The sequence below is a fragment of the Riemerella columbina genome (assembly GCF_030517065.1).
Classification (GTDB): domain Bacteria; phylum Bacteroidota; class Bacteroidia; order Flavobacteriales; family Weeksellaceae; genus Riemerella; species Riemerella columbina_A.
The window spans coordinates 1211102-1326444 of sequence record NZ_CP103950.1 but is presented as its reverse complement, the minus strand read 5'-3'; the positions used below and the strand labels follow the sequence as shown (position 1 = coordinate 1326444).

Here is a 115343-nt window from a genome sequence, read left to right as displayed (position 1 = left end):
GTTTTGCCTTGTGCCGAGGTTTTATTGACTTTCCCCACCAGATTAACGGTAATATTATAAACGCCATTTTCTATGCCATTTACGGTAAAAGTAATTTCATCCGTCATCTCTTGTGTAGCGCTCATGGTCTTTCCTGTAGGGTCTTTCACGGTGGTAATATCTTTCTGAAACGAAGTGAGGGGATAAGTTTTCCCTTGCTCTAAGTGAAATTTTACGGAATAAATCCCTGCAGAATCAGTGATGGCAGGCTTCACTTCTGGAATTTTGGCAGTTTCTTCCTGTGGTTGCTCTACAGCGATGGTTTCTGCCTTTCCTGTTTCTTTATTGATGACAACTTTGGTTTCTTTATTCTTGTTGCAGGCTGTAAGTGCCAAGGCTAAAAGCCCGAATGTAGCGAATTGTTTTATCATTGTAATAAGTTGATTTTAATTTTTTATAATTATGGCAAAGTTAATATTTCTTTTTGTAATAGCCTTATTTCTCGTTTAAATTAACAGATTTTTATAAGTCTGCACCGTGATAATAAAGTATAAAATAGAGCTTGAAAATTAAACGCTCATTTAATAGTGGTATTTTTAATTTTTTACTAACTTTGCACCCAGTTTTTTTGAGAAATGAATGATATGGACAATCAGGTTTATGATAATATTTTGGAAATGATAGGGAACACCCCTATGATTAAACTCAACCAAATTACAAAAAACATCAGTGCCAAGGTCTATGCTAAGTTAGAATCTGCCAATCCTGGGCATTCTACAAAAGATAGAATTGCACTTCACATTATAGAACAAGCCGAGAAAAAAGGACTCCTAAAACCAGGTGCCACTATTGTAGAAACCACCTCTGGAAACACTGGATTTTCTATCGCAATGGTCAGCATTATCAAAGGTTATCAGTGTATTCTTTCTGTGAGTGATAAAACCAAGCCTGAAAAAATTGCCTACCTTAAAGCCTTGGGTGCCAAAGTTTATGTGTGCCCTGCCAATGTGCCAGCGGACGACCCACGCTCTTATTACGAAGTAGCGAAGAGAATAGCGGCAGAAACGCCTAATTCTATCTATATCAATCAGTATTTCAACGAGTTAAATATAGATGCCCACTATACCTCTACAGGTCCAGAAATTTGGGAACAAACGAAAGGCAAAATCACGCATCTTATCGCTTGTACAGGGACAGGAGGCACGCTTTCGGGCTCTGCGAAGTTTTTAAAAGAGCAAAATCCAGACATTAAAATCATTGGTGTAGATGCCGATGGATCTATCCTAAAAACCTACCACGAGACAGGGGAAATCAACAAAGAAGAAATCCATTCTTACCAAATAGAAGGTTTAGGGAAAAACTTAATACCTGGGGCGCTTAGGTTTGATTTAATTGATACTTTTGTCCGCGTGAATGATGAAGACAGCGCATACAGAACCCGCGAAGTCGCGCTTAAAGAAGGCATTATGGGCGGTTACACCACAGGGGCGGTTACGCAAGCCTTGTTGCAATACGCGCAGGAGCATCCATTTAAAGAAGATGATGTGGTGGTGCTCATTTACCCAGACCACGGCTCCAGATACATCAGCAAAGTTTATAGCGATGATTGGATGAAAGACCAAGGTTTTACCCACCACGAGCTGAAAAGCTATGCCGATATGAACGAAACCATTTATATTAAATAAAACACAACGACCCTCGCTATTTTGGTGAGGGTTTATTGTGAAATTTTAGTTTTTTAATCAAAATAGCAAATGCAACCCACCGAGAAACATAACCAAAAAATAGCACGGCTTACCTTTGCCGAAGTCTATCCACATTACCTCAAAAAAGTAGAAAGCAAAGGGCGTAGCCAAGCCGAACTTCATCAAATTATCCAATGGCTCACGGGGTTTGATGAGCCACAATTACAACAAGCGATTGATGAACAACTGACTTTTGAAGCCTTTTTTGAACGCGCCCAGTTGAACCCCAATGCCTCGCTGATTAAAGGTGTCATTTGTGGCTATCGGGTGGAGGAGATTGAAAATCTGCTAACCCAAAAAGTCCGCTATTTGGATAAAATTATTGATGAGCTAGCTAAAGGCAAAAGCATTGAAAAAATCTGTCGCTAAGCCGAAATTTAGAATAAAAAATCATTGAATCTTTTAATCATTAAATCTTTTTTAATACTTTAACCAATCAAAAAATAAAACAAAATGGTACACCTAACATTTATCTCAATTTCAATGGTAATTGCGAAAAAGCTTTTACCTTTTATCAATCTGTTTTCGGAGGCGAGTTCCCTTATGTAGGGCGTTTCGGCGATTGGGCTCCGACTTTCCAACAAGGCAATAATTTTTCGGTGGCACTTTCTGCCGACTCTAAGGAGGAAGCCGATGATATTTTTGCAAAACTTGCGGAGGGCGGCACGATCACGATGCCTCTTATGGACACTTTTTGGGGCGATTATTTCGGAATGCTTACCGACCGCTTCGGCATCCAATGGATGATGAGTTTTGATAAGAATAAAAAGTAATCCTTTTTATCATCTCAAAATAAAAAGTTACCTTATCAAGGTAACTTTTTTGATCTATAAAGGCTCATATGCTATTTCAAAAGATGATAGAGTAGGTGCTTTAATTTCATCTTTTTGCCCCCTTTTTTGAGTTCTTCTTCCATCGTTTCTAAGCAAGTTTTACCATTGATAGAGAGAATTTGGTCACCTTTTCTCAATCCTTTTTGATAAAAAGGAATGTTTTTAATCTGAATTTTGCCCTGTTCCTCCTCTAAAGTAAATCCTGTGAGTGGCAGCCTAAACGCCTTATCAAACAAGGAATTCGGTTTAATGTAAAATATTTTTTTCTCGTAATCAAGCACCAAGTTAAAACGGTTGATAATTTCCGCCCCATAATGCCTAAATAGCTTTTTATAGCGCTCACTCCCGCTTTATCGGTAGAGGCAGAAACGATAAAATCTTTAAAAGTATAACCGCCAAAGTGCAACTCTTCCACCATAAAATCCTTAGGAACAGAGGTTTTAGAAAGATTTTGAGAATAAGAAGTTAGGCGTTTTTGGTCAGCATTGGGCAGTTGGTGTTCTTCGGCAAAAGGCGCATTAAATAACAGAGCGAGCCCCGCACCGCTATCAAATAAAATGGTACCTTGGTAGTTTTTTCCGTTGATTTTCACCTCAATATCAAACTGCGGAATAGGAATTCCATTTTTAAACTCAAACGGAACTGCTTGATAACCATCAAGATTGAGCGGTGTATCAAAACGGTAAAGATAAAACTGATGTTGGTCAAAATTGATTTCCGTTTTATATTGGCTGAGGAGAGCATTGCCGATAATCCCATCAAACTGGCGACCAAAACTTTTTCTAAAACCGGCTAAATCATCAAAAATTAAATTAACCCCAGTCAACGAGGTTTTTCCCACTTCCACCGCTTGGTTCAGCGCCATATGATAAGTTTTTTTTGCCGCCTGCACCAGAGACATCTTGCTGATGATTGGACTTTATACCGAGTTTTTCGGCAGTATTTTGGTCTAATAAAGAAGTGGTAGCGCCCGTATCAAAGAAAAAAGAGAGCGGCTGATTTTGGATTTTGGTTTGTATAAAAATAACGCGGTCTTTATAAGTTTCAAAGCTGAAATGATCTTGGTAGTCAGGAGAAACTTGCGACCATAGCGGCATTGCAACAAGGCTTAAAAACGCGGTAGTGAGTATGTTCTTCATTGATTTAATTTCTATTTTGCCACAAAGATAAAAAAATACTTAAAGATTAAAGCCGCACGGTTATAGGATGGGCAGCGATGCCGCGCGGTATCACATAATTTAATATATTTGTCAAAAAATAAACAGATGCAGAATAAATTCACTCTTACAGGAACTGGCGTGGGTGTCATCATCATTTCCTATCTATTGGTACAGTTGGTATTGTCGCTGATTATGGTGCTGGATATGTTTATATTTAAGACTGATATTCAGTATGGTATGGGTTTTATGATGCTCAGTTTTATCCTGAGTATGGGTGTACCTATTGTGACGTTTGATTATTTTGTCGTTCGGAAGCAAACAGGGCGACCGCTAAGTTTTAGCTTCAAAAAATTACCTGTTTTAGACTATATTTTGCCATTTTTTATGATGTTAGGAATGACCTTAATTTCCGAGAGCATTGCGGCGCTTGTCCCTACTTCGGAAGGCTGGCTGGCAGAGTGGTATAGTTATGTTAATGGTATTTTTAAACAAATGCAGGCAGAATCAGTGGGGATGTTCATTATGATAGTAGGGTTGGCGCCGCTGTTAGAAGAAATTTTATTCCGAGGCATTATCCAGCGAGGGCTTATCAATAAAGGGCTGGCACCTAAACAAGCTATTTTTCTTTCGGCGTTAATTTTTGGTTTGGTGCATGGCAACCCTTGGCAATTTATTGGTGCGGCGATGTTGGGCTTGGTACTGGGCTTGGCATATTACAAAACCAAATCTATACTATTGCCCATTTTACTGCACGCGTTTAATAATTTACTTTCTTTTTTGATGATGTTTTATTCGGATAAAGAAACCTTGGCAGAATGGCTGGGTCTCAATCTATGGTTCGGATTTTTTGTCGGAATACTAATTTTCGGTGGATTTTATTATTTGTTTATGCATAGAAAAATCCATCATATTGAAAAATAAAAAATAATCATTTATGGCTAAAGAAATACTTATCGCAACACACAACGAGCATAAAAAAGCCGAAATACAGCAAATTTTAGGTTCAGATTTTGAGGTGAAAAGCCTAACCGACTATCAACTGTACGATGAAATCGTGGAGGATGGTCAATCTTTTGAGGAAAATGCCCTCATTAAGGCAAAATATTGCTTTGAGAAGACAGGACTTTTGAGCATCGGTGATGATAGCGGTCTGGTAGTGGAGGCGTTAGATGGTCGCCCAGGGATTTATTCCGCAAGGTACGCTGGCGACCATAATTTTGAAGCCAATATCGCTAAAGTTTTAGAGGAAATGAAAGGCATAGACCACCGCAAAGCTTATTTTATTACGGTGCTTTGTGCGATTGATAGCTCTGGTATTCAGTATTTTGAGGGTAGAGTAGAGGGGCAGATTTTGAACGAACATTTAGGACATCAAGGCTTCGGTTATGATCCTATTTTTGTCCCAGAAGGCTACACCAAAACCTTTGCAGAAATGGCACCCGAAGAGAAAAACGCTATAAGCCATCGCAGGAGAGCTCTTGATAAATTACTGAGAAACCTTGAATAGTTGATAAATTTTGCCGACCTTTGTCAAGACTTAAAAAACAATTCCATTGAGTGCACAATTAACGATATTAGGCTTTAATTCCGCAATTCCCACGGTCAACTCATCGCCCACGGCACAACTTTTAGAAATGCAAGAGCGCTATTTTTTGATAGACTGCGGCGAGGGCACACAGGTACAGCTCCGCAAAGCCAAGGCTAAATTTTCTAAAATCAATCATATTTTTATTTCGCATCTCCATGGTGACCATTGCTTTGGGTTGCCTGGTTTGGTGGCATCTTTTAGGCTTTTGGGCAGAGAAAATCCGCTGCACATCTACGGACCTAAGGGCATTAAAGAAATGCTGGAAACCATTTTTAACATCACCGAAACCCACAGAGGTTTTGAGGTCATTTATCACGAGTTAGAAGGGCATCAATCGGTGAAAGTGTATGAAGATGCCAAGGTGGAAGTTTATACCATTCCGCTGGATCATAGGATTTATTGTAACGGCTATTTGTTTAGAGAAAAACCCAAAGAACGCCGCCTTAATATTGAAGAAATTAAAAAATATCCAGAAATACAAGTTTGTGATTATCATCAACTTAAAAAAGGTAAAGATTTTGAACTCTCTGATGGTTTTATCCTAAAAAATGAAGTTCTAACGCTGCCGCCAGAGCCTTCCATTGCTTATGCTTTTTGCAGTGATACCCGCTATTTAGAATCCATTATTCCGATAATTGAGGGCGTAGATGTGCTCTACCACGAGGCGACCTTTTTACACGAACTGAAAGATATGGCGGACTACACAGGGCACAGCACGGCGAAAGAAGCGGCTACCATAGCCCAAAAAGCCCAAGTGAAAAAGTTGATTTTAGGGCATTTCTCTAACCGCTATTCGGATTTAAGCGTTTTTACCGATGAGGCACGCCAGATTTTTCCAGAAACCTACCTCCCAAAGGCGTTGGAGGCTATTCCACTATAAATGATGAGAGAACAAGAACTGAAAGATTTTTTGGATGAAAAGGCAGACCACTATAACCATCCAGATTTTATTCATGACGATCCCATCCAGATTCCGCATCGTTTTACGGTTAGGCAAGATGTGGAAATTACAGGTTTTTTAGCTGCCACCATCGCTTGGGGTAACCGTAAATCCATTATCAAAAGTGCGGAAAACATCCTCAATATTATGGGGAACAACCCTTACGATTTTGTACTAAACCATACCGAATCCGATTTAAAAAACATCGGCGATAGAGCTTTGCATCGGACTTTCCACAGTGCTGATTTTGTTCATTTTATGAAGAGGATGAAAGTGGTTTATCAGCAATATCCCTCTTTGGAAGATTTATTTTTGATGCTTCCTAACGAGACCAATTTTTATCACGCCTTGGAGCGCTTTAGAACCCAATTTTTAGGCGAAGAGTCCCACCGCAGTCATAAGCACATCAGTTCCACTTATAAAAACTCGGCGGCTAAACGGCTGATGATGTACCTTCGTTGGATGGTCAGAACAGACCAGCGTGGCGTAGATTTTGGAATTTGGACGCGCTTAAATCCTGCCCATTTATCCATTCCGTTAGATGTACACACGGGAAATATTGCCCGAAAATTAGGCATTCTCACCCGAAAACAAAACGATTGGAAAACCGTGGAAGCCTTAGACCAAACCATCAGAAAATGGGACGCTCAAGATCCTGCCAAATATGATTTTGCCCTTTTTGGATTAGGCGTTTCTGGCGATTTAGATGAAATTGAATAAAAAACAAAATGCCCTCTGAAACGATGCTCAGAGGGCGTTTGTTTTTATACAAATGGAATTTTAACCACTTGGGCAGGGATATTTTTATTTCTAATTTGAATAAAAATCTCACTACCGATTTTAAAGTGCGGTTTTGCCACATAGGCTAACCCAATTCCGACTTTTTTCATTGGGCTCATCGTTCCAGAAGTAACCCTGCCTATCGTATTACCTTCGGCATCTACCACGGCGTAACCATGCCTTGGGATGGCTTTTTCTTGCATCTCAAAACCGACTAATTTTTTGGTGATGCCAGCCTCTTTTTGCGCTGCGAGGAAATCTCGGTCTACAAACTCTGTATCCAGTTTGGTAATCCAGCCTAAACCAGCTTCCAATGGCGAGGTGGTATCATCAATATCGTTACCATAGAGGCAGAACCCTTTTTCTAACCTCAAAGTATCGCGTGCCGCTAAACCACAAGGGATAAGCCCAAAGGCTTCGCCGGCTTGGGTTAGGGCATCCCAAATCTGCTCAGCATATTCGTTTTTAAAATAAATCTCAAAGCCGCCACTGCCCGTATAGCCTGTATTAGAGATGATGACCTCTCCCACGCCATCTACTGTACCCACGGTAAAGTGGTAATACGGAATTTCCGAAAGGTTAACAGGCGTGAGTTTTTGTAGCGTTTCTACCGCTTTAGGCCCTTGGATAGCGATGAGCGACATTTCATCAGAAACATTGGTCATTTTAGCACCAAATTGCTCATTATATTGAGAAATGTGTTGCCAATCTTTTTCAATATTAGAGGCATTTACGACCACAAAATAGCGCTCATTATTCATTTTATAGACAATTAAATCATCTACAATGCCGCCTTTACCATTCGGAAGGCAAGAATATTGGGCTTTGCCATCTTGTAGAGCCTCTATATTGTTAGAAGTCACCCATTGCAATAAATCTTTTGCGGTTTTTCCTTCTATGAAAAATTGTCCCATATGCGAGACATCAAAAATGCCGACTTTCTCTCTTACAGCAAAGTGTTCTTCGGTAACGCCCGTGTATTGTACTGGCATTTCAAAACCAGCGAAAGGGACCATTTTCGCCCCTAAGGCGATGTGTTTGTTAAATAAGGCTGTTTTTTTATTCATTAGATTTTAATTATGATGTTCTATTTCGGATAAATATTCGTTTAAGATGATTTTAAACCACTCGGTATAGCGCGCAGGCTGTTGTTGGATGTCTTTTTTAAGGCTTTCTATATCAATAAATTGAACTTCGGCAACTTCATTAGGGTTTAAGTGAAAATCACCATTATAAGTACCTACAAAAACATGGTCCAGCTCGTGTTCCCAGAGGCCTTGTCCCACTTCGGCTTTATAGATGAAGTTAAATTTTTCCTGAAGCTCTACGCTAATGCCCAATTCTTCTTTGAGCCTTCTTTTGGCGCCTTCCATATAGGTTTCGTGGGCTCTGGGGTGGGAGCAAACGGCATTGGTCCACAATAATGGCGAGTGGTATTTCTGTGCGGCTCTTTTCTGAATGAGCATTTCGCCCTTTTCATTGAATAAAAACACGGAAAAAGCACGGTGTAATAGTCCACTTTTATGGGCTTGCATTTTCTCCATCAGCCCCAACACTTGGTCTTCTGGCGTTACTAAGACAACTTGTTCTTGCATAGCATTTGTCAATTTTTATATCAGGTTGCCCCTATGTTTAATATTTAAAATATTTGAGATCCATATCGGGTTTTATGTTGAGCAAGGTTTCGTAAATGAGGGAAATAACATGCTGCACATCGGTTTTGTCCACCATTTCTACCGTGGTATGCATATAGCGTAACGGCAAGGAAATCAGGGCAGAAGGCACCCCGCCATTAGAATGTGCAAAGGCATCAGTATCCGTTCCTGTGGCGCGACTGGCAGCCGCTTTTTGGAATGGGATGTTGTTCTTTTTTGCAGTTTCTGTGATGAGATTTCTGATGTGATGATGAACACTCGGTGCGTAGAAAACCACGGGACCATCGCCACATTTTTGGTCGCCTTCTTTCTTCTTATCGATGAATGGCGTAGAGGTATCGTGGGTAACATCGGTGACAATAGCGATGTTGGGTTGTATGGTGTCGGCAATCATATCTGCGCCATAGAGTCCCACTTCTTCCTGTACAGAATTGGTGATGTAAAGCCCAAAAGGCAGTTGCTTTTTATTCTCTTTGAGGAGTCTTGCCACTTCGGCAATCATAAATCCACCGATGCGGTTGTCCAGCGCTCTACCAACGAAATAGCGCTGGTTCAGCTCAAAAAAAGTATCATTATAAGTGATCATACAGCCTACGGAAATGCCCAAATCTTCCACTTCTTTTTTGGAGCGGGCGCCGCAGTCTATAAAGATGTTTTCTATTTTGGGTGTTGGTTCTTCTTGTTTGGCTCTCGTATGGATGGCAGGCCAGCCGAAAACGCCTTTTACAATACCTTTTTCACCGTGGATGTGTACCACTTTGGACGGCGCAATGCTTTGATCCGAGCCCCCATTTCTAATCACATAGATTAAGCCATCATCGGTAATATAATTGACATACCAAGAAATCTCATCGGCGTGGGCTTCTATCACCACTTTAAAATCTGCCTCAGGGTTGATGATGCCATAAGCCGTGCCATAGTGGTCTAACCTGACTTCATCTACAAAAGGTTGAATATAATTGACCCATTTTTTCTGCCCAGCGTGCTCGTAGCCCGTAGGAGAGGCGGTATTAAGGTAATCTTCTAAAAATGCCAATGATTTTTTTTTGAATTTCATAATCTTAAAAGGTATGATTTTTGCTTTTGCTTTTTATACTTTAATATGGCTGTAAAAATAATGAATTTTAGAATAACCACCTCAATAATTTCTCTTTGTTTTGGATTTTTAGTTTCTGCCCAAACCAAAGATACCCTTACGATAACCTCTTTATCTCAGTATCCTAAAGAGGCATTACAAAAAGATGAATCTGGACATTATTACTATTATGATGCCAAGCAACGGGCTAAAATCTACGAAATAGATGGCGAAACGGTAGTGGTTTTAGATGAAGTAAAAATTCTCTATAAACCGAAGTTTAACAATCAGTTAGATAAAAATTATTACTTTTTTTTAAGTAAAAAACTGAACCGAGTTTATCCTCTATTTTTAAAAGCTTTGGAGCAATACCAAGAGGTAGAGGAGGAAATGGCAAAGTTTTCGGATAAATCAGAAAAGCGCCGCTTTGCAAGGCAAAAGCAAGAGGAGTTGGCACAACAATATGAGGCACAGTTGCGGGATTTAACCACTTCCGAAGGGCGAATATTTGCAAAACTGATGAGCCGCGCCACGGGCAAAACGGTTTACGAAATTATTAAAGAACTTCGTGGCGGTTGGAGTGCTTTTTGGTGGAATGTTAAGGGCAACATCGCAGATGTGGATATTAAAGAACCCTACGACCCACACCGCTACAGACACGATGAATTCATAGAATCTCTACTCCAATCTTATTGGAACCAAGGATATTTAGAACCTTATGAAGGCTACACCAGTTTTACAAAAAGGAAATAATCTTATATCGTTTAGACTGTTGCAGTTAAAGAATTTCTAAGATGAAATTTCAACGGTGTTTGGGAGAATAGATTTTTTAATATTAAAGTATCATTTTTAATTTGTATATTTGCCATAAATGTAATTAAATATTATCAAATATGATACAAGAAGTTATTGCTTATAAAAATATATTGGAAGGAATTGAAGGGCTTTTGAATAATAGTCCTTTAAAAAAAACATATATTATTGAGCAAGTCGGAATTCCTGCGCCTACTTTTTATAGAAAATTAAAATCGTTATCTTTTACGCCAGATGAAGTGCTAAAAATTCTAACTTTAATTAAACCTCAAGAGGCATTGCTCTATGAAATAGAAAAAGCGGAAGAGGACTACAAAAATGGTAAAGTCCAAGAGCATAAAGAATATATGCAGGTTTTACGAGAGAAATACCTTTAATTTATAAGGATTTTGGTAGTTATTGAAAAAAGTGATTAAAAGAACTTCATAATTATTGACTACACGATATACTAAACTGATCTGTGGTACAACAAGTAGGCTCCGATACTCTGGATATCCATTGATAGACTTACCAATATAAGGCTGATAACGAATATTTTCTATTGCAGCATCGGTTTTATTGATAAAATTTTCTATCTCTTTTTCTGTCCAGTCTTCTAAAAGATAGGTAATATTATCATCAAATGATTTTTTGGCGGTATCTGTCCATAGAATAACCCGTTCCATCTATTTTTTATATCAATTATGAAATAAAAGTTATAAAAAAGGCAGTTCATTAAAAAACCGCCTTTTCTCATTTTCGTTACGCTGCCTTTTTAGAAGCGCAGCAAGATTTTTTAGCACCTTTTTCCGCTTTGGTTTTGCAGTCTTTGTGCTCTGTTTTGTCTTTTTTATCTTTCGTGGTGCATTCTTTTTTATCTTTGTTTTTGTGAGCACAACAAGCTTTTTTAGGTGTTTCTTGCGCGAAAGAAATGGTAAAAGCGGATAGAGCTAATACGGCTAATAACTTTTTCATAGTGTTGTAATTTTAAAAATAATAGAACAAATGTAGCAATTTCTAATGGGCTAAACAAAAAAACGATGCTGAAAATAGCTCCAACATCGTTTTTATGATTAAATATCGGTGTCTAAGTCCCAATTTTCAAGATAATCGTTAACGGCTTTTAGGAACATTCCGCCCAAAGAACCATCTACCACACGGTGATCATAAGAGTGGCTCATAAACATTTTTTGTCTAATCGCAATCACATCGCCATCAGGCGTTTCTAAAACGGCAGGCTTCTTCACAATAGCGCCCACAGCCAGAATAGCCACCTGCGGCAGTGGAATAATAGGCGTCCCCATTAAATTTCCAAAAGTTCCGATGTTAGAAATGGTGTAAGTAGCCCCTTGGGTGTCTTCGGGTCTTAATTTTTTATTTCTGGCACGGTAAGCCAAATCATTGATGGCTTTAGCCAATCCGCTGAGCGAAAGTTGATCTGCATTTTTAATCACAGGGACAATAAGATTGCCATCAGGCATTGCAGTTGCCATTCCGATGTTGATATTTTTCTTTTTGATGATTTTATCGCCATCTACAGAGACATTGATTAACGGATAATCTTGAATAGCCTTCACGATAGCACGCACGAAAATAGGCATAAAAGTCAGTTTTTCGCCTTCGCGCTGTTGGAAACTGTTTTTGTTTTTATTTCTCCATTTAACCACATTGGTAACATCGGTTTCTATGAAAGAACTCACATGCGGCGCCGTTTGCTTGCTCCTAACCATAGAGTCTGCGATGATTTTTCTCACCCGATCCATTTGGATAATTTCATCGCCATCGGTAATGCTGATTGGCGTTGCAGGTGCTGTGGTGGCTGGTTTTGGCGTTTCTACTTTCGGTGCAGAAGTCGGTTTTGTACTTGTCCGATTTTCTACAAATTTTAAAATATCTTCTTTAGTAATTCGCCCTTCTAAGCCTGTTCCGTGGATGTTTTTTAACTCTTCTTCAGAAATGTTTTCCTCTTGAGCAATGGATTTAACCAACGGCGAGAGGTATAAATCGCCAGAAAACTCAGGTTGAGCCACTTTTAGTGGTTCTTCTAAAGTACTGATGACTTCTGGCTCTGGCGTAGGTTCTGGTGCTTTTTCTATCGGTGTGGATGTTGCCTCAGGGGTAGCGGTTTCAGTACCTTCAGCTTCGGTTTCTAATATCGCGATGGGCTCTCCCACTTGGGCAATTTCATCTTTTTGCTTAAGGATTTTTACGATTTTCCCAGAAACAGGCGTGGGCACATCAGAATCCACTTTGTCGGTTGCTATTTCTACCACGCTATCATCTTCTGATACGCTATCGCCTTCGTTATAGAGCCAAGAGATAATCGTCGCTTCCATAACGCCTTCTCCCATAGACGGAAGTAATAATTTATATTCTGCCATTGTTTTAGTTTTGAATGGTAGCAAAGATAATCTTTTTTTTGTTATTTTCAAAACAAAGCGAAGCCTAAACTTTACGAATAGGCTTTAAAATACTTTATTTTTAAATAAAATTGGACTCAAAAACGGCAGTAAAATGCTGTTTTATTTTCTCTTTTAAAACGCGGATGTCTTCATCTGAAAAATGCCGCTCCAGCTCCCGTTCCATAGAGGTAACCGCTTTATCCTTAATACCACACGGAATGATGTATTCAAAGTATTTTAAATCGGTATTAACATTGAGGGCAAAGCCGTGCATAGTCACCCATTTAGAAGTTTTTACGCCCATAGCGCAGATTTTCCGAGCGTAGGGTTTTCCAACATCCAGCCATACGCCAGTTTCGCCTTCGGAGCGCTCGCCTTTAAGCCCATATTCCGCAATCACGCGGATGATCACCTCCTCTAAACTGCGCATATAGGCGTGGATATCGGTTTTAAAATTATCCAAATCCAAAATAGGGTAGCCCACAATTTGCCCAAAACCGTGGTAAGTAATGTCCCCACCACGATTGGTTTTCACAAAAGTAGCATTGATTTTTTTGAGTTGCTCTTCGTTGATGAGCATATTGTGTTCATCGCCGCTTTTTCCCAAAGTATACACATGCGGATGCTCCACAAATAGGAAATAGTTGGGTGTTTTTTCATACAAGCCATCAGTTCTATCGCGGTTTTTTAGTTTGAGGTCAATGATGCTTTTCATCAAACTTTCTTGGGTATCAAAAGCGGTTTGATAGGCTTGAAGTCCTAAATCTTGAAATTTGATTTCTTTGTTAAGTTCCTTATTCATAATGATTTAATAAACCCCAGCTTTTGGAGAAGCCAGGGTAGTGGTGTGTTGGTGATTATTATATTGTATTAGCTCAATTTTTTAGCATCAGCCACAAATTGCGCCAAACCATTATCTGTTAAAGGGTGTTTTAATAAACTTAAAATAGGCGCTAATGGAGAAGTGATCACATCGGCACCAATTTTAGCACAATTGATGATGTGCATAGAGTTTCTAATAGAAGCGGCTAAAATTTGCGTTTCGTACATATAATTGTCATAAATGACACGAATTTCCTCAACTAAGCCTAAGCCATCAGTAGAAATATCATCTAATCTTCCCAAGAAAGGCGAAACATAAGTGGCACCCGCTTTGGCGGCTAATAGCGCTTGCCCTGCGGAGAAAATAAGGGTGCAGTTGGTTTTAATACCTCGGTCGGAGAAGTATTTAAGGGCTTTCACGCCATCTTTAATCATCGGGATTTTAACCACGATATTTGGGTGGATGGCTGCAAGTTCTTCCCCTTCACGAATCATTTCCTCATAAGTGGTAGAGAGAACCTCTGCGGAAATGTCGCCATCAACCAACTCACAAATGGTTTTATAGTGTTTTAGGATGGCTTCTTTTCCTTGGATGCCTTCCTTTGCCATAAGGGAAGGGTTAGTGGTTACCCCGTCTAAAATGCCCAAATCTTTGGCTTCTTTAATTTGCTCTAAGTTGGCTGTGTCAATAAAAAATTTCATTTTTAGTATAGATTTTAAATTTCAGCAAAGTTAATAAAATAAACCGAAATATAGAGGGGATGATGTTAAGATAATATAGTAAACCGTAAATGCATTTCCATCACTTCTTTTTTATTATTCTGACTTCATCCATCTATTCTAACAAAAAAATCATTATATTTGATGAAAAAATGAAAGCAAAAATGATAAAAACACTAATTAAAAGTTGGGTTTTGTGCCTTGGGATAAGCCATTTTTCTGCACAAACTAAAGTGATTATAGAGACCAATAAAGGCAATATAGAGTTAGATTTATACGAAGATAAAGCCCCTAAAACCGTGGCTAATTTTCTCCGTTATGTAGATGAAAAAACTTACGATGGCACTTCGTTTTACCGCGTGGTTCGGTTGGACAATCAACCCAATAGCCCCATTCCAATAGAGGTTATACAAGGCGGCGTGCAGAACGATATCCTTAATTTACATTCCCCGATAGAGATAGAAACCACGCAACAAACGGGGCTCACCCATAGAGTGGGCGCTATTTCTATGGCAAGGCTCTCGCCCAATTCTGCCACTACGGAATTTTTTATTGTGGTGCATCAGAACCAGCCGCAGTTAGACTTTGGTGGCAAGAGAAACCCTGATGGTTATGGCTTTGCGGTGTTTGGGCAGGTGGTTAAAGGAATGGATGTGGTGGAAGAAATCCAAAAAGGCGAAACCGTTATGTGGGAAAATTATGGACAAAAACAACTGCTTAAAGCGCCAGTACAGATTATTTCCATCCGTAGAAAAGAATAATTTTCTTAAGTTTGTACCTTATTTTATATTCAAATCGGAATGATGCTCAATCAGCTTTTTACCAACCAAAGAACAGGAAATCACACCCCCACTCAGGTCTCTCGCAATGATTTTCAGCGGGATTTTGACCGAATTATTTTCTCCTCTGCTTTCAGAAGATTGCAGAATAAAACCCAAGTTTTCCCTTTGCCAGGCAGTGTTTTTGTGCATAATCGGCTCACGCACTCGTTGGAGGTTTCCTCTGTGGGGCGCAGTTTGGGCAGTTTGGTGGGGGCGTATATCTCTACCCATTTCGCTGGAGAATTGTCCGAAGAAGCCACCCATTTTTACCAACATCAGTTGAGCGAGGTTATTGCGGCAGCGTGTCTGTGCCACGATATTGGCAATCCTGCCTTTGGACATTCGGGAGAAGATGCCATCGCCAGTTATTTTGAAAAAAATGAAGCCGAACTCAAACCTCAATTTACCGAAAAAGAATGGGCGGACTTTGTTAATTTTGAAGGCAATGCCAATGCCATTAGGATTTTAACCAATCAACAAAATGGCAAAGACGCTGGCGGTACACAGCTGACTTTCACCACATTGGCAAGCATCGCCAAATACCCTTGCGAGTCCATTGCGAAGGATAAAAGCATCATTTATAAAAAGAAATTCGGCTTTTTTCAGAACGAAAAATCCACCTTTCAGCACATTGCTCGCCAGACCGCTATGCAACAGGACACCCACGAACCACTCAGCTACAAACGCCATCCTTTCGTGTGGTTGGTAGAGGCGGCGGACGATATTTGCTACAATATTATAGATATGGAAGATGCCCATCGGCTGGGGATTGTCGCCACGGCGGACTGCAAAAATCTCTTCTACGACCTGATTAAATCCGTGGAGGGCAATACCAAAAGGGTAGATGAAAAACTGCAAACCATTTCTAACGCCAATGAGCAAATTTCCTACCTCCGTGCCAAGGTGATTAACGCATTGGTCACCAAAGCCGTGCAATTGTACCAAGAGAATAGCCAAGTCATTTTTGAGGGAACGCTACAGAAATCGTTATTGGGAATTTACAAGCGTGATAACCGATCTTTGCAGGATATAGAGCAATTTTCCATCGAGAAAATCTACAATCACAAAGCCGTGGTGGAGATAGAAAATGCAGGTTATAATGTGATGTATGAACTGTTGCACCATTTAATTCCACCGATGCTAAAACCTCATTCCCAACGGAAAAAATACGATGAAAAAGCCCTCCAACTCATTCCGCAACAGTTTAAGTACGAGACCGATAGCGTCTATCAGAAAGTTTTGGGCGTGTTGGATTTCGTGAGTGGGATGACGGACAATTATGCCACCGATATTTATAGAAAAATCAAAGGAATAGACATCGGAATGACAATGTAGCAAAAAACAATGTCCTCTCTGGCGACATTGATTTAGGCTTTATAGAGGGCGAAACCCGCCGACCGAAACTCAAATATATTCCGATGATTGATGATGAAATTGTGCCAGTGGCTTCCGCTCAAAATCCGTTGGTGGGGCAGGTGCATCTCCGCCTCAGCGACATTCTCACGCAGCCTTTGGCACTAAGAGAGGCAGGCTCGGGCAGTTTGGAGGTACTTTTGGGCTATTTTTCGCAACAAAAATGAACTGAACCCTTAAACAGCTATCTATCTCGGTAGTACGGAGAGTATTAAGCATTATTTGCAACATTCCTCGTGCTTGGCGTTTCTGTCTGTGTCTTCCATTCAAAAAGAGCTTTCAGAAGGCAGTTTGAGCCTCCTCAACATTGCTGATTTCAGCCTCAAAAGAAAATTTTATGCCGTTTATCCCCACGGCGAACTCGGCGGACTCAGTGAGAAATGTCTTCATTTCCTACAAAATAGGATAGAGGAGTCAAGAGAACGCTAAAATTTTAACCATCCATTGGATATAAAGCCATTTTTTAGCGGAAAATCAAAATTCAACAGCGGAATATAGAACAAAATGAGCGGAATGCCCATCATTTTAGCGGAAAATCAAAACTTAACGGCGGAATATAGAATAAAATAAGCGGAACGCCTATTATTTTAGAGGAAAACCAAAACTTAACAGCGGAATATAGAAGAAAACAAGCGGAATGCCTATCATTTTAGCGGAAAACCAAAACTTAACAGCGGAATATAGAACAAAACGAGCGGAATGCCCATCGTTTTAGCGGAAAATCAAAACTTAACAGCGGAATATAGAATAAAACCAGCGGAATGCCCATCGTTTTAGCGGAAAATCAAAATTCAATGGCGGAATATAGAACAAAACGAGCGGAATGCCCATCGTTTTAGCGGAAAATCAAAATTCAATGGCGGAATATAGAACAAAACGAGCGGAATGCCTATTATTTTAGCGGAAAGCCAAAACTTAACAGCGGAATATAGAACAAAACAAGCGGAATGCCTATTATTTCATCAAAATAACAATACTTCGCTTTAAAAAAATAAAAAAGCAAGGTTAATTTTCCTTCGTTGGGAGCGTAGAACTTTTTTCTATTCGCTTATAAACCACCACAGACATCAGGATGCACAATTCATAAAGCACCAAGAGGGGCAGCGCCGCCGCAATCATACTGATAATATCGGCAGGAGTGAGGATCGCCGCAATAATCATAATCAAAACAATGGCGTGGCGGCGGTAGGTTTTCAGAAACTGAGGCGTTAGAATTTCCAAAGAGGTCAAAATATAAACTACCATAGGAAAAAGGAAAATAACAGCCATACCAACTACCATTTGGAGCAAAATAGTAACATAACTGGCTAAATCTATATCAACCCTTACGAAATCCGAAATGCTAAAAAAGTAACCAAAGTTAATCACGAAAGGCATCACCAAAAAATAACCAGAAAGGGCACCCAAAATAAAAAGCACCCAAGTTCCATTGATGATAAAAATAGAATTTTTACGCTCCTCGGGCTTCAGGGCAGGGCGGATAAAGCGCCAAATTTCCCATACAATATAAGGAAAAGCAATGATAATCCCCCCAACAATGGAAATCGCCATCATCATATTAAATTGCTCAAACAATTTCCGCACTTGGATAGGGAATTCTTTCGGCATAGAGATGGCATTTTCGCCAGTCACCATTCTTGAAAGATAATTTACCGCTCTAAAAGTCAAAAAATCTGGGCGGGTAGGACCAAAAATAATGTGATCCATCACCCAATTAATATTGATACCAATGATTAAACCGCCCACCACAATAGCGATAATAGAACGCACCAAATGCCCTCTAAGCTCCCCAATATGGGCAAGAAACGACATCTCTCTATCTGTACTACTCACTGTTTTATTTTTTATGCTGGCAAATTTACGATATTCCTTCGTCTAAAAGGGTATGCAAATCTATAATTCCAAAATATTCCCCCTCTTCGGTTACAACCAACTGCCCGATGTTGTAGGTTTTTAAAATCTTCATCGCTTCTTTAGCCAAAGCGTTTTTATCCACCGTTTTTGGGTTTTTACTCATAATATCTTGGGCTTTTTTTTGCGAAATATCCGTGCTTTCCATCAGCATTCTTCGCAAATCGCCATCGGTAATGATGCCCTTGATTTGTCCTTGCTCCGTTACCACCGTTACGCCGTGCATAGAGGCACTAATGGAAATAATCACTTCCTTAATACTTGCATTTTCCGAGACTTGAGGCTTCTGTGGGGACAAAAATTGAGCGACGGTAGCCGTGAGATTTTTGCCTAAACTTCCCCCAGGGTGGAATTTTGCAAAATCGGTGTCTTTAAAATCGTTAATTTCCATTAAAGCAATCGCTAAAGCATCGCCCAGAGCCATCTGAACCGTGGTAGAGCTGGTGGGCGCCAGTTGATTAGGGCAGGCTTCTTTCGCCACATAAGTATTGAGCACCACATCAGAATGTTCTGCTAATTTAGACTGCAAATTGCCCGTAACACCAATCAACCCCGAGGCATATTTTTTAAGATAAGGCGCCAGATTAACAATTTCTGGTGAGTTTCCAGAGTTGGAAATACAGAGGACAACATCGTTTTTCTGTATCACGCCTAAATCGCCATGGATGGCCTCGGCTGCGTGTAGAAATTGGGCTGGCGTTCCTGTAGAATTAAGGGTTGCCACAATTTTGTTACCCACATGCGCCGATTTTCCAATGCCCACAACAATGAGCTTTCCAGATGCTTGATGGATCATCTCCACGGCTTTCACAAAATCTTGATTAAGTCTCTGTTTTAAGGCTTCTAAAGCTTGTATTTCTATGCTGATGGCTTCCTGACCGATTTGAATGAGGTGCTCACCATAAGCGGAATGATGATTGGGGTGGTTCATTATTTATAAATTTCTTATATTCGTGGTTTAAAAACAATCCATAAGGATAAAATTTGATTTAATTTTGGATATATCAAAAAAAGTTGTACCTTTGATAAGTTGCAAATTTAGTAAACTAAACTAAAAATGACTACGAAAAAAAGTAATAATTTAACCACGGAACTAAAAAAACATTTTGGCTTTTCCTCTTTTAAAGGTCAGCAAGAAGCTATTGTTAATGCTCTCTTAGAGGGGCAAGATGTCTTTGTACTTATGCCAACAGGCGGGGGCAAATCATTGTGTTACCAGCTGCCAGCGCTAATTTCTGAGGGCACTGCCATTGTGGTTTCGCCGCTGATTGCATTGATGAAAAACCAAGTGGATGCCGTGAATGGGCTTTCTTCTGAAGAAAGTGTGGCGCATGTGCTCAACTCCTCGTTGAATAAAACGCAGGTAAGGCAGGTGTTTGATGATATTCAAAAAGGAAAAACCAAACTTCTCTATGTGGCGCCAGAGTCTTTAATAAAAGAAGAATATTTGGAGTTTCTGAAATCGGTTAAAATTTCGTTCGTAGCCATAGATGAGGCGCATTGTATCTCGGAATGGGGACACGATTTCCGCCCAGAATACAGAAATTTAAAAAGTATTATTGAACAAATAGCACAAGTGCCAGTGATTGCGCTAACGGCTACAGCAACGCCAAAGGTGCAAGATGACATCCAAAAAACTTTGGGAATGAGTGATGCACAGGTGTTTAAAGAGAGTTTTAATCGCCCTAATTTATTCTACGAAGTACGCCCCAAAGTGGATGTGGAAAAGGAAATTGTTAAATTTATCAATAAAAACAAGGGCAAATCTGGAATTATCTACTGTCTGAGTCGAAAAAAAGTAGAAGAATTTGCCCAAACGCTACAAGTGAACGGCATCAACGCATTGCCTTACCACGCGGGTTTAGACCAAAAAACGAGAATTGCCAATCAGGATAAATTTTTGATGGAAGATTGTGATGTGATTGTGGCAACGATTGCTTTCGGAATGGGGATTGACAAGCCCGATGTTCGTTTTGTGATTCATTACGATTTCCCAAAATCTTTAGAAAGTTATTATCAAGAAACAGGTCGTGCAGGTCGAGATGGCGGCGAGGGGCATTGTTTGGCATTTTACGACCCTAAGGATATTGAAAAATTAGAAAAATTTTTAGCACAAAAATCGGTGTCTGAAAAGGAAATAGGCCTCCAACTCCTCAACGAAGTGATTGGCTATGCCGAAACCTCAATGAGCCGAAGACAGTATATTTTGTATTATTTCGGTGAGACTTTTGACCCTATTAACGGCGCTGGTGCTAAAATGGATGATAATTCCCTCAATCCACCGACTTTAAAAGATGTAACCCCTGATTTTAAAATGCTTCTGAATTTAATTAAAAATTTAGAAGAAAAGTTTAAAACTAAGGATATTATTGCGGTTTTAATGGGTAAAGAGACCCCTGTGACCAAATCTTATAAATTAGAAAAATCTGATTTTTTCGGTAAAGGAAAATCGCAAACGGATAATTATTGGAAATCTATTATCAGGCAGGCAACCGTTAGAGGTTTTATCGTAAAAGATATAGAAACTTACGGTATCCTCAAACTTAGTGATACAGCAAAAGCCATTTTAGATGGTACGAATAAAGAACCTTTTTTAATTGCCGAAGACCGAGAGTATAACTTAGCTCAAACCAAAGCGGAATCGGATCAAATGAATGTGCAGGCGGGCAATGCGTTAGACCGAGTGCTCTTCTCACAACTGAAAGATTTACGGAAAAAAGTGGCACAGAAACACGGCATTCCGCCGTATACGGTTTTTATGGATCCGAGTTTGGAAGATATGACGGTGCAATATCCCATCACTATTGAAGAAATTGCCAAGGTGCATGGCGTAGGCGAGGGAAAAGCCCGAAAATTTGGGAAAGAATTTGCGGTATATATCAAAAACTATGTGGAGGAAAACGATATAGAGCGCCCTGATGATATGGTGCTGAAAAAAGTCGCGAATAAATCCAGCCACAAGGTGTTTATCATCCAAAATACGGATAAAAAAATAGATTTAGAAGACATTGCCAATGCTAAAAACCTGAGTATGGAGGAACTGATTTCTGAAATGGAAAGCATTGTTTATCAAGGAACTAAACTCAATATAGATTATTATATTGATGAGAATTTTGATGAAGATTTGGTGGAGGATTTTATGGAGTTTATGAACGAATCCGAAAGCGATAGTATGAAAGTGCTTTTAGCGGAATTTGGCGATGAGCTTACCGATGACGAGGTAAGGCTTTTGAGAATCAAGTTCATTAGCGATGTAGCCAATTAGAATTTCTGAAAAAATACAGGTTAAACTATTCATTTTGAAATAAAAAAGATGGATAGTTTTCTTTTGAATTTATATTTTTAATAAAAACTAAAATTAAGTATTTAATTTTAATATTTTAGCAATACAGTATTAATTTAGGATATGGCAAAGAAAAAGGAGATTATTTTTATACTTCCAGATATGGAAACGGGTGGGGCAGAGCGCATTGTGATGACCTTAGCGAATCATCTTCCCAGAGATTTATTTGTGCCTAAAATTATGTTGTTAAGAAAAGAAGGCGGATATTTAGAATTTTTAAAAGATATTGAAGTTATAGACCTAAAAACCCCACGAATTCGCCATTCGCTAAAGCCGATACTTAGGGAAATTTGGAAGAGAAAACCCGATATTGTGTTTTCAGGTTTTGGCGAGGTCAATGCCTATCTTTCTATTTTTACTAAACTGTTCCCAAAAACGAAATTTATTGCGAGGGAAACCAATGTGGCATCACTCCATGTGACCAGAAAGGAAATTAAGTTTTTTTACCGATTTTATAATTTTTATGACGAAATTATCGCGCAAAGTGATGATATGGCACGAGATTTAATTGATAATTTCAATATTAAACCTCAGAAAATTACCAAAATCAATAATCCAGTAGATTTTAAATTTATTGATGATAAATTGGCTCAATCTCAACTTCCAGAAGCCTATCAATTAAGGCAGTTTAATGTAGTAGCCATAGGTAATTTATCCGCACGCAAGGGCTTTGATCAGTTATTGAAGGTCTTTTCATATCTTAAAGACACACCGATTACTTTGCATATTTTAGGCGATGGGGCGGATCGGGAGGCTTTGCTTCAGATGAAAGAAGGTTTGCAATTGGAACAAGTGATTTTCCACGGAAAACAGAAAAATCCGTATCAATATTTAAAATTTGCCGATTTGTTTATTTTATCCTCTCGTTATGAAGGTTTCCCTAATGTCTTGTTAGAGGCGGGCGCTTGTGGTACTTTTGCTTTGGCTAATGATTGCCCAGGGGGAATTAGAGAAATTATCCAACCAGGGGTTAATGGAGAAATTGCATCAATTGAAAATCATCAAGAATTTGCAGAAAAAATTACGGAATTACTAACGCAGCCACAACCCTCTTCTGCGAAAATTAGAGAAAGTATCCAATCACGATTTTCTACCGAAGTGATTATGAATCAATACGAACAATTGCTGTCTCAGTAGTGGTTTTATCCCTTCTTTTTGAGTTTTTTGGCTGTTTTTAGAACCTCTTTTTTATCGATTAAATGTTCTTTTAACAATCGGTTGAGGAGTTCTTTGGTTTCGTTTTGATAATAGTTTTCAACCAAATTTTTAAGGAGAAAAATGCGATATTCTTGTTTAGAAATTTCTATTTTGTAGAAGAAAACTCTGCCGTGCTTTTCTATACTCACAAAGCCTTTTTCGGTTAAGATTTTCACATAAGTAGACACCGTATTTTGGTGCGGTTTAGGCTCGGGAAAAGCCTCTATAATATCTCTGAGGAAGGCGCCTTGGAGTTCCCATATCACTTGCATTACTTGCTCTTCCATGGTGGTCAGGGCTTGGATCATCTTATGGATTTTAGAAGTTAAGATTTTTACAAATATAAAGAATAGAAACCAAACCACCTATTAAAATTCCCATAAAAACCTCTAATTTAGAGTGTTTTTTAAGAATCACGCGGCTTATACCCACCAGCAATGCCATCAATCCCCAAAAAATAGCCATTTTTTGAAAGTGAGCAACCCAAAACAAGGCAGCAATCACGAGGTTTAGCACAGTATGCATAGAAGATTTAACATAAAAATTACTTAAAAATAAAACCACCAAAGCGAGTAAAAAAGCCAGCGTTTTATCATCATGATGTTTAAAAACGAGCATAAAAGCAAGTTGATACGCTATAAAATTACCAATTAAAAACCAGTATAACGACTTCCGCCGCTGCCTATCCGACACATCAGCATCGGTATAATGACCTTTTTTAACATTATAAATCAGCCAAAATAGAGTAGGGAGCCCCACCATCAGACCGAAAAATAAAACTTCGGACAACGGCACAGTATAGAGATAAAAAAAGCTTAGCGATACAAAAGGATAGAAAAGAAATGAAAGATATTTGGATGCCATCTTCAGCATAAGGTCAATTTTAAAGAGGCTAAAATAAGGCTTTATTTCCATACGAAAAAAATAGAGTTTTATATTAACGAAGAATTTCTTATTTTTGCGGTATATTTTTAAATTGATATGAAAGAATTTTCTAAAGAAGTTTACCTAAAATGGTATGCAGATATGACCATGTGGAGACGCTTTGAAGACAAATGTCGTTCTCTTTATTTAAAGCAAAAAATCAGAGGTTTCCTACATTTATACAACGGGCAAGAGGCCATTCCTGCGGGGTTTGTACACGCAATGGACTTGAGCAAAGACAGTATGATTACCGCTTATCGTTGTCACATTCACCCTATGGCGATGGGCGTAGACCCTAAGAAGATTTTAGCCGAACTTTGTGGAAAAGCCACTGGAACATCGCGCGGAATGGGCGGTTCTATGCACATTTTCAGCAAAGAACACCGTTTTTATGGTGGACACGGTATCGTTGGGGGGCAAATTCCATTAGGAGCAGGTATTGCTTTTGCGGATAAATATTTTGACAGAAAAGCCGTTAATGTTTGCTTTATGGGAGATGGTGCCGTGCGCCAAGGCTCATTACACGAGACCTTTAATATGGCGATGAACTGGAAACTTCCTGTTGTTTTCGTTTGTGAAAATAACCAATACGCTATGGGAACTTCCGTGAAGAGAACCGCCAACCACGAGGACATCTATAAATTAGGTTTAGGCTACGAAATGCCTTGTATGCCTGTAGATGCTATGGATCCAGAAAAAGTGGCAGAAGTTGCTTTTGAAGCCATAGAAAGAGCCAGACGCGGTGATGGACCTACCTTTATAGAAGCCAGAACTTACCGCTACAGAGGACACTCTATGTCTGATGCAGAACCCTACAGAACCAAAGATGAAGTGGCAATGCACAAAGAACACGACCCAATAGAATTGGTAAAACAAAGAATATTAGAGCACCACTGGGCTACAGAAGAAGAATTGGAAAAAATAGATGAACAATCTAAAGCTTTTGTAGAAGAATGTGTAGAATTTATGGAGAACTCACCATTCCCAGATCCAGAACAAGTTTATGATTTTGTGTACTCTACACCTAATTACCCTTTTTTAGATAAATTAGAAAATTAAGATAGATTTTAACGGATGTTAGTTTAAAATACAACCTAAAATCTTACATATAAAACAATTAAATTATGGCAGAAATTATTACTATGCCTCGCCTCTCTGATACGATGACGGAAGGTAAGGTGTCTAAATGGCATAAACAAGTAGGCGACGCCGTGAAAGAAGGCGATATTTTAGCGGAAATAGAAACGGATAAAGCCGTCCAAGACTTTGAGTCTGAGGTAGATGGTACTTTATTATACATCGGGATTAACGAAGGTAGCGCCGCACCAGTAGACAGCATTTTAGCGATTGTAGGTCAGCAGGGCGAGGATGTTTCCGCTCTTATTAGTGGGGGAGTAACTACTTCTAATAACGCTGAAAATCAAGAAGTTAAAACTAAAGCACCTGCAGAAGCCGCAACAGCAGCAAGCACTCAGCGAACAGAAATTCCTGATGGGGTAGAGGTGATTACAATGCCACGCCTTTCTGATACGATGACGGAAGGTAAAGTCGCCAAATGGCACAAACAAGTAGGCGATGCCGTAAAAGAAGGCGACGTTTTAGCGGAGATAGAAACCGACAAAGCCGTTCAAGATTTTGAATCTGAATTTGATGGCACTATGCTTTATCAAGGTGTTGCCGAGGGAAATGCCGCAGAAGTTGATAAAATTTTAGCAATTATCGGTCCTGCGGGAACTGATGTTTCTGCCATTATTTCTAACGGTGGAGCGCCAAAAGCAGAACATAAAATGACTACAGAGCAACCAAAAGCGGAAGCCCAAACTTCAGAGAAAGTGGCTGTAGCAGCTACAACACAGAATGTGTCATCACGGATTGCCATTTCGCCATTGGCTAAAAAAATGGCAGAAGAAAAAGGCATTGATATTTCCACTTTGCAAGGTTCTGGCGAGCAAGGCAGAATTGTGAAAAAGGATATTGAAAACTATAAACCAGCCGAAAAATCAGCAATACCTGTGGTAGCAACGGCACAGCCAGCGCTTCAGTTTGTAGCAGGTGAAGATACGGAAACGCCAAATTCTCAAGTGAGAAATGTGATTGCAAAAAGACTTTCTGAAAGTAAGTTCACTGCACCGCATTATTACTTAATGGTGGAAATCAATATGGATAAGGCGATAGCTGCGAGAAAAGACATCAACGCGCTGCCTGATACCAAAGTTTCTTTCAACGATATGGTGATTAAAGCCACAGCAATGGCGTTGAGAAAGCATCCGCAAATCAATAGCAGTTGGGCTGGAGACAAAATAATCCACCATGGTAATATCAATATTGGCGTAGCGGTGGCTATTCCTGATGGTTTGGTGGTGCCAGTGCTTAAAAATGCTGATTTTATGACTTATAATCAAATCTCGGCAGGCGTAAAAGATATGGCATCTCGTGCTAAAAATAAAGGACTGAAAGCCAACGAAATGGAAGGTTCTACTTTCTCTATTTCTAACTTGGGAATGTTTGGTATTGAGACCTTTACCTCAATTATCAACCAGCCGAATGCGTGTATTTTATCCGTAGGTGCTATTATTGAAAAACCAGTGGTTAAAGATGGGCAAATTGTGATTGGAAACACGATGAAACTTTCTCTCGCTTGTGACCACCGCGTGGTAGATGGCGCTACAGGAGCCGAATTCCTACAAACTTTAAGAACCTATTTAGAAAATCCATTAGCCTTATTGGTCTAATATTTTCATCAAAATTGAATAATAAAGAAAGCCATTTCAAAATTTTTGAGGTGGCTTTTTTATGTTTGTAAAGTTGAATATTCATAATAATAAATTTTTAATGATTTTAATAAGGACTAAATTTCAAAACATTTGTAAAATGCTAAGGTTAAAAGTCCTATAATTTATATTATGTTAAATTAAAGAGGGAAATATAAATTATAAACGCGACCATAGTTATTTTCTATAAAGCATTGGGCGCAGGTTCAATTGAGAATTGTACCTTTGTTATTACAAACCAAAAATACTAAATAAATGAATTATCACACACGCAAATGGATAAAACCTGAAGATTTAAACCCTAATCACTCGCTGTTTGGCGGTCGTTTATTGGAATGGATTGATGAAGAAGCGGCGCTTTATGCCATCATTCAGTTGGAAAACCCTAGAACGGTGACCAAATATATGTCGGAAATCAACTTTGTGAGCTCCGCCAAGCAAGGCGATATCATAGAAATCGGCTTAGAGCCTGTTCATTTCGGCAGTTCCTCTCTCACGCTAAGATGCGAAGTTCGCAATAAAATGACCCATCAGCCCATTATTACCATAGAAAAAATCGTGATGGTGGCATTAGATGAAAACGGAACGCCCCAACCTCATGGCAAAACTAAAATAGAATATGTAAAAGACCGATTGAAATAATATCGGTCTTTTTTTCCTTAACCAAATAACAACAATTTCATATAAAGCTTACCCCAAATAAAGTAAGCTTAACCTAAGTTGAAGTAAACATTACTCCGTTTAAAGCAACTCTTCCCCAGGTTAATGCAACCTCTCCCCTTTTTAAAGTAAAACTTCCCCTAAGTAAGGTAAATTTAACCCAAACTAATGTAAGTTTTCCCCAATATAAATCACAATTTCTAAGGGAATCAAGCATTATTTTGCTAACTTTACGCCCCTCAAAAATTTATAAATCACAACAATGACCCTCACACAATATATACAGAAACAGACGCAATTGGCGGAAAAATCCGTGGAGAATACCTTACAATTGTTGGGTGAAGGCGGCACCATTCCGTTTATCGCACGGTATCGGAAGGACCGAACGGGCAACCTCGACGAGATGGCGATTGAGCAAATCCTCAAAGGACAAAAACAATACGAGGAAATCCAAAAACGCAAGGAAACCATCTTAAAAACCATTGCCGAACAGCAACAATTATCGGCAGAATTGGAACAAAAAATCACGCAATCCTTTGATTTGCAGGAGTTAGAAGACCTCTACCTACCCTACAAAAAACGCCGAAAAACCAAAGCCGATACCGCTCGAGAGCAAGGCTTGGAGCCGTTGGCAAAAATCCTGATGGCTCAAAATTCCGATGAGATAGAACGCACCGCCCAGCGGTATATTTCCGCCGAAAGACCCAATGTAGAAGCGGTTTTGCAGGGAGCTTGCGACATCATCGCTGAGTGGATCAATGAAAATATCTTCGTGCGAAAACGCCTCCGACAGCTCTTCCAGCGTACCGCAAAAATCGTTACCAAAATCACCAAAAAAGGCAAAGAAAACCCCGATGATGCCCAAAAATATCAGCAATATTTTGACTGGAACGAGTCGCTTTCTCGTGTACCTTCGCACCGATTATTGGCGATGCTTCGGGCGGAAAATGAAGGGTTTATCAAAGTGAAAATTGAAGTCAATACCGATGATGCACTGGCGTTTTTGGAGCAAAACTTCATCAAAAATCAACGGAAAACCGCCCCCTACATTGCCCAAGCTTGCCACGAGGCGTACAAACGCTTGCTGGAACCCTCCATCGCCAACGAAATTCTGAGCGATGCCAAAGCCAAAGCCGATGAAAAGGCGATTGCTATCTTTGCCGACAACCTCAAACAGCTCCTTCTGGCGGCACCTTTGGGCGAAAAACGCATTCTGGCGATCGACCCTGGCTACCGCACGGGCTGCAAGGTGGTTTGTTTGGACGAAAAGGGCGACCTTCTCTACAACGAGACCATTTTTCCGCACGCTCCCCAGCACGAAACGGCATTGGCGATGAAGAAAATCCGCTCGATGGTCAGTACCTATCAGATTGAAGCCATAGCGATTGGCAACGGCACGGCGAGCCGAGAGACGGAACTTTTTGTGAAGAAAATCAAATTTGACCGAGATTTGCAGGTTTTTGTCGTTTCGGAGGCGGGGGCGTCGGTCTATTCGGCGAGTAAAATTGCCCGTGAGGAATTCCCCAATTACGATGTGACGGTGCGTGGGGCGGTGTCCATTGGCAGGCGGCTGAGCGACCCGCTGGCAGAGTTGGTGAAAATAGATCCGAAGAGCATCGGCGTGGGACAATATCAGCACGATGTAGATGCTACGCTCCTCAAAGAAGAACTGGATAAAACCGTGATACACAGCGTGAATGCTGTGGGTGTGAACCTCAATACCGCCAGTCAATCCCTGCTGCGTTATGTCTCTGGGATTGGCTACAAAATGGCAGAAAATATCGTGAATTATCGCTCGGAGCACGGGGCGTTTCGCAACCGAAATGACTTGAAAAAAGTGCCTCGTTTGGGCGAAAAAGTCTTCCAGCAAGCCGCCGCTTTTGTTCGCATTAAAGATGGCGAAAATCCGCTCGACAACTCGGCGGTGCACCCCGAAGCCTACCCTATTGTGGAAAAAATGGCGAAAAAAGTGGGCTTACATACGGCGGAACTCATCGCCAACAAAGCCAAAATTCAGCAAATCAACCCTGAGGATTTCACCACCGAAACAGTGGGTATTTTGGGCATTCGTGATATTCTGAAGGAGTTGGAAAAACCAGGCTTAGACCCTCGCCAGCACGCCCAGATTTTTGAGTTTGACCCCACGGTAAAAACTCTTGCCGACCTAAAAGTGGGAATGATTTTACCCGGAATTGTGAATAATATCACGGCGTTTGGTTGTTTTGTGGATATTGGCATCAAAGAGAGCGGATTGATTCATATTTCCCAACTCACCGACGGTTTTGTTGATGATGTGAATGCCCATGTAAAACTCCATCAGCCCATCAGCGTTCAGGTCTTAGAAGTAGACGCCCCCCGAAAAAGAATCGCCTTGAAGAAGGTGTGAGGGAGGAAAGTCTCCATTCTAAAAAGGGAAATAATTGCTCCTTAAAAAATAGATATAGGTTTTATGGGGAGCCACTTTTTCCCTTTTCCTCAAAAATCGTTATCTTTGTGGTTTAAATAATTATATTGTTATGAGTGATATCGTTTTATGTCCTAAATGTGGCTCGGAGTTTACCTATCCACAAGATGATTTGATGGTGTGTTCGCAGTGTTTTAATGAGTGGAATCCTGAGGATTACGCCGCTAATGGTCAAGAGAAAATTTTAGATTCTAATGGCAATGAGCTTGTAGATGGTGATACCGTGGTGGTGATTAAAGATTTGCCTGTAAAAGGCGCTCCAAAGCCCGTAAAAGCTGGAACGAAAGTTAAAAATATAAGATTAAATTATGATAGCGACCATAACATCAGCTGTAAAATAGATGGCTTTGGCGCTATGGGACTCAAGTCTGAATTTGTGAGAAAAGCTTAGTCTACTTTTAATCTCACCACACCATGAAGATGCCGCTCAGAATAGACAATCAGGGTGGTATCTTTTATTTTGACCCTATTCCAAAAGTAACTTCCAGCAAATAAACTCTCCACAACTTCGGCGGGCACACCATCTTCAGAAATTTTAATTTGATGTGGATAATACATTGTTTTCTCCCATTGGAGTTGCTTTTGAGTTTCAGCATCAAGGAAGTTAACCTCGCCAAAAAGTTGGGCTACATATTCATTTTTAGGATGATGATAAACCGATTCTGGCGTATCATTTTGGATGATTTCGCCATTTTTTAGAATTAAAATTTCATCTAACCAAGGCATAATCTCCTGCAGATTGTGCGTAGAAATAAGCACACTGATGCCATTGGCTTTGGCGTAAGAAAACAGCCGCTTTCTCAAGCTGATCGTTCGGGCGATGTCCAGATGGCTAAAAGGTTCATCTAAAAGCAAAAGTTTTGGCATTGATGATAAAGCTCTGGCAATTGCCACGCGCTGTTGCTGCCCACCACTAAGAAAATGCGGCTGTTTATCCGCCAATTCTTCCAAGCCTACCACGGCTAATAATTGCTGTACTTTTCGCCTTTTTTCCTCTAAATTGATGTTAGAAATAAATTGCCCTACATTATCATAAACCGTTCCATAGGGCATCAAATCATAATTCTGAGCCACCAATTTCATTTCCTTTTCGCCAGGGACAATGTTGGCTTTGGGTCCAAAAATAGGTTGTCCATCAAAAAAAATAGTCCCTTTTTGCCAATCCAAAAGACCATAAATCAGACTCAGCAAAGTAGATTTTCCGCAACCACTCTCCCCTGCAATACCGATGATTTTTCCTCGTTGAAATTGCCAATTCAAATCTTCAAAAATAGGCAAAGCATCAGGGTAGGCAAATGACAAATTTTTAATGGTCAACAGTTCCATCCATTCAGTTTTTGGGCGATAAAATAAGGCTTAGAGTAAAATGGATTTTTCTAATTCCAGTAGTTTTTGTTTCCGCCAAAGTCCGCCAGCATAGCCTGTTAAAGTGCCATTGGAACCGATAATCCGATGGCAAGGAATGACAATTGCAATTTTATTTTGACCATTGGCATTGGCAACCGCTCTCACCGATTTAGGCTTGCCCAATGCGAGAGCTTGCTGGGCGTAGGTTTTGGTTTCGCCATACGGAACTTTTTGTAAAACCTCCCAAACCGACTTCTGGAAAGGCGTTCCCACCGTAAATAAAGGCACTGTGAATGCTTTCAAATTGCCGTTAAAATAGGCTTCTAATTCTTGTTTTAACTGATGCAGATACGTGTTCTCCCCTTCTTTAACCTCAGTTTGCAAGGTTTTTTCTATTTGCTGAATATCTCGATCTACCGTTTTTTCATCAGAAAAAGCTAAAAGGCTGATCCCTTGCGTATGGGCGACAGCGATCATCTCCCCCAGCGGCGTGTTTAAAGAAGTTTTGAATAACATAAGCTAAAATTTAAAAAAGTTCAAGATTCTAAAACCAGCGTTGTCCTCTTGAACTTTTGGTGCAATTATCAATTTAAAGCGCCTTGGCTTTTTCCTCAGCTTTGGCTAAGCCCTCCAAATTTTTACCACCCGCTGTGGCAAAACCTGGGTTACCGCCACCGCCGCCTTGGATTTCCTTGGCGAGTTCTTTCACGATGTTGCCCGCGTGATACTGACCTTCCAAATCTTCGGAAACGCCCACGCTAATCATCGGCTTGCCTTGGGCATTGGATAGAATAATGGTCAATGATTTTGGCACTTCTTTTTTCAGCTGGAATACAATATCTTTTATCGATGCCGCATCCATCGCCGTGGTTTTCACTAAAACTTGCTTGTCGCTTTGGGTGATGTATTGGTTTTTCCAATCGGCGGTTTCTGCCTTGGCGATTTCCTTTTTCAGTTGTTCTACCTCTGATTTTAACTTCTGATGCTCATCAAGCAATTTTTCCACGGCTCTATAAACTTCTTTGGATTTTAAAAGCTGAGCCATTTGCTGCATTTGTGTTTCTAAATCTTTAAAATAAGCCGTGGCTTTATCTCCAGAAATGGCTTCTATCCTACGAATACCTGCCGCAGTAGAGCTTTCCGAAGTGATTTTAAACCAACCAATTTCCCCTGTAGATTGTGCGTGCGTACCGCCACAAAGTTCTTTAGAACTTCCGAACTCTATCATCCTCACATTGTCGCCATATTTTTCGCCGAAAAGTGCCATAGCACCTTTGTCTAAAGCCTCTTGGATAGGGATATTTCGGTATTCTTTTAATGCGATATTGGCTCTGATTTTATCATTCACTTTTTGCTCTACGCTTAGCAATTCTTCCTCCGACATTTTAGAAAAATGAGAGAAATCAAAACGGAGATAATCAGGGCCTACAAAAGAGCCTTTTTGCTCCACATGAGTGCCTAAAACCTCGCGGAGAGCCTCGTGTAGCAAGTGCGTTGCCGAGTGGTTGGCTTGGGTGTTTTTGCGTAAATCACGATTGACCACCGCTTGAAATTTCGCTTCTGGCGCTTTTGGCAAGTCTTTAACAATGGAAATATTGAGGTTGTTTTCCTTTTTGGTATCTAAAATTTCAAAACGACCTTCCGCATTACTGAGCCACCCACGGTCGCCCACCTGACCACCACCTTCGGCATAGAAAGGCGTTTGGCTAAGCACAATTTGATAAAATACGCCATCTTTATTTTCTATTTTTCGGTAGCGCGTGATTTGGGTATCTGCCTCTAACTCATCATACCCCACAAAGGTTTCTGGGGTTTCTTTCAAAATCACCCAATCGTCTACTTTTTGGGCAGAAGATTGTTTAGAACGCTGTTTTTGCTTTGTCATTTCTTCATCAAAACCTGCCTCATCTACGGTTAATTTCTTCTCTTCCGCGATGATTCTTGATAAATCGGCAGGAAAACCATAAGTATCATAAAGTTCAAAAACGGCAGCACCAGGTAGGGTTTTCTTGCCTTGACTTAAAGTCTCTTGGATGATGTGCTCTAACCGTACCAAACCGTGTTCTATGGTTTTAAGGAAAGAGATTTCTTCTTCTTTGATAACCTCTGTGACTAATTTTTCTTGCTTCACCATCTCTGGGAAAAAGGCGCCCATTTGATCTTTTAGCACCGCCACCAGCTGATACAAAAACGGTTCTTTAATGTCTAAAAAACGATAAGCGTAGGAAATAGCACGCCTTAAAATTCTTCTAATCACATAGCCAGCGCCATTGTTAGAAGGCAGTTGTCCATCAGCTATAGCAAACACCACTGCACGAATATGATCCACCACCACACGAATGGCAATATCTTTTTCGTCTTCTAAAAGACCACCGTATTTTTTACCTGAAATTTGCTCTACTTTTTCAATCAACGGTGTAAAAACATCGGTATCATAGTTGGAAGATTTGCCTTGTAGCGCCATACAAAGCCGCTCAAAGCCCATTCCAGTATCCACATGCCGAGAAGGCAGTTTTTCCAAGCTTCCATCGGCTTTTCTGTTGAATTCCATAAATACCAAATTCCAGATTTCTACCACTTGAGGGTGGTCTTGATTGACCAAATCTTTGCCTGGTATTTTGGCTTTTTCTTCTTCCGTTCTCAGGTCTATATGGATTTCTGAACAAGGCCCACAAGGACCGCTCTCCCCCATTTCCCAAAAGTTGTCTTTTTTATTACCATTGAGGATGCGAGATTCATCAATATGCGATTTCCAGAAGTTATAAGCCTCGGTATCTTTTTCTAAATTTTCGGATTGGTCACCTTCAAAAACTGTTACATAAAGGTTTTCTTTTGGGATTTTATAAATCTTGGTAAGAAGTTCCCAAGCAAAGGCGATGGCTTCTTTTTTAAAATAATCGCCAAACGACCAGTTGCCCAGCATTTCAAACATCGTATGATGATAAGTATCTCGCCCTACATCGTCCAAATCATTGTGTTTCCCAGACACTCTAAGGCATTTTTGAGTATCGGCTATTCTTGGCGACTGTGGTGTTTTGTAGCCTAAAAAATAATCTTTAAACTGCGTCATCCCTGAGTTAGAAAACATCAAGGTAGGGTCATCTTTGAGAACAATAGGTGCCGAAGGGACAATTAAATGGTTTTTACTTTTAAAAAAATCCAAAAATTGCTGGCGTATCTGTTGCGAAGTCATCATAAATTCGTAAAGTTATATAGAGGGCAAAAATAATTAAAATATTCTAAATATAGAGGCTTCATTTTAAAATTTGGCATATTTTTATCACAACTTAATCGATGTTTAATAAGGTAGAAACAGCCTGACATTTTGGCATAAAAAATAAGTTTTCTTTCCTTCCATTAAACCGCTAAACCTCACTGATTTTCTAACATAAAAATATTAAAATAATGGCAAATGCTCAGATAGAACTCCCATTAGAACATGTCGAAAGCGAACATTGCGCGCTCATTGTAGATCAAGGTTTGAGCCAAGTCCAAGGCATTTCCGCTCATCGTGTAGAGCTCAACAATCATCAAGCGGTCATTACGGTGGATTCTCCAGAAATCACCCAACAAGCTGTGCAAGCCATTCGGGATTTAGGCTATGGCGTGAGCACTGTTAAAAAGACTTTTCCTGTGCTCGGAATGAGCTGTGCCTCTTGTGCGGGCAGCGCCGAAAGTACGGTGAAATATCTCCCTGGCGTGGTGGGGGCATCGGTTAATTTTGCGACTGGAAACCTCAATGTAGAATATCTGCCCAATATGGTTAATCCTCAGCAAATCCAGCGTGCGGTGCAGTCTTCGGGCTACGATTTATTGATAGAAGACAACGAAGACCAGCAACAAGATACTTTGGAAGCCATCCACGCGGAAAAATTTCATCAACTTAAAGTCAAAACCCTATGGGCAGTGGCGTTATCATTACCGTTGATGCTCATTGGAATGCTCAATATCCAGCTCCCTTATGCTGATTTTATTATGTGGGCATTGGCAACACCTGTGGTCTTATGGTTGGGAAAAGATTTCTTCGTTAATGCGTGGAAACAAGCCCAACACCGCTCTGCCAATATGGATACTTTGGTGGCGCTCAGTACAGGAATTGCGTATGGCTTCAGCGTTTTTAATTTGTTTTTTGCCGATTTCTGGCATCAAAAACAATTGCACGCGCCTATCTATTTTGAAGCTTCAGCGGTGATTATCGCTTTCATTTTATTAGGTAAACTTTTGGAAGAAAAAGCCAAGGGTAACACCTCTTCTGCCATTAAAAAACTGATTGGACTGCAACCTAAAACGGTAACCTTAGTGCAAGCCGATGGCAAGGAGCAAACCATCGCTATAGATGCTGTAACAATAGGGGATCGCATTTTAGTAAAACCAGGCGAAAAAATTGCGGTAGACGGTGTGGTGAGCTCTGGGCAGTCTTATGTTGATGAAAGTATGCTCACTGGCGAGCCTATTCCTGTCCTCAAAAGTGAGGGCGATCAAGTTTTTGCAGGCACCATTAACCAAAAAGGAAGTTTCCAGTTTAAAGCCGAAAAAGTGGGCAAACAAACCCTCTTGTCACAAATCATCAAAACCGTTCAAGATGCCCAAGGCAGCAAAGCACCCGTTCAAAAATTAGTGGATAAAATTGCGCGGATTTTTGTACCGACGATTTTAGGCATTGCTTTGGTTACTTGGCTTGTGTGGTGGATTTTCGGTGGCGAGGAAGGCTTTTTCCAAGGCTTGCTCTCTGCCATTACCGTGCTGATTATCGCGTGTCCGTGTGCTTTGGGCTTGGCTACGCCTACCGCTATTATGGTTGGCGTGGGCAAAGGTGCCGAACAAGGCATCCTCATCAAAGATGCCGAAAGTCTTGAAAAAGCCGAGAAAATCACCGCGATTATTTTAGATAAAACAGGAACCATAACCGAAGGAAAGCCCCAAGTTTCAGGGATACATTGGCTTAATGGCACACCACAAGCAGAAAGCGTTTTGTATAGTATTGAAAAACAATCTGAACACCCCTTAGCCGAGGCTGTGGTGCAATATTTAGAAAAAAATGCTTCAATTCAAAAGTTAGAAATCAGCCATTTTGACAGTATTACAGGCAAAGGTGTACAAGCCGATTTTGAACAAAAAACTTATGTGGTAGGCAATCAAAAATGGTTGGAAGCGCAGCATATTAGCATAGACCAGACTTTAATGCAACAAGCCGAAGAATGGCGAAAAACAGCAAAAACGGTCATTTGGTTTGCCGATTTAGAGAAGGCGCTCGCGGTGGTTGCCATTGCCGACCAGATTAAAACGACTTCGGTGGAGGCTATTCGAGAAATTCAGAATATGGGTATAGAGGTCTATATGCTCACTGGGGATAATGCCGCCACTGCCCAAGCTATGGCACAGCAAACGGGCATCCCCCATTATAAAGCCGAAGTGCTTCCGCAGGACAAAGCCGATTTTGTGAAAGACTTGCAACAACAAGGCAAAACCGTCGCAATGGTGGGCGATGGCATTAACGATAGCACCGCTTTGGCAACGGCGGATGTGAGCATCGCGATGGGGAAAGGCTCTGATGTCGCAATGGAAGTGGCTAAGATGACCATCATTTCTTCGGATTTAAAGAAAATTCCGCAAGCCATTCGCCTTTCTAAACAAACCGTAGCCACCATTAAACAGAATTTATTTTGGGCGTTTATATATAACATCATCGGTATTCCTATTGCTGCGGGTGTGCTCTACCCTATCAATGGCTTTCTCCTCAACCCGATGATTGCAGGGGCAGCGATGGCGCTCAGTAGTGTTAGCGTGGTCACCAATAGTCTAAGGCTTAAATGGAAATCTTAATCTTTAAAAATAAATCACGATATTTGCTAAATCTTAAAACAACAATACAATGGAAAATCAAGAATTTAAATTTAAAACCAATATCAATTGCAGTGGTTGTGTATCTTCTGTAAAACCGCATTTAGACGGCGAAGCCAACATTTCCGAATGGCATGTAGATACAGATAATAAGGACAAAATTTTAACCGTAAAAGCAAAAAATCTTACCCCAGAACAAATCTCAGAAGTGGTGAAAAAAGCGGGTTTTAAAGCAGAAACGGTAGCTTAATTATTTTTTAACAATCCTATTTATTATTAAAAATATTTTACTAATTTTGCCGCTTTAAAATTTTAAAACACAAATTATGGGATTCGTAAAAGAATTTAAAGAGTTTACCTTCAAAGGTAATGTAGTAGACCTTGCGGTAGCGGTAATTATCGGTGGGGCGTTTGGAAAAATCGTATCTTCTTTGGTAGATGATGTGATTACGCCATTATTGCTTAACCCAGCGCTAAAAGCTGTAGGTGCAGAGAACATCGCACAATTATCTTGGAATGGCGTGAAGTACGGTAACTTCCTTGCTGCCATCATCAACTTCTTGTGTATTGCTATTGTATTATTTGTATTGATTAAATCTGCAAATAAAATGAAAAAAGAAGAGCCAGAAGCACCTGCAGGACCTACACAAGAGGAACTTCTAACTGAAATTAGAGATTTATTGAGAAAATAATTTATTCTTAAATTATTTTTAAATTCAACAAAAACCGCCTTAGTGCGGTTTTTCTTATTTTTGTCCTACCTAAAAAAATCAATGATGAGCTTAGAAGAAAATTATCACGCAATAAAACAATCCTTGCCAGAGTCTATCCAGCTTGTGGCAGTTTCCAAAACCCATCCAGTGGAGAAAATCCAGACCATTTATCAGTTAGGGCAAAGGGCATTCGGTGAAAATAAAGTGCAAGAAATGATCGCCAAGCAACCGCTCCTTCCTGCCGATATAGAATGGCACCTGATAGGACATCTGCAAACCAACAAAGTCAAATATATAGCGCCATTCGTAGCGTTGATTCAGAGTGTGGATTCCAAAAAATTACTCCAAGAAATCAACAAGCAAGCCGAGAAAAACCAACGCATTATTCCTATTCTACTCCAAGTAAAAATAGCGCAAGAAGACACCAAAACAGGAATGGACATCGCCGAAGCTAAAGCTTTAGCCGAGGAAATTTCACAAGGGCTTTATCCACATATCGCATTAAAAGGATTGATGGGCATCGCCACTTTTACCGATGATGAAAACACCGTTCAACAGGAGTTTTTGAGGCTTAAAAACTTCTATGATGAACTTGCGCCTTTGTATCAGTTGGAAACCCTATCCATGGGAATGAGCCACGATTTTCCATTGGCGATAGCTTGCGGTGCCAATTCCGTGCGCATTGGCTCTGCTATTTTTGGCGAAAGAGATTATTCTGCATAAATGATTTTAAATTAAATACTTATCTTTGCCCCATGAAAATTTTAATCGTAGAAGACGAAAAAGCCATCTCTGGACTCCTCAAAAATATCCTCTCTGAGGAGATGAAGGACTATGAAATTACCATCGCTCAAGATGGTTTAGAGGCTTATAAAATGATAGAAAAAGAAGACTTTTCGTTGGTCATTTCTGATATTAAAATGCCAAAACTTTCGGGGACAGAATTGTTGCAAAAAGCCGTAGAGCTCAAGCCAGAATCTACTTTTGTGATGATCTCTGCCCACGGCGATGTTAAAACAGCCGTAGAGTGTCTAAAACAAGGGGCTTATGATTTTATCGAAAAACCAATTGACCTTAACCGACTGATTACCAGTGTTCGGAATGCGCTGAACCACGGCAAGTTACAAGAAACCAATCAGAACCTTAAAAAAGAAAATCATCAACTTAAAAAGAAGGTTCACAAAAAATACCAGATGATTGGAGAATCTGATGCTTTGAAAAAAATCCAAGAGATGATTGACAAAGTGGCGCCATCAGACGCTCGGGTGATGATTACGGGTCCCAATGGTGCTGGTAAAGAGTTAGTTGCCCACGCACTACACGCCCAAAGCGATCGCTCTAAAGGACCGATGGTGGAAGTCAATTGTGCTGCAATCCCTTCCGAACTTATTGAAAGTGAGTTGTTTGGGCATACCAAAGGCTCTTTTACAGGTGCGGTTAAGGACAAATCTGGAAAGTTTGAGCAAGCCAATGGCGGCACCATTTTCTTAGATGAAATTGGCGATATGAGCTTGGTGGCACAAGCAAAAGTTCTCAGAGCTTTGCAAGAAAATAAAGTGTCCCCAGTAGGCAGTGATAAGGAAATCAAGATCGATGTGAGGGTGCTGGCGGCAACCAATAAGGATTTACAAAAAGAAATTGCCGAGGGCAAATTTAGAGAAGACCTCTACCACAGGCTTTCGGTGATAGAAATTCAAGTGCCCGCCCTTAACGATAGAAAGGAGGATATCCCTCTATTGGTGGAGCATTTTGCACAATATATAGCGGCAGAAAATGGCGCGCCAGTCAAACAATTTAGCAAAGAAGCCATTAAAGCCCTACAAAATTATGATTGGACGGGCAACATCCGCGAGCTTAGGAATGTGGTAGAGCGTTTAATCATCTTAGGCGAAGACCCTGTGAGCGCTCAAGACATTACCGATTTTGTGAAAAAATAAACTTTTATATATCAATAAAAAAAGAGGTCAAAGTTTATGTTTTTCATAAACTTTGATTTTTTATAAAACCTTAAAAATATTGGACTATGGCATTTTTAGACCCTACTTATACCAAGCGCCTCTTTCAGTTGGCACTCCCTGTGATGCTCACGCAGGTTGGGCAAATTTCGGTCAATTTATTTGACAATATCATTGTGGGGAACCTTTTAGGAGCTGATGCGCTGGCTTCTGTAGCCCTTGCCAATAGTATTTTCTTCTCTATTTTTGTGGTGGCGTTAGGGTTTTCTTTAGCCATTCCGCCATTGGTTTCGGAGGCACAAACGCAGCAAGACCACCAGCGCATCAATAGTGTATTTAGTCACGGTTTAGTCATCAATATCGCCATAGGATTGCTTTTGGTTGGGCTTATTTTCGCGATTAGCCCGATGCTGTACCATATGAACCAGCCTACACACATCCTCCCCGATGCCGAAATTTACCTTAAAATAGCAGTCATTGGGATTATTCCGTTTATGTTTTTTCAAACGATGCGAGAGGTTTCAGAAGGGCTATCCTTTACCATTGGCGTGACCAAAGCCACCGTCATCGCGAATATTCTCAATATTATTTTAGATTATATTTTCATTAAAGGTATGGGCTTTATCCCAGCGATGGGCGTGGCTGGCTCTGCCTATGCTACGCTATTGGCGCGTATTTTTATGATGATTTTCTTATTCTTTGTGATGAAAAACAATCCGATAACTCGCCGCTATATTCAAGATTTTTCGCTTAAAATAGAAGTGTTTAGAAAAGAAATGTTTGCCCATCTATTGAGGTTAGGTTTCCCTATGGCTATGCAAATGTTCTTTGAGGTTACCGCCTTTGCTGGTGCGGCTTTCATCTGTGGTTTGGTGAGTGCTAAGGACATTGCGGCACACCAAATAGCGCTGAGTATGGCATCGGTTACTTTTAATCTTTGCATTGGTTTTAGCGTGGCTTCTACTATTATGGTGGGCAACAGAGTGGGCGAAAAAAACTTTTTGGCGGTAAAAAATGTGGGCAAAAATAACCTCAAAATAGCCTTTATGTTTATGCTGATGTGTGGTTTAGGCTTTATTCTTGGGCGACATATTCTCCCTACTTTTTTCACCAAACCCCACGAAACTGAAGTGATTGCTTTAGCCTCGCAATTGTTGATTATCGCTTCTCTTTTTCAGTTATCAGATGGCGTTCAGGTCACAGCTTTGGGTTTATTGAGAGGGCTTCAAGATGTTAAAATCCCGAGTTTTATCACTTTTATCGCCTATTGGGTGATTACTATTCCGCTGGGGTATTTTCTCTGTATTACCATGGAGATGGGCGCTTTCGGAATGTGGATTGCTTTAGGTTTGGGGCTGACCATTTCAGCACTGTTTTTGGTGCGACGCTTTTTCTTAAAAATCAACCGAAGAATTGCAGAATAAATAATAAAAAGTCTCGTTTTATGATGAGGCTTCATTTTTAATTTCTATCCTAAATGCGGTGCCCTTCCCTACCTCGGTAGAGAGCAACCGAATGTCGCCACGGTGGTACTCTTTAATAACGCGCCGTGCCAAGGATAAGCCCAAGCCCCAGCCTCTTTTCTTGGTGGAATAACCTGGTTTAAAGATGTTTCGCGCTTGTTGAGAACTCATCCCGCAGCCTGTATCTTGCACATCTATATAGACTTTTTTCTGTTTTTCGTAGAGGTGAATATTGAGGCTCCCCTCGCCTTTCATCGCATCTACGGCATTTTTGGTTAAATTCTCAATAACCCAACTCATCAGAATGCGGTTGTGTGCCACCAAAATAGGCTGTTCAGGCAAGTTGAGCGTAAATTTGATTTTCTTAGAAATCCGAGATTTAAGATAGTCGTAGTTCTGTTGCAGGGTTTCGTTGATGTTAAAATCATTCAGCTCTGGGATAGAGCCTATTTTTGAAAATCGTTCCGAAATGGTGGTCAGCCTATGGATGTCTTTTTCTATTTCTTTAACGCCCATACTGTGTTCGTTTTCCATCCTGAGGATCTCTATCCAGCCAATCATAGAAGATAGTGGCGTGCCTATTTGGTGGGCGGTTTCCTTGGCAAGCCCTGCCCAAAGATAGCCTTCATCGGTTTTCTTTATCGTTTTTAAAAACCAGTAAGAAAGGAGCAAATAAAGCACAATAAAAAAGCCCAACAGCGCAGGATAATAGCGGAGTTTATTCATCAAATCCGAATTATCAAAATATAAATACTGCGTGTGGGTATCCGAAATTTGAAGCTCAAAAGGTGGATATGAAGCCTTCATTTGTGCCAACCTTTGATGTAATTTCTCGGGGTTGTCTTTAATATCGTCAGGGATATTTTTAATTAAATCTGGAAGCGGATTGCCCTTTTCATCGGTAACGATAATGGGAATATTGTCATTGGTGATGATGATTTCTTGTATCAGTTCTAGCATTCTGGCATCGCCTTGGTCTTCATCTTGGAGAAAACGCATCGCCTTGGCAAAAACAATCATATTGCGGGCTTCATTTTGGCGTAAATCTTTCACAATAATGAAGGAATACGCCGTAATTGCAAACACCACAACGCTGAAAGTCACAAACAAAACCATCAGGTTGATTTTAGAAAATAAGAATTTATTTTTCTTCATAAATGAATTTCATTTTTAGCGGCTTATTTTTAAAGTATTGACAATCTTAATTTTATGACTGAAAATTTACTTTAAAACATCTAAAACTTTAAATAATTCCGCATTGATGCTACTGCCCTCATAATTATTAACGATGATGGAGAAAATATAGTGTTTTCCGCTTTTAGAAGTGTGGTAGCCCGCATAAGCTTTGGTAGATTTTATGGTACCGCTTTTCATTTTCATCCCGTTATAAATGGGCAACGCCTCGTAAAAAGTAGGGAACCACGCTTGCTTTTTGCTCCAAACCAAGGCTTGAACTTCGGCGCGCGCCGAGGCGTAATTTTGTGGCGAAAGCCCACTGCCATCAGCAAAGTTAATCATAGCTGTGCGGATGCCTTTGTTTTTCCAAAAATCTTGAAGCAAAGCCACACTACTGCCAAAATCTGAACGGTGATTTTGCTGCATTCCTATTGTTTTTACCAAAGTTTCGCCATAGAGGTTCACACTCTTTCTAAGGAACCAATAAACGATTTTTTCCAACGGCGGCGAGTTATAAGTGAAGAATATAGACGCCTCAGGAAATGATGCAACAACCTGTTGCTGAATGCGTTGCTGGCTTGTTGTTTTCAATTGTCCAGAAAATGAAATGTGCGCCGACTGTAAAGTTTTAAGAATTTCCGTTCCCAGTTGCAACGGCGGATTAGGTACCGCCCCAGAAACGGTAGTAGTTTTCCCCGCTGGTAGTGAGCCGTTGATGTATGCCACAGGGCTATGCGGGGCGGTATAAATATAACTCTGGTCGCCAGATTTTGGACTTCCAGAAGTGGTTTCATTAACCCAAGAAACGCCCACCAATGGATAAGAAAAGCCTTTAAATTGGGTAGGTTTCCCTGCTTGGCTTCCGCCTTGAATATGGAGGTCAAACTGATTTTCTCGCCAATTAACACCCCAGACGCCAGCACCATAATAGTTGCCTAAATCATTCCACGACCAGCCCCCAGGAATGGTTTGAAAATCAAAAAAACAATCATCTATAATCAAGTCGCCCTCAATGGATTGGATGCCTTGGTGGGCTAAAGCTTGGCTCATTTTCGATAAAAAATCCTGCGGCTGAAAACCCTCATAGCGCCAACTGCCCAGCGTAGGGTCGCCGTTAGAGCGGAGGTATAAATTGCCGTGGAGCACGCCATCGCGGAGGTTACCATCATAAGCCATTGTGGTTTGATAGCGGTAGTCTTTGCCCAAAAGTTCCAAAGCGGCAGCGGCAGTAAACAACTTCTGCGTACTTGCCGTAGATAGCCCTTTGTTGCCTTGGTATTCATAGATGAAATTACCCGCATCATCCGCTACATAAAAAGACAGTTGAGCGGCGTACATTTTAGGCTGACTTAATAATTGTTGTGTGGCTTTAGCCAGTTGTTCGCTGATGTTCTGAGCGGAAAGAGTCATCATGACAGAAAGCCCCAGTAGGCTGAATGTTTTTTTCATTTTTTCGTGGATTTTAATCATCAAATGAACTTCAAAGATAATTGTTTTTTTGATAATAATGAGAGTTGTAAAATTTAATTGATTTCTATTTTTAAATTCTGTCTATTTTTTGTATATTCGTGGGTTAAAAGTGTTTTAATAAATGGTTTACGATTTAGAACAAGAAAATAAGGAGATCTTAGCCCGATATAAGGATTTGATTTCCAACACTTACAGAACGCTCAACGAAGATCAAAATAAACTGATTCGCAAGGCGTTTGATGTGGCATTGGATGCCCATAGAGACCAACGGAGAAAAACGGGTGAGCCCTACATTTATCACCCTATTGCGGTGGCGAAAATTGTCGCAGAAGAGATTGGTCTGGGTGCCACTTCTATCGCTTGTGCCCTACTCCACGATGTGATTGAGGACAGCGACTATACTTATGAAGACATCAAGAAATTATTTGGTGAGAAGATCGCCAATATCGTTAATGGACTGACCAAAATTTCGGTGATGAATAACCAAAACATCTCCGTACAGTCAGAAAATTACCGTAAGCTATTGCTCACATTATCAGAGGATTTTAGGGTAATTTTGGTTAAAATTGCCGACCGCCTGCACAATATGCGGACTTTGGATAGTATGCGCCCTGATAAACAGAAAAAAATAGCATCAGAAACAGTGTATATCTACGCACCGCTGGCACACCGATTGGGACTTTATAACATCAAATCCGAGTTAGAAGACCTGTCCTTAAAGTACAATAATCCAGAGATTTACCAAGAAATTACCAGTAAGTTAGACCTCGCCAAAGAGCAAAGAGAGCATTATTTAGAGGAGTTTAAAAAGGAAGTTTCTGAGCGGCTACAAGAGGAAGGTCTGAGCTTTAAAATTAAAGGAAGAACCAAGGCCATCAGCTCTATTTATAGAAAAATGCTGAAGCAAAATGTAGGTTTTGAAGAGGTGTATGATAATTACGCCATCAGAATTATCTATAATGCCGATGCTAAAAATGAAAAATTTGTCGCTTGGAAAATCTATTCCATCGTGACCGACCTTTATAGAAGTAATCCACAGCGGATGAGGGATTGGATTTCGGCGCCGCGCTCTACGGGTTATGAGAGCCTCCACCTTACCATGTTAGGTCCTGATAATAAGTGGATTGAGGTGCAAATTCGATCTGAGCGGATGGATGAAATTGCCGAAAAAGGCGTGGCAGCGCATTATAAATATAAAGAAGGTTTTAAGCGAAATAATGATGATACCAACTTTGAACAATGGGTGACTCAAATTCGTGAAGTCTTAGAAAATCAGGAGTCTATGAGCACTTCGGAGCTTTTAGATGATATCAAACTCAACCTTTATTCCAAGGAAGTTTTTGTGTTTACCCCCAAAGGCGAAGTGATGATTTTGCCGAAAGATGCCACCGCGCTGGACTTCGCATTTTCCGTGCATACAGGCTTAGGAATGAAGTGTTTAGGCGCCAAAGTGAACGGCAGATTGGTACCGATTAGCTACAAACTCAAAAATGGAGATCAGATTGAGATTTTATCTTCTAACAACCAGCGCCCAAAGCAAGATTGGTTGGAGTTTGTGGTGACTTCTAAAGCCAAGTCTAAAATTAAAAATGCACTGAATGTGGAACGCAACGAGCGTGTTAAAGAAGGCAAGGAAATCCTACTCCGCAAGCTCAAAAATGCGAAAATCAATTTTAGTGAAGAAGAAGTTAATAACCTTCAAAAGTTCTTTAATCTCAAAAATTCGCAATATTTATTCTTGAAATTTCAAGATGGTAGTTTAGATATTGGCGATTTAAAACGCTATTCGGAGAAGAAAGGGCTCTTCGCTACGCTTCTGCAGAAGTTTAAGAAAACCAACAAAATACAAACGGTAAAAGAAGAGACGCCAGCGGAAAAACTGGATTTAATTGTCTTTGGTAAAGATGAGGAAAAACTTAATTACAGCTTTGCGAAGTGCTGCACGGTGCTCCCTGGCGATAAAATTTTCGGATTTATTACTATTTCTGATGGCATTAAAGTCCATAACGATAACTGCCCAAATGCCGTGAATATGCGTGCCAATTACGATTATCGCGTGCTACCAGCGCAATGGGTAAATGCCGAAAGCTTCAGCAACAGAGCCAAAATAGAAGTGGAAGGCTTGGATAGAATGGGAATAATCAACGACATTACCAAAATCATTACCAATGCGATGAATATTGATATGAAGAGTTTCAGCATAGCCTCTAATGATGGGATTTTCACGGGGCAAATCACCTTAGAAGTGAGAAATAAAATCCAGCTGGAAGAAACGCTAAAACAGCTCCAAACCATAGAGGGCGTAACCCAAGTGAAAAGGCTATAATTAAAACGATAATACAATTAAAACCATTAAACAAAAATATTCAAAATAACAACAACTGATGAAAATAACACAATATTTTAAAAAATTCCTTGAAAGCAACCAATCTTCTGGGCTCCTACTGATGGTCTGCGTGATGATTTCTTTAATGATTGCCAACTCCTCTTTGGCGGAATCTTTTCAGAATCTATTGAACACCCAGTTGGGCTTTGAAAAATTCCACCTTCGTTATTCCGTGGATATGTGGGTAAACGACGGTCTGATGGCGATTTTCTTCCTTTTGGTTGGTTTAGAAATCAAGCGCGAACTTTTAGAGGGCGAACTCTCCGAGTTCAGAAAAGCCTCCTTACCCATCGTGGCGGCACTCGGAGGAATGCTGGTGCCAGCGCTCATTTTCACACTTTTTAACCAAGGAACGCCTTATCAAAAAGGTTGGGCTATCCCTATGGCTACGGATATTGCATTCTGTTTGGCAATTATCTCGATGCTTGGAAAAAGGGTGCCCAGCTCGGTTAAAATATTTTTAGCTGCCCTCGCTATTGTAGATGATTTGGGCGCTATTGTGGTCATTGCCTTGTTTTATACCGACCAGCTGCATTGGGATTATTTGGGTTACAGCGCCATTATTTTAGCCATTTTAGCCGCATTGAATTATTTTAATGTAAAGAAGCTTATTTTTTATTTAATACCAGGGGTATTTTTATGGTATTTTATCCACCATTCTGGCATCCACGCTACTATTGCAGGCGTTTTATTGGCATTTACGATCCCAACTAATGTTTCCGTAACGGAGATTTCTCCATTAGAGAAATTGGAAGAAAAACTGCATTTGCCTGTTAATTTCTTAATTATGCCAATTTTTGCCCTTGCCAATACCAACATTACCTTAAAAGAAAAAATGGTAGACGGGCTGTTTTCCAACTTTGGATTTGGTATTATTTTAGGCTTATTTTTAGGTAAAATGATTGGAATCAACCTCTTTTCTTATATCGCTATTAAATTAAAAATCAGCGAGTTGCCACACAAAAGCAATTGGTATCAGATGATAGGTAGTGGCTTTTTAGCGGGAATAGGTTTTACGATGTCCATTTTCATCGCGCTATTGTCTTATAAAGGTCATCCCGAAATCCAAGAGGAAGCCAAGTTTGCGATTTTAGTCGCCTCCATTTTATCAGGTATTGTGGGCTATCAATTGCTCAAACTATTTTCTAAAAAGAAGGACAAACGAAAGTTTAAACGGAAATCTTGGGCTCAAAAGAAGAAAGCCTAAATCCATAAAAAACCGTTTCAATACTGTATTGAAACGGTTTTTATTTGATAACTATATTGGTTTAGTATTGCTCAGAAGTTGCCTCGCCACGCACCAAAGACATCGCCGAAGAGGTACCAATTCTCTTAACGCCCATGGCAATCATTTTTTCGGCATCTTCAGGCGTTCTTACGCCACCAGCGGCTTTTACAGGAAGTGCCCCAGCATTTTTGAGCATAATGCTAATGCCTTCAAAAGTCGCACCGTTAGGCTTGCCGCCTTCCGTTTGGTAGAAACCTGTAGAAGATTTAACGAAAATACGCTGTAAATCTTCCGCTTTAAAGCTTTCCGTTGCCCAAGTTGCAATTTTTGCAGTAATATCGGCAATTTGCTCATCGGTAAGCGCGGCAATTTCTATAATCCACTTCGCGATTTTTCCGTACTCTAAACACAATTGCGTGCATTGTACAAACTCATCTTTTACCAAAGCCAAATCGCCGTTTTTATAAGCGGTATAGTTGATAACGAAATCTAGCTCATCAGCGCCATCTTCTATGGCTTTTTGAGCTTCGGCTAATTTTTGCCCTACGCTGGCAGTGCCTTCGTGGAAGCCAATCACGGTGCCTAAAACTACTGGCGCCTCTTTCTCCGTAAGATAAGTTTTAATCTCCTTCACATAATCAGGGCGAATCATCACGGCGAAAAGTCCATTATCTATTGCTTCATCTGTAAGGGCTTTTACTTTGGCATGGGTTTCCTCTAAGGATAATCCAGACTGTTCTAGCGTTTTTAGATAAGTAGAATCTAAATAATTTTTGATATTCATTTTGGTTTTATTTTTAATAAAATTTTCTTCAAAGATACTAAACTTCGGTGGGTTGATCAGGTTTTTTAGAGATGATTTTTATCTTCATCATAGAAGAGCAAAACAGGAAAATGGTCGCTGTAGCCACCTAAATACCTTGTGCCAGAATAAGTTCGGCTGGGTTTTGGGGCGATGGATTGGCGCTGCAAAATTTCCTTCGGTGTAAAAATTTTACTCTGTTGATAATGGAGCGGAAAATCAGGTTTAAAGAAATGATGAGAAAGCAATATTTGGTCAAACAACAGTCCTGTTTTATGGTGAAAAGTGGAATATTGTTTCTGATAATACATCTTCAAAAATGGGTTGTCCAAAATTTGCTCTATGCCTTGATAATAAATGAAATTTTGCATATTATCCTCATTGGGATTTTCATTGAAATCGCCGCTGATGACAACCGCCTCATTGGTATCATAAATAATGGTTTCTATCCGTTTTTTTATTTCTGAAAGAATGTGATTTCTTTTGTCTAAATTGATGTCATTTTCCCTTTTAGATGGTAAATGCACTAAAAAATAATGGATTTTTATGCCTTGTGTTTCTAAAATCACATACAGCACATCTCGGGTGGTATCGGTATAAAAATGTTGCTGCGCATTCAGCATCTCAAAAGTAAACCGAATTGGTTCTGAGTGTACCATCCTAAACACCGATTTTTGATAAGCCAACGCGACATCTATACCCCTTTCATCTTGAGATTCATAATGGACATAGCTGTATTTTCCTTCAAAAACAGGCATATCCAAAAGCTCTTTTACCACTTTTTTATTGCCAATTTCGGCTAAGCCAATGAGGGTGGGCAGTTGGTGGTATTGCGTTTTCATCAAGCTGAAAACTTGGGTTATTTTTTGGCGTTTGGTCAGGTATTTTCTATCATCCCAATGCGGTAAATGCGGGGTATTGGGCGGAAAAAAATTCTCCGTATTATAAAAACAGATGTAAGGCAAAGTGTTGCTATGTTTTAAAAATTGATAAAAATTTTAAGCTTAATCATCCAATAAATCGGGTCTTTTGGCTTGGGTGATGCTTAGCGCCTGTTCGTAGCGCCAATCTTCTATTTTGCCCGCGTGACCACTCAGTAATACCGATGGCACTTCCAAACCTTTATAAACCTCGGGGCGCGTGTAGATGGGTGGTGAGAGTAAATTATCCTGAAAACTGTCCGTGAGCGCCGATTGTTCATCATTAAGTACGCCTGGCAACAGCCGAATTACGGCATCCGCTAAGACACACGCCGCCAACTCGCCGCCAGTCAGAACAAAATCGCCAATGGAAATCTCTCGGGTAATATGTAGATCTCTCACCCTTTGGTCTATGCCTTTATAATGCCCACAAAGCAATATGATATTCTGTTTGAGCGAAAGCGTATTGGCTATTTTTTGGTTGAGGGTTTCGCCGTCTGGGGTCAGGTAGATAATTTCGTCATACTCCCGTTCAGATTTCAGCTGAGAGATGCATTGGTCTATCGGTTGCACCATCATCACCATACCAGCACCGCCGCCATAAGGCTCATCATCCACCTGCCGATGCTTGCCAATGCCCCACTCTCTAAGTTGATGAAAATGCACTTCTGCCACGCCCTTCTCCATTGCTCGTTTAAGAATAGAAGTTTTGAAAGGGCTCTCCATAAGCTCTGGTACTACGCTGATAATGTCTATTCTCATTGTATTGTGTTGTTTTTTCGGTTGGGTAAAATGATGAGGCGCAGAGAGGAGTCGCCGTTGAGATAACTCCACATCCAATTGAAGAAAATTGCAATTTTATTCCGTACAGATAAGATGAGCATCAGGTGGAGGAACATCCAAAAATACCATGCGAAAATGCCTTGAAACTTAATATAAGGCAAATCTACCACGGCGCGGTGCTTCCCTATGGTAGCCATAGAACCTTGATCAAAATACTCGTATTCTTTCCAATCTTTTTCTGAAGCTCGGCAAAGGTTTCTACCCAAATTTTTACCTTGATTGATGGCAACATTCGCCACCTGAGGGTGTCCTTTCGGATATTTAGGCGTCTCCATATAGGCGATATCTCCAATGGCGAAAATATCTTTGTAGCCTTTCACGCGGTTATAGCGGTCTACCACATAGCGGTTTTTGATGATTTGGTCTCGCTCTAAACCTTCTATAATATTGCCCGTAACGCCTGCTGCCCATATCACATTATTAGAAGCGATGGTGTCGCCATTTTCCAAATAAACTTGGTCGCCATCATAGTCCACCACCCTATGGTCACTGATGAATTGAACGCCCATATTTTTGAGGTATTGCTCAGATTTTTCTTGAGCTTCTTGGCTCATTACCGCTAATGGATGCTTGGTAGCACTCACTAAAATGATTTTCAGATCTTTAAAACTCATTTTGGGATAATCTTTGGGGAGAATATCGGCTTTCATCTCTGCAAAAGCGCCTGCCAACTCTACCCCTGTGGGACCACTCCCCACGATAACGATGTTCCAATTGCCACTATCAGAGCGTTTTCTCTCAATAATCAATTTTTCAAAAGTGAGGAGCACATGGTTCCGAATGCTAATGGCTTCTTGGGTGTTTTTCATCCCAAAACAAAGGTTTTCCATTTTATCATTTCCGAAGAAATTGGTGCGGCAACCTGTGGCAATCACCAATTTATCGTAAGTAAATTCGGTATCTTCGGTGATGATTCTCTTTTCTTCTGGGATAATTTTGGTCACTTCCGTCATCCGATATTGGATGTTCTTAGACCTCTGGAAAATCTTTCGGAACGGAAACGAGATGTTGGACGGTTCTATACGCCCACACGCCACTTGGTAAAACAAGGGCTGGAACATATGGTGATTGACTTTATCAATAACCAATACTTTTTTTCTTTTGTTATTGAGCTTCCTTGCGAGCTGTAGCCCAGCAAAACCGCCGCCGATAATCACTATTTTTTCTCGTGTTTCCATATCCCTGTGCTTAGGTTGCAAAATTACGGTTTTTATTTAATTTAGCCTTGATAAACCTAGTGCAAGGTGTGTATAAAAATGGAAAACGGCTTTGCCTCAAACTTAATTTTGAAGTTTTTGTCCAAAGATTTGTCCTAAAATAATCCCTGCCGCCATAGAGACATTCAGGCTTTCTGTGGCTTGGTGCTGGCTAAATCTTGGAATGCTAATGCTCCTCTGGAGGAGCTTTTCGGTTTCTGGACGTATGCCATTGCCTTCGTTACCGAGAATAAGGTTGACCTTCTCAGGGAATGTTGTTTGGTAGAGATTATCGCCCGCCATATCCGTTCCAATATTGGTATGCGAGGTTTGAGAAAGATAAGCGCTCAGCTCCGTGTAGATCATCTGCACCCGCGTAAAAGAGCCCATACTGGCTTGGATGACTTTGGGGTTATAAAAATCCACGGTATCTGGGCTGCAGATGATTTGTTCCACGCCAAACCAATCGGCTAATCTGATGATGGTGCCTAAATTCCCTGGGTCTTGGATGCCGTCTAACACCAGATTAAACGCGGTATCCATCAATTGGGATTCTGGCAGAAGTTGGCATACCGCCACGCTATCTTTTGGAGTTTGGAGAAAACTTATTTTTTTGAGCTCTTGAGGGGTAATTGGAGCGATTAAATGTGCTGGAAGAAAGTCCAATTCTTCAGGGGTTGTGCTATAAATGGCATCAATTTTGAATTTTGATGTTTTCAACTCTTTGATGATTTTATTCCCTTCAACCAAAAACAAATTGTATTTTTGTCTAAATTTTTTTTTATCTAAAGACTTTAAAATTTTAATTCTATGAGTGGTAAGCATATCAGAAATTATGTTCAAAAGTATTACTTATTTTCCATTTTTGCAATCTTCTTAACCTTTTTGTATGCTTGTAATGCAACGAAAAAAGTTCCTGATGGCGAGTATCTACTCACTAAAAACCATTTTAAATACGAGGATAAAAAACTGTTAACCAGCACTATTCCCAACTATGTAAGCCAAAAACCGAATAAAAAACAATTCTTTATTATTCCCATTGGGCTCTATGTTTACAACTGGGCCAATCCGAAATATGATACCATCCTCAACGAATATATGACCTACCCTAACCAGATGAGAAATCAGGCATTGCGGGACTCTCTCTTCGTGAAGTACGGACACCCAGAGTACCAAGGGCGCTCTTTATTTTGGAACCGATTTTTCCACACCATTGGGCAGCCGCCTGTTATTTTAGATGAAGGCAAAACCATTGCGAGTGCTAAAAACATCCGCCAATATATGGTCTATAAAGGCTATTGGGATGCCCAAGTAGATTTTAAACAAAAGTTAGATTCGGCGGCTAAAAAGGCGCAAGTGGCTTATCATATGACCTTTAACGATCCTACGCTCATCAAAAATTATTACTACACTATTCCAGACCGAAATATCCGCGCCCTCTATGAGCGAGAAATGGACAAAAGTAAGGTAAAGGCAGGCGAAATTTTAGACCAAGCCAATTTAGAAAACGAGGTGAAACGCATTACAGAACAGATGCACGCCGAGGGTTATTATAGCTTCAACCGCTCTGGAGAGGAGATTTATTTTACCGCAGATACCCTCCAAGATCGTAAAAATGTGCCACTCACCATTGATATTCATAAAGATTCTGCGGATACGCCGTATAAAAAAACGACCATTGGGCATGTAGACCTCTATGTGGTGGATAAAATGAGCGACACGCTGAATACCACAGCCTATAAATTTGACCGATTGAAAAAAGACGATAGCGTGCGCATCCATAAAATGGACGACCAATATACCACACGCACCCTCTGGCTACCAGTTATCCTCAAAAATGGTGAGGTTTATAATCAGAAAAAATTAGACTTAACGAAGAGAAACATTATGGCGATGAATAATTTTAGCATTCTCAGCTATAATGAAAGACTTTCTAACAAGCCTAATGACAGCATTCTAAATGTGCAATATATCTTAAAACCATTACCTAAATATGAGCTCAAAACCGCATTAGATCTCCATTATTCACAGATTTTAAATTTTGGATTTTCGCCATCGGTAGAGCTAACTTCCCGAAATATTTTTGGCGGTGCGGAGAACTTGAGCACCAGTTTTTCAGGGATTGTAGGGACTACCAAAAATGCTAAAAATCCAGGAAAAGCCTTTAATGCCTACGAACTCTCGGCACAGGTGGCACTCAATGTACCCCGGTTGCTCATTCCGTTTAGTTATTATAGCTTAATCCCGAAGCGCTACTCTCCTACGACTTCCATTGGGCTGGGGGCTTCTATCCAGAATAATATCGGTATGGGGCGTATCAACTTTAATGGAAGCCTCAACTATACGGCTAATGTGAACGAGGTGATTTCTCACCGACTTTCGCTCTTCAACACCCAGCTGAGCCTTACTCGGGATAAAGACAATTATTATGAACTCTTCCGTGGCGATAATGAGGTGCGAGAGAACATCTTCAACCTTTATCAAACCTATAACCCCGCCTACAACATCAATGCTTATACTTATGATGATGTGTCGGAGAAAATATTGAATGATGTTGGCTTTATCCAATCTCTCAACGGTGAAGGTTTAACGCTTTACAATACCTTCCTACAATCTTTGCTCAATAAAGACCGCCAGACGCAAGATGTCTTGATTTCCTCCCTTTCTTATCAATTTTTGTACAACGAAATGGGGAATAAATACTACACCAATCCGTTTTATTTCAGTGGAAAAATGGAGCTCGCGGGGAATATTCTCAGTTTGTTTGGGAAAGCCCAAGACTCCAAAAGTGTGTTAGTTGATGAGGAAAAAACCATTTTTAATATCCCCTATTCTCAGTTCATCAAGTTTGATGTAGATGTGAGGAAATACTTTACCTTCTTTGCCAATGCAGACTCTAAACACACCTTGGTGCTTCGGCAGTTTATCGGCATTGGGATTCCGTATGGCAACTCTAAAACGATGCCTTTTGTGAGGTCTTATTTTAATGGTGGTTCTAACGATATTAGAGCGTGGATCGCCTTTGGAGGCTTAGGTCCTGCAGATTCTCAACTTGATGAAAAGGTAAGATCTTACATTATGGACAACCTGAAACTGACCACCAATATAGAGTACCGCTTCCCTATCAATAAAATGTTTGAAGGGGCTGTATTTACCGATGCTGGGAATATCTGGTCGCTAAAAGAAGATGGCTTGGGCGATGGCTTTAAGTTCAATAAATTTTGGAAACAACTCGGTATAGGCAGCGGCTTTGGTATTCGGATCAATGTGGCGTATATTACGCTTCGTTTAGATTTGGCTTATAAAATCTACGACCCTAACCAGCCAGAAGGTTCCCGCTGGAGATTGAGACACATACAACCGCTAAAACCAACCTTTAACTTCGCCATAGGTTATCCTTTTTAAGGGGATTTTAGTGGGTTGATGAATGTCAATACAATGAAAATTTAAATTTTATCGATATGAAAAAAATACTGTTATCGGTGTGCCTTGTCCTCGTAACTTTGGTTTTCGGACAAACCGAGAAGGTCCTAAAAGAACTGAATATTACAGGCATAGAGCTGGGCAAACCCTATAAAGGAAAAATAAAAAAAACGCAATACAGTAATTGGGTAGAACTCAAGAATCATCCTATATTCAAAGAGGTGTCTTTACGCTTTTCCGATGAAAATGAGGTGGTTAGCATTAGTTTACATTTTAAAAATCAAGCCGCAATGCTTAATAACTACCAGAAAATCATTGATTTATTAAAGAAACATTTTGAGACAGATACCGATGATAAAACCAAAACCACTCTATATTATAGGGGAGTAAAAAATGGAGAAGAAGCGAGAGTCAGTATCCAGTTTGATACTTATCAGATCTCTGAAATAGCATTTTGGCAACTCGCGCCCAAACCTGATCAAGACGCCTCTGAACCTCTACTAATGAAAGTGAGGGAACAATAGGGGGTTATTTTTAGTATTTATGCTTCAATCCCAACGAAATAAAGACTTCAATACTCTCACTTTTGAAGGGGGGATTACAGGATAATTTTCTAATTGGGCACCAAATCTATGATAAAAATCACCTACGGAGGGCACAACTTCATTACTGATAATCCGTGGCAGCTTTCTGAGAATCTGTAATATTTATTGCTTAAAAAGTTTTTATAGGATTATTTTTTTATTTTTTGTATATTTGCATCATAACTGCGGGGCGTAAAACCTCTGCGCCCCCTTAGCCTAATGGCTAAAGGCTAAAAGCACAAACTTTTTAGTTTGTGCTTTTTTATATTCATTTATTACACTTCCTTGTTTTGATATAGCCTCTAACCTCAAAGTTTAGAAATAAAAAATCCGCTAACTCAAAAGATGAATTAGCGGATTGGTTTTAAAGAAAAGAGGTTTTATTTCTTGATAATAATTTTCTCACTGAAATTAACATTTAAACCTTCTACTTTTAAGATATAAAGCCCGTTATTCAAGTGAGCAACACGGATAGGCTCTTGGCTTTTTACCTTCTGTGAAACAACCAATTTGCCCGTAGCATCATAGAGGTTTACAGATAAAAGACCTGCACTGGCATCGGCTTTCACAAAAATTTCATTCTGAGCGGGGTTAGGATATACCGCCACATTTTGAGAAGTCTGCTCCTCTGTGGTTGCCATCACCGCATTACACTCTGCAGGGATAGTAAAATCTTCTACTTGATCATTAAGAGCTGCTTCTATATCTGCGTTATTGAATCGAGATTTTGGTTGGATTAACCCTGGATCGGCATTAACACCAACGCCTCTTTTTGCGAAAACTTTCCAAATCAAACATTTGTTATCACCACCAGTTAAGTTTTGGTCTGCCGCAATAATGGCATCTCTACCCTTAACAAAAGTAGGATTACAACCTTGTAATTTCATTCCATCCATTACTGTTTGGAGGACTCTGGCACTCCCTGAATTCATATCTGCGGTAACATCCGAGGCATAACCATACTTTTCTGCATATTTCCAATGTAGATCCCAAAGGATAGTCGCCCACACAAAACCAATAGAATGTACATGTGGTCTGGTCATCCCATTTTCTGTATAATACATTCCGTTGGTTTTGCCATAAGTATAATTATTGATGCTAAAATCTGGCGAATATTTTGCAGGGCGGATGCCTAAACCATCTGTAGGTTCTCCAGAAGCATAAGTTCCTATTCCTCTTGGCACATCAGCGGTGTCACCAGGGCGGTTGGTTAGCATAAGCGCTAAGAAATCTGACCAACCCTCTCCCATTTGTTCATTATCCAAAGAAGAGCTTAAACAGCCGTAACCATCTCCAGTAAGTCTGTTAGAGATACCGTGCGTATACTCATGGGCGATGATACCATTGTCAAAATCGCCATCGATATAAAGGTATTCATCAGGGTTATCTTTTAGGGTTACATTAACCGTAGAGGCTTCCAATTGGGCTTTAATCGCATCTCCCTCGCTGGCTTCTATAAGCACTGACGGAATGGTTACAGAAGCGTCTGTACCGCCCATTGGTCCAAAAGAAGTAGATGATGGTATATTATAAATAATAGCTGCGATAGCACCTTTAGTTTGAGCATTTTTCACCTTTGCAGTAAAGTTACAAGAACCTCTAGCAATCAGGGCTATTTTCCCTGTAAGGTCTTCATCAATATTGGTACAGCCATTAAGAGGTGTAGTTAAAGCTAAATCCCCTGTAACGCCAGTAGCGGTTAGTTTAGGTCCGAAACTTGCTGTTTTTGAGTTGGGTCTTCTATCGGTAAAATCATTAGGGCTGTTAAAGAATATCCGTTCTACTTTTATAGGATCCCAAAGGAACATTTGCATTCTTGGAGCACCACCGTCTGATGGCGTTGCAAAATTGGCATTATTAAGATTAGGCGTTGCTTTATTGATGCCGTCTCTGGCTTCTGCCTTTACGGCATCATGCCCATAGCCACCTTTCCCAAAATTATTGGTTTGGAAGTTTCTTGCACTTTCTGTAAAGCCAAATTGATAGCTAATATCGTGCAGCATATTATTCATATAGAATAAATTGGTCAGTGCCGCATCTTGATAGTGCTCATGCGTTAAATTAAGATCCAAAGGGAAATCAAAATTTCTACCAGTGCCACCATCTGCCGAAAATCCAATGTTATTCGTACCGTCAAGGTCTGTATAAGCATGGACATTATTCCCTCGGGTAATGGTATAGTGGTTAGTGCCATCAGAGTGCCAACCTTCTGGCGAAGCGGTATTGTCCCAAGGATCAGAAACAATGCTTCTGTTTCCAAAAGAAGGGGCTTCTATAGGAAGAGCAAAAACATGATAAGATGCATGATCTGCCGCGGCTAAAATACTCTTATTCAAGTTTTGAGGTTGATTTAATGGCCCAATAAAACGATGTTGATGAGGTCTGCCGTACATCCCTGGTGCAAAATTACACGACAGCGTAAGAGATTCTTCCAACAGCACGCTACCATCTTGAGCATCTACTACCACATTCCAAAGAATGCCATCGTGATCTTCGTAAGTATAGGCGTAAGCGAATACCAAACCATTTTCGGTAGGGAAATAAAACTCCTGCCCTGATTTAGCGAGCGCTTTAACCTTAATTCCTAAGCCTTTTAACGCTTGTTCAGCATTAAGACTTGCTTTAGTTTTAGTAGAAACAACTACAATATTTTTACGGAAATTATCAGAAAAATGCACCACTTGGTCATTCTTTACCAATGCCGAAGCCACAGCGCCATAGATTGGAACGCCATTATAAGTCTGTTGGACTTGGAGCACCGCGCCGCCTAACGCTTGCGAAGAGTCGGTATTGATAATTTTAAATTGTTTAGCTTCAGGTTTTGAGCTATTGAAAGTAGAAGTAGCGCCATTGAGATAGTTTTTCAGAACATCATCATAATGGGTTTGCGCATTGAAAACACCAAAAGCGAACAATACTGCAATACTAAGTTTGTAAAGTTTTGTCATATTATATGGTTTTAAACTTTCCAAATATAACAAAAAATATCACTTCACCAAATAAATAATTAAAATAATGATATAAATAAAAATATATCATATTTTATTATGATTTTTAAAAAATCATTGATGCAATCTATCATATCACCAAAAAATTGCAACATTTTTAATAGGTGATTTTTCAATTCCAACGAAATAAAGACTTCAACACTCTCACTTTTGAAGGGGGGATTACAGGATAATTTTCTAATTGTGCGCCAAATCTATGATAAAAATCACTCACAGAAGGTACATTACTGCCGTTAAAATTAAAATCCAGATGGTCTATGCTGTTTTTAAGAAGACAGTCAATCATATAAGAGGACGCGTTGGTGGAAAGCTCATAGTTATTGATAAAACCTATCAAGCTCTGGCAATACTCCGACTTCATTAAGAAAACTACAGAAACCAAAGTTTGATGGTGTCGCATTTCATAAATTTCTAATTTCCCTGCAGCCTCCAACGCCTCTAAAACCGAAAAATACATCGCTTTTAATTGGGGGCGCTCCACGCCTTTGGCATAGTTCATAAAAAAATTCCGATAATGTGAAGCCTTAGAGCCTTTGGCAAAACTCAAATGCTGATTTTTCTTGTCGTGGGGCCTCACATTCCGTCGCCGATGTACAGAATAGCCTTTCAAAACCTGCGCATAAGGCGCTGAAGAAAGCCTATAATTTTTATAATGTGGTAACTCTGAAAGTTGATTTTTAGCATTAAAAGCATAATAATAAACCAGATAATGCTTTATCAAAAAATCGTAAAATAAGCGGTTCGTGGAGGCATCATCTTGTGGAGAAAATACGCCCAATTGCTGCAAATAAGGCGGAAGCACCACCATTTTTATCCACCCGAATTTCTTTTTAATCGGAATGGGCATCACCGCTTGATAATCGCCATAGACTAAAAACTCCCACTGGGTGCCGTTGGTGGCTTCTAAATAAGCACGCTCTGCCTGAAAAACATACTGCGCCGAAGCTTTAAGGCAAAGGTGGTACCGCTCAAAATCAATGGTTTTATAAGTTTTTATCGTGATCATAAACTGCCGTGGTCTGAAAAACTAAAATAAGAATCTTTAGCAATGATAATGTGATCCAGCACGCGAATATCCAAAAGTTGCCCCGCCTGCACTATTTTTTGAGTCAGCTCTCGGTCGGCTGAGCTGGGTTGCGGCTCTCCTGATGGGTGGTTGTGTACCAAAATAATTGCTGTGGCAGAGTATTCTAAAACCTGTTTAAACAGCCAGCGGACATCTACCACTGTGCTATGGATACCGCCTCTGGAAATCGGGAAACGATGTATCACTTTGTTTTTAGCATTGAGTAGAATCAGCCAAAATTCCTCTATAGCCAAATCTGCCATCAGCGGATGCATCATCTCATAAATATCTCTGCTCTGGTTGATGCTTCTGCGTTTTGGAAACTCTTGTAATGCCCTGCGCTTGCCTATTTCTAACGCTGTAGCAATACTCACCGCCTTGGCTTCTCCCACGCCCTTAAATCGCATTAACTCTGGAACAGAAGCCTCGCTGAGGAGGTGCCAATTGTTTTGATATTGATCTAAAATGGTCCGTGCCAAATCCACCGCAGACTGCGTGCGGCTACCGCTGCCCATAATAATAGCGAGCAACTCCGAGTCTGAAACTGCTCCTCTCCCCTTAGTTAAAAATTTTTCTCGGGGTCTATCATCTTCCGCTAACTGCTTAATAGACATTTTTCTTAAATTCTTTGCAATTGCATTTTTACCCTTTGCAATTGTATTTTACCCCTTTGCAATTGCATTTTTACCCTTTGCAATTGTATTTTACCCCTTTGCAATTGCATTTTTACCCTTTGCAATTGTATTTTTACCCTTTGCAATTGTATTTTTACCCTTTGCAATTGTATTTTTACCCTTTGCAATTGCATTTTTACCCTTTGCAATTGTATTTTAATATATTAAAGACTTACAAAATCATTCCGTCACGCATCACCAATTTTCTATCCGTGCGGTCTGCCAAGCTGTTATTATGGGTTACAATGATGAATGTTTGGTGGTATTTATCCCTCAAATCAAAGAAAAGCTGGTGGAGGGCTTCGGCATTTTTAGAATCTAAATTCCCTGTGGGCTCATCGGCAAAAATAACCTTTGGCGAGTTGATTAACGCTCTGATTACCGCTACTCTTTGTGCCTCGCCGCCAGAGAGTTGCTTGGGCTTATGGTGCATCCGCTCTTCTATTTTAAGTTCCTCAAAAAGGCTATAAGCTTTCTTGATGTATTCGGCTTCATCTTTAGCTGAAATTTTAATGGGCAACAGCACATTCTCCAACGCCGTAAACTCTGGCAACAACTGATGATTTTGGAAAACAAAACCGATATTTTCATTCCTAAACCGGGAGAGTTCTTGGTCTTTCATCTTTAGAAACGACTGCCCATCTATGGTGATTTCGGTCTGGTGTTGCTGTATATCCGTCGGCAAATCCAGAGTCCCCAAAATCTGAAGCAATGTAGATTTCCCTGCGCCAGATTCTCCCACAATAGAAACTACTTCGGCATCTTTTATTTCTATATCTACCCCTTTTAATACCTCTAAATCATCATAAGATTTGTGTATATTTCTCGCTTTTATCATAGCCGTAAATTTAAAACTATTTTTATTGGTGTGCAAGATGGATTTTCTCTCAATATTGACCCAGAATCAAGGTTCAAAATTAAAACCACCCTCGCCGCAGTTGTGCAACAATCGCAGAAAGATTGAAGTTGAACATAAACCGAATGCGCTTCTGATAACTCGGCAAAGCTGGTTCAAAGCCTAACGAAGATTGCATCGGAAAATAAATTTCAAAAATATCTGGAATCAGCTTAACACTAACGCCGCTATCCCAAATGAATTGACTCTGTTCGTCTCTATTTTTGTAGATGCCAGCATCTGCGTAGAGGTTTAGCATTTTCCAAATTTGAACATCGGCATTCACAGTGGTAAGCCATTGGTTAGCCGTGGCATTGATGGCGGATTTAAAAGCGCCTTCGCCCAAGACAAACTGCCGTGGTGCATAATAATCATTGTGGTTTCTGCGGATGATGCTGTACGAAAAGCTATAATTAGACAACGAGGAAATTCCAAAATCAAAATAGGCATTTCGGGTCTGATTTCTCAGAAAATAACCACCAAAAAATCTTAAACTCAACTTTTTATTTTGCTGATATTCCCAGCGGTAAAAGAGTTCCGCCGAGAGCTTATTAAAATCTTCAGAATGTTGTAGATTGGTTAAAATGGTATTCTCGTGGATGGCTTTTCGGTCGGTATAGAGGTAACCGATGTTGAAAAGATAATACTTGCTGTAATCGTTGGCGGCTTCCATTTCTGGGCTTAAATCTTTGCTCACATAATCATAGGAAAGCCCCAACTGTCGCCCAATTTGGCTTCTCGGATTTTTATTGAAATCCAACGATGTATAAAGGCTGAGCTTTCTAAATGCCAAATCTTTATCGTAGTGAAAATAAGTGCCCTTACCCCCCACTCGCCAATTTTGAAAAAAAGAATCCGCAGGTGCAAAAGTGTAAGAAGCGCCCGCCGTTCCCATCAGTTGTCCTGTTCCTGTGCTAAAATAAGGCTTCAGCGCGTATGTAAAAGGCTGCTCTATCAAACTGGCATTGCTAAAACCGAGTCCCAGCAACAGTTTATCATAATAATTATACCTAAAAATAGGCGTCAGGAAAATTTCGTGGTATTCAGGATTGGGAATATCTTTGTGAAACTTAAGTTTAGGCTTCTTCACATTAGAGAATAAACCTTTGGTATATAGGTAATTATCTCTATTATTGAGTTCTGGAAAAAGGTCGTTATCATTCAGGATAATTTTTTTAATGCTATCCTTAGGAATGCGATAATCGGTCTCTTTTTTCGTATAAGTATCGTACCAATAAATTTGGGCTTGATCCTCGTTTTTAATGGCTTTAAGCTGAAAAGGAATGGGCGCTTCGGTATTTTTTTTAACCTTAACGAGCATATCCTCCCCTTCTATTTTAAAGTTTTTCAGCTTGAAATTAACCCTATTTTTTTTCGTAATAAAATCCGATAAAAAAGCGCTACTGTACTGAGATGCCATCGCCAACTGATTGAGAAAATCCTCTGTATAAATCGGCTTTCCCGCATGTTCCTTAGTGAATTTTTGTATCCACTGATTCATCTCTGCCTCGCCCATTTTTTCAGCCACAAAATTGAGAAGGCTCCCCATTTGCATCTGGCTGATGACCACCTGATTGAAATTGCTCAACTGCGGAAAAGGCGTGGCAATCGGCTGGTCTAAATTCTGGCTCATCATATATTGAGATGCCAAACCATAGCGCTCTGTGAGTTTCATTTTTGAAAGGTAAGTCCATTTTAAAGGCTGAATGCCCCATAAAGATAACTGTTGTGGCAAATCTCCCAACAGAACTTTATCCTTATAAAAGCGCTTTAAATACTGAATTTCTATATAAGTTTTAATGCCATTTTCTATCCAATGTTGCTGTATTTTATCCGTGTTTAGTTGTTGAGCCACGCAAAGTTGAGACAAAATAGAAAAGTATTCCAAATCCGTTTTTTCGGCATCATTAAAGAGTTGAAATTTAAATTTCCAAAATTTAATATCATCAATACCCATAAAGCCATAATCTTGGGCTATTTTTTTAGAAATCAGTATTTTCTTTGGTAAATCGCCTAAAATACCTTCTATAAAATTGAGTTGTAACGGCAGGTAGAAATTAAGATTTTGTTGCTGGTCATAGGTCAGAGGAAAAGGGATTTCCACCAAAGTATTCTTATATTTTAGCCTAAAATAAGGTGTTGCCGCCACCTGTGGTTTCAAAATAAAATAAGGATCATCAGACAACGAGCCTTCAAAAAGTTGAGGCGAAACTTCTGGCAAATTAGAAAATACCGCCCGCTGATTTTCCGAAAACTGAACACGCCAATAGGCTTTGGAGCTTTGGTTTTCTTCAATATTTAAAAAATGCCGAGGCGCATCGGTAGGCACCAAAAAGAAATATTTAAGCGAAATTTCATCTGGCTGAATGCCGTAGCCTGTAAACCGTGCCTCTGGCAACTGGATTTCATAATCCAAATGTAGAACCACGCGCTCCCCTTGATTTAAAGGCTTTTCCAACGGCACTTCTATCCATTCTTGATCGAGAGCGGTTAGCGCCTGTTCATTGATTTTGAGGTTCATCAACCGACCTCTTTGGTTGGGTTTAGAGAAATAAAGGCTGGTTTTTCGAGCTTCCAATAAACGCTTTGCCAAAGGCGTATTTTGCGGTTGATAAGCGGCATTCCAATTCAATAGCACCACCCGATTGGTCGCCTGCTCCCCTTGATGATAATGGATGATGGTTTGCTTGATTTGTGCTCTATGACCGCTTTCCAACAAAGAAATTTGCAGACTTAAACTGTCTTGCTGTTGGGCAAAACTTAAACCTGCAAGAAGTGAAAAAATAAAACCTAATAATCTGCGGAAACCACTCAATCGGATATAATTTTAAAATGAAACTTCTGCAAAATTCTATACCTCCAAGGATTGTTCGTAAGCTTCCCAGCCTTTTATTTTGTAATTTAACGCCGCTTTTTCGGCATCTTCGGCTTTGTAAATACCACGCCCCACAATGATAAAATCGGTATGCAATTGCTCAAAAGCATAGTCTGGCGTGTTGTATTGCTGACCTTTGGCATCGCCTTTATCTTCTAAATTGATGCCTGGCGTAAAGAGCAACAAATCCTCTGGCAGAGCACTCTGCGCTACGCCACCCACCACATTATGATGTGTTTGTGCCACTTTTAGAGCTTGCTCTCGGTAATGGGCATCGGTTAATGCACCTTTGGACGACATCTCCAAAATGGCAATAACCCCAGAATTTAAGAAATAATCCAGCGAGGTTGCCCCGCCAATCATATGCGAAGTGATTAAATCTGCCCAAAAAGAAATTCTGTAAATTCCGTAAGAATATTGGAGTTCTTGGGTGTTACCAATATCTGCAAACTTGCGGTCTTCCATTAGCAAAAATTGATGTTTCTTCGCTAAGGCTTGGAGCGGCAGAATGGTTTTTTCAAAATCAAAATCGGTGATGATGTCCATATGCGTTTTGAGCGCCACAATGTGAGGGCCCACTTGCTCAGCAAATTGGAGTAATTCTGGCGTGGTAATCACATCTGCAGAAGCAATGAGGTTGGATTTTTTCTCTATCGCCAATTCTAATAAACGCTGCGCCGAAGAATGGCTTACTTTATTTAATTTCTCCTCATAAGAACGCCTTTTTTTCTTCTCAAACACAATAGGGTGACCAGCTAAAAAGTCTTTAATTTGAGCCAATTGCCCCTCCGAAAGCAAACCTTCTTCATATAAATATTGACAAGCTTCGGAAATGGTAAATAGCGTATGTACGCTGTAACCTTGGCGCTCCAAATGGGCTTTTCCGCCCTGTTCTCTATCCAAAACCACCACGATATCTTTCACTATTATGCCTTCGTTCTCCACCTCTGGAATGGTTTCCAACAAAGACTTTCCGCTGGTTATCACATCTTCTACCAACAGACAATTTTGCCCCGAAGTATAGAGACCTTCTATCAATTTTTTAGTGCCATAAGCTTTGGCTTCTTTCCTTTTGATAATGAGAGGGATACCGCTTTCCATAGACATTGCGGTCGCCATTGGGAGGGCGGCATAAGGCACCCCACAGATTAAATCCGTGTTTTGGGTATCCACCATTTTTAATAAAAATTGCCCCAAAGTTTTCAAAATTTTAGGGTCTGATGCCAAGGGTCTTAAATCCACATAAAAAGGACTTTCAATCCCACTTTTAAGGGTGAACTTCCCAAATTTAATAATCCCTAATTGATAACACGCTAAGAAGAACGATTTTTTTGATTCCATTTCGGTTTTTGACAAAGATAATATTTTAAAAATTATTAACACAAATTTATTTTCCCACAGTCGCCCATTTTATGGTTCCGCCGATGGTAATATTTTTTATACAATTTGATTTTCAAACCTTTAATCCTCATACATTACATATTTCTGTCTGATTTTTTCAAAATATGATAAATCTTTCTGCCACGAGGCTCTAATTTCGGCTTCTGTTTTCCCTTGTATAATCTGATGTCTGAGCTGGTCGGTGCCCGCCAATGTATCAAACCAAAGGTTTTTAATGAAAAAAGGCTTGGCAGGATTTTTATAATTTTGATACGCCCTAAGTACCCATTCTAAGTTGAGCTGTCGCAAATCTTTGTCATAGTTGGACAAATCTTCGCCGTAACAAAGCACGCCATTAAAAGGTGGATTTTTAGCCCCAAAATTAGGCGCTGGCTTAAACTGATACTTCAACTTTTTAGTCCATGGCGAGCCATAAATTTGGAATGGCAAATCGGTGCCCCTGCCTACGGAAACCTCGGCGCCTTCAAAAAAACATAACGAGGGATACAAGTTGATGGCTTTTTCGTTAGGCAAATTAGGCGATGGGCGTTTTAGCAACGGATAGCGCTGTTGTTTGTGATAATTTCGCATCGGAATGACTTGATATTCCGCTTTGATGCCGTTTTTAAGCCAGCCCTCGCCGTTCACCATCATTCCATATTCCCCGATGGTTAAGCCATAAACCACTGGAACAGGGTGCATTCCCACAAAACTTTTCCACTTAGGCTGGAGCACAGGCCCATCAATATAGCCATCGTGAGGGTTAGGACGGTCCAAAACTAAAACCTTCACCTGATGTTCTGCCGCCGCTTCCATCACATACGCCAAAGTAGAAATGTAAGTGTAAAAACGCACGCCCACATCTTGAATATCAAAAACGATGATATCCAAATCTTTCACCTGCGCTTCCGTAGGCTTTTTGTTTTTGCCATAGAGCGAAATTATGGGAAGTCCTGTCTTGGTATCCACGCCGTTTTTCACATGTTCGCCAGCATCTGCCTCGCCACGAAAGCCGTGTTCTGGAGCAAAAACCCGCTTAATCTCTATGCCATTATCGATTAAAAAATCCACAATGCTCAGCGTGTCTATTTGGACGCCAAGCTTACATACTTCCTCTGGATATTTCGCTAAATTGACTTTGGTCTTTTTAATCACCAAGCCTGTTTGGTTGGTAACCACCCCTACTTTTTTATTTTTGAGCAAAGGAATATAGAGTTCAGGTTGGTCGGCACCTGTTTTAAAATCACTGATACTCTGCGCTTTACCAAAAGATAAAAAAGATACGCTCAAATAAATTAGGCAAATCAGTTGTAAATTTTTAAATTTGGATCTTAAATTCATAGTTTTGAAATTTCCGTTATACTTTTCTAATAAAATAGCATTCTCCAAAGATAATAAAAATAATCTTTCCCGAGTGATTGTTTTTATCGGTCGGCTTTCGGTGGCGCTGGGCGTTATTGTTTCGCTGATTACCGTAGCCACAGGATTGGGTTCCAAAGAGGCGATTAAAACCCGAATGGGCGATTTTTCGGGACACATCACTGTTAAATCCACCAAGTCTAACGCGTCTTATAACTCTTCTGTGATAGATCAAAATTTGCTTGACCTCAACCAAATTAAGCAACTGCCTGAGGTTTCGGGGCTCCAAACTTATGCCACGGTGAGCGGGATTTTGAGGACTGAAAAAAACTTCTCTGGCATTATTTTCAAAGGGGTTTCTAAGGATTTTGACCAACATCGGTTTGAGAAATTTCTGGTCAGCGGGAGCATTCCTAACTTTAATGAAAAAGGGTATAATAACCAAATTATCATTTCCGAAAAAATAGGCAAAGACCTCCATCTAAAGCCCAAAGACAGCATTGTTGCGATATTTTCTAAAGAAGACCAAAAGCCCATTTACCGAAAATTTGAGGTGGCAGGCCTCTATAAAACCGACATTAAACTTATTGATGATTTGTTTATCATCGGCGATATTAACCATGTGAGGAAAATCCAAGATATGGATAAAAAAGACATTGGCGGTCTGGATATTTTCCTTAAAAATGCGGAAGACATCAATACCGCTTATCCTAAAATAGACCAACTGATTGGCTATAAAAATTATGCTGAAAAGATTACGGATCGGTTTCCGCAAATTGTGGATTGGATTAACATTTTTAATACCAACATCACGCTTATTATTACCATTATGCTGCTGGTGGTGGTCATCAATATCATTATGGTGCTGTTGATTTTGATTATAGAACGCACCAATTCTATCGGGATGCTCAAAACTTTGGGTGCTACCAACCGACAGATTAGAGCCATTTTTATCAATTACACGCTACTGATTATGGTGCCTGGCTTGTTGGTGGGCAACTTGATTGGCATTGGACTACTATTGATACAGAAGATTTTCGGCGTTATCCAACTCAACCCTGAGAATTATTATGTAAGCGTGGTTCCTGTGGAGCTCAATCCACTATATATTATCCTAATCTCGGCGGGTATTCTTTTGGTGTCTGGCATCGCTTTGATTTTGCCGAGTTATCTCATCAGTAAAATATCCCCTGTAAAAGCCATTAAATACAATTAAAAAAACTGCGGCTTCAATCATTGAAGCCGCAGTTTTTATTTGAAGTCTATTTTTTAATTGACGATAATTTTCTTCGTGATTTTTTGCGTTTTCGTTGAGAAATTCACAAGATAAACCCCAACACCCAAGCCTGATAAATTGATCGATGAAGATTGAATTTGGTCAATGGTTTTCACCAATCTGCCCGAAGCATCATAAATAGAAATAGGCGTGGTGATGAGTTCCGCGTGGGTCAGCCTCAAAGTTTCGCCTTTTGATGCATTGATGAGCGTATTTTGAATTTCCACTTGAATGGAATTTTCATTTTCTACAGTGCTAAGTTCATCGTAAATAGATGCTCCCGTAACCAAAAGCGCATAATCTTGATTGGCAATTTTCCCTTGATTATTCACCAAATTATTTTTATGAGAAATTTCTATGCGATAAATACCCGCAACCGGCGCATCAATAAGGATTTGCTCCACATTATCCACCGTATTATCACCAGTGATTGCAGGCGCCATAGGGTGCTGAATGTCCAATTTCCAAGGTTGATAAATTTGATTGGTCTTTGTATTGACCAACCTCAAATCCAAATCGTTAATCAAGCGAGAGGCGGTATTATTATGCGCATCTTGGTAAGTTGTCGGCAAATTTTTAAACGAAGGATCCGTCCAAACAATGCTTATTTTAAGCGGTTGTTTTCCATCGGTTGTGATGTTCAATTGCTCTTTAGCTTTGTTTTTGAGGGTTTTATTTTCAAAAATAACCGCTTCGCCATTGCTTTTTCCGAGTAAAATCTCCGCCCCTTTTTTAGCATCAGCGAAGCCCCAACCAAACCACGCATCAGGACCTTTGTTGCCCGCTTCTTGGGCGGAATGTATTAACAAAGCCTTTGCCGATGCCGCATTCAGCATTTTCCCAGAAAATAAATCTTTATGAATCTGCAACCAAAGCCCAATAATCCCCGTAACCTGCGGCGCCGAAAAAGAAGTGCCATCGCCCATTGCCCAAGAATTACTACCAGAACTTTCGGTAGATGGGAAGAAAATATCACTGCCCACCCCTGCAATATCGGGCTTTATACCGCCATCATCTCGCGGTCCTGCACTACTATAACTGGCTTTTTCTACATCAGAAGTTTTAGTGTAGCGTTGGTTAGAAGTTTTTAATTTTTCCGTGGCACCTACTACAATGATATTCTTCGCCAAAGAGCCTGGACCTATGCAATCTACACCATCAGCACAATTGTTGGGCGGTAAGACATCATTAGCGGTAAAAGCGACATCATTCCCTTGGCTGCCTTCATAATAAGCATTAGAAAAATCACCGCTGGGACCGTCGCCATACGAGTTTCCTGCCGATTTTACAATAATCATAGATGGATGAGCATAAACGATATCATCATAATTTCTATCACTTTCTAAATAGCAACCATCTAAATGATATGCCTTTTTCGTCGCCGAATCATAATCACCGTTCCAATACCATCGGTCTTGGTCATCCTTTTCCCATTCGGTATTGATGCCATAAGAATGGTTAGAAAGGTAAGGCTGTGCGGCTTCTATTTTTTGATAAACGGTTTTACTGCTATTCTCGCCCTGCAAAGTGGTTTCCTTAAAACTATAACTTCTAAAAGTCGCCTTTGGCATTATGCCTTTGGTATTTCCAGACACGCCACCGCCGCCGATGTTATGCCCTACAGCCCCAATCATCCCTGTAACGCCTGTAGCGTGGCCGCTGTAATCTACGCTGTTTTTCTCTTTGTTGACGATTCTATTTTCATTGCCAAAATCCTCGTGCTTGGCATAAACTCTACCACCATCAAACACATCTACACTGATGCCTTCTCCATTATAAGATTGAGACAAACCACTGATTTTCCCTTCTTGGAGGGCATCTGCATTGGCGTTTTTAATTTGATCGGTATCATCTTCCGTTAAAAAATAAGGTTTATTTTGGAAGAAAAACCCAAGCCGATGTTCTTTTTCATCAAAAAAGCGAGTTTGGGTACCGAGAGTTTTTATAGCGCCATAATTTCCCTGCGGATTTTGTTGCATTTTTTGTTGTATATAATGCTGATATTGCACTTTATTTTTCAACTTCTGTTGCTCTAATTGCTGTGCCAATGGCGAATGGCTTTGTGCTGAAACCAAGCCTCCTAAAGCCAAAGCGGCTAAAAATAGATTTCTTTTCATTCGGAATTTTTTTGCAAATATAAATTATTTTGAGCGCTTAGCCTATCTTTATCAATGATTTTTCACCCTTTATTTTTAACAACTTGATATTAAACTTGTTTTTTTCATTAAAACACTCTACATTTGCAGCATGAAAATACACAACAACAATATTATATGGTGGCATTTCCAACTTTTCAGCTGGGTCTAATCGTATATGCGTATATTTTTGATATATTAAATTGAAACTTTAACAATACAAGCCAAAGACTTCAGCGTTTTCCGTTGAAGTCTTTTTTTAATCATCTTTTGAAACTATGATCACTATTAAAACCAAGTCTAAAGCACTGATGGGCGACCTCCACACCCCTATGGAAATTTACCTCAAACTTAGAGATGAGTTTCGGGATACCATCCTTTTGGAAAGCACCGAGCACAACGCAGCTGAGGGCAGTTTTTCCTTTATTGCGGTCAATGCCATTGCAGGGATAGAAGTGACCGACCACACCTCCTACGAAATCAAACTCCCCAATGAAGCCTCCAAAAAGAAGACTTTGGATGCCGATGCAGATCTCATCAAGATTTTAGAAAATTTTGCACAACAATTCAGCTGTCAGCCTACGGAACATCCCATTGAAACAATGGCGCAAGGCTTCTTCGGATACACCGCCTACGAGGCAATTCCCTTTTTTGAGAGCATCCATTTTAAGCCCCAAAGCCCAGAAACGCAAATCCCAATTTTAAGATATCGGCTTTACCAATACATCATCGCTTTCAACCATAAAAATGATGAAATGCGAATTATTGAAAACACCTTTTCTGGACTTCCGTCCGAGGTGCGCCGCCTACAAGACGTCATTCAGTACAAAACAATGGTGGTCTATCCTTTTGATACCACCAGTGAGGAAACCTCCAACCTCTCCGATGAGGCTTTTCTCGATCAAGTGAAAATAGCACAGCAACATACCAAGCGTGGCGATGTATTTCAGCTCGTACTAAGCCGAAGATTTCAGCAAGAATATAGAGGCGATGAGTTCCAAGTTTACCGCGCCTTGCGGAATATCAATCCTTCGCCGTATTTGTTCTTTTTTGACTATGGCGATTATAAACTTATGGGTTCCAGCCCAGAGAGCCAGCTCATTATTCAAAATCAAGAGGCAAAAATTCACCCTATTGCAGGAACTTTTAAACGAACGGGCAATTTATCTCAAGATTGGGCAGCTGCAGAACGCTTAAAGGCTGATCCCAAAGAGAATGCCGAGCATACAATGCTGGTAGACCTCGCCAGAAACGACCTCAGCAAGTTAGGCAAGAATATTAGCGTGACCAAGCTTAAAGATATTCACTTCTTTTCCTCTGTCATCCATATGGTCAGCGAGGTCACGGCAGAGGTAGACGCCCAAGTGAGCCCATACCAGATGATTGCGAGCACATTTCCGCAAGGAACGCTAAGCGGCGCCCCTAAATATAAAGCGATGGAGCTTATAGACCGCTACGAACCCACTTCACGTGGCTATTATGGCGGTTGCATTGGCTTTGTCGGCTTAGATGGCTCTTGCAACCAAGCCATTATGATCAGAACTTTCCTTGCCAAGGACAACCATTTATATTATCAGGCAGGAGCTGGCATCGTGGCGCTGTCGGAGCCTCAATTGGAGCTCCAAGAAGTCAATAACAAGCTTAATGCCCTTAAGCAAGCGATAAAGAAAGCCAAAACTTTGTAACCAGATAACAATCCACCGCATAGAGATGAGCCTATACCGCTGTTAGCCAATGAGCAACCGCAACTATAGACTACTCTACCGCAACAATTTAACCCATAAACGCAACAAGAAATGAAAATATTAGTTTTTGACAATTACGATAGCTTCACCTATAACTTAGTCCAGATGATAGAACAGATTGTTGGGCACCGTGTAGAAGTATTTCGGAATGACAAAATCAGTTTAGAAGCCATAGCCGCTTATGATAAAATCATTCTTTCCCCTGGTCCTGGCATTCCTGAGGAGGCAGGGCTCTTATTAGAAGTCATCAAGACCTATGCTAAGACCAAACCGATTTTAGGCGTTTGCTTAGGGCAACAAGCCATTGCCGAAGTGTTTGGAGGCAGCCTTATCAACCTTTCAGAAATCTATCACGGTGTAGCCACCAGCGCCCAAATCCTCCCTGTGGAGAGCCCTTTGTTTAAAGACTTACCTCAAACGATAGAAGTCGGCAGGTATCACTCTTGGGCGGTTAATCCTGAGGACTTTCCTGAAGCATTAGAGATTACCGCCGTAGATGAACACGGAATGATTATGGCACTTCAGCATAGAGACTTCCCTGTTTATGGCGTACAGTTCCACCCCGAAAGCATTTTAACCCCTATGGGCAAAAAGATTTTAGAAAACTTTATTAAGGCTTAGACTAACCGCAGTAGGGCATTAAAAAACCGCAATGATGAGAGAGACCAACGCCCTTAGTCGTTCGCTAAACCTTACCATATCATAGACAACAGAATGAAACAGATACTCAATTACTTATTTAACCACCAAACGCTCTCTAAGGCAGAAGCCAAAGCCATTATGATAGAGCTCGCACAAGGCAAGTTTAACGAAACCGAAGCTACGGCATTCGTTACGGTCTATATGATGCGCCCCATTACCTTAGAGGAGTTAAGAGGCTTCAGAGAGGCGCTCTTAGACCTTGCCCTTACGGTAGATTTGGGCACTACGGACTTGGTAGACATCGTTGGGACAGGCGGCGATGGCAAGGATACCTTCAATATCTCCACACTGGCATCGTTCATTGTGGCTGGAGCTGGGCAAAAAGTAGCTAAGCACGGCAACTACGGCGTATCTTCTATTAGTGGTGCCTCCAATGTTTTAGAAACGCTGGGCTACCGCTTCAAAACGAATACAGAAGACCTTAAATCCGACTTAGACCGCGCCAATATTTGCTTCCTCCACGCTCCCCTCTTCCACCCTGCCTTAAAAGCGGTAGCAGGCTTGAGAAAAGGGCTACAATTACGAACCTTCTTTAACCTCTTAGGCCCATTAGTGAACCCAGCACGCCCTCAGTACAGCATCTTAGGCGTTTACAGCTTAGAAGTCGCACGTCTTTACCAATACCTTCTTCAGCAAGAACCCCAAGATTTTATGCTCCTCCATGCCTTAGATGGTTACGATGAAATCAGCCTTACCCAAGACACCAAAGTCATTGATCACCGTGGCGAATACATCTATTCTGCGGAGGATTTAGGCTTCCAAACTATACCAGCCGAAGCCCTTTCTGGCGGAGGTTCTAAAGAAGAGGCTGCCGCCATTTTCAAAACGATATTAGAAGGTAAAGGTACGCCAGAGCAAAATGCCGTAGTCTTAGCCAATGCTGCTATGGCGCTCTATGCCACGCATCATTTTGGCAACTATCAGGACTGCCTCCAATTAGCCAAAGATAGCCTCTACCAAGGCAAGGCTTACCAGTGCTTACAGAACCTAATTAAGTCATAAGACGAGGCAAAACCGCATTCAGTTCATAACCCATAGCATCAAGTTAATCACCAACCGCATTTAGATTTTTTATAAATGAGCATATTAGACCAAATTGTCCAAACCAAGAAAGAAGAAATAAAAACCGCTAAGCGCCAAGCGCCTATTGAAGCCCTTACCGACCGACCTATTTTTAATCAAAGTCGCCCTGATTTTATCCAAAGGCTTAAAGAAACCCCTTATAGCATCATCGCCGAGTTCAAACGCCGCTCCCCCTCTAAGCAAGACATCAATGTGAAGGCTCAAGTTTCAGAAGTTGTGCCTGCCTATGCCTCTGCTGGCGCTGCCTGCGTTTCGGTGCTTACGGATACGCTCTATTTTGGGGGCTCTTTGCAAGACTTAGAAGAGGCTTTTGCCTATGGCATTCCATTGCTTCGCAAAGATTTCATCCTTGATGAATATCAAATCTATGAAGCCAAAGCTTATGGCGCCAGTGCGGTCTTGCTCATTGCTAATATCCTAAGCAAAAGCCAAGTAGCGAACTTAGCCAGCTGTGCCCACCACTTAGGTTTGAGCGTTCTCTTAGAATTCTACGGCGGCGAGGACTTTGATAAGTACCATCAGCAGATAGAACTCGTGGGGATTAACAACAGAAACCTTAACACCTTCCAAGTAGATTATCAGCACGCCATCAAGATGAGAGCAGCGCTCCCAGAGGGCGTTATCAGCGTGGCAGAAAGCGCTATTTATAGCCCAGACATCTACCGAGAATTGAAGGATAACGGTTTTGATGCCTTTCTTATGGGTGAATACTTTATGAAAGCCCAACAACCTGGCGAGGCATTGGCTCAATTTATTTCAGAAATTAAATAACCGCACCCAGAGATGATACAACCGCCAAAAGTCAAAGTCTGCGGGCTTACCAACTTGACTGAAATTCAAGATTTAATCAACTTAGGGGTTCACTATTTAGGCTTTATCTTTTATGAAGCCTCCCTTCGCTATGTGCTTAATCATCTTAGTTTAGAAGACATTGCCAATATCCACCATGAAGCCAAAGTTGGGGTCTTTGTTAATCATCCCTTAGATGAGGTGGTCGATATAGCGACCCAAGCCGAGCTTAGTGCCATACAAGCCCACGGTGATGAGCACTTGGAAGATCTTCAATATTTGAGAGCCCACCTACCACCGCAGACTAAAATCATTAAAGTGGTTCGTGTTGGTGAGCAACTGCCCAATTTAGAGGCTTATCTGCATACTGATGTTATAGACTACCTTTTATTTGACACTGATAGTGCCTCATTTGGTGGCACAGGGCAGGCATTTGATTGGAAATGCCTCAATGAAGTCCATCTTACGAAGCCATATGTCCTTAGTGGCGGCATTAACGGAGACCAATTGCCAAAGTTGAGCCTCCTTCGCCAACAGCCTACCGTTTTGGACATCAATTCTAAATTTGAGACCGCACCAGGGAGAAAGAACCTCGCTCAGATTAAGGATTTCCTCTATCAGTTGGGCTATTCTGCCTCATAGAGATAAGCCCACCGCATATAGAAAGGAGTAAACCACACACAGAAATGAATCAACCGCACACAGAAATGAATCAACCGCGCACAGAAATGAACCAACCGCACACAGAAATCAATCAACCGCATATAGAAATGAACCAACCGCAGACAGAAACGGATAACCTTTGCGGTTGATTGATTTCTGTTGAAAATTGATTAACGAATAACCAACATTGATTAAAAAATAAGCAATAAAAATAGATTTATGGGAGAATTTGTGTTTTTTATGGGAGCATTAATATCAAAAATAAGGTCGTTGGGCTATTTTTATTATAAAAAAGGCTTGCATATATCAGAAAATAGTTCTAATATTGTTACAACAAATCGAATTGTTTAATTAAAATCTCAAAACATTATGGAAAATCAAACCAACCTCAGCAACGATCAAGTCTTCATTAAAGGAAAAAACACCCACATCTCCCTCAATGAGTGGCTTAACAAGATGAAAATAGCCTTTTCTAATGGAAAACAAGCCCAGTTCCAAAGCCTTCTAAGCTCTGTAAGCTACGATGAGGCTAAACTGGATGAGCTTTTAGAACAGATAAAAGCCATTGAGCAACTGGCACAAGCCCAAAAGAAAGAGTATGCTGCCCAGTACGAAGCAACTTCCAAACTGGAAGAAAAACGCAACGCCATCAACGAGACCTATATGAAGCACTTTGCGCTCTGTAAGATTTTGCTTAAAAACAATGTGAAGGCGCAAGCTGCCTTGGAGTTCTCAGGCAACAGAAAATCCGCTTACAGCGAGTGGTATCAGCAAGTGGCTAACTTCTATGCGCAGTTGCTCAACACCCCAGAGTTCTTGAGCGACATCAGTAGCATCAACATCGTCGAGGCAGACCTTACCGCCGTGCAAACTGCATTAGAAGAGCTCAGCACTCTCAAAGAAAAGCAAAAATCTGCAATGGCGAAAGCCCAAAAATCAACGGAAACCAGAGACAAGGCTTTTGAAAGCCTCTACCCTCTCTACTCGGACTATATCTCTTATGCCAAAGTCCTCTTCAGCAATGAACAAGACTTGGAAGCACTGGGGATTACTGTGAGAAGGGACTAAAACCAAAAGATATTATAGCGTTATTATTATATGAATTTTAAAAATCCTGACCTTAATGGCTACTACGGCGAGTTCGGAGGGGCGTTTATCCCTGAAATGCTCTATCCGAATGTCGCCGAACTGCAAGCAGAGTATTTAAACATCATCAACTCTGCAGACTTTAAAGAAGAATACCAAAACCTACTGAAAAACTATGTAGGCAGGGCTACACCGCTCTATTTCGCACCACGGTTGAGTCAACAGTATCAGACCAATATCTATCTGAAGCGGGAAGATCTCAACCACACAGGGGCGCATAAGATCAACAATGCCTTAGGGCAAGCCCTCTTAGCGAAGAAACTCGGCAAACACCGCATCATTGCGGAAACAGGTGCAGGGCAGCACGGCGTAGCCACAGCCACAGCTTGTGCCTTATTGGGCTTAGACTGCACCATTTATATGGGAGCAGTAGACATAGCGCGGCAAGCTCCTAATGTGGCACGGATGAAGATGCTCGGCGCTAAGGTGGTTCCTGCCAATTCAGGGTCGCAGACTTTAAAGGATGCCGTGAACGAAGCCCTAAGGGACTGGATTAACCACCCTACCACAACACATTATATTATTGGGAGTGTGGTGGGGCCCCATCCGTTCCCAGATATGGTGGCAAGGTTCCAAAGCGTAATCTCAGAGGAGATTAAAGCCCAGTTGGTGGAGCAATTGGATAGAGATTATCCTGATTATCTCATCGCTTGCGTGGGTGGTGGCAGCAATGCGGCTGGCACCTTCTACCACTACGCCAATGATGAGCGCGTGACCCTCATCGCTGCAGAAGCAGGCGGTAAAGGCATTACCTCTGGAGAAACAGCGGCTACCACAGCCCTCGGCACCATTGGCGTACTGCATGGCAGCCAAAGCTTAGTGATGCAAACCCAAGATGGACAGGTCATAGAGCCTTACTCTATCTCGGCAGGTTTAGACTATCCAGGGATAGGCCCTATGCACGCGCATTTATTTAAAGAAGGGCGAGCGGAATTCATCAGCATTGATGATGAGCAAGCGCTCCAAGCAGCATTTAACCTGACCCAAAAGGAAGGCATCATCCCTGCATTAGAGAGTGCCCACGCCTTGGCGGTCTTAGATCAAAAAGTATTCAAGCCGACGGATATCGTGGTGCTTTGTTTGAGTGGCAGAGGGGATAAAGATATGGAAACCTACCTCAAAATGATGCCCTAACCTCTCGTGATGAAAAGCAGGCAACCTTTGATGAATTTCTGATTTGTCAAAAGGAATGCCTATCTTTGTTTATTGATTAACTAACGTATATTGTATGACCACTTCCAGATTAGAAGCGTTTAGTGATGGCGTTTTAGCTATTGTGATTACCATTATGGTCTTAGAGATGAAGGCGCCAGAGGGGGCAGACTTCCAATCCTTAATGCCTGTGGTTCCTAAGTTCTTGTCTTATATCCTTAGCTTTATTTATATTGGCATTTATTGGAATAATCACCACCACCTCTTCCAAGCGATAGAGAAAATCAACGGTACAGTGCTCTGGGCGAACCTCTTATTGCTCTTTGCCCTTTCCTTAGTGCCTTTTACTACTGCTTGGATGGGCGAGAACCATTTCGATAAGAACCCTGTAACGCTCTATGGCATCAATCTTTTGTTCTGTGCGTTCGGTTACATCGCCTTAGAGCGGTCCACGCTAAAAGTAGAGGGCAAAGGCTCCAAAATAGAGCAAGCCCTCAAAAGTAGAACCAAAGAATATACTTCCATTTCGCTCTATATTGTTGGCTTGTTGGGGTCTTATTTCGCCCCAATCATTGGTATGGCTTGCTATACAGTAGTTGCTATCCTATGGCTGTGCCCAGACCGCCGCATAGAGAAAACCCTTAAATCCTAACCCCGTATGAAGAAACTCAATATCTACTTTACCGCTGGCATTCCCAGCTTAGATGATACCGCAACTCTTATCCGCCTTATTCAAGAGGAAGGCGCCGATTTCATAGAAATTGGAATGCCCTACAGTGACCCCGTGGCGGATGGCGAAGTGATCCAACAAGCCCACCAAAAGGCATTAGCTAATGGTATGAGCATAGACAAGCTCTTCCAACAGCTCATCACTATAAAAGATGAAGTCAAAATCCCTATCATTTTGATGGGATACATTAATCCTGTGCTATCGTTCGGCTTTGAGGCGTTTTGCCAAAAGTGCCAAGAGGCAGGCATCTACGGCTTGATCATTCCAGATCTTCCCCCAATAGAGTTTGAGAAGAAATATCAGAAGATTTTAAAACAATATGGGCTCCACTTCAGCTTCTTGGTAACGCCAGAAACTTCCGATGAGCGGATGCTCTATTTGGATAGCCTAAGTTCTGGCTTCCTCTACGCTGTGAGCTCCTCCTCTACAACAGGGAACGCCACCAAAGTGGTAAAAAATGATGCCTACCTGAAAAGATTAGCCAACCTATCGCTCACCAACCCTGTGATGATAGGCTTTGGCATTAAGAATAAAGCCGACTTTGATAGCGTAACGGCAGATGCCAGCGGCGGTATCATTGGCACGGCTTTCGTAAAGCTCTTATTAGATCACCCAGACTGGGAAACGAGGGCCAGAGCTTTCATCCGTGATATAAAACAGAATGATAACAATAACAATTAACACATAATGAAGAAAATAAGTCTTTTACTCGTGGTGATGTCGGGCGTGGTTTCGGCACAGTTCACCGATTATAACATCGTAAAGAATATACAGACCAAAAATAAGTCTGTAGTAGTCTCTGCTCACCCTTTAGCAAGTGCGGCAGGCGTTCAGGTCATTCGGCAGGGCGGTAATGCGTTTGATGCTGCCATTGCAACGCAATATGCCTTAGCGGTAGTCTATCCTCAGGCAGGAAACATCGGTGGTGGTGGCTTTTTAGTGGCAACCAAAGCCAATGGCGAGCAACTGGCGATAGATTTCCGAGAGGTAGCCCCTAAAAAGGCTAATCGGGATATGTATCTTGATGCTCAGGGCAAGGCGGATACAGACCTGTCTCAAAATGGTCGCCTTGCAGTAGGTGTTCCAGGTTCTGTGGCTGGCTTTTATGAAATTCTAAAGCACGCTAAGCTTCCTATGAAAGCCCTAATACAGCCTGCAATAGACCTCGCAGAAAAAGGATTTGCCATCACTGAGAAAGAGGCGCAACTCCTTAACCAAGAGCGAGAGGCGTTTATCAAACATAACCAAAATGCTATCGTCTTTGTGAAAGATACCCCTTGGAAAGCGGGTGACCTTCTCATCCAAAAGGATTTGGCTAAGACCTTAAAGCGGATACAGCAATTCGGACTGAAAGGCTTCTATGAAGGAGAGACCGCACGCCTCATCGTAGAGGAAATGAAGCGCGGCAATGGTATTATCACCCTTGAAGATTTGAAAAACTACCGTGTAAAAACGCGGAAGCCCCTCACCTTTGACTATAAAGGGCATCAGATTGTCTCGATGCCTTTGCCCTCCAGTGGAGGACCGCTCCTCGCCCAGATGCTGAAGATGGCAGCTTTTGAAAATCTTGAAAACTATCAGCCCAACGCGCCTGAAGCGGTGCAAATTATGGTGGAGGCAGAGCGCCGTGCCTATGCCGATAGGGCGGAATATATGGGCGATCCAGACTTTATCAAAGACCAAACGGAGTTCTTAACTTCCGATGCGTATTTGAGAAAAAGATGGCAGACTTTTAATAAAAACCAAGCAACACCAAGCGCCGAAGTAGGGAAAATCATCAACCCCAATCAGGAAAGCACGCAGACCACGCATCTTTCTATCTTAGACAAAGAGGGCAATGCAGTTTCCGTAACGACAACCCTCAATGGCTATTACGGCAGTAAGGTGGTCGTATCGGGTGCGGGTTTCTTCCTTAATAATGAAATGGATGACTTCTCGATAAAACCTGGTGTCCCTAATATGTTTGGAGCCGTAGGTGGCGAAGCCAACGCTATACAAGCGGGCAAAAGAATGCTCTCTTCTATGGCGCCTACCGTCGTACTGAAAAATAACAAAGCCTATATGGTCGTAGGTACGCCTGGGGGAACGACTATCCCGACCTCCGTGTTCCAAGCTATTGTAGATGTGATTGACTTTAAAATCAGTCCGAACTTGGCAGTTAACCTACCGAAGTTCCATCAGCAATGGTTGCCAGAATATGTTTCCGTAGAGAAGGACTTTCCAAGAGAGACCATTAAAGCTTTAGAAAAGAAGGGCTATCAGTTTAAAGTACGAGGCGCCATCGGCAAAACAGAAATGATTGTCGCCGACGAAGCGGGCAATATCACCGCCATAGCGGACAACAGAGGCGATGATGCGGTAGCTGTTGAATAAATTTCTGCCCAACATCAAGGCATAAAAAACTTTCTACAATAATGTAGAAAGTTTTTTTGTTTCTTACTGCGGATGAGACTTGTCTGTGTGCGGTTGCTCCTCTCCTCTATACCAAAAAGCCTAAAGGTAAGGCGCTAATGCGACTTCTAAGCCATCAATTTCCTCCGTGATGTGGATTTGACAGCCTAATCTTGAGTTTTCTTTGGTGTGGAAAGCCTCGGCAAGCATAGCTTCTTCCTCATCGCTCATTTCTGGTAGGGGAACATCGTTCTCCACATAAACTTGACAAGAAGCGCACATCGCCATACCGCCGCATACGCCAATGGTACCCTCTTCTGCCAACTCATAAGCCCTTACCACTTCCATCAGGTTCATAGACATATCCGTTGGAGCGACTACCTCGTGCGGCGTGCCCTCTCTATCGGTGATTTTTAAAGTAATATCTGCCATAATGTGATTTAATCTATCTTTTTAACGACCGCCTTTTCAGCTTCCTTTCTACTGCCATCAAAGCCATCAACACCGCTTACCGTTGTATATTTAAGAACATACTTTTTACCAGGGTTAAGGCGGTTATATACGCTTTGGCACATTAAAGTAGCCTCGTGGAAGCCACAAAGAATCAGTTTGAGTTTGCCTGGGTAGGTATTGACATCGCCAATGGCATAAATGCCCTCTCTATTGGTTTGGTAGTCTAAAGCATTGTTGACCTTAATGGCATTTTTTTCAATCTCTAAGCCCCAATCTGCAATAGGTCCCAGCTTCGGCGTTAGCCCAAACAACGGAATGAAATAGTCGGTATCCAATTCTATGGTTTCGCCCTCTTTCTCGATGGTTAAGCCTTCAATATGACCGTCGCCTTTTAGTCCTACCACTTCCGCTGGCGTGATGAGGTTGATTTTGCCTTCATTTTTGAGGGCTTGCACCTTCTCTACAGAATCTAACGCCCCACGGAATTCGTTTCTGCGGTGTACCAAAGTGACCTCCTTAGCGATGTTGGAAAGGAAAATGCTCCAATCTAACGCCGAGTCTCCCCCACCAGCAATCACAATTTTTTTATCTCTAAATAATTCTGGATCTTTTACAAAATATTCTACGCCCTTGTCCTCATAGTCCGCAATATGGTCTATGGCAGGCTTCCGAGGTTCAAAAGTGCCCAACCCTCCTGCAATGGCTACGGCTTTAGCTCTGTGCACGGTTCCTTTATTGGTCACGACTTCAAACCATTCATCATCTATTTTTTCTAAAGTAACGGCGGTTTCTGCTAAGGTAAAACCAGGTTGAAACTGCTTAATCTGCTCCATTAAATTATCCACCAACTCGCCTGCATTTACCGATGGATACCCTGGAATGTCAAAAATAGGTTTCTTAGGATAAAGCTCTGCCAACTGCCCACCAGGCTGCGGAAGAGCATCAATAATGTGGCATTTTAACTTCAATAAACCGGCTTCAAAAACGGCAAAAAGCCCCGTAGGCCCTGCTCCTATAATGAGTAAATCTGTAGTAATCATTTAATGGGATTTTTTAGTCTAATTTATACCGTGCAAATGTAGTAATTTTTAAACTAACAAAACACGGCTGCCTTCTATTTTTTAAGCAAAAATCATTGATGATATGTATCAATAAAAAACGCCCTTAGTGTGTCAACTAAGGGCGCTACATTGGTTTTATTCTGATGCGCTTTCTTCTATTTTAACGCTCAGCGTATCTGTATTTGGGCTTGATGTTTTAGGTTTTTGAACCTTCGTGGCATCAGTTGGTTGGTTGGTCGTCCGCTCTTTCAATTGTTTAGCACCGCCAGACAATGTAGAGATGAGGGTTTCTTCTATTTGGCTCATCTTTTCGGCTGGATAAGTGGTATCGTAAGGTTTCATAACCTCAAATAAATACTGATAGAAAGGCGTTATTTTCTGCACATTTTCTGATTCTCTATTGGCTTTTTCTTTACCCATAGCGAGGAGATCCTCAATAAAAATATTGAATTTTTTATCAATCGGTTTAACGGCATCAATTAAATACTGATATCCTTTTTTCTCATTTCCTAACTTTTTATAGGCATCTGCCACCGAGGCGACCACCATAGAATAAAGCATCGGTTGGGTTGCCATTTGGCGCTTAACATACTGCTGATCTCTCGGCGAAAGGGATAGATAATAATCGTACTCGTTCATAATCTCTTTTTGGAGTTGGTCGGCTAATGCTAAGCCTTTTTTCTCTTCGCCAGCGAGGATATATGCGTAAATGATAGCCGTTAAAGAACGAGGATCATTGTATTTTTCAACAGGAATTTCGGTATTGGCTAAGTTCAAGATTTCGCGGGCTTTTTGTCTTTCGCCTTTGGCAGCCAATACCTCCGCTGCCCTGCTGGCAGAACTTCTGTAGCTGTAAATGTTAGAAGTACAAGTTTCATCAAAGTGGGCATTTAAGTCCTTGAAGTTGCCCCAACGGAAATTCTTCACCACTTGATAGAGCTCATCAGCATCTACACGACCAAACTCACCATCTTCAGTTTCTTCGGTTTTAATCGGTACTAAACGATAGCTGAAACCATCATATTGTAAATAATTTTTGAGGTAAAAAATGTTGGTTTCATCATAAATACCGCCTACAGAAAAGTGAATTGGGCGGTTCCAATCAAAATGAGCGAGGATGTCCATCATCATCAAATCGTTTTTAAATAGCGTTGATTTTTTATAGTTAATCACGATTTGAGATTCCGCTTTTGTAGCATCTTGAGGTTTGATAATGCCTGATTTAACAGCATTTTTAACATTCACAGGGAGGACAAATTTGCTCACAGGAAGGAAGTTGTATTGCTCATATTTTTCTTCGCCATAGAGCATTTTTAAAACCAAATCTTTATCCTCAGATTTCTGTTTGAGAAAAGCAATTGCCTCTTTTAAGGTCATTTGGTCTTGGGTTTGGTATTTTCTAAAACTTCTTAAAATATCCTCTGGCGCTCCATTGGCTTTAAGGTTTTCAAAAATCTGTTGCCACTCGTTAGGTGACAGCGTGTGGATTTGCTCATTAACACCTTCTCGGTAATCCTCGTGCACCAAAGCGGAAGGCACCGGCATACTATTATAAGTTCTTCGTTTGTTTTGGTCAATATTCCAAGGCGTAGCAAGGAGCGTAAAATTAACCACCTTAACATCATCTCGGAACCTTTCCGTTTCTTGGATTGCCCAAAGTGGGTAGGTGTCATTATCGCCATAAACGAATAAAATATCGTTTTTAGGCAAAGATTTCAGTGTGGAATAAGCGTAATCATAAGCCGTATAGCGGTGACTTCTGTCGTGAGGGGTATAGTTCTGAAAGCCCATTAATGCAGGAATGCCCAATAGCAAAACACCCACACCCAACACGGCTTTTTTATTTTTCGTTTTGTCTTGAACCAGATGAAGAATAGCCGCAGCCCCTAAGCCGATCCAAATAGCAAAAGCATAGAAAGCACCGACCATAGCGTAATCTCTCTCACGAGGTTCAAATGGTTTAACGCCCGTATAAAAGACAATGCCCACGCTGGTCAAAATAAATAAAGACAAAACGGCATAAAAGCGTCCAAAATCTTTGGTCAGCTGAAAGTAGAAGCCCAAAAGCCCTAACAACAGCGGCAGGAAGAAAAAGTAAACCGTAGATTCGTTATGGAATTTCTTCGGCATATCCGATTGTTTGCCATAAAGGGCATCATCAACGAAGGAAAAGCCAGAAACCCAGTTGCCATTGGTGTTTTCCATATGACCTTCTAAATCATTCTGGCGCCCAACGAAGTTCCACATTAAATAACGCACAAAATAATAACCATTTTGAAAGGTTATAAAATAGTCCAAACTCTGCCCCAAAGTAGGTTTCTTTACATTGATTAAATGGTAGGATTTGGCTTGGAGGTAATCCTCTACCGTGATTTTTCCTTTTTCGTATTTATCTCTTAATTCCTTATAGAACTCCGCTGCCTCTGGACTATTGGCAATATCATCATCAGCGTCGTTAAACTCAAAATCTGGCGCACCATACATAGAGATATAGTTCGCCATAACATTTCTATCTTGAGCAAACATCCTTGGCAAAAAGCCCACATGATTAGGGCTGTATACATATTGGAATTTTTCGCCAACCTCTATATAACGCCCTGTTTTCTCATCTTTTTCGTAAGTTTTTCCAGTTTTTATCGTTTTGAGGCTGCCATCCTCATTTTTCTCCATACCATTCCAGTCAAGGTAGGCGGTATAGTTTTGCCCATAGATGGTTGGCCAATCGCCGTACTGTTCGCGGTTGTAATAATCTAACATTCCAATGGCGTTGTTCGGGTCGTTAAGGTTCATTGGCGGATTGGCATTCGCACGGATAGGAATCATCATCCAACAAGAAAAGCCTATCAGCATATAAACCACGGACAGAACAGCGGTTTGCAATAGATGATTGCCATTTTTCTTAGAATAATTGATGGCTAAATATGCTAAAATCACCAAAACAGCGAAAGCAAATAGCGTCCCCGAGTGGAATGGCAAGCCTAAACCATTAACAAAAAAGATTTCCGATTTGCCAAACATCACCATGATAAAAGGGAAAATGCCTTTAAATACCATTGCTAAAACGCCCAATGTGATTAAATTAGCGATTAAAAAACTCTTCCAAGTAAAAGTATAATGGCGCGCATAGTACACCAAACAGATCATAGGCACAGCCAGCATACACATCATATGAACGCCCACGGAAAGCCCAACCACAAAGAAAATGAGGATAATCCAACGCTCGTTATCGGGAGCATTATATTCGTTTTCCCATTTGGTGATGAGCCAGACTATTAGCGCAATAAATAGCGATGCCATTGAGTACACCTCGCCCTCTACTGCTGAGAACCAAAAAGTATCTGAAAAAGTGAACGCCAACGCTCCCACCAGCCCCGAGCCTAAAACCACAAGGCTTTCTTGCGTATTGATATTTTGGAAAGATTTGCCCAAAAGCCGTCTTACCAAATGCGTGATGGTCCAGAATAAAAATAATATGGTTAATGCACTAAACAGCGCCGACATCGCATTGATAACCAATGAATAATATGCAGAATTGCCGAGCGCTAACATCGCAAAAACGGCACCTACAATTTGAAATAAAGCCGCCCCTGGTGCGTGGGTGACCTCTAACTTAACCGCAGAAGAGATGTACTCACCGCAGTCCCAAAAGCTAAAATTAGGTTCTATCGTGCTCAGGTAAGTCACCAACGCGATTAAAAAAACTGCCCAACCTAAGGCAGTATTCCATTGTTTAAAGTGCCAATCTTTCATAAGAATTAAATAAAAACTTTGTGCGAAAATAAGATTTTTAGTTTATTTGGGCAAATGCTTATTCTTTTAAGAATGAGATTTTTTAGTTTTAGAAGTAAAAGCTTATATTTGCACTTTAACCTTTATTAAAATAGCTCAATGAAAGGACAAAATAAACTTTTTATCGCCATTATTATCGGCTTGGTTTTAGGGATCGGACTTGGTGGCTTGGTGCATTTTCAATATCCAGAATACACTGAAGATTTTGCAAAGAATATTAAACTTTTAGGCACCATTTTCATTAGATTGGTTCAGATGATTATTGCACCTTTGGTTTTTACCACTTTAGTTGTGGGGATTGCTAAAATGAGTGACATCCAAATGATTGGCCGTGTGGGTACCAAAGCGATGATGTGGTTCATTACCGCCTCTTTGGTTTCTTTATTTATAGGTCTGGTTTTGGTCAATTGGTTAGAACCTGGGAAGGTGACCCAACTGCCTATCCAAGACACGGCTTCCGCAGCGGAAATTGTGAGCAATAGCAAAGGATTTTCATTAGAAGATTTCGTAAAACACATTATTCCTAAAAGTGTATTTGAAGCCTTTGCCACCAATGAAGTGCTACAAATCGTAGTCTTCTCTATTATGTTTGGCATCGCGCTTTCTCAACTTGGCGAATCGTATTCTAAACCTGTAATCAAAGCGTTAGACATTTGTGCCCACGCCATTCTTAAAATGGTCGGCTATATTATGTGGATGGCACCATTAGGCGTTTTAGGCGCTATAGCGGCGGTAGTTGCCACCAATGGTTTTGAAATTTTCATTGTCTATGCCATTTATCTTCGGGACTTTTTCTTTGCTCTGGCAATACTTTGGTTAGTGCTCTGTTTGGTGGGCTATTTGATATTAGGCCCTCGCCTTTTTGATTTATTGAAAAGAATAAAAGAACCGCTACTCATTGCCTTCTCCACCACCAGCTCCGAGGCTGTATTCCCAAAATTGGTTGAAGAATTAGAAAAATTTGGAGCCAATAGTAGAATCGTTTCTTTTATTTTGCCTTTGGGCTATTCCTTCAATTTAGATGGCAGTATGATGTATATGACCTTTGCCTCTATTTTTATCGCTCAGATTTACGGAATTGATATGTCCGTTGGGCAACAAATCACAATGCTGCTGGTGCTTATGCTGACTTCCAAAGGGATTGCTGGTGTGCCAAGAGCCAGTTTGGTTATCATTGTTGCCACTTGTTCTATGTTCGGAATTCCGCCAGAAGGCATAGCTTTAATCCTGCCAATAGACCATTTTTGCGATATGGGAAGAAGTATGACCAATGTTTTAGGCAACGCTCTGGCAACCTCCGCGGTTTCTAAATGGGAAGGACAGTTGAGCGCGCCGAAAGACCTGGAACATTTGGAAAAAAATGCTTAATTTTGTCACTCAATTAAAGTTAAAAATCTAATGTTAAAAAAAGATAGAGTTTTAGAATTTCTAAAAGAGGTAGAGGTAGATGATTTGGTGAACAATGTGCAGATTATGGGCAATGATGTCTATATTGATATGACCGCACACTCCCCAGCCATGCACGAAAAGAAAAAATTAGAAGCCGCAATGAAACAGGCTTTCGCATCAGAATTTGGAGAAGAAGTGGTGCTTAAGCTCAAAATTGTCTCTCCAGAACCTTCCGAAATTCAGCAAAACCAAATTAAAGGGAAATCTATCCCTGGGATTCAGAATATTATCGCTATTGCTTCTGGTAAAGGGGGCGTGGGTAAATCAACCATCGCTGCCAATTTAGCCGTTACTTTAGCCAAAATGGGCTTCAAAGTCGGATTATTAGATGCCGATATTTATGGACCTTCCGTTCCTACTATGTTTGATACCGAAGGCGCTAAGCCCATTTCTGTGGAAGAAAACGGCAGACATCTGATGAAACCCATAGAAAATTATGGCGTAAAAATGCTTTCTATTGGCTATTTTTCAGGAGCTAATCAAGCGGTCGTTTGGCGTGGTCCTATGGCTGCTAAAGCTTTAAACCAAATGTTAAGAGATGCTGCTTGGGGCGAGTTGGATTTCCTACTGATAGACTTGCCACCAGGAACGGGCGACATCCATCTTTCTATCATTCAAGAAGTGCCTGTAACAGGCGCCGTTATTGTGAGTACGCCTCAGCATGTGGCATTAGCCGATGTAAAAAAAGGTATCGCGATGTTCCAAATGGAGAGCATCAACATTCCTGTATTAGGGTTGATTGAAAATATGGCTTATTTCACCCCAGAAGAATTGCCAGATAATAAATATTATATCTTCGGTAAACAAGGCGCTCAATATATGGCGGAAGATTTAGGCATTCCTATATTGGGCGAAATTCCAATCATTCAAAGCATTAGAGAAGCTGGAGATGTCGGCAGACCTGCAGCACTACAAGAACCTTCTAAAATTACTGAAATCTACACCGAAACCGCTCAAAAAATGGTGGAAAGTTTGGTGGAAAGAAATAAAAATCTACCTCCTACGGAAGCCGTTAAAATCACGACTATGGCAGGCTGTTCACCTAAAAAATAACCCAATCTGAAATTATAACAATGGCACAAACAATAGAAAATTTAGAAACCCGAGTGGAGGAAGCCTTGGAAAGCATTAGACCTTTCCTCAATAAAGATGGCGGCGATATAGAATTGGTGAAAATAGAAGATTTAACCGTTTATGTTAAGCTTTTAGGGAATTGTTCCAGCTGCCCGATCAGTTTTTCCACAATGAAATTGGGCGTTGAAAATACCATTAAAGAAAAGGTTCCAGAAATTGTAAAGGTAGAAAGTATAGAGTAATATAATCTTATATGAAAAATAACTTTTTGGAATAAAATTGTATTGATTCTGTGTAGTTTAACATTGGATAGTTTTGATGTATCAGGCTTATCAATATGGAAAATCTGCCGCTGAAAGAGAAAAACAACTTTCCGAATCTTTACAGAAATAATTTTTTATTATAATAATAAAATGGGAGATTGTTTTTACTTTCTCCCATTTTTTACGCTTATTTTATACTTTCTAAAAACAATAAAAGCCACCTCAATTGAGATGGCTTTTTCATTTTGGTTTCTGAGATTTTACGCTCAAAAAATTATTTTTTCTTAGCTCCAGCCACAGCATCAGCTAATTCAGAACCTGCTTTAAATTTAGCTACCTTTTTCGCAGGGATTTTGATAGCTTTTTTAGTTGCAGGGTTGATACCTTGTCTTGCCGCTCTCTCAGTTACAGAGAAAGTACCAAAACCAACTAAAGATACTTTACCATCTTTCTTTTTAAGCGTTTCAGTAACACAGTTGATAAAAGATTCTAAAGCTTTTTTAGCCGCTACTTTTGAAATTTCGGCATCTTTAGCCATTGCGTCGATTAGTTCAGACTTGTTCATAGTAATATAAATTAAAAGTTAAGTTTTATTAGAAGCAAATTTAAAACTTTTTTTTATATATACAAATTTCACTATAAAAAATAAATTTAATTTTACCTTATTTATATTTTTAATTTCAATAATACAATTTTATGTCCGTGCTTTAATAGTTGTTTATCTTAATAAAAAATAAATATAAAAACCTAATAATCAGTTATTTAATTAAAATGAAAATCTAAAAACAGCTTTTGCCAATCTATAAATAAAGCCCACGATACAACATACTAATTTATAACCAATCTAAAAATATGAAACCACTTTTGAGCCCAATTTTAGCGTTTATTTCTTATTTTTGCAAGCAATTTTACACTTATGATTTCCATTTTAGATCCCCAATTGAGTGCTATCAACCAATACATTGCACAATCTCAGCCCAGCCAATTGCTTATATTGGTTGACGAAAATACGCACCAACATTGCCTCCCCTACTTTTTAGGAAACTTAGAAACCGATATTCCTTTTGAAATTATTGAAATAGAACCCGGCGAAGCCCTAAAAACCATAGATACCGCTGTGCAATTATGGGAGATTCTTTCAGAGTTTAAGGCTGATAGAAAGGCGCTTTTCATCAATTTAGGCGGTGGCGTGATCACAGATATGGGCGGCTTTGTGGCATCTACTTATAAGCGTGGCATTCCTTTTATCCATATGCCTACCACGCTCCTCTCTATGGTAGATGCTTCTATCGGTGGGAAAACAGGAATTGACCACCAATTTCTCAAAAATATCGTTGGGAGTTTTGCCCTGCCAGAGCAAATTTTCGTCGCTTTTGATTTCCTCAAAACCTTACCTTATATAGAACTCAGAAGTGGTTTTGCCGAGATGCTCAAACACGGACTGATCGCAGAAGCCGCACATTGGGAAGATTTAATCAACATTGATGAGCTTTCCGCCGAAACCATAGTGCCTTATATAGAAAGCTCGATGAGGATTAAGCAAAATATTGTGAATCATGATTTTAAAGAAAACAACATTCGCAAAATCCTTAATTTTGGACATACCATAGGGCACGCCATTGAGAGTTTATTTATCAGTTCAGGACAACCTATTCCACACGGTGAGGCGGTAGTTTTGGGGATGATTATGGAGACCCATTTATCAGCTTTGGAACATTTAATTTCGGAAGAAACAAGCGAACATATCATCTCTGAAATCCAAAAATTCTATCCTTATATCTCTATTGATGCCTTTGATGATGATTCTATACTCCAACTTATGAAAAATGATAAAAAAAATAATCACAGAAATATCAATTTTTCGTTGCTCAATGGGATAGGAACAGCCATTTTTGACCATAAAGCTTCTGAAGAAAATGTCAAAAAAGCTATTTTTTATTATAAAAATCTCCAAAACAGAATCACATCAACCTAAATCCAATAACAATTTTAAAATACTGAATGCCAATTAGATAAATTAAACACTTGTTTAATTTTTTAAATTTAAAACCATTTTGGCAAGGCTTTTGAATATACTGAAGCGTCACTCTAAAAAAGAAATAGCCAGAGTGTCAATTAAAACATAAAAACAAGAAAAAATTTAAAATTATGAAAAAAGTATTTTTAGGCTTAGCCGTAGCAGTTAGTTCATTAACTTTCGCACAACAATTTGGTGTTAAAGCAGGTGCTAACTTTTCTTCTATCTCTAAAGATGGGGATTTTGCAGATACTAAAGGAAAAACTGGTTTCTACGCTGGTGTATTTATGAACGCACCATTAGCAGAGAATTTTAGCATCCAACCAGAGGTTATCTATAACAATGTAGGTGCTAAAGTTTCATTGAATAATATCGATACTAAATTAAATTTAGACTACATCTCTGTACCAGTAATGTTCCAGTACAACGCAACACCTGAATTCTATTTAGAAGCTGGTCCTCAATTTAGTTTCTTAGTTAACTCTAAAATTAAATCTGACAACCAATTGGTAGAATCAGTAGCAAACTACTTTAACAGCAAAGACAACTACAACTCTTTTGACTTTGGTATGGGATTAGGTTTAGGTTACAACTTTACACCTAACATCGGTATCAATGCAAGATATGTTGCAGGATTTACAGATTTAAGCAAAAATGGTTCTGTAGATGTAGCGAACAAAGATGGTAAAAACAGAAACAACACTTTCCAAGTTGGTTTAGGATTTAAATTCTAAAACCACAGGAAATCAAAAAAAAAGCGCCGTAAGATCATTCTTGCGGCGTTTTTTGTATTCTCTTTTTATCGATTCAGAATAATCAACAGTGCGCCCACGGAAATAAATGCCCAAAGCAAAACCGCTTGTAACAAGGGTTTTACGCCCACGCTTTTAATCGCGTTGATGCTCAGCCCTGCCCCAATAAGGAACAAAGTCAGCCCCAAACCTTTTTTTGGCGATGAGCACAATATAATGACTCAACGGCGAGATGCTCGGTACAAAAGTGTTGATGAGCATTGCAACGATGAACATCAGGATAAATAATCTTCGCTTGGTGGTGTACCTTTTTCGAGCGTTTTTTCTGTATCAATACAAACATCAGCGAGACAGGAATAATCCACAAAGTACGCTCCAGCTTTACCGTCGTAGCGATTTTCAATGCCTCATAGCCGTATTTTTGTGCCGCTCCCACCACCGAACTCGTATCGTGGATGGTAATGGCTAACCACAACCCAAAATCCTCTTGACTCATCGACAAAGAATGTCCCACCACAGGGAAAATAAACAACGCCAATGCATTAAGGATGAAGATACTCGCCAAGGCGACAGAAGTTTCATTCTCCTTAGCATCAATCACAGGGGCAACCGCCGCAATAGCACTACCGCCACAAATCGCCGTCCCCGAAGAAATCAGCGTACTGGTATTGTTCGGAATTTTGAGCCATTTGCCCAATAACAATCCGATAATCAGCGTACTACTGATGGAAACAATCGTGAATATTAAGCCTTCTTTACCCGCTTTCATCGCCTCAATGGCATTCATTCCGAAGCCTAACCCCACCACCGAATATTGCAATAATATTTTGGTGGCTTTTCCATTGAGATATCAAAAAAGGATGCCAAAAAAATGCTAAAAATAAAGCCCAATAACAGACATTCAGGCGGTTCCATAAAGGGCAAACAGCACAATGCCAATGCTATAATAAACAGGACTTTTCGGATTTGATGAGAAACTTGATGTTCAAACATAACAATTGATTTTAGACTGTAAAAGTCGGTATTTATTATAAACAAATCAAATGAATAATATTTATTTGAAATAACTTTTGGTTATTTTAAGTTTCATCTTTGAAAGATTAAGAGGTATTATGATTGATCCGCTGTTAAGTTTTGATTTTCCGCTAAAACGATGGGCATTCCGCTGGTTTTATTCTATATTCCGCTGTTAAGTTTTGGTTTTCCGCTAAAATAATAGGTTTTCCGCTGGTTTTATTCTATATTCCGCCATTAAGTTTTGGTTTTCCTCTAAAATAATAGGCATTCCGCTGGTTTTGTTCTATATTCTGCTGTTGAGTTTTAGTTTTCCGCTAAAAAGATGGATATTTTTGCTCTTTATTTCCAATCAATAAGGGGAATTATTTTCTATTTTTCTCCTCTAATTGCTCGCTGCGGATCAGCTCAATCCCTTGGCGGTAGGTGGTGACTTTAAAATCTGGAAATTTTTCTCGGAAACGCGCATCACTAAACAAATTATCGTAGGCATAGCGAGGCAGCAACTCCAACAGTTCTTTAACTTTCGGACTCACCCATGCCCCGATTTGAAAAAGCCATTTCGGTACCACCGTATAATGGAATTTTTCGCCATAAATCCCTGAGGCTAAAGCAATCAATTCAGCATAAGTAGGGCGAGTTTCATCGATGGGTAGGTGCCAAGTTTTGCCGTAAGCATCGGGCGTGTTGCCAATGAGGGCGGTGGCTCGGCTGGCATCGGGCGTCCAGATGAGGCTTCTTTTTCGGTGGGCGTTTATCGGTACTTTTAGGCGTTTAACGATTTTGAGGTTTTGGGTATAATTTTTATAGAGTTTTTTGGCGAGTTCCTCTCCGATAGGACCATTCGCGCCGAGTATGGTTTGCATATGTTGTTGGGTTAAAGTCTCAATTTATTTCTAATGATTTTGCCGATTTTTACCAATACCGTTTATCTTCTTTATTTATAAATGATATTGAAACAGAGTCTCACGCTTATTAACTTCCACAAAAATTTGTAAAATTATACGCTTTTTTTTCGGCGCTGATAAAGCCACTCGCCTATCAGACAAAACGCGATAATGCCCACCGACACCCAAACGCCTTGTGGACTACTCCCCCATTGCTGATGGATTAAAATCCCTAATGCGATGGCGGACAAAAGAACGCCCATCAACGGAATCCAGCGTTGACCTTTAATCGCGGCGGAAAGTTTAAAGCCTACGCCATTCACCAAGCCAAAAATCAGCAAAAACCCGATGCTCCCTGCGGTAGAAATACTCTCCAAAGGTAAGGTATTCACCAGAATTAAAGTCGCCACGGCGGTAATCATCAGCCCAATCGGTTGTCCCCAAAGTTGCGCTAAAAAATGAGAGGGTAGCTCTTGGTCTTCGGCAATTTCGTAATTCACTTGGGAACCGCCATATAACGAGGCATTGATAGCAGAAAAAGTAGAAATAAGCGCTGCAATGGTAATGATGGTAAATCCTATTTGCCCCAACATCGGCTTAGCGGCCTCTGCCAATACATAATCTTGTGCATTAGCAATTTCCGAAAAAGGCAACGAGCCCACCGTAACCACCGCAATCACAATATAAAGAAGGATCACAAAAATCACGGAATAATAGTACGCCTTAGGGATATTTTTTTCAGGATTGATGATGTCTGGCGCTGCGTTCGCTATCAGCTCAAAGCCTTCATACGCCACAAAAATGACCATACCACCAGCAAATAGTTGGATCGGATTTTCCCAATGTGCCATTGACAATTGTTCCAAATTAGGATTTCCTATCAGTCCATAAGCGCCAATACCCACAAAGCCCAACAAAATCACCAGTTTAATCACCACAGCATAAGATTCTATCTTGCCCACCACCACTATACTATAATAGTTAATCGCCGTAGCAATGAGGATAATCACCGTAGCAAAAACATGAAAATCAATGGTTTTGTCTCCTGTAATTTTAATGAGATTAGGGGCATAAGAACCAAAAGCCGAGGCATAGAGCGACAGCATAATGATATAACTCAACCACAGCAAATTATTAACCGCGCCACTAAATACCGTTCTGCCAAAACCTTGGTTGATGAATTTCACAGTGCCACCTCGGTCAGGGTAAGTTTTAGAAAGTTTAACATAACTATAAGAAGTGATGAGCGCCAGCACGCCAGCAAAGAGAAACGCCACAGGGGTACCGCCCTTAGCCAAAGACACCGCCAAGCCCAACACCGCAAAAATACCGCCGCCCACCATACCACCAATCCCGATGGATATAGCTTCTTTAAGTCCTATTTTCTTGGGTGTATCCGCTATTGCCATTAGGATTCAAAAATTTTCTGAGGTCTTTTATTTTCATCAATAGCAACCAAGGTAAAATCGCCAGAAACCGCTTTCTCACGCGTATCGGCATACATTTCTTCTATATAAACTTCCACATTCACTTTTAGGCTGGTATTGCCCACATATTTCACTTTGCCAATCAGCTCCACCAAAGTATCCGCAGGAATCGGTTTTTTGAAATCTATTCTATCACAGCTCACCGTTACAAAGGATTTTCTGGCAAAGCGCGTTGCCGTGATAAAAGCCACTTCATCCATCATTTCCATCACGGTTCCACCGAACATCGTATTATGGTGGTTGGTAATGTTAGGGAATACCACTTTAAATATATGCGTTTCCGAGGTTTTAATTTTGTCGTCGTAGTTCATTGTTTAAATTTTTGCAGCCACAAATATAAGTTTTTTATCCATTTTAATGCCTTTATTGCGCGTTCATTTTTCAGTTTGCATTTAAATTTTTATCTTTGAGCAACTTAAACCCGTATCAAAATTAAACGAGACTATGACACCCTTCCAACAACAGATTTTACAAGGTATTCCGCAAGAATTGCCTGCGAAGAAACCTTATGATACCGAAATTAACCACGCTCCCAAGCGTAAGGATATCCTTAATGAAGAGGAGAAAAAATTGGCACTGAGAAATGCATTGCGGTATTTTGAGCCGAAGCATCACGCCACGCTTTTGCCCGAATTTCGGGAGGAATTGGAAACTTATGGGCGCATTTATATGTACCGTTTTCGCCCTGATTATAAAATGTATGCCCGTGATATTCAGGACTATCCAGGCAAATCGCTGCAAGCCAAAGCCATTCAAATGATGATCCAAAACAATCTGGATTATGCCGTGGCGCAGCATCCGCACGAGCTCATCACTTATGGCGGCAATGGGGCGGTGTTCCAAAATTGGGCACAGTATCTCCTCACGATGCAGTACCTCGCCGAGATGACCGATGAGCAAACCCTCGTGATGTATTCTGGACATCCGATGGGCTTATTTCCGTCGCACAAAAACGCCCCTCGTGTGGTGGTAACCAACGGAATGATGATTCCAAACTATTCAAAACCAGATGATTGGGAAAAGTTTAATGCGTTGGGCGTTACCCAATATGGGCAGATGACCGCCGGCAGTTATATGTACATCGGTCCGCAGGGCATCGTTCACGGCACAACGATTACGGTGCTGAACGGCTTTCGCAAAATCGGCAAAAATCCCAAAGGCAGTCTTTTTGTAACCTCGGGACTTGGCGGAATGAGCGGTGCACAGCCCAAAGCGGGGACTATTGCGGGTTGCGTAACGGTTTGTGCCGAAGTCAATCCGAAAATCACCAAAATCCGCCACGAACAAGGTTGGATTCACGAAATTATCGACAATACCGACCAACTCGTACAGCGTGTTCGCCAAGCTTTAGCCAACCAAGAAGTGGTATCCATCGCCTATTTGGGGAATGTAGTAGAAGTTTGGGAAATCTTTGATAAAGAAGGAATTACAATAGATTTAGGCTCCGACCAAACCTCGCTTCACAACCCTTGGGCAGGCGGTTATTATCCTGTGGGAATGAGTTTTGAGGAATCCAACGAAATGATGGCAAATCAGCCCGAATTATTCAAAGAAAAGGTGCAAGAGAGCCTCCGCAGACACGCCAAAGCCATCAACCAGCACACCGCCAAAGGCACTTATTTTTTCGATTATGGCAATGCTTTTCTATTGGAAGCCAGCCGTGCGGGAGCCGATGTAATGGCTGAAAACCCGAGCCTTGGCAGGGAATTCCGCTATCCGAGTTATGTGCAGGATATTATGGGGCCGATGTGTTTTGATTACGGTTTTGGTCCGTTCCGATGGGTGTGTGCGAGCAACAATCCTGAGGATTTGCAAAAAACCGACGATTTGGCGTGCCAAGTCTTGGAAGAGATGATGAAAACCGCTCCTGAGGAGATCAAACAACAGATGGCGGACAACATCCAGTGGATCAAAGGAGCGCAGGAAAATCAGCTGGTGGTGGGCTCTCAGGCGCGCATTCTCTATGCCGATGCGGAGGGGCGAATGCGGATTGCCAAAGCCTTTAACGATGCCATCAAAGCGGGCAAAATCGGACCTGTGGTTTTGGGTAGAGACCACCACGATGTCTCTGGCACCGACTCGCCTTACCGTGAGACTTCCAACATTTACGACGGCTCTCGGTTCACTGCCGATATGGCGATCCACAATGTGATTGGCGACAGTTTCCGTGGCGCGACTTGGGTGAGCATTCACAACGGTGGCGGCGTAGGCTGGGGCGAGGTGATCAATGGCGGTTTCGGAATGCTTTTGGACGGCACCACCGAAGCCGAAGAACGCCTAAAATCTATGCTTTTCTGGGATGTCAACAACGGTATTGCACGCCGCAGTTGGGCACGAAACGAAGGCGCTATTTTCGCCATCAAACGCGCTATGCAAGCAGAACCCCGCCTCAAAATCACCCTCCCCAATGAGGTGGAAGAGGTGTAGGGGGTTGGATTTCATATTCAAGATTATTCAAAGATTCAATTATTCAAAGATTGAAAGATTGACTTGCCCACGCTATCGCCTGCGGAGGCTCTCCGCTTCCCCTCTTTTTTAAAGAGGGGTGCCCGTAGGGCGGGGTGTTTATCAAAAGGGCGAAATGATTTGAAGGTATAAAGATTTAATAATTAGAAATATTTTTCATTTGGGCGTGCCGCACTGCCTTTTTTTTCAAGGGAAAAAGGCAGTGCGTCGGTCTACGGGCAGTCGCTTTTTTTTGCTTTTCTTAAGGGAAAAAGCAAAAAAGAGCTTCAACAATGCCCTCCGCCCTCACGCAAGTGGAGAGGCAGACAGCACCTGCGAATGATTTTTTTGTAAGTATAAAAATATAATAAAAGAAACATCTGTTAATCAAACAGTTGATGAAACTAAAACAATAATAAATTTAATGGGAAAAACTGTAACCACTTATCTCGTAGATGGCGACCCCAAGGGAACGCAATATGTGTTTATCAGCAATAAAATTTGCCAAATGTTTGTGGTGCCACGCTCGGATTTGAAGTATCTGAACCAACAAGAAAAATTACAGAAACCAGCGTTTTACATCCTCATTGGCGAAGATGAAAACACACAACCACAGGCGTATATCGGCGAAACAGAGAATTTCAAAGAACGCATAAAAGACCACGATAACAAAAAGATTTTTTGGCAAAAAGCCCTGATTTTCGTCTCCAAAGACACCGATATTACAAAGGTAGATGTGCAATATTTGGAGCATCTCGCCATTGATGAAGCCCAAAAAGCGAAGACTTTTGTGTTGAAAGAAAATCGGCAAACTCCGAAGTGTCCCAATCTGCCCGAGCATCAAAAGGATACAATGAATGAGTTTTTTGAAGACATTAAATTTCTTACTTCCTTTGTGGGATGCTCCATTTTTGAGATCACCGAAACCGCCCAAAAACATCTATTCTACACCTCTGGACGAGGTTGTGAAGCAAAAGGTTTTTATGATTCGGCAGGTTTTACAGTGTTGAAAGGCAGCGTGATTGCTCGCAGTTCTGTTCCATCGTTAAACTGGAAAGAAAAAAGACAACAATTGTTAGATAAAAACACCACCGAACACCAAGGTCGTTTGATCCTTCACACCGATAAAACCTTTGCCAGCCCCAGTACCGCTGCAAATTTTTGCATCGGCAGTAGTAATAATGGTTGGCTCGTTTGGAAAGATGCCCACAAACGCACTTTAGACGAGGTCTATCGGAAGGGGTTGGAGTAAATAACACATTATCAATATAAAATATCACTATGTCAATACGTAATGCTTACTACACGGATACACTGGACAATTTTATTCAAAAATCTAAAAAAGATATTATTGGAGAAATTTCAGTTAATGGGCGATTGGGACACAATAATAATGAGCTTATTGCCTGGGAAGATCAAATTGAAATTTTGAGAAAAAGTATAGGGAAACACTAAGGATATTTATGTTTTGAGTTTTCGATTCCGAGGATGGGAAAAAGAATTGATTGCCTACTGATTATCAAAAATATTGTATTTGTAATCGAATTTAAGGTAGGGGAAAGTCAATTTAAAAATCAAGACATTGATCAAGTTTGGGATTATGCTTTGAATCTAAAAAATTTTCACCAACCAAGCCATAAAGTACGATTGGTTCCTATTTTAGTTGCAACAAACGCAAAGGAAATTCAGCATACGATTACTGAATCGGTACATAATGATAAGTTAGTAAATCCGCTAAAAACCAATTCTGAAAATTTAGGAACGCTTATCAATCTGGTTTTAGATCGTTATTCAGAAGAAAAAAGTATTGCCATTGATAACTATTTTGAAGGAAGTTATTCGCCTACTCCAACTATTATTGAGGCTGCCATCAGTCTGTACAATCAGCATAGTGTGGAGGAAATTACGAGAAATGATGCCGCAGCTATAAATTTAAACCAAACTACACGCTATATCACGGAAACTATTGAAGAGGCGAAAAGCAGGAGGCACTTGCCAGAGATAAAGTAATCCAAGAAAAGATAAAAGGTAATAAAATTACCAAAAAGCAAGCTATCAGAGAGGTAAAAGCTTTTATCCAAATGGTACATCACTACCGAGATGAGTATTTGAAAGACCCAAAAGCACCCTATGACCACGTGGCTATTTTTGATGAAGCTCAACGGGCGTGGACTAAAGAAAAAACAGTAAAATTTATGAAAGAGAAAAAACAAATTCATAATTTTTCTGAATCAGAACCCAAATTTTTGATTTCTTGTTTAGATCGGCATCAAGATTGGGCAGTTATTATTTGTTTAGTGGGAGGAGGACAAGAAATAAATGATGGCGAAGCCGGTATTTCAGAATGGCTTTCGGCAATTCAACATCATTTTTCACACTGGGAAACTAGAATTTCCAAAGAATTATTTGATTCTGAATATACAGCAAAAACAAGTATCGAGGAACTAAAACAAAATCATCAAGTAATTTTTAATCCAAATCTTCACCTTTCCGTTTCTATGCGTTCTTTTAGGGCGGAATATCTCTCTAAACTCATCAAAGAAATTTTAGATATTGATAAAAATGCACAGCAAACTTACCAGAAACTGAAAAATAAATACCCAATTGTATTAACAAGAAATATAGAAACCGCAAAAAAATGGTTAAAAGAAACTGCAAGAGGAAGTGAAAGATATGGAATCGTAGCTTCTTCAAAAGCGTATCGGTTAAAGCCCTTGTCTATTGACGTTAAGACTAATATGAATCACGTTCATTGGTTTTTAGAGGATAAAAATGATATTCGTTCTTCCTATTTTATGGAAGATGCAGCCAGCGAATTTCAGATACAAGGTTTAGAATTAGATTGGATAGGTGTAGTTTGGGATGCAGATTTAAGGTTTTCAGAAGAAGAATGGAAAGGATTTTATTTCTCTGGAAATAGTTGGAAAAACATTAAAAAAGATATAAAAAAACAATATCTTATCAATGCGTATCGTGTATTACTCACCCGCGCAAGACAAGGAATGATTATTACTGTTCCAGAGGGCGATAACCAAGATCATACACGACGTTCTGAGTTTTATGATTCAACGTTTAATTATCTAAAAAATATTGGGTTTGAAGTGGTGTAGTTTTAAAATAAAATAAGAATAGACAATAATTAAGGTGTTTTCTTGCTTTGAAATTTACGAGAGATATTTTCATATCCTTATAACCACAAAAAAAGACTATTGAAATTTCAATAGTCCCTTTTTTAGTTTCCGACACATGTAACCTATTGATTATCAGCATATATTGCAGAAAGGAAGGGATTCGAACCCTCGAAGCGGTTACCCGCTTACCACCTTTCCAGGGTGGCCTCTTCAACCACTCGAGCACCTTTCTAATTGCGGTTGCAAATATAATCATTTTATTTTTATTTTGATGCTTTTTTTGATAAAAAACCATCACTAAAATTAGTACAAACGCCTTTGATTTACCATTAAACACTGATTTACAACAAGTTAAAATTCCACTATTCTACTTTGATTAGAATTAAAATTAAAAATAGGTATAAGAGATATAAGCTTTAAAAAAGTCTGAGATTTCTCTTAATTTATCATTGTTTATTGTTAAATTTGCAGACCTTAAAAATCATCAATGACTCAACAACAGCAAACTTCTAAACCACAAAAAAAGCTTTCCAAAGCCCGTATCATTCTGGGACTGAGCTTTATCCTTATTTCCATTATCCTTGTCTTGGCATTTATTTCTTACTTAATGAATTGGAAATCAGACCAAAGCCAAGCTGGAGAATTATTAGATAAATCCATTAAATCTTCTAATTCTGTCGGGAAATTTGGCGATTGGTTAGGAAATTTATTTATTTTTGAAAGTTTTGGTATCGCTGCATTTATCATTGCATTTCTGATCTTGATGTGCGGGACTTTGATTCTGAAAAGAAAGTTTTTCAAACCGATGAAGGTCTTTTCACACGCTCTATTTTTCCTATGCTGGCTTCCTATTTTTTTAGGCGCTGTAACTAAGGGAACTGGCGTGTTGAGTGGCGTTTATGGCTACCAAATCTACGACTATATGAACACTTTCATTGGTCCATTTGGGCTGTGGCTTGTTCTATTGTCCAGCATTGCGTTGTATTTTATTTTAGAGTTTAACCTCCGTCCGAGTGTTATCCAAGCTAAATTACAGAAAATCAATAATAAAGCATCACAAATCACGGAAGGTATTAAATCTAAAATCCCAACTTCCGAGGTGGTTGAAACGCCGAATAACATGACTATTGATGATGATTTTGAAACTGAAGACACCACTGAAAGTGCCACTTCTCCCTTACCTACGGCACCTATTTCGTTTGAAGATATTGACCTTACAGATACGGTAAATAATGACTCTCAGGTTATTAAAACGCCAAAACACACTCCAGCTGAAGTTGAAATACAAACGGAAGAAACTGAAATAGAGCCTCATAAGCCAGAAAAAGTTCGCATAGCGCCTGATTCTTTTGAGATTACGATAGAGCAAGTGCCTACCGAGCCTCAAGTGGATAAAAGTGAAAATTTAGCTCAAGAATTGGTGCAAAAACACGGTTTATATGATCATAAATTAGAACTTTCTCAATTCCAAATGCCTACAATAGAATTACTGAAAGACTATGGCAATGAGGAAATTACCATCAACAAGGAAGAGTTAGAAGAAAATAAAAATAAAATTGTAGAGCTCCTCAAAACCTTTAAAATCGGTATTGCGAAGATCAAAGCTACCATTGGACCTACGGTTACGCTTTATGAAATTATCCCTGAAGCGGGCATTCGTGTAGCTGCCATTAAGCGTTTACAAGATGATATCGCCCTTAATTTAGCCGCTTTGGGCATTCGGATTATTGCCCCGATGCCAGGAAAAGGTACCATTGGGATAGAGGTGCCTCGGAAAAATGCCACGATGGTGTCTATGCGTTCGGTAATCGCTTCGCCAAAATTCCAAAATAGCCAAATGGACTTGCCGATCGTGTTTGGGAAAACCATTTCTAACGAGGTCTTTATGTCGGATTTAGCCAAAATGCCGCACCTCCTTATCGCTGGGGCTACAGGACAAGGTAAGTCTGTGGGTATCAATGCAATACTTACTTCATTGCTTTATAAAAAACATCCGAGTGAACTTAAATTTGTGATGGTAGACCCTAAAAAAGTAGAGCTTTCTTTGTACTCCAAAATAGAACGCCATTATTTAGCTAAACTCCCTGATGTGGAAGATGCCATCATCACCGATAACTCTAATGTTATCAACACTTTAAACTCATTATGTATCGAGATGGACAACCGTTATGATTTGCTAAAAGATGCTTTTTGTAGAAACCTTAACGAGTATAATGCCAAATTTTCGGAGCGAAAACTCAACCCAGAAAATGGACACCGCTATTTGCCTTACATCGTGCTGGTGGTAGATGAATTTGCTGATTTAATTATGACCGCAGGCAAGGAAATAGAACAGCCGATCGCCCGTTTGGCGCAGAAAGCCAGAGCGGTGGGCATCCACCTGATTGTGGCCACGCAGAAGCCGACCGTTAATGTTATTACAGGGATCATCAAAGCTAATTTCCCTGCCAGAGTGTCGTTTAGAGTGAATTCCAACATTGATTCTCGGACGATATTAGACACCACAGGTGCCGACCAGCTCATCGGAAAAGGTGATATGCTCATCTCCAACGGCAACGATTTGATTAGGGTGCAATGCGCCTTTATAGATACGCCTGAAGTGGAGCGGATTGCGGATTTCATCGGTGAGCAAAAAGGCTATGCTGGCGCTTATGAACTGCCAGAATACATCGGCGAGGAGAGCGGCAATGCCAACACCGACTTCAACCTTAACGAGAGAGACGCCCTGTTTGAGGAAGCCGCCAGAATTGTGGTTTCTACGCAACAAGGCTCTACATCTATGCTCCAGCGACAGCTTAAATTGGGCTATAATCGTGCCGGCAGAATTGTAGATCAGTTGGAAGCTAGCGGTATTTTGGGCAGTTTCAATGGCTCTAAGGCGCGGGATGTTCTCATCCAAGACCTCCATACATTGGAACAATTTTTGGAAGACTTGAAGAAATAAATTCAAAAAAATGATGATATCCATTACTAAAAAAATAAGCATAGCCGCACTTTCCGTTGGCATAATAGCCAATGCCTTTGCCCAAAAAGTAGATGCAAAAGCCAAAACCATTTTAGATCAAGTTTCCGCCAATTATAAAGCTAAAAAGAACACTTACTTCAAGTTTTTATATGGCTCTGGGAGCGGAAAAGTACAGAAAACCCAAACAGGTATTTTCTATTCCGAAGGGGCTAAATATAAGCTCAAAATTATGGGAACGGAACAGATTTTTGATGGCAAAAAAATATACAACATCACTGATGAAGACCAAGAAGTGACCATTGCTGTGCCTAATGAAAACGCTGTGCTCTTCTCCCCTACCAGCTATTTAGATGATTATAAAAAGGGCTACCAAATCAGTTATATTGGCAAGAGAAACATTGCAGGCATCAGCACCGATTTAATCCAAATGAAACCTGTAGGCAAAAATGAGGTAAAAGCGGTTTATCTCTTCATCAATACAGTTAAAAATGAGCTGGTTAAGTTGGAACAATACACGAATAACAACGAGGTGGCAGTCATCCAAATTCAGGATTATAAATACAACCAAAACTTGAACTCTAACCTTTTCAATTTTGATAAAAATCAATATAAAAACTATATCATTACAGAATTATAAATTATGAAATCTCTATTTTTAGGCTTCGGATTTAGTTTTTTAACTATTATGGTTAGCGCCCAAGGGCAGTTATTAACCAACGAATTGGCGCCAGTAAAAACAAAACGCCATAATCCTCAAAAACGCTTCAATACCAATGGTTATGCCGAAGTTTTTGTACGGATTAACGATGCTCACGCCTATTCTGAGCGTTATCAAATTACCATTGCCGACCAAAGTATAGAGAACAGAACGGGTTTTTATCGCTTTTTTGATTTAGGAACAGGCGTTAAAAAGCTCAGTATTTTAGAAAATGGAATTCCTATTTATAGGGCTAAAATTTTGCTAAAAAATCATACACGAACCCTTTTAGAGTTTCTGCCTGATGAAGGTCTATTCTTGGTAAACGAATTACCTATCAGACCTGATGGAGCAGTTTATCATCCTTGGAACACTGCATTTTCAAGACTTCCAATGATGAATGATGCTGAGTTTAACAACTTTTTAAATCATTTTAAAGATCAAAGTTTTGATGATAATAAACTTCAAGTATTTCTAAGTCAGAATAAAGTTTCGGCGTTTTCCGCAGAACAGGTTTTGGCTTTAATCAGAGAAATGAGTTTTGATGAGAAAAAATTAGAACTGGCAAAACAAGCTTATCCTCATTGTGTAAATCCGCAGAATTATTACCTCGTTTCCAGTGGTTTTAGTTTTAGTAGCACCAACAAGGCACTCACCGATTTTATATTAAAACATCAACAAAACCCGTAACGCTGTTTTATATTTTTAATTTTTAGCCTATCTTTGCCCTATGCTGAAGAAATTAGATCAATACATCATCAAAACTTTTTTTGGACCTTTCTTGTTCATCTTCAGTGTGTTATTTTTTATCTTCATTGTGAATATTATTTGGATTAAACTATCCCAATTCACAGGCAAAGGGCTTTCGCCTTACGAAATTACCAAACTTCTATTCTATATGAGCGCTACGGTGGTCAGTATGGTGTTGCCGCTGACTATTTTGCTCTCTTCTCTGATGACTTTTGGCTCGTTTGGTGAGCGCTATGAACTCGCAGCGATGAAGGCAGCGGGAATTTCTCTTTTTAGGGTTATGAAACCTTTAATTTTTGTGAGCATAGGGTTGGCTGCCATTTTATTTCTATTTTCCAATAATATAGTCCCAGATTTTAACAAAAAAGCAAAAAATATGCTTTATAACATTGTGGTGACTAAACCTGCGCTCAACTTTACACCTGGTCAATTCATCAACACTATTCCTGGAGCTTCTGCCAAATTTGATAAAATCTATGGCGAAAACGGCGAAAATTTAGAGGGTGTGATGATTCATAAAGAGGCTTCTGGCTTGGATAATTCGCAAACGATTATCGCTAAAAAAGGGAAATTTGTACCAGCACAAAGTAAAAATTACCTAAAACTTGTTTTAAAAGACGGCTATATCTTTGAAGATGAGAACAGTAGCTATGAATATAACGAGAAATTAAAGCAACCCAATCGCTCTATTCAGTTTGATAGCCTAACCCTCCATTTAGATGTGAGTGCCGTGGTAAATAAAGCCATAGAAGATGAAAAAATTTCGGATAGTTATGAGTTCCAGACTTATCCGCAAATCACCAAAACGATAGAAACATTAGAAAAAGACAATCAAAATCTTTTAAATAATATCGCTTCTGACCTGATTGCACAAAATAATTATTACATCAATTATTCTGAACAGTCTAAAAATAAAAAAGCCGTAGAACCTTTTCAATTGGAAAAATTGGAGGCTAAAAAACAGTTGGAAGTGCTCTATAACGCTTATCAGAAAATAGATACACAGAAGGAAATCAAGAAAGCGAAAGATGAAGAATTGTACGACCTTACCAAATACCGAAGCAAGGTTATCATGTACCAGCAACGGATTTTAGCCTTCCCGATGACTTGTATTATTTTCCTTTTGATAGGCGCCAGTTTGGGTTCTATCATCAGAAAAGGTGGCATTGGAGTTCCTGTGATTATTGCTGTGGTGATCTTTATTATTTTCTATATACTCAATCTTACGGTGGAAAATCTCTCGTGGAAGGGCTTGCTCAATCCTTATGTAGGCGCGTGGATTCCGAATTTGGTTTTAGCGCCGTTTGGAATTTGGCTCACCATAAAAGCCCTCACAGATTCTCAAGTTTTTGATGTGGAGAAATACAAAGCTTGGGTGATGCCACTCATCAAGAAATTTATCCGAAACCAAGAGCACGAAAGATACCAATAAACGCCCTTTAAATCGCTTTTATAAAATCTTCGTATTCGTAAAAAATAGCTTCAAATTTTGACATTTTGTCCACAAAAAACTCAAAAATGCTTGACCAAGTCGCTTTGTTATAAATGCTAACATCCTCTAAGGTGACCCAAATGCGACTGATGGTTTTGCCATTTTCCAAAGTATAAAAAGCCTCCCAAGACACCTCGCCTAACGCCTCTTCTAAAATGCTTTCCAATGCTTGCATTTTCTCAAAATATGCCAACCGAAGCGCTTCTTCCTTCATCGCTATATCTAAGCTGACCTCTGCCCGCTTGCGTTCTGCGGAGAATTTGAAGGCAAAATCTTTAATTTTAGTGTTATACAACAGCCATTTTCTCGGGAACGATTTCCCAAAAGCTGTCCAAAATTCCGTTTTAATCCTTGCTGATTCTTGCTTACTAAACATAATTTTTACTGCTATCTATCCTATATCATTCAAATTTTACCCTCCCTTATGATTAAAAATTTCGGCTTAGCATCTCATCTCAAATTTAACCTTAAAATAATGATGCAAAGCCGAAATAAAAACAGATTTTTCTATATTTTATTGATATTCATCGTAGCCACCTTTGTTCAGCACCGAGTTTTTCTTACCATAGAGAAAATAAACCAAAATCCCGAAAGTGAGCCATCCTATCGCCATATAAATAGCCGAAGTTTCCAAATTAAATATCAAATAAAGGTTCGTGATGATCCCCAACAAGGCAATGAGTGGCAAGGCTGGCGTTCTAAAATCACGCTTTAAATCTGGGCGTTTTACCCTGAGCAACCAAACCGCAAAACATACCATCGTAAAGGCAAACAAAGTTCCGAAACTGGTCATATGCACCAAAGTACTAATCGGTGTAGAAGCCGCTACCAGAGCCACCACAACGCCTAAAAGCAGTGTGTTTTTATACGGAGTTTTTCTCACAGGGTGGATATCTTTAAATATTTTAGGCAGAAGCCCATCTTTCGCCATACCTAAGAAAATTCGGGTTTGTCCTAACATCAGCACCATCAGCACAGAAATTAAACCTATCGTAGCAGAAACGGTGATGAGAATTACGGCCCAGTTCATCCCTGTTGCCTTCTCAAACGCAATAGCCACAGGTGCTGTCAATGCATCTGGAACAGAGCCAAAGTCTTTATAATTCATCATTCCTGTAAGAACCAAAGACATCAGAATATACAATAATGTACACACCAACAGAGAGGCGATAATGGCAAAAGGAATATCTTTTTTAGGATTTTTAGCCTCCGCCGCCTGCGTAGAAACGGCATCAAACCCGATATATGCAAAAAATACCGCCGAAGCCCCCGCAATAATGCCTTGAATACCATAGGCGGGCCCCATACTGCCGTTGGATTGTTTAATCATGGTTTCCTCTGGAATAAAAGGCGTTAGGTTGTCCATATTGATGTAAAATGTCCCCACGATAATCACAAAAATAACCACCGAAGTTTTAAGCAAAACAATGAAATTATTAGCACCAGCCGCTTCCTTAGTACCTCTCACCAACAATGCCGTCACCAAAAGAACGATGCAAAACGCAGGTAAGTTAAACGCAAAAGAGGGCACCTCCAAACCCTGGTTGAGGGCGTAATCTCGTGCAGAAGCAATATCGTTCGTTAAATAATACGGAATTTCTACGCCCATCATTTTGAGGAGTTTATTAAAATACCCAGACCACGAAACCGCCACGGTCATAGAGCCCATTGCATACTCCAGCACCAGCCCCCAGCCGATAAGCCAAGCGAAAATCTCCCCCACCGTACCATAGGCATACGCATACGCAGAGCCTTCCACAGGCAGTAGCGAGGCAAATTCAGCATAGCACAGCGCTGCAAAAATACACGCTATACCAGCCACTACAAAGGACAATGCCAAGGCTGGACCCGCATGATAATACGCTCCAGTCCCCGTGAGGACGAAAATACCGCCTCCAATAATGGCGCCGATACCAATAGCGGTAAGGCTCCATTTTCCTAAAACACGCTTGAGTTCACTTTTTTTCATATCCGCCTCATAGGCAGCCAACGGTTTTTTCTTCCAAATGCTTGACATAATTTCTCTCTCTTTATAAATTGATTTTACGAAAATAAAATAATTTTTTGAAATATTGACACCATCTCTCGGCTTTTTTCTGCATTTGGATGATTTTCATTAGATAAAATAATTATTAAATCAATAATATTTTAAATTTATTTTATCAATATCACATCTGCAAAATAGGGTTTTTAGCACTTCATATTTTTTATTTATATTTGACCTCATGAATTTCTACGATTTTTTCCTAACCCCCTACGAGGGCTACTCTTCTCTACAAATCGCTTTGGAGAGCATAGGCAGTATTTTCGGATTGCTGAGTGTTTATTTTTCTACTAAAAAAAACATATGGGTTTATCCCACAGGCATTATCAGCACGGTTATTTATGTCTATTTACTCTTTAATGCTGGGCTCCTTGGCGATATGATGATTAACTTTTATTACACTGTGATGAGCATTTATGGCTGGGCACTATGGTCTAAAAACACCACTGATCATATCCACATCCAGCCCTCTTATACCACAAAAAAGGAATGGCAGTTTTGTTTAGGATTATTTATTTTAAGCCTTGTTTTAGTAGGAATTATATATTACTTTAAACCCTATATAGACCATCATTTTTCTATGGATGGCGTTAGTTTAGGTTGGTATCATTTGGATTGGACGAACTATGTTGACATTATCACCACTGCCATTTTCTTAGTCGGGATGTGGCTTATGGCAAAACAAAAAGTGGAAAATTGGCTGTTTTGGATCATCGGCGATTTAATTAGCGTTCCTATGTACCTTTATAAAGGGCTCGCCATCACTTCTATACAATATGCTATTTTCACCGTATTAGCCACCATCGGCTTCCTAAAATGGCAACAAGGGATGAAGCGCAGCAAACTACAATAAAATAGCATCTCTTATATTTTTTCTTTACTTTTGCAGAATAATCCCATCATTTTATGGCTAAAATCCTAAAAATCTACCCTGACCACCCTCAAGAAAAGGCTATTCAAGAGGTGGTGGCTACGCTGAAAAAAGGCGGTTTGATCATCTATCCTTCGGATACGGTTTATGCTTTGGGCTGTGATATTAACAACCTCAAAGCAATGGAAAAGCTGGCTGCTCTCAAAAAAATGAAGTTAGAGAAAGCCCGTTTTTCTATCATCTGCCATAACCTGAGCCATCTTTCGGATTTTACAAGACCGATAGACAACAGCATTTTTAGATTTCTCAAAAGCCATATCCCTGGGCCTTTCACCTTTATCTTGGAAGCCAGTAAAAATCTACCCCTCGCTTATAAAGGGCATAAAACCGTGGGTATTCGCGTGCCTGACCATACTATCCCTCAGCTGATTGTAGAGCATTTGGGGCATCCCATCGCCTCCACTTCCATTAAAGATGAAGATGAAATATTAGAATATTCCACTGATCCAGAGCTGATTGCAGAGAAATACGACCACGCTGTAGACCTCGTGATAGATTCTGGTTATGGCGATAATATCGCTTCTACCATTGTAGATCTGACCTCTGGAACGCCAGAAATTATAAGACAAGGTAAAGGCGAAATTTAACCTCAAAAACAAATTTAATATGCTGAAAATATTATCTTCTCCTGCCAAGCTGATGCGTGTAGATTTCCATTCTACCCAACTTAAAGCCACAACGCCACAGTTCATCAAAGAAGCTGAAAAAATACAATCTCACCTCAAAAAAAAGTCGCCGCAGTTTTTGGCGGACTTGATGGAAATTTCTACCAAATTAGCCGATGAAAACTGGGAGCGCAACCAAAATTGGACTGCCCACCCCACGCCAGAAGAGTCCACCAATGCGCTCTTTGCCTTTACGGGAGAGGTTTATCGCGGACTGGATGCCCCCACGCTACCGCCATCGGCTGTTGAGTATTTGCAAAAGCATTACAGAATGCTCTCTGGGCTCTATGGCTTGCTCAAACCTTCTGATGAAATTATGCTCTACCGCTTAGAAATGGGGCGCCCGTTTCAGTTTGAAAAATATAAAAACCTCTATGCTTTTTGGCGAGAAAAAATCACAAAAGCCCTCAATCAAGAGACCCAAGAAGGCGATATTATTCTGAATTTGGCAAGTCAAGAATATTTTAAAGCCGTAGACCGCAAAAAGTTGAACGCCAAAGTGATTGATTTTAAATTCTACGACATCAAAAATGGACAACCTAAAACCATTGTGGTATACACCAAACACGCGCGTGGGCTTGTCATCCGCTACTGTGCAGAACATCAGGCGAAAACTTTGGAAGATGTTAAGGCGTTTAATTATGAAGGCTACCTGATCGACGATGAAAAATCCAGCGATGAAACTTTGGTTTTCACAAGACTAAGTCAATGATTGTAAAGGAGGTAGAGCAATTATTTCAAGAAGAACTTGCGGCACATTATACCGCTGCAGAGCGCCGTATTTTATGGCAAACTTTCGGCGAAGCTATGTTGGGATATTCCGCTGTAGCGCTTAAAATTCACGCTGCGGAACCTTGCTCTAACGAGGCGATTTCTCAGTTCAAAACCATTATTTCTCAGCTCAAAGCAGGACAACCTTACCAACAGATTTTGGGCAAAGCCGAGTTTTTTGGCACTTCGTTTTTTGTGAATGAAGCCGTGCTGATCCCACGCCCAGAAACGGAAGAACTTTTAGAAATCGCCATTAAAACCATCAAGGAAAAGAGAGATACGCAGGCACCGCTTAAGATTTTAGATATTGGCACGGGCTCGGGCATCATTCCTATTATTTTGAAAAAAAACTTCCCCAATGCGGTGGTGCAGAGTCTTGATATTTCCGAGGAAGCCCAAGCTGTAGCGCAAAGAAATGCCGAATTTCATCAAGTGGATATTCAGCTTATTCGTTGTGATTACCTCCAATATCCGTTAGAAAGTTTTTATGATGTTATCATCTCTAATCCGCCTTATATCGGGCAAGAAGAAGCACTCAACCTCCACAATACGGTCATTCAATTTGAGCCCAATATTGCGCTCTTCTCCCCGACCTCTGATGCCTTAGTGTTCTACCGAAAAATAGCCCAAGATGCCCAAAAACACCTCAGTTCTAAGGGATTGGTTTTCCTTGAAATCAATCAAAAATGGGGTGCGGAAACTTTGGCGTTATTTCAAGATTTTGCAAATCATCAACTCATTAAAGACCTTTCTGGCAACGACCGTTTTATTATCGCTGAGAAAGCATAAACGCTTTATTTAATGCGCTTGCCTATAAAAATCTGATACGCCAAATACAACAACGGCAACGCCATAATTCCCAAATAAAGGCTATTCTGAAAAACGGCTTCTGGATACAGCACCAGCACATAAGTCAAGCCAAATGCGGCACCACCCAAATGCGCCGAGTGTCCCAAATTGTCCCAAGGTTTAGGGTTCAGCATCATATACACCGAATACGCAAAATAGAGCGTTCCAAACATCCAGCCTGGTAAGAAATTAACCTCTATATCATTAGGCGCCAAAGCGATAGAGGCAAAAATAACCCCAGAAACCGCCCCAGAAGCGCCTATTGCAGAGTACCACGGCTGCTTTTGATAAATGTAAAGACTGAACAGATTACCCAACAATAATGATCCTAAATAAAGAATCACAAACCCTACATTCCCAAAAATGCTGACCACAATCCCTTGAAAAAAGTACAGCGAGAGCATATTAAAGAACAAATGCATCCCATCAGCATGCAAAAATCCAGAGGTCAGCAACCGCCAATACTCGTTTTGTTGCAAAATGGCAGCTACATTGAATTGATTTTTCCTAAAAAACGACATATCCCGAAATCCTTGGTAAGAAAACAAAACGGTAGCCGCCATAAATATTAAAACTATACCACTCATCACTTTAATTTATGCATCAAACAAATCTCCGATAATGCCTTCTTCTGGGATTTCTGGGGCGTTGGGGGTGGTGTGTTCTGGTTCTTCCTCCTCCTCTTCTTCCACAGGTTCTGGCAGCTGGATGTTGATGCTTTTTACTTTTTCTTTTACAAACTGATTGCCCATCGCTTTGATGCCTTTCACCGCGATAAAATCATCAATATCAACCACTTCTGGTGCTTTGTCTTTCTTCGCAAAGATGATTTCTGCGGTGGCGCCATCTCGGGTGCCCACAAACTCTATAAACGATTTGGGGTGCTCGCTCGGCATAAAATATTGCGGATTGGTATGGTGATCCAACAAGAACCGCTTGATGAAATAAATATCCTTCTCGCCATCGTAATAAATGCAAGAAATCGGTTGCTCTGGTCGCCATTTTTCTAAAACCAAATACTCATCATCAAAACGGTTGAGAAGGTCAAAAGTCATCAGCCTTGCCTCGCCTTTGGTATTGATTGTCAGGATTTTATCATCTCCTCTAAAACTACCTAAGAGCGTGCCTCGGGCATCGGCATTCAGCCTGCGAATGGTTTCATCAAACCATATTTTGCGTGGTGCTAAGGTGGAAACGCCTTCTTCCTTTAAATCCACTTTTTTAACCGCATATTTGGTCACCAAATTCCCTCGTGAATTTCGCCCTTTGATGGCTAATTCTGAGAAATCTATCTCTATTTTGTTCTTTCTAATCCGTGCGTTAGGCTTTAGTAAAACGCTGACCACCTCTGCCTCGCCGTTGGGATTGGCGGAGAAATAAAGCACCTCGGAGCCCTTTGCATCTGATGCCAGCGGGTACTCTGTATTTCTAGTGATGGCGGTTACGGAAAAGCGCTTCATATAATAAGGTCCCGTTTTGCCCTCGCGGTAGATCATATTATAAACCGTGCGTTTGTCGCCTTTTTTGAACACACCTACATGGATAATATCTTTGCCCACAAAGGTTTTAGGCTCTACTTTGGTCACCTGCATCACACCATCTTTTCGGAAGGTAATGATATCATCAATATCCGAGCAATCAAAGACATATTCATCTTTTTTCAACGAAGTTCCGATGAAGCCTTCAGCGCGATTGACATAAAATTTCTCGTTGGCTACGGCAACTTTAGTGGCATCTATGGTATCAAAAACCCGAAGTTCCGTGCGGCGCTCTCTGCCCTTGCCGTATTTCTTTTTAATGTTGAGGAAATAATCCACGGCATAGTCCACCAAATGCGCCAAATGATGCTTGACTTGCTCCATTTTCCCTTCCAGCGCTGCGATGTTTTCTAAGGCTTTATCCCTATCATACCTTGAAATTCGCATAAAAGGAAGTTCGGTCAGGCGGATAATATCATCTGTGGTTACCGCGCGCATCAGGTTTTGTGTAAAAGGCTGGAGGGCAATATCTATGGCGGTATAAACGGCTTCTTTGGAGTCTTTGCCTTTAATCTCTTGATAGATTTCGTTTTCTATAAAAATTTTCTCTAACGATGCAAAGTGCCACTTGTCCTCCAACTCGCCCAATTCTATTTCCAACTCCCTCTTCAGCAGCGAAACGGTGTGGTCTGTGTTCTGTTTTAGAATTTCGGAAACGCTGAGGAACATGGGTTTATCGCCCACAATCACACAGGCGTTAGGCGAGATAGAAATTTCACAATCCGTAAAGGCGTAGAGGGCATCTATCATCTTATCTGGCGAGACATCATTGTTGAGATGGATGTTGATTTCCACCTCGTCAGAAGTGTTGTCTTCTATCTTTTTAATTTTGATTTTCCCTTTGTCGTTTGCCTTTAAGATACTGTCAATCAAGTCACTGGTGGTCTTTGAGAATGGCAATTCTGTAATGCAAAGCGTGTGTTTGTCCTTTTGGATAATCCGTGCGCGTGCCCTGAGCCTGCCGCCTCTTTCGCCATCGTTATAGTTGGTTACATCTAACATTCCCCCAGTAATGAAATCTGGGAAAATCTGAAATTTCTTCCCTTTGAGGTAAGCTATGGAAGCGTCTATCAACTCATTAAAGTTGTGCGGCATCACCTTGGTGGAAAGCCCCACGCCAATCCCTTCCACGCCTTGTGCCAAAAGCAACGGGAATTTTACAGGGAGATCTATGGGCTCGTTATTTCTGCCGTCATAAGATTTAATCCAATGGGTGGTTTTAGGGTTGAACACGACCTCCAACGCGAAGGGCGTTAGGCGGGCTTCTATATATCTTGCCGCCGCCGCAGAGTCGCCAGTATAGACATTTCCCCAATTCCCTTGGGTGTCTATAAGGAGTTCTTTTTGCCCAATCTGCACCATGGCATCTGTGATAGAAGCATCGCCGTGCGGGTGGTATTTCATGGTATTTCCCACGATATTCGCCACCTTGTTATAGCGCCCATCTTCTAACTCTCTCATAGAGTGCATAATACGGCGCTGCACGGGTTTAAATCCATCAAAAATAGAGGGAATGGCGCGGTCTAAAATCACATAAGAGGCATAGTCTAAAAACCAATCTTTGTATAAGCCTGATATTTTTTTTAGGCTCTCTCCTTCTGGTGGCAATTGTTCTTCTATCATGAAATTATTGTGCTATTTCGGTATTGTTTTTCACTATTTTGTTAAGGGATAATTTTAAATCTCTCAGTTCTTTGTTTTTAAGATAAGAGATGTCGTATTTTAAAACGGTGGTGTTTCCTTTTTTACTTTGAAGTTTGATGTATAACCTTTTAAAAAGCCTCGCATTAACGATTTCGTAAGATTTGAGTTTATATTTTGGGAATTCATCTCTACTTTCTTTTCTTAAAAATGGAATAAAATTTTTGTTGCGGAAATTCAAGGCTTCCCCATCGCTATCGTATTCAAAAATAGGGCGACCTCTTAGATAAAATCCAATATAGAGCAATATCGGCAAGGCGATGAATAAATAATTGATGCTATACGCCCCAAGGTTGATGATAATGCCGTTCCACCTGAGTACCACAAGGATAACGCCCAACAACAATAAAATATTGATGCAGGTGAACACAAACTGGTAATACGGCAGTCTTTTTTTATTGGATAGTCTCATAATTTATTAAATATCAGAATCTTCCACCACTAAATTTTCAAGGATAAATTGTTGTCTGTCTGGCGTATTTTTGCCCATATAAAATTCCAAAATTTGGTCTATGGTTTGGTCTTTGCCGATCACCACTGGCTCCAAGCGGATATCTTTGCCGATGAAATGTTTAAACTCATCAGGAGAAATTTCGCCCAATCCTTTAAACCTCGTGATTTCTGGATTTTTTCCCAACTCTTGCAAGGCTCTCACGCGCTCCTCCTCCGTATAGCAATAGCGGGTTTCCTTTTTGTTTCTTACCCTA

The 115343-nt window shown here is 40.5% G+C and carries 109 protein-coding genes, 1 tRNA gene and 1 pseudogene (2 of these 111 running past the window's edge); 60 read left to right on the top strand and 51 right to left on the bottom strand.

Going from position 1 to position 115343, the window contains the following annotated elements:
* Nucleotides 1-410, bottom strand: the start of a protein-coding gene (locus NYR17_RS06315) for a DUF6263 family protein (protein WP_302504882.1). Its footprint begins 640 nt before the window's first position; the window shows 410 of its 1050 coding nt (coding positions 1-410); its start codon is at nucleotides 408-410; its stop codon lies off the left edge, out of view.
* 213 nt (nucleotides 411-623) lie between these two features.
* On the opposite strand from NYR17_RS06315, the gene NYR17_RS06310 reads away from it, so the two are divergent.
* The 3 genes from NYR17_RS06310 (at nucleotide 624) to NYR17_RS09690 (ending at nucleotide 2497) form a co-directional block, all read left to right on the top strand.
* Nucleotides 624-1664, top strand: a complete 1041-nt coding sequence (locus tag NYR17_RS06310) for a PLP-dependent cysteine synthase family protein (protein ID WP_302504881.1) — start codon at nucleotides 624-626, stop codon at nucleotides 1662-1664.
* 69 nt (nucleotides 1665-1733) lie between these two features.
* A complete protein-coding gene (locus NYR17_RS06305; RefSeq protein ID WP_302504880.1) occupies nucleotides 1734-2093 on the top strand; it encodes a DUF2200 domain-containing protein in 360 nt (119 codons plus the stop codon).
* A gap of 230 nt (nucleotides 2094-2323) precedes the next feature.
* Complete coding sequence (locus NYR17_RS09690; protein ID WP_438826600.1) at nucleotides 2324-2497, top strand: VOC family protein; 174 nt, start codon at nucleotides 2324-2326, stop codon at nucleotides 2495-2497.
* A gap of 71 nt (nucleotides 2498-2568) precedes the next feature.
* On the opposite strand, the gene NYR17_RS06295 is transcribed toward NYR17_RS09690, so the two are convergent.
* The 3 genes from NYR17_RS06295 to NYR17_RS06285 are packed head-to-tail and all read right to left on the bottom strand — an operon-like array spanning nucleotide 2569 to nucleotide 3696.
* The gene (locus NYR17_RS06295; RefSeq protein ID WP_302504879.1) at nucleotides 2569-2793 is read right to left on the bottom strand and encodes a PDZ domain-containing protein; all 225 of its coding nucleotides are present in this window, start codon (nucleotides 2791-2793) and stop codon (nucleotides 2569-2571) included.
* Nucleotides 2748-3422, bottom strand: a complete 675-nt coding sequence (locus NYR17_RS06290) for an aspartyl protease family protein (protein ID WP_302504878.1) — start codon at nucleotides 3420-3422, stop codon at nucleotides 2748-2750. Before NYR17_RS06290 ends, NYR17_RS06295 begins: the two co-directional genes overlap by 46 nt.
* Complete coding sequence (locus NYR17_RS06285; RefSeq protein ID WP_302504877.1) at nucleotides 3370-3696, bottom strand: retropepsin-like aspartic protease; 327 nt, start codon at nucleotides 3694-3696, stop codon at nucleotides 3370-3372. Before NYR17_RS06285 ends, NYR17_RS06290 begins: the two co-directional genes overlap by 53 nt.
* 126 nt (nucleotides 3697-3822) lie before the next feature.
* Between NYR17_RS06285 and NYR17_RS06280 the strand changes: the two genes are divergently transcribed.
* From NYR17_RS06280 to NYR17_RS06265, 4 genes are read left to right on the top strand one after another with little or no spacing between them, the layout of a single operon-like run.
* Nucleotides 3823-4638, top strand: a complete 816-nt coding sequence (locus NYR17_RS06280; RefSeq protein ID WP_302504876.1) for a CPBP family intramembrane glutamic endopeptidase — start codon at nucleotides 3823-3825, stop codon at nucleotides 4636-4638.
* Nucleotides 4639-4651: 13 nt separating this feature from the next.
* A complete protein-coding gene (gene rdgB / locus NYR17_RS06275; RefSeq protein WP_302504875.1) occupies nucleotides 4652-5224 on the top strand; it encodes an RdgB/HAM1 family non-canonical purine NTP pyrophosphatase in 573 nt (190 codons plus the stop codon).
* Nucleotides 5225-5270: 46 nt separating this feature from the next.
* On the top strand, nucleotides 5271-6185 hold the full coding sequence (locus NYR17_RS06270; protein ID WP_302504874.1) for a ribonuclease Z: 915 nt from the start codon (nucleotides 5271-5273) through the stop codon (nucleotides 6183-6185).
* A 3-nt stretch (nucleotides 6186-6188) separates the two neighbouring features.
* Nucleotides 6189-6965, top strand: a complete 777-nt coding sequence (locus NYR17_RS06265; protein WP_302507023.1) for a TIGR02757 family protein — start codon at nucleotides 6189-6191, stop codon at nucleotides 6963-6965.
* Nucleotides 6966-7009: 44 nt separating this feature from the next.
* Here NYR17_RS06265 and gcvT read toward each other — a convergent pair whose 3' ends face one another.
* The 3 genes from gcvT to NYR17_RS06250 are packed head-to-tail and all read right to left on the bottom strand — an operon-like array spanning nucleotide 7010 to nucleotide 9737.
* Nucleotides 7010-8092, bottom strand: coding sequence for a glycine cleavage system aminomethyltransferase GcvT (gene gcvT, locus NYR17_RS06260; protein WP_302504873.1), 1083 nt, complete (start codon nucleotides 8090-8092; stop codon nucleotides 7010-7012).
* A 6-nt stretch (nucleotides 8093-8098) separates the two neighbouring features.
* Nucleotides 8099-8620 carry an isopentenyl-diphosphate Delta-isomerase gene (gene idi, locus NYR17_RS06255; protein ID WP_302504872.1) on the bottom strand — a complete coding sequence of 174 codons (522 nt, stop codon included), beginning with the start codon at nucleotides 8618-8620 and terminating at the stop codon, nucleotides 8099-8101.
* Between the two features lie 37 nt (nucleotides 8621-8657).
* Nucleotides 8658-9737: a M42 family metallopeptidase gene (locus NYR17_RS06250; RefSeq protein WP_302504871.1), complete on the bottom strand. Its 1080-nt coding sequence runs from the start codon at nucleotides 9735-9737 to the stop codon at nucleotides 8658-8660.
* Nucleotides 9738-9797: 60 nt separating this feature from the next.
* Here NYR17_RS06250 and NYR17_RS06245 point away from each other — a divergent pair, with 60 nt between their 5' ends.
* Nucleotides 9798-10508: a DUF4294 domain-containing protein gene (locus NYR17_RS06245; RefSeq protein ID WP_302504870.1), complete on the top strand. Its 711-nt coding sequence runs from the start codon at nucleotides 9798-9800 to the stop codon at nucleotides 10506-10508.
* Between the two features lie 140 nt (nucleotides 10509-10648).
* Complete coding sequence (locus NYR17_RS06240; protein WP_302504869.1) at nucleotides 10649-10945, top strand: hypothetical protein; 297 nt, start codon at nucleotides 10649-10651, stop codon at nucleotides 10943-10945.
* Here NYR17_RS06240 and NYR17_RS06235 read toward each other — a convergent pair.
* From NYR17_RS06235 to fsa, 5 genes are all read right to left on the bottom strand, one after another.
* Nucleotides 10925-11233 carry a type II toxin-antitoxin system RelE/ParE family toxin gene (locus tag NYR17_RS06235; RefSeq protein WP_302504868.1) on the bottom strand — a complete coding sequence of 103 codons (309 nt, stop codon included), beginning with the start codon at nucleotides 11231-11233 and terminating at the stop codon, nucleotides 10925-10927. The genes NYR17_RS06240 and NYR17_RS06235 overlap by 21 nt on opposite strands.
* 76 nt (nucleotides 11234-11309) lie before the next feature.
* A complete protein-coding gene (locus NYR17_RS06230) occupies nucleotides 11310-11522 on the bottom strand; it encodes a hypothetical protein (RefSeq protein WP_302504867.1) in 213 nt (70 codons plus the stop codon).
* 98 nt (nucleotides 11523-11620) lie between these two features.
* On the bottom strand, nucleotides 11621-12928 hold the full coding sequence (locus NYR17_RS06225; RefSeq protein ID WP_302504866.1) for a dihydrolipoamide acetyltransferase family protein: 1308 nt from the start codon (nucleotides 12926-12928) through the stop codon (nucleotides 11621-11623).
* A 100-nt stretch (nucleotides 12929-13028) separates the two neighbouring features.
* Entirely contained in the window at nucleotides 13029-13751 is a 723-nt protein-coding gene (gene lipB / locus NYR17_RS06220; RefSeq protein ID WP_302504865.1) for a lipoyl(octanoyl) transferase LipB, read from the bottom strand.
* Between the two features lie 68 nt (nucleotides 13752-13819).
* Nucleotides 13820-14473 carry a fructose-6-phosphate aldolase gene (gene fsa, locus NYR17_RS06215; protein ID WP_302504864.1) on the bottom strand — a complete coding sequence of 218 codons (654 nt, stop codon included), beginning with the start codon at nucleotides 14471-14473 and terminating at the stop codon, nucleotides 13820-13822.
* 182 nt (nucleotides 14474-14655) lie between these two features.
* On the opposite strand from fsa, the gene NYR17_RS06210 reads away from it, so the two are divergent.
* From NYR17_RS06210 to NYR17_RS06195, 4 genes and pseudogenes are all read left to right on the top strand, one after another.
* Entirely contained in the window at nucleotides 14656-15252 is a 597-nt protein-coding gene (locus NYR17_RS06210) for a peptidylprolyl isomerase (RefSeq protein WP_302504863.1), read from the top strand.
* A gap of 39 nt (nucleotides 15253-15291) precedes the next feature.
* A complete protein-coding gene (locus NYR17_RS06205) occupies nucleotides 15292-16647 on the top strand; it encodes a deoxyguanosinetriphosphate triphosphohydrolase (protein WP_302504862.1) in 1356 nt (451 codons plus the stop codon).
* A 14-nt stretch (nucleotides 16648-16661) separates the two neighbouring features.
* Nucleotides 16662-16892, top strand: a pseudogene (locus tag NYR17_RS06200) (LysR substrate-binding domain-containing protein); the annotation flags it as partial.
* Between the two features lie 19 nt (nucleotides 16893-16911).
* The gene (locus NYR17_RS06195) at nucleotides 16912-17154 is read left to right on the top strand and encodes a LysR substrate-binding domain-containing protein (protein WP_367997967.1); all 243 of its coding nucleotides are present in this window, start codon (nucleotides 16912-16914) and stop codon (nucleotides 17152-17154) included.
* A gap of 576 nt (nucleotides 17155-17730) precedes the next feature.
* Here NYR17_RS06195 and tatC read toward each other — a convergent pair.
* Both tatC and NYR17_RS06185 read right to left on the bottom strand, forming a co-directional pair.
* Nucleotides 17731-18537, bottom strand: a complete 807-nt coding sequence (tatC, locus tag NYR17_RS06190; RefSeq protein WP_302507021.1) for a twin-arginine translocase subunit TatC — start codon at nucleotides 18535-18537, stop codon at nucleotides 17731-17733.
* 46 nt (nucleotides 18538-18583) lie between these two features.
* The gene (locus NYR17_RS06185; protein WP_302504860.1) at nucleotides 18584-19567 is read right to left on the bottom strand and encodes a KpsF/GutQ family sugar-phosphate isomerase; all 984 of its coding nucleotides are present in this window, start codon (nucleotides 19565-19567) and stop codon (nucleotides 18584-18586) included.
* 126 nt (nucleotides 19568-19693) lie between these two features.
* Between NYR17_RS06185 and recQ the strand changes: the two genes are divergently transcribed.
* Nucleotides 19694-21901 (top strand): DNA helicase RecQ, encoded by a 2208-nt coding sequence (gene recQ / locus NYR17_RS06180; protein ID WP_302504859.1) that lies wholly within the window; start codon nucleotides 19694-19696, stop codon nucleotides 21899-21901.
* A 141-nt stretch (nucleotides 21902-22042) separates the two neighbouring features.
* Nucleotides 22043-23116: a glycosyltransferase gene (locus NYR17_RS06175; RefSeq protein WP_302504858.1), complete on the top strand. Its 1074-nt coding sequence runs from the start codon at nucleotides 22043-22045 to the stop codon at nucleotides 23114-23116.
* 5 nt (nucleotides 23117-23121) lie between these two features.
* Here the strand turns inward: NYR17_RS06175 and NYR17_RS06170 are convergent, their stop codons facing one another.
* Together NYR17_RS06170 and NYR17_RS06165 are read right to left on the bottom strand one after the other, a co-directional pair.
* Nucleotides 23122-23484 (bottom strand): BlaI/MecI/CopY family transcriptional regulator, encoded by a 363-nt coding sequence (locus NYR17_RS06170; protein ID WP_302504857.1) that lies wholly within the window; start codon nucleotides 23482-23484, stop codon nucleotides 23122-23124.
* Between the two features lie 10 nt (nucleotides 23485-23494).
* Entirely contained in the window at nucleotides 23495-24091 is a 597-nt protein-coding gene (locus tag NYR17_RS06165) for an ABC transporter permease (RefSeq protein ID WP_302504856.1), read from the bottom strand.
* 66 nt (nucleotides 24092-24157) lie between these two features.
* Here NYR17_RS06165 and pdhA point away from each other — a divergent pair, with 66 nt between their 5' ends.
* The 5 genes from pdhA to NYR17_RS06140 all read left to right on the top strand — a co-directional run bounded on the left by pdhA (nucleotide 24158) and on the right by NYR17_RS06140 (nucleotide 30386).
* Nucleotides 24158-25159 (top strand): pyruvate dehydrogenase (acetyl-transferring) E1 component subunit alpha, encoded by a 1002-nt coding sequence (gene pdhA, locus NYR17_RS06160; protein ID WP_302504855.1) that lies wholly within the window; start codon nucleotides 24158-24160, stop codon nucleotides 25157-25159.
* A 65-nt stretch (nucleotides 25160-25224) separates the two neighbouring features.
* The gene (locus NYR17_RS06155) at nucleotides 25225-26832 is read left to right on the top strand and encodes a 2-oxo acid dehydrogenase subunit E2 (RefSeq protein ID WP_302504854.1); all 1608 of its coding nucleotides are present in this window, start codon (nucleotides 25225-25227) and stop codon (nucleotides 26830-26832) included.
* A 294-nt stretch (nucleotides 26833-27126) separates the two neighbouring features.
* Nucleotides 27127-27513: an acyl-CoA thioesterase gene (locus tag NYR17_RS06150; RefSeq protein ID WP_302504853.1), complete on the top strand. Its 387-nt coding sequence runs from the start codon at nucleotides 27127-27129 to the stop codon at nucleotides 27511-27513.
* 280 nt (nucleotides 27514-27793) lie between these two features.
* Entirely contained in the window at nucleotides 27794-29917 is a 2124-nt protein-coding gene (locus NYR17_RS06145; protein ID WP_302504852.1) for a Tex family protein, read from the top strand.
* A 130-nt stretch (nucleotides 29918-30047) separates the two neighbouring features.
* Nucleotides 30048-30386 (top strand): zinc ribbon domain-containing protein YjdM, encoded by a 339-nt coding sequence (locus tag NYR17_RS06140; RefSeq protein WP_302504851.1) that lies wholly within the window; start codon nucleotides 30048-30050, stop codon nucleotides 30384-30386.
* Here the strand turns inward: NYR17_RS06140 and NYR17_RS06135 are convergent.
* The 3 genes from NYR17_RS06135 to alaS all read right to left on the bottom strand — a co-directional run bounded on the left by NYR17_RS06135 (nucleotide 30383) and on the right by alaS (nucleotide 34535).
* Nucleotides 30383-31321, bottom strand: a complete 939-nt coding sequence (locus NYR17_RS06135) for an ABC transporter ATP-binding protein (protein WP_302504850.1) — start codon at nucleotides 31319-31321, stop codon at nucleotides 30383-30385. The two genes, NYR17_RS06140 and NYR17_RS06135, sit on opposite strands and share 4 nt — an antisense overlap.
* A 30-nt stretch (nucleotides 31322-31351) precedes the next feature.
* Nucleotides 31352-31858, bottom strand: a complete 507-nt coding sequence (locus tag NYR17_RS06130; protein WP_302504849.1) for a methylated-DNA--[protein]-cysteine S-methyltransferase — start codon at nucleotides 31856-31858, stop codon at nucleotides 31352-31354.
* A 73-nt stretch (nucleotides 31859-31931) separates the two neighbouring features.
* Nucleotides 31932-34535 (bottom strand): alanine--tRNA ligase, encoded by a 2604-nt coding sequence (alaS, locus tag NYR17_RS06125; protein ID WP_302507019.1) that lies wholly within the window; start codon nucleotides 34533-34535, stop codon nucleotides 31932-31934.
* Between the two features lie 212 nt (nucleotides 34536-34747).
* Here alaS and NYR17_RS06120 point away from each other — a divergent pair, with 212 nt between their 5' ends.
* From NYR17_RS06120 to NYR17_RS06095, 6 genes are all read left to right on the top strand, one after another.
* Nucleotides 34748-37165, top strand: coding sequence for a heavy metal translocating P-type ATPase (locus NYR17_RS06120; protein ID WP_302504848.1), 2418 nt, complete (start codon nucleotides 34748-34750; stop codon nucleotides 37163-37165).
* A 49-nt stretch (nucleotides 37166-37214) separates the two neighbouring features.
* Nucleotides 37215-37433: a heavy-metal-associated domain-containing protein gene (locus tag NYR17_RS06115; protein WP_302504847.1), complete on the top strand. Its 219-nt coding sequence runs from the start codon at nucleotides 37215-37217 to the stop codon at nucleotides 37431-37433.
* A 76-nt stretch (nucleotides 37434-37509) separates the two neighbouring features.
* Entirely contained in the window at nucleotides 37510-37875 is a 366-nt protein-coding gene (gene mscL, locus NYR17_RS06110; protein ID WP_302504846.1) for a large conductance mechanosensitive channel protein MscL, read from the top strand.
* An 84-nt stretch (nucleotides 37876-37959) separates the two neighbouring features.
* The gene (locus tag NYR17_RS06105; protein WP_302507017.1) at nucleotides 37960-38619 is read left to right on the top strand and encodes a YggS family pyridoxal phosphate-dependent enzyme; all 660 of its coding nucleotides are present in this window, start codon (nucleotides 37960-37962) and stop codon (nucleotides 38617-38619) included.
* A gap of 32 nt (nucleotides 38620-38651) precedes the next feature.
* Nucleotides 38652-39833 carry a sigma-54-dependent transcriptional regulator gene (locus NYR17_RS06100; RefSeq protein ID WP_302504845.1) on the top strand — a complete coding sequence of 394 codons (1182 nt, stop codon included), beginning with the start codon at nucleotides 38652-38654 and terminating at the stop codon, nucleotides 39831-39833.
* An 86-nt stretch (nucleotides 39834-39919) separates the two neighbouring features.
* On the top strand, nucleotides 39920-41275 hold the full coding sequence (locus NYR17_RS06095) for an MATE family efflux transporter (protein ID WP_302504844.1): 1356 nt from the start codon (nucleotides 39920-39922) through the stop codon (nucleotides 41273-41275).
* 18 nt (nucleotides 41276-41293) lie between these two features.
* Here the strand turns inward: NYR17_RS06095 and NYR17_RS06090 are convergent, their stop codons facing one another.
* Both NYR17_RS06090 and dacB read right to left on the bottom strand, forming a co-directional pair.
* Nucleotides 41294-42469, bottom strand: coding sequence for a sensor histidine kinase (locus NYR17_RS06090; RefSeq protein WP_302504843.1), 1176 nt, complete (start codon nucleotides 42467-42469; stop codon nucleotides 41294-41296).
* Between the two features lie 66 nt (nucleotides 42470-42535).
* A complete protein-coding gene (gene dacB, locus NYR17_RS06085; RefSeq protein WP_302504842.1) occupies nucleotides 42536-43939 on the bottom strand; it encodes a D-alanyl-D-alanine carboxypeptidase/D-alanyl-D-alanine endopeptidase in 1404 nt (467 codons plus the stop codon).
* Nucleotides 43940-44081: 142 nt separating this feature from the next.
* Between dacB and NYR17_RS06080 the strand changes: the two genes are divergently transcribed.
* Together NYR17_RS06080 and nhaA are read left to right on the top strand one after the other, a co-directional pair.
* Nucleotides 44082-46286 carry a RelA/SpoT family protein gene (locus NYR17_RS06080; protein WP_302504841.1) on the top strand — a complete coding sequence of 735 codons (2205 nt, stop codon included), beginning with the start codon at nucleotides 44082-44084 and terminating at the stop codon, nucleotides 46284-46286.
* 58 nt (nucleotides 46287-46344) lie between these two features.
* Entirely contained in the window at nucleotides 46345-47553 is a 1209-nt protein-coding gene (nhaA, locus tag NYR17_RS06075; protein ID WP_302504840.1) for a Na+/H+ antiporter NhaA, read from the top strand.
* Nucleotides 47554-47614: 61 nt separating this feature from the next.
* Here nhaA and deoC read toward each other — a convergent pair whose 3' ends face one another.
* The 5 genes from deoC to NYR17_RS06050 all read right to left on the bottom strand — a co-directional run bounded on the left by deoC (nucleotide 47615) and on the right by NYR17_RS06050 (nucleotide 52160).
* Complete coding sequence (gene deoC, locus NYR17_RS06070) at nucleotides 47615-48358, bottom strand: deoxyribose-phosphate aldolase (protein ID WP_302504839.1); 744 nt, start codon at nucleotides 48356-48358, stop codon at nucleotides 47615-47617.
* A gap of 65 nt (nucleotides 48359-48423) precedes the next feature.
* Nucleotides 48424-49341, bottom strand: a complete 918-nt coding sequence (locus tag NYR17_RS06065) for an endonuclease/exonuclease/phosphatase family protein (protein WP_302504838.1) — start codon at nucleotides 49339-49341, stop codon at nucleotides 48424-48426.
* Nucleotides 49342-49380: 39 nt separating this feature from the next.
* Nucleotides 49381-50058, bottom strand: coding sequence for a tRNA (guanosine(37)-N1)-methyltransferase TrmD (trmD, locus tag NYR17_RS06060; RefSeq protein WP_302504837.1), 678 nt, complete (start codon nucleotides 50056-50058; stop codon nucleotides 49381-49383).
* Complete coding sequence (locus tag NYR17_RS06055; RefSeq protein ID WP_302504836.1) at nucleotides 50055-51317, bottom strand: NAD(P)/FAD-dependent oxidoreductase; 1263 nt, start codon at nucleotides 51315-51317, stop codon at nucleotides 50055-50057. The genes trmD and NYR17_RS06055 overlap by 4 nt, the downstream gene beginning before the upstream one ends.
* 102 nt (nucleotides 51318-51419) lie before the next feature.
* On the bottom strand, nucleotides 51420-52160 hold the full coding sequence (locus tag NYR17_RS06050; protein WP_302504835.1) for a TrmH family RNA methyltransferase: 741 nt from the start codon (nucleotides 52158-52160) through the stop codon (nucleotides 51420-51422).
* Here NYR17_RS06050 and NYR17_RS06045 point away from each other — a divergent pair.
* Nucleotides 52146-54740: a BamA/TamA family outer membrane protein gene (locus NYR17_RS06045; protein WP_302504834.1), complete on the top strand. Its 2595-nt coding sequence runs from the start codon at nucleotides 52146-52148 to the stop codon at nucleotides 54738-54740. The two genes, NYR17_RS06050 and NYR17_RS06045, sit on opposite strands and share 15 nt — an antisense overlap.
* Nucleotides 54741-54796: 56 nt before the next feature.
* Complete coding sequence (locus NYR17_RS06040) at nucleotides 54797-55282, top strand: hypothetical protein (protein ID WP_302504833.1); 486 nt, start codon at nucleotides 54797-54799, stop codon at nucleotides 55280-55282.
* A gap of 440 nt (nucleotides 55283-55722) precedes the next feature.
* Here the strand turns inward: NYR17_RS06040 and NYR17_RS06035 are convergent, their stop codons facing one another.
* The 8 genes from NYR17_RS06035 to NYR17_RS06005 all read right to left on the bottom strand — a co-directional run bounded on the left by NYR17_RS06035 (nucleotide 55723) and on the right by NYR17_RS06005 (nucleotide 66581).
* On the bottom strand, nucleotides 55723-58290 hold the full coding sequence (locus NYR17_RS06035; protein ID WP_302504832.1) for a T9SS-dependent M36 family metallopeptidase: 2568 nt from the start codon (nucleotides 58288-58290) through the stop codon (nucleotides 55723-55725).
* A 172-nt stretch (nucleotides 58291-58462) separates the two neighbouring features.
* Nucleotides 58463-59356: a hypothetical protein gene (locus NYR17_RS06030; protein ID WP_302504831.1), complete on the bottom strand. Its 894-nt coding sequence runs from the start codon at nucleotides 59354-59356 to the stop codon at nucleotides 58463-58465.
* Nucleotides 59353-60030, bottom strand: coding sequence for a RadC family protein (gene radC / locus NYR17_RS06025; RefSeq protein WP_302504830.1), 678 nt, complete (start codon nucleotides 60028-60030; stop codon nucleotides 59353-59355). The genes NYR17_RS06030 and radC overlap by 4 nt, the downstream gene beginning before the upstream one ends.
* A gap of 90 nt (nucleotides 60031-60120) precedes the next feature.
* Nucleotides 60121-60240 (bottom strand): hypothetical protein, encoded by a 120-nt coding sequence (locus NYR17_RS09685; RefSeq protein ID WP_438826612.1) that lies wholly within the window; start codon nucleotides 60238-60240, stop codon nucleotides 60121-60123.
* Nucleotides 60241-60262: 22 nt separating this feature from the next.
* Complete coding sequence (locus tag NYR17_RS06020; RefSeq protein WP_302504829.1) at nucleotides 60263-60928, bottom strand: ABC transporter ATP-binding protein; 666 nt, start codon at nucleotides 60926-60928, stop codon at nucleotides 60263-60265.
* Between the two features lie 79 nt (nucleotides 60929-61007).
* A complete protein-coding gene (locus NYR17_RS06015; protein ID WP_302504828.1) occupies nucleotides 61008-63800 on the bottom strand; it encodes an aminopeptidase in 2793 nt (930 codons plus the stop codon).
* Nucleotides 63801-63836: 36 nt separating this feature from the next.
* On the bottom strand, nucleotides 63837-65201 hold the full coding sequence (pyrF, locus tag NYR17_RS06010; protein WP_302504827.1) for an orotidine-5'-phosphate decarboxylase: 1365 nt from the start codon (nucleotides 65199-65201) through the stop codon (nucleotides 63837-63839).
* A 120-nt stretch (nucleotides 65202-65321) separates the two neighbouring features.
* Complete coding sequence (locus tag NYR17_RS06005; RefSeq protein ID WP_302504826.1) at nucleotides 65322-66581, bottom strand: exo-beta-N-acetylmuramidase NamZ family protein; 1260 nt, start codon at nucleotides 66579-66581, stop codon at nucleotides 65322-65324.
* 4 nt (nucleotides 66582-66585) lie between these two features.
* Here NYR17_RS06005 and NYR17_RS06000 point away from each other — a divergent pair, with 4 nt between their 5' ends.
* Entirely contained in the window at nucleotides 66586-67815 is a 1230-nt protein-coding gene (locus tag NYR17_RS06000; RefSeq protein WP_302504825.1) for an ABC transporter permease, read from the top strand.
* 53 nt (nucleotides 67816-67868) lie between these two features.
* On the opposite strand, the gene NYR17_RS05995 is transcribed toward NYR17_RS06000, so the two are convergent.
* A complete protein-coding gene (locus NYR17_RS05995; protein ID WP_302504824.1) occupies nucleotides 67869-69992 on the bottom strand; it encodes a S8 family peptidase in 2124 nt (707 codons plus the stop codon).
* A gap of 296 nt (nucleotides 69993-70288) precedes the next feature.
* Between NYR17_RS05995 and NYR17_RS05990 the strand changes: the two genes are divergently transcribed.
* The 11 genes from NYR17_RS05990 to ggt all read left to right on the top strand — a co-directional run bounded on the left by NYR17_RS05990 (nucleotide 70289) and on the right by ggt (nucleotide 80393).
* Nucleotides 70289-71695 carry an anthranilate synthase component I family protein gene (locus NYR17_RS05990; protein WP_302504823.1) on the top strand — a complete coding sequence of 469 codons (1407 nt, stop codon included), beginning with the start codon at nucleotides 70289-70291 and terminating at the stop codon, nucleotides 71693-71695.
* Nucleotides 71696-71806: 111 nt separating this feature from the next.
* Entirely contained in the window at nucleotides 71807-72376 is a 570-nt protein-coding gene (locus tag NYR17_RS05985; protein ID WP_302504822.1) for an anthranilate synthase component II, read from the top strand.
* A 93-nt stretch (nucleotides 72377-72469) separates the two neighbouring features.
* Complete coding sequence (trpD, locus tag NYR17_RS05980) at nucleotides 72470-73459, top strand: anthranilate phosphoribosyltransferase (RefSeq protein ID WP_302504821.1); 990 nt, start codon at nucleotides 72470-72472, stop codon at nucleotides 73457-73459.
* 75 nt (nucleotides 73460-73534) lie between these two features.
* Entirely contained in the window at nucleotides 73535-74311 is a 777-nt protein-coding gene (gene trpC / locus NYR17_RS05975; protein ID WP_302504820.1) for an indole-3-glycerol phosphate synthase TrpC, read from the top strand.
* Nucleotides 74312-74323: 12 nt separating this feature from the next.
* Nucleotides 74324-74971, top strand: coding sequence for a phosphoribosylanthranilate isomerase (locus tag NYR17_RS05970; RefSeq protein ID WP_302504819.1), 648 nt, complete (start codon nucleotides 74324-74326; stop codon nucleotides 74969-74971).
* Nucleotides 74972-75015: 44 nt separating this feature from the next.
* Nucleotides 75016-75141, top strand: coding sequence for a hypothetical protein (locus NYR17_RS05965; protein ID WP_302504818.1), 126 nt, complete (start codon nucleotides 75016-75018; stop codon nucleotides 75139-75141).
* 220 nt (nucleotides 75142-75361) lie between these two features.
* The gene (locus tag NYR17_RS05960) at nucleotides 75362-76060 is read left to right on the top strand and encodes a hypothetical protein (protein WP_302504817.1); all 699 of its coding nucleotides are present in this window, start codon (nucleotides 75362-75364) and stop codon (nucleotides 76058-76060) included.
* Between the two features lie 30 nt (nucleotides 76061-76090).
* Entirely contained in the window at nucleotides 76091-77272 is a 1182-nt protein-coding gene (gene trpB / locus NYR17_RS05955; RefSeq protein ID WP_302504816.1) for a tryptophan synthase subunit beta, read from the top strand.
* A gap of 94 nt (nucleotides 77273-77366) precedes the next feature.
* The gene (locus tag NYR17_RS05950) at nucleotides 77367-77942 is read left to right on the top strand and encodes a TMEM175 family protein (protein WP_302504815.1); all 576 of its coding nucleotides are present in this window, start codon (nucleotides 77367-77369) and stop codon (nucleotides 77940-77942) included.
* Between the two features lie 6 nt (nucleotides 77943-77948).
* Nucleotides 77949-78701 carry a tryptophan synthase subunit alpha gene (trpA, locus tag NYR17_RS05945; protein ID WP_302504814.1) on the top strand — a complete coding sequence of 251 codons (753 nt, stop codon included), beginning with the start codon at nucleotides 77949-77951 and terminating at the stop codon, nucleotides 78699-78701.
* Between the two features lie 6 nt (nucleotides 78702-78707).
* The gene (gene ggt, locus NYR17_RS05940; RefSeq protein WP_302504813.1) at nucleotides 78708-80393 is read left to right on the top strand and encodes a gamma-glutamyltransferase; all 1686 of its coding nucleotides are present in this window, start codon (nucleotides 78708-78710) and stop codon (nucleotides 80391-80393) included.
* A 120-nt stretch (nucleotides 80394-80513) separates the two neighbouring features.
* Here ggt and NYR17_RS05935 read toward each other — a convergent pair whose 3' ends face one another.
* From NYR17_RS05935 to NYR17_RS05925, 3 genes are all read right to left on the bottom strand, one after another.
* On the bottom strand, nucleotides 80514-80843 hold the full coding sequence (locus NYR17_RS05935) for a 2Fe-2S iron-sulfur cluster-binding protein (RefSeq protein WP_302504812.1): 330 nt from the start codon (nucleotides 80841-80843) through the stop codon (nucleotides 80514-80516).
* 8 nt (nucleotides 80844-80851) lie between these two features.
* Nucleotides 80852-81904 carry an NAD(P)/FAD-dependent oxidoreductase gene (locus tag NYR17_RS05930; protein WP_302504811.1) on the bottom strand — a complete coding sequence of 351 codons (1053 nt, stop codon included), beginning with the start codon at nucleotides 81902-81904 and terminating at the stop codon, nucleotides 80852-80854.
* Nucleotides 81905-82060: 156 nt separating this feature from the next.
* A complete protein-coding gene (locus NYR17_RS05925; RefSeq protein ID WP_302504810.1) occupies nucleotides 82061-85675 on the bottom strand; it encodes a protein O-mannosyl-transferase family in 3615 nt (1204 codons plus the stop codon).
* A 138-nt stretch (nucleotides 85676-85813) separates the two neighbouring features.
* Here NYR17_RS05925 and NYR17_RS05920 point away from each other — a divergent pair, with 138 nt between their 5' ends.
* From NYR17_RS05920 to NYR17_RS05910, 3 genes are read left to right on the top strand one after another with little or no spacing between them, the layout of a single operon-like run.
* Nucleotides 85814-87082, top strand: a complete 1269-nt coding sequence (locus NYR17_RS05920; RefSeq protein ID WP_302504809.1) for a dicarboxylate/amino acid:cation symporter — start codon at nucleotides 85814-85816, stop codon at nucleotides 87080-87082.
* 30 nt (nucleotides 87083-87112) lie between these two features.
* Entirely contained in the window at nucleotides 87113-88216 is a 1104-nt protein-coding gene (locus tag NYR17_RS05915) for an Mrp/NBP35 family ATP-binding protein (RefSeq protein ID WP_302504808.1), read from the top strand.
* Between the two features lie 20 nt (nucleotides 88217-88236).
* The gene (locus NYR17_RS05910) at nucleotides 88237-88479 is read left to right on the top strand and encodes a NifU family protein (RefSeq protein ID WP_302504807.1); all 243 of its coding nucleotides are present in this window, start codon (nucleotides 88237-88239) and stop codon (nucleotides 88477-88479) included.
* Between the two features lie 295 nt (nucleotides 88480-88774).
* Here NYR17_RS05910 and NYR17_RS05905 read toward each other — a convergent pair whose 3' ends face one another.
* Complete coding sequence (locus tag NYR17_RS05905) at nucleotides 88775-89065, bottom strand: HU family DNA-binding protein (RefSeq protein WP_302504806.1); 291 nt, start codon at nucleotides 89063-89065, stop codon at nucleotides 88775-88777.
* A 351-nt stretch (nucleotides 89066-89416) separates the two neighbouring features.
* Here NYR17_RS05905 and aroB point away from each other — a divergent pair, with 351 nt between their 5' ends.
* Nucleotides 89417-90475, top strand: coding sequence for a 3-dehydroquinate synthase (gene aroB, locus NYR17_RS05900; RefSeq protein WP_302504805.1), 1059 nt, complete (start codon nucleotides 89417-89419; stop codon nucleotides 90473-90475).
* 173 nt (nucleotides 90476-90648) lie between these two features.
* Entirely contained in the window at nucleotides 90649-91251 is a 603-nt protein-coding gene (locus tag NYR17_RS05895) for a porin family protein (RefSeq protein WP_302504804.1), read from the top strand.
* A 65-nt stretch (nucleotides 91252-91316) separates the two neighbouring features.
* Here NYR17_RS05895 and NYR17_RS05890 read toward each other — a convergent pair whose 3' ends face one another.
* The 5 genes from NYR17_RS05890 to NYR17_RS05870 form a co-directional block, all read right to left on the bottom strand.
* On the bottom strand, nucleotides 91317-91457 hold the full coding sequence (locus NYR17_RS05890; RefSeq protein ID WP_302504803.1) for a hypothetical protein: 141 nt from the start codon (nucleotides 91455-91457) through the stop codon (nucleotides 91317-91319).
* Entirely contained in the window at nucleotides 91448-92089 is a 642-nt protein-coding gene (locus NYR17_RS05885) for a YeiH family protein (protein ID WP_302504802.1), read from the bottom strand. Before NYR17_RS05885 ends, NYR17_RS05890 begins: the two co-directional genes overlap by 10 nt.
* A 559-nt stretch (nucleotides 92090-92648) precedes the next feature.
* Nucleotides 92649-93149 carry a hypothetical protein gene (locus NYR17_RS05880; RefSeq protein ID WP_367997942.1) on the bottom strand — a complete coding sequence of 167 codons (501 nt, stop codon included), beginning with the start codon at nucleotides 93147-93149 and terminating at the stop codon, nucleotides 92649-92651.
* 134 nt (nucleotides 93150-93283) lie between these two features.
* Nucleotides 93284-94579, bottom strand: coding sequence for an APC family permease (locus tag NYR17_RS05875; protein WP_302504801.1), 1296 nt, complete (start codon nucleotides 94577-94579; stop codon nucleotides 93284-93286).
* Entirely contained in the window at nucleotides 94579-94968 is a 390-nt protein-coding gene (locus NYR17_RS05870; protein ID WP_302504800.1) for an acyl-CoA thioesterase, read from the bottom strand. Before NYR17_RS05870 ends, NYR17_RS05875 begins: the two co-directional genes overlap by 1 nt.
* A 133-nt stretch (nucleotides 94969-95101) precedes the next feature.
* On the opposite strand from NYR17_RS05870, the gene NYR17_RS05865 reads away from it, so the two are divergent.
* From NYR17_RS05865 to NYR17_RS05845, 5 genes are all read left to right on the top strand, one after another.
* On the top strand, nucleotides 95102-97084 hold the full coding sequence (locus NYR17_RS05865) for a urocanate hydratase (RefSeq protein WP_302504799.1): 1983 nt from the start codon (nucleotides 95102-95104) through the stop codon (nucleotides 97082-97084).
* Between the two features lie 442 nt (nucleotides 97085-97526).
* Nucleotides 97527-98354: a GIY-YIG nuclease family protein gene (locus NYR17_RS05860; RefSeq protein WP_302504798.1), complete on the top strand. Its 828-nt coding sequence runs from the start codon at nucleotides 97527-97529 to the stop codon at nucleotides 98352-98354.
* A gap of 29 nt (nucleotides 98355-98383) precedes the next feature.
* Nucleotides 98384-98557 (top strand): hypothetical protein, encoded by a 174-nt coding sequence (locus tag NYR17_RS05855; RefSeq protein WP_302504797.1) that lies wholly within the window; start codon nucleotides 98384-98386, stop codon nucleotides 98555-98557.
* A 33-nt stretch (nucleotides 98558-98590) separates the two neighbouring features.
* On the top strand, nucleotides 98591-99112 hold the full coding sequence (locus tag NYR17_RS05850; protein ID WP_302504796.1) for a hypothetical protein: 522 nt from the start codon (nucleotides 98591-98593) through the stop codon (nucleotides 99110-99112).
* Nucleotides 99112-100212, top strand: a complete 1101-nt coding sequence (locus NYR17_RS05845) for a DNA/RNA helicase domain-containing protein (RefSeq protein WP_367997966.1) — start codon at nucleotides 99112-99114, stop codon at nucleotides 100210-100212. Before NYR17_RS05850 ends, NYR17_RS05845 begins: the two co-directional genes overlap by 1 nt.
* A gap of 166 nt (nucleotides 100213-100378) precedes the next feature.
* Here NYR17_RS05845 and NYR17_RS05840 read toward each other — a convergent pair.
* Nucleotides 100379-100465: transfer RNA gene (locus NYR17_RS05840), tRNA-Ser, on the bottom strand.
* A gap of 255 nt (nucleotides 100466-100720) precedes the next feature.
* On the opposite strand from NYR17_RS05840, the gene NYR17_RS05835 reads away from it, so the two are divergent.
* The 4 genes from NYR17_RS05835 to NYR17_RS05820 are packed head-to-tail and all read left to right on the top strand — an operon-like array spanning nucleotide 100721 to nucleotide 106077.
* Nucleotides 100721-103177, top strand: a complete 2457-nt coding sequence (locus tag NYR17_RS05835; RefSeq protein WP_302504795.1) for an FtsK/SpoIIIE family DNA translocase — start codon at nucleotides 100721-100723, stop codon at nucleotides 103175-103177.
* A 13-nt stretch (nucleotides 103178-103190) separates the two neighbouring features.
* Nucleotides 103191-103835 carry a LolA family protein gene (locus NYR17_RS05830; RefSeq protein WP_302507013.1) on the top strand — a complete coding sequence of 215 codons (645 nt, stop codon included), beginning with the start codon at nucleotides 103191-103193 and terminating at the stop codon, nucleotides 103833-103835.
* Between the two features lie 3 nt (nucleotides 103836-103838).
* Nucleotides 103839-104585, top strand: a complete 747-nt coding sequence (locus tag NYR17_RS05825; protein ID WP_302504794.1) for a DUF4476 domain-containing protein — start codon at nucleotides 103839-103841, stop codon at nucleotides 104583-104585.
* Between the two features lie 40 nt (nucleotides 104586-104625).
* On the top strand, nucleotides 104626-106077 hold the full coding sequence (locus tag NYR17_RS05820; RefSeq protein ID WP_302504793.1) for an LptF/LptG family permease: 1452 nt from the start codon (nucleotides 104626-104628) through the stop codon (nucleotides 106075-106077).
* A 7-nt stretch (nucleotides 106078-106084) separates the two neighbouring features.
* Here the strand turns inward: NYR17_RS05820 and NYR17_RS05815 are convergent, their stop codons facing one another.
* Nucleotides 106085-106513, bottom strand: a complete 429-nt coding sequence (locus NYR17_RS05815; RefSeq protein WP_302504792.1) for a DUF4268 domain-containing protein — start codon at nucleotides 106511-106513, stop codon at nucleotides 106085-106087.
* Nucleotides 106514-106651: 138 nt separating this feature from the next.
* Nucleotides 106652-108154 carry an APC family permease gene (locus tag NYR17_RS05810; RefSeq protein WP_302504791.1) on the bottom strand — a complete coding sequence of 501 codons (1503 nt, stop codon included), beginning with the start codon at nucleotides 108152-108154 and terminating at the stop codon, nucleotides 106652-106654.
* Between the two features lie 208 nt (nucleotides 108155-108362).
* Here NYR17_RS05810 and pnuC point away from each other — a divergent pair, with 208 nt between their 5' ends.
* Genes pnuC through prmC form a run of 4 tightly spaced genes read left to right on the top strand, consistent with a single transcriptional unit; the run spans nucleotide 108363 to nucleotide 111337 of the window.
* Nucleotides 108363-109034 (top strand): nicotinamide riboside transporter PnuC, encoded by a 672-nt coding sequence (gene pnuC / locus NYR17_RS05805; RefSeq protein ID WP_302504790.1) that lies wholly within the window; start codon nucleotides 108363-108365, stop codon nucleotides 109032-109034.
* A gap of 53 nt (nucleotides 109035-109087) precedes the next feature.
* On the top strand, nucleotides 109088-109699 hold the full coding sequence (locus NYR17_RS05800) for an L-threonylcarbamoyladenylate synthase (RefSeq protein WP_302504789.1): 612 nt from the start codon (nucleotides 109088-109090) through the stop codon (nucleotides 109697-109699).
* Nucleotides 109700-109721: 22 nt separating this feature from the next.
* Entirely contained in the window at nucleotides 109722-110489 is a 768-nt protein-coding gene (yaaA, locus tag NYR17_RS05795) for a peroxide stress protein YaaA (protein WP_302507011.1), read from the top strand.
* Nucleotides 110486-111337, top strand: coding sequence for a peptide chain release factor N(5)-glutamine methyltransferase (prmC, locus tag NYR17_RS05790; protein WP_302504788.1), 852 nt, complete (start codon nucleotides 110486-110488; stop codon nucleotides 111335-111337). The genes yaaA and prmC overlap by 4 nt, the downstream gene beginning before the upstream one ends.
* A 5-nt stretch (nucleotides 111338-111342) precedes the next feature.
* Here prmC and NYR17_RS05785 read toward each other — a convergent pair whose 3' ends face one another.
* The 4 genes in view from NYR17_RS05785 to NYR17_RS05770 are tightly spaced (at most 9 nt apart) and all read right to left on the bottom strand, a layout consistent with a single transcriptional unit that may run on beyond the window.
* Nucleotides 111343-111984 (bottom strand): rhomboid family intramembrane serine protease, encoded by a 642-nt coding sequence (locus NYR17_RS05785; protein WP_302504787.1) that lies wholly within the window; start codon nucleotides 111982-111984, stop codon nucleotides 111343-111345.
* Between the two features lie 9 nt (nucleotides 111985-111993).
* Entirely contained in the window at nucleotides 111994-114558 is a 2565-nt protein-coding gene (locus NYR17_RS05780; RefSeq protein WP_302504786.1) for a DNA gyrase/topoisomerase IV subunit A, read from the bottom strand.
* A gap of 4 nt (nucleotides 114559-114562) precedes the next feature.
* Nucleotides 114563-115048 (bottom strand): hypothetical protein, encoded by a 486-nt coding sequence (locus NYR17_RS05775; RefSeq protein WP_302504785.1) that lies wholly within the window; start codon nucleotides 115046-115048, stop codon nucleotides 114563-114565.
* Nucleotides 115049-115054: 6 nt separating this feature from the next.
* On the bottom strand, nucleotides 115055-115343 hold the 3' portion of the coding sequence (locus NYR17_RS05770) for a DNA topoisomerase IV subunit B (protein WP_302504784.1). 1565 nt of this gene lie beyond the right edge of the window; only the last 289 of its 1854 coding nucleotides appear in the window; its start codon lies beyond the right edge, outside the window; it ends in the stop codon at nucleotides 115055-115057.

Excerpts from the sequence above, each read along its gene's own strand:
- NYR17_RS06310 (WP_302504881.1), top strand. The coding sequence starts at position 624 with ATGGACAATCAGGTTTATGATAATATTTTGGAAATGATAGGGAACACC.
- NYR17_RS06305 (WP_302504880.1), top strand. The coding sequence starts at position 1,734 with ATGCAACCCACCGAGAAACATAACCAAAAAATAGCACGGCTTACCTTT.
- NYR17_RS06290 (WP_302504878.1), bottom strand. The coding sequence starts at position 3,422 with ATGGCGCTGAACCAAGCGGTGGAAGTGGGAAAAACCTCGTTGACTGGG.
- NYR17_RS06285 (WP_302504877.1), bottom strand. The coding sequence starts at position 3,696 with ATGAAGAACATACTCACTACCGCGTTTTTAAGCCTTGTTGCAATGCCG.
- NYR17_RS06280 (WP_302504876.1), top strand. The coding sequence starts at position 3,823 with ATGCAGAATAAATTCACTCTTACAGGAACTGGCGTGGGTGTCATCATC.
- rdgB (WP_302504875.1), top strand. The coding sequence starts at position 4,652 with ATGGCTAAAGAAATACTTATCGCAACACACAACGAGCATAAAAAAGCC.
- NYR17_RS06265 (WP_302507023.1), top strand. The coding sequence starts at position 6,189 with ATGAGAGAACAAGAACTGAAAGATTTTTTGGATGAAAAGGCAGACCAC.
- gcvT (WP_302504873.1), bottom strand. The coding sequence starts at position 8,092 with ATGAATAAAAAAACAGCCTTATTTAACAAACACATCGCCTTAGGGGCG.
- idi (WP_302504872.1), bottom strand. The coding sequence starts at position 8,620 with ATGCAAGAACAAGTTGTCTTAGTAACGCCAGAAGACCAAGTGTTGGGG.
- NYR17_RS06250 (WP_302504871.1), bottom strand. The coding sequence starts at position 9,737 with ATGAAATTCAAAAAAAAATCATTGGCATTTTTAGAAGATTACCTTAAT.
- NYR17_RS06245 (WP_302504870.1), top strand. The coding sequence starts at position 9,798 with ATGAATTTTAGAATAACCACCTCAATAATTTCTCTTTGTTTTGGATTT.
- NYR17_RS06240 (WP_302504869.1), top strand. The coding sequence starts at position 10,649 with ATGATACAAGAAGTTATTGCTTATAAAAATATATTGGAAGGAATTGAA.
- NYR17_RS06235 (WP_302504868.1), bottom strand. The coding sequence starts at position 11,233 with ATGGAACGGGTTATTCTATGGACAGATACCGCCAAAAAATCATTTGAT.
- NYR17_RS06230 (WP_302504867.1), bottom strand. The coding sequence starts at position 11,522 with ATGAAAAAGTTATTAGCCGTATTAGCTCTATCCGCTTTTACCATTTCT.
- NYR17_RS06225 (WP_302504866.1), bottom strand. The coding sequence starts at position 12,928 with ATGGCAGAATATAAATTATTACTTCCGTCTATGGGAGAAGGCGTTATG.
- lipB (WP_302504865.1), bottom strand. The coding sequence starts at position 13,751 with ATGAATAAGGAACTTAACAAAGAAATCAAATTTCAAGATTTAGGACTT.
- fsa (WP_302504864.1), bottom strand. The coding sequence starts at position 14,473 with ATGAAATTTTTTATTGACACAGCCAACTTAGAGCAAATTAAAGAAGCC.
- NYR17_RS06210 (WP_302504863.1), top strand. The coding sequence starts at position 14,656 with ATGATAAAAACACTAATTAAAAGTTGGGTTTTGTGCCTTGGGATAAGC.
- NYR17_RS06205 (WP_302504862.1), top strand. The coding sequence starts at position 15,292 with ATGATGCTCAATCAGCTTTTTACCAACCAAAGAACAGGAAATCACACC.
- tatC (WP_302507021.1), bottom strand. The coding sequence starts at position 18,537 with ATGTCGTTTCTTGCCCATATTGGGGAGCTTAGAGGGCATTTGGTGCGT.
- NYR17_RS06185 (WP_302504860.1), bottom strand. The coding sequence starts at position 19,567 with ATGAACCACCCCAATCATCATTCCGCTTATGGTGAGCACCTCATTCAA.
- recQ (WP_302504859.1), top strand. The coding sequence starts at position 19,694 with ATGACTACGAAAAAAAGTAATAATTTAACCACGGAACTAAAAAAACAT.
- NYR17_RS06175 (WP_302504858.1), top strand. The coding sequence starts at position 22,043 with ATGGCAAAGAAAAAGGAGATTATTTTTATACTTCCAGATATGGAAACG.
- NYR17_RS06170 (WP_302504857.1), bottom strand. The coding sequence starts at position 23,484 with ATGATCCAAGCCCTGACCACCATGGAAGAGCAAGTAATGCAAGTGATA.
- NYR17_RS06165 (WP_302504856.1), bottom strand. The coding sequence starts at position 24,091 with ATGGAAATAAAGCCTTATTTTAGCCTCTTTAAAATTGACCTTATGCTG.
- pdhA (WP_302504855.1), top strand. The coding sequence starts at position 24,158 with ATGAAAGAATTTTCTAAAGAAGTTTACCTAAAATGGTATGCAGATATG.
- NYR17_RS06155 (WP_302504854.1), top strand. The coding sequence starts at position 25,225 with ATGGCAGAAATTATTACTATGCCTCGCCTCTCTGATACGATGACGGAA.
- NYR17_RS06150 (WP_302504853.1), top strand. The coding sequence starts at position 27,127 with ATGAATTATCACACACGCAAATGGATAAAACCTGAAGATTTAAACCCT.
- NYR17_RS06145 (WP_302504852.1), top strand. The coding sequence starts at position 27,794 with ATGACCCTCACACAATATATACAGAAACAGACGCAATTGGCGGAAAAA.
- NYR17_RS06140 (WP_302504851.1), top strand. The coding sequence starts at position 30,048 with ATGAGTGATATCGTTTTATGTCCTAAATGTGGCTCGGAGTTTACCTAT.
- NYR17_RS06135 (WP_302504850.1), bottom strand. The coding sequence starts at position 31,321 with ATGGAACTGTTGACCATTAAAAATTTGTCATTTGCCTACCCTGATGCT.
- NYR17_RS06130 (WP_302504849.1), bottom strand. The coding sequence starts at position 31,858 with ATGTTATTCAAAACTTCTTTAAACACGCCGCTGGGGGAGATGATCGCT.
- alaS (WP_302507019.1), bottom strand. The coding sequence starts at position 34,535 with ATGACTTCGCAACAGATACGCCAGCAATTTTTGGATTTTTTTAAAAGT.
- NYR17_RS06120 (WP_302504848.1), top strand. The coding sequence starts at position 34,748 with ATGGCAAATGCTCAGATAGAACTCCCATTAGAACATGTCGAAAGCGAA.
- NYR17_RS06115 (WP_302504847.1), top strand. The coding sequence starts at position 37,215 with ATGGAAAATCAAGAATTTAAATTTAAAACCAATATCAATTGCAGTGGT.
- mscL (WP_302504846.1), top strand. The coding sequence starts at position 37,510 with ATGGGATTCGTAAAAGAATTTAAAGAGTTTACCTTCAAAGGTAATGTA.
- NYR17_RS06105 (WP_302507017.1), top strand. The coding sequence starts at position 37,960 with ATGAGCTTAGAAGAAAATTATCACGCAATAAAACAATCCTTGCCAGAG.
- NYR17_RS06100 (WP_302504845.1), top strand. The coding sequence starts at position 38,652 with ATGAAAATTTTAATCGTAGAAGACGAAAAAGCCATCTCTGGACTCCTC.
- NYR17_RS06095 (WP_302504844.1), top strand. The coding sequence starts at position 39,920 with ATGGCATTTTTAGACCCTACTTATACCAAGCGCCTCTTTCAGTTGGCA.
- NYR17_RS06090 (WP_302504843.1), bottom strand. The coding sequence starts at position 42,469 with ATGAAGAAAAATAAATTCTTATTTTCTAAAATCAACCTGATGGTTTTG.
- dacB (WP_302504842.1), bottom strand. The coding sequence starts at position 43,939 with ATGAAAAAAACATTCAGCCTACTGGGGCTTTCTGTCATGATGACTCTT.
- NYR17_RS06080 (WP_302504841.1), top strand. The coding sequence starts at position 44,082 with ATGGTTTACGATTTAGAACAAGAAAATAAGGAGATCTTAGCCCGATAT.
- nhaA (WP_302504840.1), top strand. The coding sequence starts at position 46,345 with ATGAAAATAACACAATATTTTAAAAAATTCCTTGAAAGCAACCAATCT.
- deoC (WP_302504839.1), bottom strand. The coding sequence starts at position 48,358 with ATGAATATCAAAAATTATTTAGATTCTACTTATCTAAAAACGCTAGAA.
- trmD (WP_302504837.1), bottom strand. The coding sequence starts at position 50,058 with ATGAGAATAGACATTATCAGCGTAGTACCAGAGCTTATGGAGAGCCCT.
- NYR17_RS06055 (WP_302504836.1), bottom strand. The coding sequence starts at position 51,317 with ATGGAAACACGAGAAAAAATAGTGATTATCGGCGGCGGTTTTGCTGGG.
- NYR17_RS06045 (WP_302504834.1), top strand. The coding sequence starts at position 52,146 with ATGAGTGGTAAGCATATCAGAAATTATGTTCAAAAGTATTACTTATTT.
- NYR17_RS06050 (WP_302504835.1), bottom strand. The coding sequence starts at position 52,160 with ATGCTTACCACTCATAGAATTAAAATTTTAAAGTCTTTAGATAAAAAA.
- NYR17_RS06040 (WP_302504833.1), top strand. The coding sequence starts at position 54,797 with ATGAAAAAAATACTGTTATCGGTGTGCCTTGTCCTCGTAACTTTGGTT.
- NYR17_RS06035 (WP_302504832.1), bottom strand. The coding sequence starts at position 58,290 with ATGACAAAACTTTACAAACTTAGTATTGCAGTATTGTTCGCTTTTGGT.
- NYR17_RS06030 (WP_302504831.1), bottom strand. The coding sequence starts at position 59,356 with ATGATCACGATAAAAACTTATAAAACCATTGATTTTGAGCGGTACCAC.
- radC (WP_302504830.1), bottom strand. The coding sequence starts at position 60,030 with ATGTCTATTAAGCAGTTAGCGGAAGATGATAGACCCCGAGAAAAATTT.
- NYR17_RS06020 (WP_302504829.1), bottom strand. The coding sequence starts at position 60,928 with ATGATAAAAGCGAGAAATATACACAAATCTTATGATGATTTAGAGGTA.
- pyrF (WP_302504827.1), bottom strand. The coding sequence starts at position 65,201 with ATGGAATCAAAAAAATCGTTCTTCTTAGCGTGTTATCAATTAGGGATT.
- NYR17_RS06005 (WP_302504826.1), bottom strand. The coding sequence starts at position 66,581 with ATGAATTTAAGATCCAAATTTAAAAATTTACAACTGATTTGCCTAATT.
- NYR17_RS05995 (WP_302504824.1), bottom strand. The coding sequence starts at position 69,992 with ATGAAAAGAAATCTATTTTTAGCCGCTTTGGCTTTAGGAGGCTTGGTT.
- NYR17_RS05990 (WP_302504823.1), top strand. The coding sequence starts at position 70,289 with ATGATCACTATTAAAACCAAGTCTAAAGCACTGATGGGCGACCTCCAC.
- NYR17_RS05985 (WP_302504822.1), top strand. The coding sequence starts at position 71,807 with ATGAAAATATTAGTTTTTGACAATTACGATAGCTTCACCTATAACTTA.
- trpD (WP_302504821.1), top strand. The coding sequence starts at position 72,470 with ATGAAACAGATACTCAATTACTTATTTAACCACCAAACGCTCTCTAAG.
- trpC (WP_302504820.1), top strand. The coding sequence starts at position 73,535 with ATGAGCATATTAGACCAAATTGTCCAAACCAAGAAAGAAGAAATAAAA.
- NYR17_RS05970 (WP_302504819.1), top strand. The coding sequence starts at position 74,324 with ATGATACAACCGCCAAAAGTCAAAGTCTGCGGGCTTACCAACTTGACT.
- NYR17_RS05965 (WP_302504818.1), top strand. The coding sequence starts at position 75,016 with ATGAATCAACCGCACACAGAAATGAATCAACCGCGCACAGAAATGAAC.
- NYR17_RS05960 (WP_302504817.1), top strand. The coding sequence starts at position 75,362 with ATGGAAAATCAAACCAACCTCAGCAACGATCAAGTCTTCATTAAAGGA.
- trpB (WP_302504816.1), top strand. The coding sequence starts at position 76,091 with ATGAATTTTAAAAATCCTGACCTTAATGGCTACTACGGCGAGTTCGGA.
- NYR17_RS05950 (WP_302504815.1), top strand. The coding sequence starts at position 77,367 with ATGACCACTTCCAGATTAGAAGCGTTTAGTGATGGCGTTTTAGCTATT.
- trpA (WP_302504814.1), top strand. The coding sequence starts at position 77,949 with ATGAAGAAACTCAATATCTACTTTACCGCTGGCATTCCCAGCTTAGAT.
- ggt (WP_302504813.1), top strand. The coding sequence starts at position 78,708 with ATGAAGAAAATAAGTCTTTTACTCGTGGTGATGTCGGGCGTGGTTTCG.
- NYR17_RS05935 (WP_302504812.1), bottom strand. The coding sequence starts at position 80,843 with ATGGCAGATATTACTTTAAAAATCACCGATAGAGAGGGCACGCCGCAC.
- NYR17_RS05930 (WP_302504811.1), bottom strand. The coding sequence starts at position 81,904 with ATGATTACTACAGATTTACTCATTATAGGAGCAGGGCCTACGGGGCTT.
- NYR17_RS05925 (WP_302504810.1), bottom strand. The coding sequence starts at position 85,675 with ATGAAAGATTGGCACTTTAAACAATGGAATACTGCCTTAGGTTGGGCA.
- NYR17_RS05920 (WP_302504809.1), top strand. The coding sequence starts at position 85,814 with ATGAAAGGACAAAATAAACTTTTTATCGCCATTATTATCGGCTTGGTT.
- NYR17_RS05915 (WP_302504808.1), top strand. The coding sequence starts at position 87,113 with ATGTTAAAAAAAGATAGAGTTTTAGAATTTCTAAAAGAGGTAGAGGTA.
- NYR17_RS05910 (WP_302504807.1), top strand. The coding sequence starts at position 88,237 with ATGGCACAAACAATAGAAAATTTAGAAACCCGAGTGGAGGAAGCCTTG.
- NYR17_RS05905 (WP_302504806.1), bottom strand. The coding sequence starts at position 89,065 with ATGAACAAGTCTGAACTAATCGACGCAATGGCTAAAGATGCCGAAATT.
- aroB (WP_302504805.1), top strand. The coding sequence starts at position 89,417 with ATGATTTCCATTTTAGATCCCCAATTGAGTGCTATCAACCAATACATT.
- NYR17_RS05895 (WP_302504804.1), top strand. The coding sequence starts at position 90,649 with ATGAAAAAAGTATTTTTAGGCTTAGCCGTAGCAGTTAGTTCATTAACT.
- NYR17_RS05880 (WP_367997942.1), bottom strand. The coding sequence starts at position 93,149 with ATGCAAACCATACTCGGCGCGAATGGTCCTATCGGAGAGGAACTCGCC.
- NYR17_RS05875 (WP_302504801.1), bottom strand. The coding sequence starts at position 94,579 with ATGGCAATAGCGGATACACCCAAGAAAATAGGACTTAAAGAAGCTATA.
- NYR17_RS05870 (WP_302504800.1), bottom strand. The coding sequence starts at position 94,968 with ATGAACTACGACGACAAAATTAAAACCTCGGAAACGCATATATTTAAA.
- NYR17_RS05865 (WP_302504799.1), top strand. The coding sequence starts at position 95,102 with ATGACACCCTTCCAACAACAGATTTTACAAGGTATTCCGCAAGAATTG.
- NYR17_RS05860 (WP_302504798.1), top strand. The coding sequence starts at position 97,527 with ATGGGAAAAACTGTAACCACTTATCTCGTAGATGGCGACCCCAAGGGA.
- NYR17_RS05855 (WP_302504797.1), top strand. The coding sequence starts at position 98,384 with ATGTCAATACGTAATGCTTACTACACGGATACACTGGACAATTTTATT.
- NYR17_RS05850 (WP_302504796.1), top strand. The coding sequence starts at position 98,591 with ATGGGAAAAAGAATTGATTGCCTACTGATTATCAAAAATATTGTATTT.
- NYR17_RS05835 (WP_302504795.1), top strand. The coding sequence starts at position 100,721 with ATGACTCAACAACAGCAAACTTCTAAACCACAAAAAAAGCTTTCCAAA.
- NYR17_RS05830 (WP_302507013.1), top strand. The coding sequence starts at position 103,191 with ATGATATCCATTACTAAAAAAATAAGCATAGCCGCACTTTCCGTTGGC.
- NYR17_RS05825 (WP_302504794.1), top strand. The coding sequence starts at position 103,839 with ATGAAATCTCTATTTTTAGGCTTCGGATTTAGTTTTTTAACTATTATG.
- NYR17_RS05820 (WP_302504793.1), top strand. The coding sequence starts at position 104,626 with ATGCTGAAGAAATTAGATCAATACATCATCAAAACTTTTTTTGGACCT.
- NYR17_RS05815 (WP_302504792.1), bottom strand. The coding sequence starts at position 106,513 with ATGTTTAGTAAGCAAGAATCAGCAAGGATTAAAACGGAATTTTGGACA.
- NYR17_RS05810 (WP_302504791.1), bottom strand. The coding sequence starts at position 108,154 with ATGTCAAGCATTTGGAAGAAAAAACCGTTGGCTGCCTATGAGGCGGAT.
- pnuC (WP_302504790.1), top strand. The coding sequence starts at position 108,363 with ATGAATTTCTACGATTTTTTCCTAACCCCCTACGAGGGCTACTCTTCT.
- NYR17_RS05800 (WP_302504789.1), top strand. The coding sequence starts at position 109,088 with ATGGCTAAAATCCTAAAAATCTACCCTGACCACCCTCAAGAAAAGGCT.
- prmC (WP_302504788.1), top strand. The coding sequence starts at position 110,486 with ATGATTGTAAAGGAGGTAGAGCAATTATTTCAAGAAGAACTTGCGGCA.
- NYR17_RS05785 (WP_302504787.1), bottom strand. The coding sequence starts at position 111,984 with ATGAGTGGTATAGTTTTAATATTTATGGCGGCTACCGTTTTGTTTTCT.
- NYR17_RS05780 (WP_302504786.1), bottom strand. The coding sequence starts at position 114,558 with ATGATAGAAGAACAATTGCCACCAGAAGGAGAGAGCCTAAAAAAAATA.
- NYR17_RS05775 (WP_302504785.1), bottom strand. The coding sequence starts at position 115,048 with ATGAGACTATCCAATAAAAAAAGACTGCCGTATTACCAGTTTGTGTTC.